The sequence below is a fragment of the Aliivibrio thorii genome, assembly GCF_057368585.1.
The window spans coordinates 1-115343 of record NZ_CM170655.1 but is presented as its reverse complement, the minus strand read 5'-3'; the positions used below and the strand labels follow the sequence as shown (position 1 = coordinate 115343).

Here is a 115343-nt window from a genome sequence, read left to right as displayed (position 1 = left end):
TGCAGATATCCCCGTGTGGTATTTCTGGATTTGCTTTTAGTACAGCAATTGCTGTTAAAATTTCAGCAATGCCTGCTTTGTTATCGGCACCAAGTAGGGTCGTTCCGTCAGTCGTAATTAAGTCATGCCCAATTAGATTTTTTAAATCAGGAAATTGAGTTGGGTTCAGCTCTTCACCACTAGTGCCAAGCGCAATAATATTACCTTGATAGTTTTCAATAAGCTGTGGTTTTACATCTTCACCTGATGCATCAGGGGCTGTGTCCATATGTGCAATAAAGCCAATTGCAGGAACAGTGTAGTCGACGTTTGAAGGCAAACGAGCCATGACGTAGCCATTGTCATCAAGAGAGACATCAGAAAGTTCAAGCTCAGTTAATTCAGCGATTAATTGCTTTGCTAAATTAAACTGCTTTTCTGTACTTGGGCATTGAGGTGCTGAAGGATTGGATTGCGTATCGATACTTACATAACGAAGAAAGCGTTCTACGAGATCTTTCATGATAGTCACTCTATATAGTTGAAAAGAAGGCAAAGAATGAGTATGGATCAAAAAAGAAGATGAATAATTGCGATGGGTCATAAAAAGTAAATTGGAGTAGCGCACATTTGCGCGCTACTCATACAGATTATTTGTTGTCTTTTGTTTTTAAAATAAAGCCGAATTGGCTAATTAAGTTACTGATTGATTTAAACAGCATTGTACGTTCTGATTTAGAGTATTTTGATAGTTCTTGATGGAACTCGATCACATCAGACATAGTGACACCTAGCCAATCAGGGATGTTGTCGCTACCTGAAATGATCCAACCGATCTCTTTTCGTAGAATAAAGCTTAACGGGATAAGTTTTGATATATGCGGACTAGAAAGTCCACTTGTCCAGTTGATCACTGTTCTTGTTGATACATCACACGCCGTAGCAATTTGAGTGTTGGAAAGCCCTAACTCGGCTTTTCTTAGCTCGATCCGTCGAGAAATGCTTTCCATAGAGGTGTTTTCATCTAACACAATAGACCTCGGAAATATTGATTTTATAATATAAAGAAATGAGGTTGTCATTTATAATGAAATAAGTTTTCTCTTTGCTTTTAAGGAGAATGAAATAAACTTCATAATTTGAAATTAATTTAAAAAATAGGTAAGGATTTTTATCCTTAACAATTACTCATGCCATTTAAATAATTTTGACGCTGTCAATTTTCTTATTTTAATATGAACAAGTTCATTATAATTAATCATAATAAATGGAACGCAGTTAACAATAAATGTAATTAGCCAGATTCTTATCGGTTTACTGCTTATCTTTTTGATTTAAAACAAATAAAGATAATTTTATAGATTAATTGGTTGCATAGTAATCACATTAATACTGTAATGCAAATGGTTTGTAGGGAAAAAGGTTCTTTATTTTTTTTAAATAATTTAAGAAGGATAGTATGTTTTAAAATGTGAATGGAAAAGGTCATTTAAGTTGGTTTCTTCTTTTTCTATTAATATACTTGTTAGTGATAAATAACTGTGTTTATATAGCTTTAGTTACTATTTATTAGTTGATATTTAAATTTATAACAGTCGATTAGGAAGATAAATGGCAATTGAACGCCATATACAAGCATCTGTAACTTTTGAAACACTGCCTTCAGATATTTATTTATTATTTGATGCATTTCGTTCAAACACTGAAACTCGTTCGCACTCTCATTCATGGGGACAGCTGCAAATTATAAGTGGGGGTATTTTAGAGTTAAAAGCGGAAGGTCATCGTTTTTTAGCGCCTTCGCATTTTGCTATTTGGGTTCCTGCTGGTGTTCAGCACCAAAGTTATAACCGAAAACCTATTGCTTATTGTTCTGTAAATATTATTCCTGATTTAGCAAAGGAATTGCCCTCTCATACGTGTTTATTAGAAGTTGGTCCCTTAGTTGAAGCTCTTATTGCAGAGTTGCGCGAGCAGGGTATACAGCAGCCAGAAAATGAACAGGAAGAGAGATTGATCCGAGTTTTATTTGATCAGCTGCTAGTTGCTAAACAGAGTGAGCGCTTTTTACCTACATCTAAAGATAAATTATTAAAACCAATATTAGAAACCTTAGAAGCAAACCCAGCTGATGAAACCTCTTTAGCTGAATGGGCTGCTCGTAATCATACGACAGAAAGAACACTAGCACGTCATTGCCAAAATGAATTAGGGATGAGTTTTACTGAATGGCGATTAAGGATCCGCTATCTTTATTCATTAGAGTTACTACGTAAAAAAATGTCAATTAAAGAAATTGCATTCAGTTTAGGTTACAACCAAACGAGTCCTTTTATTACTATGTTTAAACGTTATGCTGATTGCACTCCAGAACAATATAAATTGAAGCATTCGATTTAAATTAAAGAGCAGTGTTATCGTTCATCATTTTTTGCTGCAAATTTAAAGGCGTAGTAGACAATCGCTATCATGCTTAATGGAATGATGGCAGCAACATATTCTAGCCAACTAGCCTCAGAGAATAAACTACTTAAGATAAAATGACCTATAATTGAAAGGAAAACACACAAAAGAGCAATAGGGATAAGTTTAAGTTCTGATGACATTGGTGTTTCTTCACGGTAAATTAAAGTATAAGAATTTTAACATAAAACACAAAGGTACTGTTGATGGAGAACAATGTCATAGAAAAAGAATGGATTAATTATTTACTCTCAAAACCCTGCAGCGATGATTCATTTCCTTTTGGCCCTGAAGCTCATGTGTTTAAAGTTTTTAATAAAATGTTTGCGTTGATAGGATACCGAGATGGGCAGCTGACTATTACGCTTAAAGCAAAACCGGAAGATGTTACTTTCCTGACTGAAGAATTTAAAGAAATAGAACGTGGTTATCACATGAGTAAGAAGCATTGGATTACAGTAAAGTGCTCAGAAGATATTACGATAAGCATGATAGAGTCATGGGTAGATAATTCTTATGATTTGGTTGTTTCAAAACTTACTAAAGTTCAAAAAATGAAAGTTAAAGAATAGTCATATAGAAATTAGAATCGACTAGCATTCTGTCAGTTTGTTTTTAGATGATACTATTGATAAGCATAATTATATATCTGTTTTGGTAATACAAATAGATGGAGGTTGGTAGAAGATAATTATGAGAATTAGATTATTTTTAACTAAAAAAGTGGTGTTATTAACTATTGCTATTTGTTGTATTGTCGTTATCTGGGTTGTAGAAGAGCTTCATTCGAAGCAACATAATTTTTTACTGAACCTAGATTTAAATAAATTTAAAAGTATAAATGATACATATGGTCATGCTGCTGGCGATGAAGTACTAAAAGAAGTCGCCAAGCGTGTTGTGGCTGTGCTAAGAAGCAATGATATTATTGCTCGGATCGGTGGTGATGAATATTTAGTCTTACTACCTAGGATTAATCAAAAGAAAGACATTTATGATCTGATAACGAAAATTAAATCAGCAGTTAGTGATACCCCAATAGAGTTTAATGGGGCTCTTATTTGTGTTGATACAACGATAGGTTATAGTCTGTTTAATACAGAAATGAAATCGGTTGATGAGTTACTGCATAAGGCGGAGCGAAGTATGTATTTTTATAAACATCGGTAAGTTTATTGAAAATTAAGCCACCTTAATATGATGGCTTATTTATAAATTATAAACTAAAACAACAGGCTAGTTGATAATCATCTCCATTCTTTGCTGTGTATTCTTTATCTTCTCGATGTGCTTTATGGTGTGATTTTTCATCACGTTTTAATAGGCTAATCCAATGACGCATTGCGGCTAAACTGAAATCTTGACTAAAAGTAGTGCACGTCTCCATTTCAATATCTTCTATCGTTACTAACGTATTTTTCCCCGGTTCATGGTGACCAAAGATGATCTCAACATGGCTGCCGCTATTGTCTTTTAAAAGAATGGTATCAGGAGATGAGCGGTGACCGGTAAATGCTACAAACTTTCCTGGGTTACGTAAACCACTGCAACTGCCATCTTTAAAAAATACAACTAAATGATGATAATCCAGTAAGTAGTTGGTTACGTCTTGATGAGACCCTTTTGTTAAAGGGAAAAGTTGATCAAGTAAGTTTTTGATCTGATGTTGCTTTTCTTCAGTATGACCTGCATCTATGTTTTCCACGGCATAGACAGCTTCAGCCATAAACGGGGTTTCTTGTTGTGTATTGTTCGTGTTGTTTATATTTGTGATAGCCATAGTCTTGCCCTCGAATAAATAGTCCTAAAGTCATGCCGTTCTAGTCGACATTGGTAAGTAAGTCACACTGGTCAGAGTTGTTTGCTTACTTGTATTGAAGCTTAGTGTAGTTTTGGTTACAATTTCACAACAAAAACTTAACAGTGTGAATTTTACAAGATGCGTCAGTCAAAAAGTATAATTAGACAAAGTCATTTTCTTGGAACAAAAATTCGTAATCTGAGAAAACGCAATCACTTAACGATGGAAGATCTTTCTACGCGATGCATTCGTGTGGATCCTGAGAATTCACCGTCAGTCTCTTATCTATCAATGATAGAGAGGGGAAAGCGGGTTCCCAGCGCTGATATGTTAGAAGTTATCGCTACGGTATTTCAAAAAGAGTCATCGTGGTTTTTAGACAGTGAGCCAGAGTCTCAAGCCATTACACCTGATAAGGGTAGAAAGGGCGGTATTAGTGGTATGGCATTGGAACCGAGTTTTCTGTTCTCTAATGATATCCTTCAAATCGCGATCCCTGAAATGCTCAATCAGACAGGAGTGACAGGCCGCCAATTTGCTCATCTTCTTATTCGAGCTCACCAAGAAAACAACCAAAACCATTTCCCAGATCTAGAACGCGCAGCTGAAGAGGTTGGATTAAAACAACTGCCACTCAGTGTTGAGCAGATGATGGATATTGCCGCTAAACATGGTTTGATCTTTAAATGGGTAAAAGAAACACCTAAATCAGTCGTAGATGAATTTGGTGTTAATGGTAAAGAGTTATTAACCTCTTTCTTTGAACCGCCATGTACAGTTTATTTGAATGAGATCTTAAAGAATCATCCAACGCGATTAAAATACGATTTAGCCGTTTATATTGGACACTGTGTTTTACATAACAAAGAAGGATTAAAGAGCTCATTATCTGTTGGTAGCCATCGTGTGTTTGATGATGAGATCCATCACACAGATAGCTCTCTTAATGCTCAAGATATTTTAAATGCGTGGCGTGATTTTGAATCCAGTTTCTTTGCTGGTGCGCTATTGTGTCCACGAGTGCCGTTTAGGCAATTGCTTGATAGACATGGCTATGAGATAGACGCTCATCGCTTGGCTGGTGTTTCTCCTTCTGTGGCGATGAGGCGTATGACTGTCGTTTCTCCTTACCCCCATTGGCACTATTTTGATGCGTATGCTCCAGGAAAGCTTAAAGCTGTGTATCGGGGAAATGGTATTCCTTTGCCTTGGGGAAATATGAAACAAGTGAATGATCCTTGTCACCATTGGGCGGTGTTTAGACGGTTATCAGAGCCTAAAGAGGGAAGTTCGGCGCAAATATCCATTCTAAACGTGGGTAATGAGCCGAGAATATATTGCTGTGAATCAGTTAACATGACAGATCCCGCGGGGAATAATAGAGTGTTGTGTGCGGGGATAGATTTAAATCCTGCGATTGAGGCACAAGGTAAAGATGCGGTGTCATTAGCTCGTGATCTACAAAAAGCGTGTGTGAAAAATGGCGGTGAAAGCCCAATAGCAAAAGGAATAAAAAGAGAACTAATTAGTGTCGCTAAGATATTGAACATTAATTGGATTGAGCGTGGGTTAGAAACGGATGCGAGAGTAATTTGTTCTCGTGGTGCTGTTTGCCCAAGAAAACCAAGTTGTTACTCTGAATGTAAAGATTAGAACGTTTTTTTTAAAATAAAATGCCCTAGTCAGTAATGAGTAGGGCATTTTTATGTATAGATATTTGAGCTATTGATTCATACCAATGTAACTAAATAGATCAGATAATTAATGGAATTGGTATCATTTGATTATTCATCAAGATCATCAGCGTAGCCTTTTGGTGGTGGTGTCCATGCACGCTCTGATTGGTTGTGTTTATCAGAACGATCTTTACTCATTGCATGTTTGATCGTACTTTCAAGCTCAATGAAAAGTTTGCGATAGTTATTATCAAATCGTTCACCCTCTGAATCGTCTAACCATGCTTGGTACAATTTATCAGAGCTTTCGTTTTCTACCTTTTTATACGCTAATTTTTGCTGTTCAACATGGAATGGGTGCTGGCCTAATCCACGCATAGCTTCTGCCCCCATCTCAAGAGCTGAACGAGTGGTCTCTGATTCAATAAAATCAGCACCAGCACAACGAAGCATATAAGAATGGCCTCTATCGTAAGCACGAGCGAGTATTTTTACTTTTGGATAAGTGTGTTTAATGTATTTAACTAGTTCAACACTGCTTTCTTGGTTATCGATAGCTACAACTAACATTGCTGCATGTTCGATTCCTGCGGTATGTAGTAGGTCTGGGCGCGTAGCATCACCAAAATAACTTTTGGTATTAATTTGGCGAAGTATATCTACTTGATCTGCTTGATGATCTAGAACTACTGTTTTTACATGGTTTGATACTAAGAAACGATTGACTACTTGGCCAAATCGGCCACCGCCGGCAATGATTACCGTGCCTTTTTCATCAATGTTGTCAGTTTCACGGTCATTCGATTTTTGTTGGAAACGAGGCAAAATCACTTTATCAAAAAGAATGAATAATCCCGGCGTAAAGAACATAGAAAGGGCAACAACTAATGATAATGGCTGTGCGACTTCTGGTGGTAATACATGGTTTTGAACCGTAAAACTTAACAGTACAAATCCGAACTCACCTGCTTGTGCCAAACTTAATGTGAATAACCAACGATTGCTGTTTTTGATCTTAAAAATTAAGGCCAAAACATATAGAACTGCGGCTTTTAGTGCCATTACCCCAATCGTTAAACCGATAATGGTAAAGAAATCATCAAACAGAATACCGAAGTCAATTCCTGCACCAACAGTAATGAAAAACAGACCGAGCAGCAGTCCTTTGAATGGGTCAATATTCGATTCGAGTTCATGTCTAAATTCGGAGTTCGCTAATACCACACCAGCTAAGAAAGTCCCAAGAGCAGGAGATAGCCCCACTAAACTCATAAGAGCCGCAATACCAATCACAAGCATCAATGCCGTTGCGGTGAATATTTCACGCAGGCCTGAGCTTGCCACAAAGCGAAACAGTGGACGGCTAAGATAATGACCACCAACCACAACAAGCGCAATCGATGCGGTAATCACTAAACCATAAGCCCAGCCTGGTAATCCTGCCACTATGCTTATTTCATCATGGTGCTCTGCAGCGGTTGCTGCGGCTAACTGTGCTTTTTCTATTAATTCAGGCAATGCCAATAATGGAATAAAAGCCAACATTGGGATCACGGCAATATCTTGAAATAATAATACAGAGAAGGCATTTTGACCGCCTTCAGTTTTTGCTAGCCCTTTTTCATTAAAGGTCTGTAATACAATCGCGGTTGATGAGAGGGCGAAGATTAAACCGATGGTGAGGGCAATGGTCCAAGGCTGACCAAAGAACAGAGCTATACCCATGACAATGGCAGTTGTTCCACTCACTTGTAAGCCACCTAATCCCATTAAGTGGTTACGCATTCCCCATAGCATTTTTGGTTCAAGTTCAAGGCCGACAAGAAATAACATCATTACTACACCAAACTCAGCAAAGTGTTGAATGGTTGTTGTTTCTTCACCCACTAAACCAATGATAGGGCCAATAACCACCCCAGCAATTAAGTAGCCAAGTACAGACCCAAGACCAAGACGTTTAGCAATAGGAACAGCAATAACAGCGGCAAAGAGATAGATAAAAGCCTGTAAAAAATATCCCGTCATAATGCGTTAATCCTTAATAAATTTATCGAATGAATGGTTTAGCTTGGGTAAGGTTTTCGCCACTGAAATATCCACGCGATCATTAATTAACGCAGAGAGTAAGTTTTTAAATCGTTCTGTGTGTCTTTCTACACGCTGATCTTCTAGCGCAGTTCGAGCACCAAATAACACTAATGGGGCGATGTATACCATATTGGTTAAAGACGCCATTTGTTCAAGAGGGTGCAGCAATTCACGAATGGTAAATTGGTTATAACCATTGGTTTGATAAGCTTCTTCTTTACCGCCTGCTGTAATGGCTGATAGAAAAATTTTACCCTCCAACGATTTACCTTCTGTCCCATAAGCAAAGCCATATTCAAGTACCATATCCTGCCATTCTTTTAAAATCGCAGGGGTCGAATACCAGTAAAGTGGAAATTGAAAAATAACGACATCATGCTCAAGCAAGCGTTGCTGTTCTTTATCAATATCGATATTAAATTTCGGGTAGTCATGATACAAATCAACCACGGTGACATGATCGATTTTCTTTGCTGCCTTTATTAGAGAGACATTCACTTCTGAACGATGTTGAGAAGGATGAGCAAATAATATCAATACTTTTTTGGGTTGCTTTGTCATAAAACCTCTTTGTTTTTACTAAGTTTATAAAGTAAATCTTGAATACTCTACAATCATAGCAATAAAAGGGGCTTAATGGGTATGTGGAACTGATGAAAGATTTATGATCGCAATTCCGATACTAATAAATCCAATACCTAGCCAAATTTTGCTGTCTAAATGTTGGTGATAAAACGCACTTGAAATAAGAGTAACAGCAATAATAGCCAAACCTGCCCAAGAAGCGTGCGCGATACCAACCGGTAATGTTTTCATCGCTTGGCTAAGAAAGTAAAAAGCCCCTAAGTGTCCGGTAATAACAATCACATTAGGTACAAGGTGTGAAAGACCATCCGTTGCTTTTAGGGCGACATGTGAAAGCGCTTCAGAAGTAACCGCAAGAAAGAGAAAAAGCCATCCCATTTTATTATTCCTATTTAGAGTCAAGGTGTTATTAAGTTGAGAAGAGTATAGCTATTTCATATTTAATGATAATAGATGAAATAAATAATTACTTTTGCATATTTGTAATAATCAGAAAGAAGGATAAAATATTTGTAGTGGACATAATAAATAAGCCCCTGAAGATAGGGGCTTGAAATTGAAACAGAATTAGAAGAAATTAATGGAACGGCGACCGCTGTTAGGATCAACTGTCGTTGGCGTTTCTGGTTTCTGTTTTTTCTTTTTTTCTTTTTTCGCTTTTTTAGGCTTTGGCTCTGTATATTCAGGTTCTACTGAAATAAATTGAGGCTTTTCTTCAACTTCTGGTAATTCACCCACTGGAGTATCACAGATAACAACGTAATATTCTTCATTGAATTCAATAACATCCCCATCATACATTTTACGACGTTTACGTTGTTCTAATTCGCCATTTACACCTACATAGCCTTCACTAATCATGTGCTTAGCTTCACCACCGCCATTCACAACATTAGCAATTTTTAATACTTTATAGAGTTCGATAGGTTGAACATTTACTTCAACGCCAATCGCTTCTACTTCAAATTCTTCTTGATCTGACATGAGGATCTCTTTAATTACGAATTGTGACTATTGTAACTGAGAGAAAGGCATCGTCCTAGCGCCTTTCTCTGCCTATGAAGGAAAGTATTAATCAACCACTTCAATATCCGTTTTAGGTACAGAGCAACATGCTAGGATCATTCCTGCATCTTTAAGGCGCTGATTTAGTGCAGGAGAGTCTTCTTGCTCAACCTCACCTGATTCTAAAGTGACACGACAAGCACCGCATAAACCTGAACGACAACTGTAATTGATGCTAAGTCCTGTCGCCTCAACTTGTTGAAGTAAAGGTTCTTCAGTGTTTCCAGTGAATAAATTGCCGTTTAAGCTGATGGTGATCTCTTCTGATTTAGTGCTTTCTTTTTCTTTTATTGGATCTACTGTGACTCGTTGAGTAGTAGCAATAGAACCTGAATCTGCATAATATTCTTTCTCTTTGGTTTCCAATACTTCGATCTTATCTCCGACCTTAATCACGCCTTCATTTTTAGCAATGAGGTTCTGACCAAAGTAGACATTACCAGAGTCATCGGCACGGAACGTTGAGAATGTTTTTAGCGGTTCTTTATTTGGATGATATTGAGCGGTATTTGGATTTACAGTGGTTAAAATACAACGTTGGCAAGGTTTAACTACTTCAAACTCTACTTCACCGATACGAATACGTTTCCAAGAATCTTCAATAAAGGCTTCATTACCTGAAACGACTAAGTTAGTACGAAATTGAGCCATAGTATGATGGCTGTTGCTGCGATTATTTAATTCAGCAAGTGAAGCTTCACTGATCACCAACAATGGATAACCATCGGCAAAGCTAACATTGGTTTGAATTTTTTCACGTATACGATTGGATTGCTCGCCAGAGAATAGTAATTGTGCTTCAGTACCTAAAATAGAGCTGAACCACTGATTAGCTTCTTCTGTGGTGGAGTAAGCCGTAAAAGTATCACTCCAAACGGTTGTATCGATCTCTTTCATTTCTAATTCATCAAAGGTGAAATGCAGGTCAATCAATCCTGGATAGCATAGAACTAATCCATCAGGCTCAATAATGGCTTTGATTTTAACCATTTGTGGGTGAGTACGTGCGGTAATCATTTTCCCATCTAAAGACGCAACCATGAATCTGCGGTCACATTGTAAGCCTTGCTTTTCAACCTGAGCACTAGATAGTGAAATACCTGCGATTGATTTTACAGGATATACATTGATGTTTGATAAACGTGACATTAAATTTTCTTGGCTCACTGTGGCATCCATTCTTTGTGTTGTAATTGTTATTAAGTGTATCAAAGTCTATTTTACAGTCCTATTTATTCTCTATAGTGACGTTAGCTAAATTCATAAGAGTTAAATATAACGGTAGTAATGAAATCTTTATCTGTTTTTTGTATTTCAAATGGCCAATTCATGCGCTCACAAATGCGTTCAACAATGACTAACCCACAACCATAACCAGCATTATAGGTATCATTACCATCATGGCAGTTAATGATACACAGACGGTTATGTTTTAATGAAATTTGAATGTCGCCAACACTGTAGCTAAATGCATTTTTAATCAGGTTATTTATCACAACAGTAATAAAACTGCTTGGAGCAAGGCAAGCGTCTCCTTTTTCAATTGAAAGCTCGGCGCCCATTTCTTGCTTGGCGAACAATGGTTCTAGGTGAGCTAGTTGAGCCTGTAATATTTGCTCAATCTGATATTGATGAAAATGGTGGCTTTCAATTTCTTGTTTGCCGAGTAATAAAAAGGTTTCTGTTAGCAGAGTCATCTCTTCACTGGCTTGATGTAAGCGATTAATCGCTTTTAAAGCCACATTAGGTTGGCTAGGGACTTTTGCCAGTAAATCAGCAGAGCCTTGAATAACCATAATAGGCGTTCTTAATTCATGTGAGGCGAAGCGGCTAAACTCTTTTTCTCGGGTAAAAAACTGAGCGATATGATGTTTGTTTTCTAGGAGAGTTCTTTCGATATCTCGTGTTTCTTGGTATTTAGTATCAATCGTGAAATCATCATATTCTGGAGACATGAGCTCCACTTTACGTTGTATATGACGAAGAGGTAATGAAATACTACGGACAAAATAGATGCCATATAAAATCATTAAAATAGTAGAAATACCACCAAGAGCTAAGGTTAATATGTGCAAGTTTGCTTCATATTCATCTAAGTAATCATCAGAGTCATCTTGAAAGAGGATATACAATAACCCCGAACCTGATGGGTGTGGTTTTACAATAAAATGTTTATCTTCAATTCCAAGTTGTTGCTCGTAGAGCCCTGGTTTTTTATAGACATTTAACCAAAGAGGGTGATCTTTTTCGCTCCAATAAGTCGAGAACTCTTCTTCATTAGGAAGGGGAGTATCTTCACCTAATTGGGGGTATTTCCCTATATATTGATTTGCTTCGGTATCAAGCCAGTGATGAAGACTAATTATTTCTAATTGGTCTTCCGCTATGTAGATAACAGACCAAAATAAAGCAAACATTAAAAACGTCAATATGCCAAACGTCCAACGTATCTTTTTGAAGAAACTTGGGTGTTTTATTGTGCTATTTAAGTCGGTAGCCTTTTCCATGAATCGTCTCTAGTCTTGGTGTATCAAAGCCTTTATCAATGGCGTTTCTTATTGTGTATAAATGGCTTCGCAATGCATCACTTGATGGTGATTCATCACCCCAAACATGTTCGATAAGTTCATTTTTACTGACTATATCAGGCGCTTTTTTCATTAATAATGCAATAATTTTTAATTGAATAGGGGCCAGTTTTATTAATTTTTGTTGACGAGATAAGGTGCCACCTTTGATATCCATGTCCATATCTTTGAACGTTAGTTTACCAATGTCGGTACGGCGGCCGCGTTTAGAGAGTGCCAATAACCGCATATGTAATTCTTCCATAGCGAAAGGTTTTACAAGGTAATCGTCTCCACCCACTTCAAAGGCGTGAATTTTATCTTCAAGGGTGTCTTTGGCTGTTAAAAACAGAATTGGAGTGCTACAAGCGTGATCGTTTCTTAATGATTCAACAGTGCTGATACCATCTAATTTTGGCATCATGATATCCATTACTATGACATCAAAGCTTTCTTTTTTTAGAATTTCAATCGCCGCAACGCCGTGATAAGCGCAGTCAATATCTATGCCTACCAACTCTAAATAATCGGCAATGGTCTCTGCTACGTGGTGATTATCTTCAACAATTAATACTTTCATTTATCTTCTTCACGAATCCTTCACACTTATCTCATTATAGTACTCCTATAAAGTACATAATTTATAATAATTAGGTTAAAAAATGAAAAAAGTCGCTGTTTTATTATTAGGAACTGTAATGTTATCTGGTTGTGGGTCGGATGATTCGGGTGATACTGTATCCTCTCATGCTCAAGCAAACGTGATTGAAGGCACTATTGAGTCTATTAATCCTTTAGCTAATGAAGTAACAATGAATGGTGTTGATTATCATGTTACAAGTGTCTCTTTTGGTAATAAAGATGATATTTCATTGAATGATCTTAAAGCTAATATGATGGTGAGATTATCTACAAATGACGAAGCTAACTTACTAACTGTGAGTAATGCTAAATTAACTCTAGAACCAACTATGGTTGGGTTGATTACTGAAATTAACCCACAAACAGGTGATTTCAAAATTAATGGAGTAGCTCTTTCTGCGGATAACGTACTATTAACTGAAATTGATAATGGTGATTGGGTCATGATATCTTCATTACCCACTGCTAACGCTGGTTATCACGTATTATCTATTGTGAAATTTGAACCTGATGATCATGGCAAAGTTGAGATGGAAGGATTGTTAAATCATCTTGAAGATCATCAGTTTATCCTAGGTTCAAATTTAATCGTAAATTATGAGAATGCCCAGATTGAAGACAATGCTCTATTAAGCAATGGCCAGTGGGTTGAGGTTACAGGAACGATCGATGGTTCAATATTCAAAGCCGAAAGCATTGAAGTTGAAGGGTATAATGACTTAGACCAAAATACCGATATTGAAGGTATTATTACCAATGTGGCAAAGGATAAATCTTCATTTATATTAAATTATAAAGGCCGTTTTTTTGTTACAAGTAATACGATATATGAAGACGGTAAGAAAGAAAATCTAGCTGTTGGAACTTATCTTGAAGTGACAGCAAAAGAAGTTAATGGAAAAAACCAAGTGTTAGAAATTGAATTTGAAACACAGGATTCTGACGAGAATGATTGGCCTGATTCGAATGATATTGAATTTATTGGGAAGATAGTATCTGATAATGTTGATATTAATAAAACAAAGTCTTTTATTATGAATACACTTCAAGGTGAGAAAACAATATATATGACAGCAAGTACAGAATTTGATGATAATTTAACGATCTTAAATCTAGACACTGGAATGGATATTGAAGTTGATGCTTATTTAATCAATGGCCAGTACATAGCAAGTGAAATTGAGCGTAAAGACAACGATTAAATTCGCTATAGATTAAAACCACTGCCTTTATAAGCCAGTGGTTTTTTGTTTTTAGGTACTATCTAAAAAATAAGCCATGACAATCGATAAATTAGGATTACTATCTACTATTAGATGTAGTGAAATCGAAAAATAAGGAAACAACATGGCAGGGTTAAGTTTATTAACACTATTAGATGATATTGCATCAGTACTTGATGACGTTGCTTTGATGTCAAAAGTGGCGGCAAAGAAAACTGCGGGGGTATTAGGTGATGATTTGGCGCTTAATGCTCAGCAAGTGTCTGGTGTACGAGCAGAACGTGAAATTCCTGTAGTGTGGGGTGTAGCAAAAGGTTCATTTCGAAACAAGTTAATTTTGGTTCCTGCAGCGTTGTTAATCAGCTCAATAGCACCTTGGTTAATTACGCCATTATTATTGATTGGTGGCTTGTTCTTGTGCTTTGAAGGTGCAGAGAAAGTACATGAAAAATTCTTTCATCACCATGATGTAAAAGAAGATCATGAAAAAGAAAAGCAAACAAATCTAGAAGATATTGAAGATTATGAACAGAAGAAGATAAAAGGGGCGATTCGTACCGATTTTATTTTATCTGCTGAGATCATTGTTATTGCGCTTGGAACGGTTCAAGGGCATCCGTTTATTACTCAAGTATTAGTCATGAGTTTAATCGCTGTACTGATGACCATTGGTGTGTATGGTTTAGTCGCAGGTATTGTCAAAATGGATGATCTTGGCTTTTACCTTCAACGTAAAAGTGAAGGAAAAGGTTTCATGGGTTCTGTTGGTAACGGCTTAGTAGCAATGGCTCCAAAGTTAATGAAGTTCTTAACGGTAGTTGGAACCATCGCAATGTTTTTAGTGGGGGGTGGCATTGTTGTTCACAGTATTCCATTTGTTCACCATGCGTTAGAAAGCGTAGTTAGTCTACTTCCTACTATTCCTTATATTGCTGCGACATACTCAACGGTTGGTAATGGGCTCATAGGGTTAGTGAGTGGTTTTCTTCTTCTTGCTGTAATTAGTACTTATCAGAAGATTAAATCTTAATAACGCTACTCTTTATCTGTAAATTTAATTGCAATGGCTTCGGCGTTACCACGTTCGAAGCCAGTATTTCCGCCACCTTTCATTCCCCACGTCCCTTCTTTTGATGCTCTAACAATTATGGCATCTGCGCCAAGTTTTTGAGCTTCATCTTGCAGTTTTTTTACCATGCCTTCATTACTTCTGTCATGAAAGATAGTTTGCCCTGTTTGAGTATTTATCATTCCTAATTCGGTATAGGTTCTTTCTGTTGGAGGGCTATAAAATACCTCAACAGAATGAGGCGTGATTTCGTTTTGGGCTGTGACTGTGGTTGTTTTTGCACAGCCTAAAAAGAATAAGCTTGAAGTGAGAATGACAATTTTGATAAGAAGTTGATTCATAAGGTGGCCTCTAAGGTAGATGTAATATCACTTATTCATATTTTTAGTATAGGTGATATTTAAAGTTGTTTTGAAGGTAGAAAATAAACAGCCGATGTTACTTAGCATCTGCTGTGAGTTACTTTATTTGGAAAGGTTGATTGAATTAATGTTTATGAGCGGTCTCGTATAACTCAGCATCGACTTCTTCACCTTTTTCTGGGCGAGGTACAATTTCAAATTTAGCGTCAGCATTGGTTAGCGAGCCTGTTAGTTTTTGCAGTACCGTCTTATCCCCTTTAATGCCTGCGCTACCATTTTCTAGTAAGGTCTTTAGTGTCGTTTTCTCTAGTAAAATTTGTGATACATCAGCTCGATTGATTAACAGTGTCGCATCCGCTTTCATTTCTTTATCAACTAAGATGTTATTTAAGTTGCCATTAGACATTTCCACAAAATACGTTTCTTTCTCATCAGGAATAACAATATTTAATGTGAAAGGTGTATGTTGGGCTTTCATTGAATCAACACGTACCGCCAAATAATCAAGTAAGTTTTCAATTGTCATGTTTGCAAGTACATCTGGAGACGCCGTTTTTGGTGCGCCAGGTAACGTACCTACACGTAATTCTTGAGCACCAGTAAGATAAATGTTTCTCCAACCCGCCCCTTCTGCTTGATAGCCTAATTGTTCATATGTGTCTGCTAGTAATTTACGAGCATCTTTGTTTTTTGGCTCTACTTGAATGACTTTATTTAATACAGTAGCAACAAAACGATATTCACCTTTTTCAAAATCAGCTTCTGCTTTTTCTAGAACTAATTCACTGCCACCCATGTATTCAACAAATTTTGCAGATTCTGGTTTCACTGGTAATGGATTTAAGTTTGCAGGGTTCATGTCAAAATAACCTAAATACATGTTGTAAACCGCACGAGCATTATGAGAATAAGTACCGTGGTAACCATTGGTGTGCCACGTTTTTTGAATGCTTTCTGGCATTACCGTGTATATTTCATCGCCCATGTCTTGCAGAACTACGCCGTTATTTGCCAAACGAAGCGTTTGGTTATGAGTAAAACCGTAAGCATCTCGTTGCATTTTTAGGTAATCAGAAATTTCTTCTGTTCCCCAGACTGGTGCTGAATGAGAGGCAAATAATACATTGGTGTCTTCACCCCAAGTCACTAGCATTTCATTGATTTTTTTAGACCACTTTAGTCCATCACGTACTTTTGCTCCGCGAAGCGTGTAAAGATTATGCATACCTTGGTAAGTAAGTTCACCTGTCCACAATGCTTTTAAACTCGGGATGTAAGTCACCATTTCTGATGCCGCTTCTGTACCTGAAGCATCCATAAATTGCATTTCTAAACCATCAATAACCAGTGTTTCAATTTCTTCGTTATGGTTTAGTTCGTAATCAGGAAGCACATAGGTGATGGCGCCAGTAGATAAGCCTTTTGCTAATGCCGCATCAACAATACCATGCTCATGACGATTAAGCGTTGCTCCGTATTGATAAGCGGTACGGCGAGACATTGCATTACCTGCTAATACGTTTTCATCTACGATTTCTTTGGTAATAAATTTTGAACCATATACTTTTACATCAGGAAAGGCTTCTTTAATTGCTGCAGAGCCACCAAAGTGATCGGCATGAGAGTGAGAGTAGATCATGGCAACAACAGGTAGATTACCACCTTCAGGAACGTTTTCTTGGAAGAATTTTAATGATTGGCTCGCTGACTCTTTAGTTAATAATACATCATATGCGATCCATCCATTATCACTACGGATAAATGAGATAGAAGCCAAGTCAGTACCACGTACTTGGTAAATTTTTCCTGGAACGACCTCGTAAAGACCTTCTGCCGCCTGGTTTAATACCGCTTGGCGCCATAATGATGGGTTAACTGAATCTGGCGCGTTATCTGCGTTAGCTGTTGATGGGTCAATAAAATCAAAACTGTTACGGATAATGTCACCTGTTTTTTGATCAAATGAAGCGATAAGTCCACGGTTATTATTATCAAATGCTCGTGTATCAGAAAAGTTTAAGGTTTTAGCAAAGGCTTCATTGTTTTCTATTGTTGTTTTGGTTGCCGGTTTACCGCCTTGCTTACCAATTTCACTGAAATGTTCATGATCGTGTTCAGCTGCGATTGCACCTAAAGACATTGAAGAGATAACCATGGCTAAAAGAGTTTTTTTCATAAATCCACCTGTTTAAATTTATCAGTAAATTACGTTGAATATAAATATGTCTGTGAGGCTATGAATTAACCGTACTGCCTCAGTGCTGAAATCTATATTAGTGATCTCTATATATTTTAAAAATAGAGAAAACTGTATGCTTACTATTTATAATATAAATGTATAAATGTATTAATGTGCTCAGTGAATGAGTTCGGGGAGTAAGAAATGCCAAAGCAAAAAGACTTTGATATGAATTTATTACGCGTTTTTGTATCGGTATGCCAAACCGGCTCATTTACTAAAGCCGCTGAAGAGCTAGATCTAACTCAATCCTCCGTTAGTAATGCGATTCGTCGATTAAAAAGTGCTTTAGGGAATGAGTTATTTATTCGCTCGGGACGAGGGGTAGAAGTAACGGCGTATGGTGAGAATTTATTTAAGCAAGTTGAACCTTCAGTAATGACACTCGTTAATGCAACTGATGATGGTGATATGTTTGATCCATATTCAACCAAGCGTACTTTTGTTATTTATGCATTAGAATCAGTCTTGCCACAATTACAAATGAGACTGCGAGAATTATTGAAAGATACGACGATTAAAGTAACGCTAAAGGAGTTACCAAGCAGTGATATTGAAATCATTGATGCATTAATGTTGGAAAGGGTTGATTTGGTCTTAGACGTAGTTAAACCAAGACAGGCTTCCTTACAAAGTATGATCGTATCGGAAGACAAAATTTGTTGTATTGCAAGAGTAGGGCATCCAAGAGTTGATAAGTCACTTAATGCGGATATGTTTTTTAAAGAAGAGCATGCTTTTTTGAATATGCGTCGGTTTAAACAAACCATGACTGATTATTTGTCTGAAGAGGTATTACCGAATAGAAAAATGGGAAGTGAGCATACGTCGATGCTAGGGATGATGGCGTGTATTGCTCAATCGGATTTGATTGGTATTAATTCTGTTCGATTAGTTTCTCAATATCAACATAGTTTTGAATTACAGAAATTAATACCCCCATTTGCAACAAAACCTATTAAAACACATATGATCTGGCCAACTAAATTTGAAAATAATAAGGCAAATAAATGGTTGCGACAGTTAATTATCGCAGCCGAAAAGAATTAAGCGTTTAAGGTACAAGCCATGCCGTTTTTGGGGATTTAGACAGCAGCCAGCTCAAACCAAGTGCGCCTGCACCACTTAGAACAACCCAAACAGGAATGACCCACATTGGATTATGGCCTGCATACCATTCAAAGTTTTTCATAGGCCATAAGAACAATGGGTGAAGTAAGTAAATGCCTAGGCTATAGGTACTAATAAAACCAACAATGGTGCGGGATTTATCAGACAGTGATTCACCATAGTAACGGCATACAAAAAATAGCATACCAGCCGCTGCTACTGTATTTATAGTTTTATAGGACAGCCATTTTCCAACGGTATATTCATCCAGTAATACACTTTGGCTGATCACCATATAAGTGGTCGTTGCTAGGGCGGTAAGTCCAATAATAAGTGCGATTATGGTGTTCTTTTTGTTTAATTCTATTCGTTGGTATAGAGCATAACCTAATAATAAGTAGCCACTGTATAGCCAGATCTCAGTACTCCATGGACCTTCAAATTTAGCTAAGAAGAAACAGGTTGTTAGCAACCATATCCCAATAATGGAAAATAATGCTGTGTTATCCAGTTTTTGCACGATTACTCGCAAGAAAGGAATAACAATATAGAGGGGAATAAAATAATAAAAGAACCCTAAATGGTAATAGGTATATTCAAAAGGAAGGTCGATAAGAACGCTTTTTGCTGATTCAAAATCATACCCTTGTGCAGTTAATCCTGAAAATAAAGCGTAAAATACAGACCAGAATAAGAAAGGAACAAGCACTTTACCAAGTCGTTTTTTTACATAATAAGGTGCATTAAATTCTCGTTTATCGCTTAGCATCAGTGCACCAGTAATCATAATGAACACTGGTACGGCCCAGCGACTTAAACTATTTACTGATACTGCGGTTGCCCATTGCTCAAACGGAATTATGTTAAGTTCATTTCTATAGGGGGCAAGTACATGAATGGCAACTACCGCTACTGCGGCAATGCATCTTAGTAAATCAAAAAAGAAGATTCTTCCCATCGTATTTCCTACTCATTATTTATTTTGGTTAGCTTAGTTGTACTTTAAATATCGCTATAAAGTGTCTGATTTATGTAAGGACATTGAAATATGTTAACTGCAACGTAAAGTGTTACTGAAGATGATAAAACAACAAACATAAGCTAAAATTAAAACAACTTACTGGTATATTATTAACATATATTGTCTGCGTATCAAGGAATAAAGATGAAAGCAGTTCTTGGTTTGGTATTACCATTATCATTGTGCTCTTTTGCTCTACAAGCAGAAGACATTAATATCGCCCCATATATTGTCGGAGGGGATTCTGTCAATGTAGCTGAATACCCATTTATGGCGTCCCTGATGTTTGAGTATGAGAGTCAACCGGGGGTTATTTATCCATTTTGTGGTGGTTCCGTATTAGATAGTACTCATATTTTAACGGCAGCACATTGCGTTTATGATGTGGCTTCTTACCGTATTGGGAATATGAAAGTTGTCATAGAAGCGAATGATGGGCAAGGAATGCTGGCTGCACAAAGAGTGGCAGTAAAAAATATTTACTATCCGAGTGACTATAATAACTCAACGTTACTTAATGATGTGGCAGTGCTTGAATTATCTCAACCTTTACCTACATATACATCAATACATGCTGCAATATTAGGTGACTCTACAGTTCAAGGCCAAGAGTATAGATCCCCCCCCGCGGAAGACTTTAAAATTATCGGCTATGGCCGGTTAAATTCAAGTGCAGCAAATAGCCAAGTTGATTTGATGCAAGCGACGGTTACATACGTTACCCCTGATGTATGCGATATATGGACTAATTTTACCACATCAACTAAGCAGGTTTGCGCAAAAGGAAGCTCTTTTGATGACAGTAATTTAGTGACAGCAACATGTCAGGGGGATTCTGGAGGTCCGTTAATTTGGGATAACAACGGTGTAAAAACACAAATAGGTATTGTTAGTTTTGGACCTAGTGTTTGTGGTGATGGAGCACTGGTTGCACAATCAGTTTTTACCGATGTTAGTCAATATGCGGATTGGATACGTAAAGCGCAGAATGGTGAAATATCTGCAACAAGAACCGCGACAGATTTAAGTGACAGCTCGGGTGGTGCATTTGCTTTTGGTAGTTTGCTTGGGCTACTTATGCTTAGTATCTACCGTAAAAAATCACTTTGATGGTATTGGACATCGTAAAAAGGACAGCTAATTATTGGCTGCCCTTTTTATTTACGTTAAAACAAAATTAAACGTATTGTAAAACAAGGTTGTTCCATGCTCTTTTTTGTTGCTCAAACTGTAGCTTAATTTGTTTATGTTGAACACTAAGAACTGCCAATTCATATTTTTTCGATAAGACATTTTTCTTATTATCAAGAAGCTGTTTTTTCGAGTCGTAATACTCTGACATACGTTCAATCAGCGCATCGTACTCAGCTTCTAAATGTTCTTTAATTGCATGATAATTATGAAGCGATGCAATTTTATCTTCCGCTTTCTTACGTAACATAAGGGCTTTAGCTTTTTCTATTTTAGCTTGAGGGCTAACTCGTAACTTAGTGGTTAAGCCAAACCATGAACAGCTTTTAATAAACCATTTTGTAGGATCATATTGCCACCAGTAAATACCATTACGGTAATCATTTTCAAAAATGTGATGATAATTATGGTAACCCTCACCAAAAGTAAATACAGCTAAAATTCCATTATCACGCGCGGTGTTTTTTTCAGTATAGGGTTGAGAACCCCAAATATGAGCAAGTGAGTTGATAAAGAAAGTTGTGTGGTGGCTTAATACTAAACGTACGGCGCCGACCATTAACAGCATGCCGATAATATCCCCATAAATGACCCCTAATAATAACGGAATACCAAAGTTCATTAGTAGAGCAAGCAAGACGTAATGCTTATGTTGCCACATTACAACGGCATCTTTTTTCAGGTCGCGACAGTTTGCGTAATCGTTGTAAGTTGCTGGCTGATAATGACGTAGCATCCAACCAATATGAGAAAACCAAAACCCACGCTTGGCTGAGTAGGGGTCTTTGTCATTATTATCTACATGGCGATGATGAACTCTATGATCAGAAGACCAATGCAGCGCACTGTTTTGCAGGGCAAAAGCACCACCTAAAGCAAAAATAAATTGTAAGGCAGGATGAGCGTTATATGCTTTATGTGACCATAAGCGGTGATAGCCAGCTGTAATGGATAGATTGCAAAAGCTAAAAGCCAATAGAAGCCATAACCAATGCTCTCCACCTAAACCGTGATAGTAGGCATAAATAGGGGTTGCAACAAAAGCAAGTAACAAACTTGATGTAAAGACAAATACATTTAACCAAATAATTGGAGGTCTAGATCCTTGGGTCATAATAAAGATTCCATTTAAGCGTACAGTTGTGCGCTAGAATAATTTGTGTCGTTCTTTTAGTCAAGAAGAGTAAGGTAGGAATATGTAACAAATGTGATGAGTTAATCTCAATTTTATGAATCATTCATTGTTCAGACAAATAAATAAGACAGAGATAGTTACTTTGAAGTGAAGATAAAGAGGGTATAATTTGAAGCAATTAAATAACGTAAGAAGAAAATTAGAATGAAAATTACTTTTTCAGAAGGCGATATCATAGCAACTCAACATGAGATTGTTGTTCGCTTAAAAAATAATTCGAGGACCACAATGCAAGCAGAAGTTGATGCTCTGACTTTAATTGGTGGAGCAAACGTGATCAGTGCCGTTGGTAGTGGTATGAAATGGTCGCTTAAATTAGATGATCAGGCCCAATTAAAGCAACTCTCTCAAGAGATAGGTATTGCTATTGAGTTTTATTAATTATTATGGAATACGTGCGGCTAATCAGGTAAAACAATTTGGTTTCTACCTTGTTGCTTTGCTTGATACATATTGTTGTCGGCAGCTTGAATGAGATGTTCAATATTGCAATGTTCAGGAGAACATCTGCTGATACCAATACTGGCAGTTACGCTGTGCTTTGTTCCAGAAAATTCGTAATATTCTTGTTCGCAGCGATGGAGAATAGTCTGAGCAATAATATTAGCTTCTTCTATGCTTCGTTCTAAAAGGAATATAATAAACTCTTCACCGCCCCACCGAGCGATTAACCCGTAATCGCTAACGACTTCTTTACATTGTTGTGAAAAGCGTTTTATTACTTCATCTCCAGCACTATGGCCAAAGTGGTCATTAATATACTTAAAATTATCAATGTCGATTAATAAGCATACTTCAGAAGGGCATGATTCAGGCGCTCTTTCTTTATGTAATTTTTCAATAATGGCGCGCCGATTTAATAGACCGGTTAAATCATCATAAGAGGCTTGGTATTGAATTTTTTGCTCTAGGTGGTACTTATCGGTCGCATCTATAATTGAGCTTTGAACTGCAAGCTCACCATCCCAATTAATGACACTTTCAAAAAGTTGGAAGTAACGTTGTTGACCATCAAAAGTGATGTTTTCTACTATTGAATTCGTTGCATTCATTTCCCCTGAAATCAATTGTTGGTAGCGATTCTTCGCATTTTCTCTATTGTATTCCGGAACGACGCATAGAAAGGAATCCAGAGACATGACTTCATCGACTGATTTTGCTTTAATTATTTTTGTAAATGAAGGATTTACCATTAATGGTTTAAAATTACGATGGACAATAATACCTTGTAATGAATTCCAGATAAGATCTTTATAGCGTTGTTCTTGTTCGATAATTTGTTGATTTGCACGATCGATTTGTGACATATCAATAACGGTAATTTGAAGTGCGGGTTCTCCTTCCCAATCAATGACATGTTCAACAGTAAGAACAGAGAAAAGCTTACCATGTTTATTTTGATTAACATAAGATCGAACTTTTGGAGGCTCTTTCCCCTGAATTACAGCGTTGTAAACATGTAATGCTGAGTTGTGAAACTTAGGATCAATAATGTCAAATAATGAACTAAGATTCATGACTTCTTCTGTAGATTGAAAACCAAACATCTGCGCATATTTTTCATCGACATAAAGGGGAGAAAAATTACGATGTATGACCACACCATAAGTTGAGTCGACGTGAACTTTATCCATTACGTATCCTAGCTCATAAACCATAACTTCATGTTATCTTTTTGCTGGAAACAAATAAACCTATGACATAGAAATAGAGAGGCTGGATCAAAAATAAGAAGAAAGGCCTAATAAACATTATCACTCTAATTATTAAAGCCCAAACGCTATCGAATTTTCAAAAAGTAATTATTTCTATATTCAACAGATACAAAAAAGCCTCGTCATTTCTGACAAGGCTTCGTTGTGTTGGTGGAGCGGACGGGACTTTCTATCTCACCTTGAGAGCAGCGCGTCCCCCGGCGTGTCAGGCCGCTTAGCTCCCTAATAAAGAGTCTAACCAACTGAACTACCACTCCAATTTTTTAAAACTCAGATTCTATCTGAATTTTGAAAAGTGGTGGAGGGATAGGGATTTGAACCCTAGAACCGCTATTAACGGTTGCCGGTTTTCAAGACCGGTGCTTTCGACCACTCAGCCATCCCTCCAGTGCGGTGAATAATAGTCAGCTTTGATTTTTATGTAAAGCACTTTTTCAAAAAAACGGTTAAGCGTTTAAAAAATAAACGTTATTCTGCGTTTTTGTCTACATCTACTAAATAATCACCTTCTAACCAGTTACGACCAATCAATAATTTGTAATTTAATTTACTGCGGTCACGAAGGTTTACAGCTACTTTCTTTTCTTTACCATCAAATGTTAAATGCATTCGTACAGCATAGCGACGTTCAACTCCTTGAGCGTTACGAATTTGACTGACTTTAATGATACGAGCAGTATGCTTCGTTGCTATATTGTCTTCATTATAGGTAGTAAATTTAACCGTATCCCCCAAATGGTCTCGCATATCATCACTTTCATCTTCTTGCCCGACGATTTCAATATTGGTCGCATGGATTGAAGTTGTGGCTGCACCTGTATCAATACGAGCTTTGTAATTGGTATTCAGTTCTTTGATATGAATAGTTTCTATTTGCCCAACAATTGTTTTGTTTGAGCAGCTTTCATTAGCAAAGCTTGGTACGGATAGTAATAAAAAGCAGAGTGAAATTATGAGTTTTTTCATGAGAACCTTTAATAATTAAATACAATAATGAAACGCGAATAAAGAATAGACGCTTTAATGTCTTATAAGTTCATTTATATGTAAAAGGTAGGACAAATTAATGCAAAGATCTAATATCAATCTAAATAGATTATTGAATACATATAATTTATTTAAATTGATATAAGAAAACGGCGATGTTCAAGTGAACATCGCCGTTGTCGAGTTAAGCGTTTTGAGAGCGGTTTTTAACTACTGACCCAGTAATGGCTAATGAAATTATACCAATAATTGTCAGTAATGAGATCACAGTAGGAACTTCATAAGCAGTCCCGACTAAGAACATCTTAATACCGATGAAGCTTAAGATAAATGCTAATGCAGGTTGTAAGTAACAGAACTTATCTAACATGCCTTGAAGAACAAAATACAAAGAACGTAAACCCAGTAATGCAAATACATTTGCTGCAAATACCAAGAATGGATCTTGAGTGATTGCAAATATTGCAGGGATTGAATCTAAAGCGAACATAATGTCGGTAAACATAATAACAATAACAACTAACATTAATGGTGTTGCAATTCTCTTCCCGTTTATTTTGGTAAGTAATTTATGACCATCGTATTTGTCATCAAATGGAATGTATTTCTTTGCAAAAACAACCAATTTTGATGATGAGAAATCACTGCTTTCTTCAGTATTAGCAAACCACAATTTTACACCAGTAATGATTAAGAACACTGCAAAGATGTATAAAATCCAATGATACTGAGCGAGTAAACCAGCGCCAACAAAGATCATAACAGCACGTAATGCAAGTGCACCGATAATCCCCCATAGTAAGATACGAGGTCGACTTGATTCAGGTACGGCAAATTGGCTAAAGATTAATGCAAAGACGAATAGATTATCTACGCTAAGCATCTTTTCAAGTAAGTAACCCGTAATAAAGGCAATACTAGCGTCTTTTGGTGAATAAGTGCTGTTTGGAGCCATTAATGGCCAGTAAACATAAAGAGCTGTACAGAAAATAAAAGCAAGTACGAACCAGAAAAGTGACCACACTAAAGCTTTTTTTAAGCTAGGTGCTTCTTTTCTTGTTTGAAACATATCTAGAGCAAATAGAGCGAGAACAACGAAACTAAACAGTTCCCAAGTTAACGGTGACATAATTATTCCTTACAAATAGGTGAAAGGAATACTGACAATATTAGAGAGTATTAACCTTCCACCATAAACAAAATACATTAATGTTATGGTTTTTGGTCTTGTCAAAGTGATTGGCATTCATTTGCCTACTTACAGATACCGGAAGCCGAAGCTTCGGGATGACGATATCTGAACAAAGTTAAGTATTAAACCTTGTGACTACTCCCCAAGATCTGGATATTAATCCTGATTTTTAATTTTTACAAACAAAAATTATCGCAATGAAAGTAATTTATAAATCAAGGGCATTAGGTGTGAATATTTTTAACATAAATCACGAAAATTTCTCTCATGTTTTCTTCTTTTTCGTCGATAATAGAGGTGATATCAAAAAATAGAATAAATGGTGTAACATGAATTGGATTCAAATTGCTGTCGGTGGGCTAGTTACCTTGCTCGTATTAGTGTGTATTAATTTCTTTTTTGCAAACAGTAAACAAAAGAAGCATGAGAAACAAAAAGAAAGAGAGGCCAGCTCTTATCGCAGAGCTTTAGCTGAAGCTCGTGCAGCAGAGCGTCAAGAACGTGTTTATAAAGCACAAACTGGTCATATATCGACTCAATTGTTTTTAGCTAAAGAAGCAGAAATGAGTAACTTTGACGAAGCTCTGCATTGGTATGAAATGGCGGCGAAATTAGATAATAATATTGCAATGCGCTCAGTGATCCGTCTATGCGATAGCCGCCGTGAAAACTCTGAATTTAAAGAAAAGTCTATTTTCTGGAGTAAGGTTGTTGCTGCTCAAGAAGGTGGACCGGAAGATAAATTAGCGTTAGGCATTGCATTTTTGCAGGGAAATGGTGTTGATGTTAATATTGATAAAGGGATTAACCTAATTAATGAAGCCGCTGAGTTAGACTATATCCCTGCTCAACTGTTTGTTGCTGATTGGTATGTTGCTGAATCAAACCCTCAACCAAATGCTAAGTTGGCTGCTGAATGGAATTTACGTGCAGCAATGCTTGATAATATTGAAGCTCAAATTCGTATTGGAAAACAATATGCTGAAGGTCGTGGGGTTCAAGTTGATCCTAAAAAAGCAACTTATTGGTTAGAGCTTGCAGCAGAGGCTGGTGACGCTAAAGCTCAATATTTTGCTGGTGAGATGGGCGCAGATACGAACGAAAAAGGGAATTCTATTGCTTATATCTGGCTATGGTTAGCAGCAAAGAATGGTATTGAAGCTGCAATATCGCGACGAGATCATGTTGGTCATCTTGTTGGGGTCGATGCTGTTATTGGTTTACAGAGTATGGTAAAACCACTTCATGAGAAAATGGCCAAGGGCAAATTGAAAAAGCATGCAATTATAAAATCATTAGATAAGTTATATCAGCGTGAAAGTTATTTCCCAGATAGCAATGAGTTTGTGGTTGGTGGAGAGGTAACCAATCAGTCTAGTGATGAACAAAAAGAAAAGAGTTCACAGCAAGAAGATGTGAACGCAAAGGAAATAGATAAAGCAGAAAAGAAGGAAAGTATTAATTTTAGTCAAACTAAAATGGATGGCGCTGCAAAATTCTAATAGAAGTATGATGTTTTCTATCTAATAGAAAGGAGCACTTTATTGTGCTCCTTTTTTATGGTTCGATTAATCTGGCGTTAGTTATACTCAAAAAGGATAGGGCAATGATCAGTTAGTTGGTATTTTTTAACGTCAGCTTGCTCAAATTGTTGTTGGATGATATTAAAACGCTCCTCAGACATATTTGTCACACCATGGTCTATTAAACGAGTAAAAGTCGTGTATTTTGGCCAGCCTCGCTTCCATTGTTTAATAGTGCAGCTTCCTTTTGTCTTTTCTGTTAATAGATAAGGTGTTTCCGTTGTTTGATTATTGATATTTTTCCATAACCAGCTTCTTGGGTGAGCAAGGGTATGATTAAAGTCTCCTAATATTAGATATGCGTCGTGATTTTTTTCTCGTGTGTTTATCCAATCGGTTAATTCTTGGGTTTGTTGCTCTAACGTTGAACAAGCATAGTTCTTTTTCTTTTGCCCAAGACAACCCGATTTTAAATGCACAGAAAGAAGGTGGACAGGTTGTTTATCAATGGTCGCAATAACGTAAGTTGCATAGCGTAATTTACTGTTTTTTTTCTTTGGTAATAGAGAAAAATCTCTAGGATCAGAGGCTGAAATTGATGTATGAATAGCAAATCCTGTGTATTGGTTTATATCGTTAAACTGTTTTTTGGAATTAGAAGAACGGTCAGATATGAAAATTTGATAATCATTGCCCACGATTCTTTGGATTGCTTTGATAGAGTCTACTTCTTGAAAAGCTAAAATCTGACTATTAGATTGCACAAAGTAATTATTTAGTTGCTCAAAATCTTGTTCGTGTCTTTCGGAGGAAGAAAATTTCTCAACAGAATTGAGCGTTAACCACTCCATATTCCATGTCGATAATGTGATCGCGTTACTAGTAAATGAGCTAAAAATAAGTATGCAAAAGCTAAGTAAGTGAGTAATTCGTTGATTCATAAGTCCTCCTGAAATCGCAAGCAGTTTAATTAAAAAATACCGAGATAGCACACAAAAAAATGTTTCATTTTCATACATTGCAACGAAAGTGAGAACAATCTAAAAGCAGTGGTGAAACTAGAATCACCCTCAGATTTACCTTGATCTAGATCAAGGTATTTTATTCTCAGATCGAGCTTAATACACCACATTTTGTGTTAGCGAGTCTAATACCCCCACTATTTAGTATTTGGAGCCACTGTGAATATAACTGTAATCAAACGAGATGGAAGTCGTGCAGCCTATAAGAATTCTCGTATTATTGACGCTGTAAAAGGTGCATCAGAGCAGGTAACGCCTGAGATTGAGAGTTATGCACAGTTAGTGGCTCATGCTGTTGAAGTTGCTTTACAGGGACAACAAGAAGTGGGTATTCGTCAAATCCAAGAACTGGTTGAAAACGAATTAATGCAAGGACCACATAAAGTATTAGCTCGTGCTTATATTGAGTATCGTCATGATCGTGATATTGCTCGTGAAAAAATCAGTGTGCTCAATAAAGAGATCAGTGGCCTAATTGAACAAAGTAATGCTGAATTATTAAATGAAAACGCAAATAAAGACGGTAAAGTTATTCCAACACAACGTGATTTATTAGCGGGTATTGTTGCTAAGCACTACGCAACACGCCATATTTTACCTCGTGATATTGTACAAGCACATGAACGTGGTGAGATCCATTATCATGATTTAGATTACGCACCATTCTTCCCAATGTTCAACTGTATGCTGATTGATTTAAAAGGCATGTTAACAGGTGGCTTTAAAATGGGTAATGCGGAAATCGATACGCCAAAATCGATTGCAACGGCAACTGCTGTTACTGCGCAAATCATTGCGCAAGTAGCAAGTCATATCTACGGTGGAACTACGATTAACCGTATTGATGAAATTCTTGCACCATACGTAACAATTAGTTATCAAAAAGCATTAAAATTAGCTGAGAAATGGGGCATTCCTGATTCAGAAGCATTTGCTCAAGCACAAACAGAAAAAGAATGCTATGACGCATTTCAATCTCTTGAGTATGAAGTAAATACACTACATACCGCTAATGGACAAACGCCATTCGTAACTTTTGGTTTTGGTTTAGGAACAAGTTGGGAATCAAAATTAATCCAACGTTCTATATTAGCGAACCGTATTGCAGGTTTAGGTAAAAACCGTAAAACAGCGGTATTCCCTAAATTAGTTTTCGCTATTCGTGATGGCTTAAACCATAAAAAATCAGATCCACATTACGACATTAAAGAGCTTGCGCTTGAATGTGCGTCAAAGCGTATGTATCCAGATATTCTTAACTACGACAAAGTAGTTGAAATTACTGGGTCATTTAAAACTCCGATGGGTTGTCGTAGCTTCTTAGATTTATATGAAGAAAATGGCGAACAAATTCATGATGGTCGTAACAACCTTGGTGTAGTAAGTTTAAATTTGCCTCGCGTTGCAATTGAAGCAAAAGGGGATGTAACGGCATTCTACAAATTACTTGATGAGCGCCTTGTTCTTTGTCGTCGCGCTCTAGAGTCTCGCATTTCTCGTTTAGAAGGCGTTAAAGCGCGCGTTGCCCCAATCCTTTATATGGAAGGTGCATGTGGTGTTCGCTTAAATCCAGATGATGACATTATTAACATCTTTAAAAATGGTCGAGCGTCAGTATCATTAGGCTATATTGGTGTACATGAGACAATTGAAGCGCTATTCAAGAGTGATGACCACCTATATGACAATGCTGACCTTCAAGTTAAAGCATTAGAAATTATTCAGTATCTAAAAGATGCAGTTCAAGTATGGACAAAAGAAACAGGTTTTGGCTTTAGTCTTTATGGAACACCAAGTGAAAACTTATGTTCACGCTTCTGTAAGCTAGATAACACAGAATTCGGTGTTATCGATAAAGTGACAGATAAGGGTTACTACACCAACAGTTTCCATTTAGATGTGCAAAAAACGGTAAATCCGTACGATAAAATTGATTTTGAAATGCCGTATCCAGAGATCTCAAGCGGTGGTTTTATTTGTTATGGTGAGTTTCCTAACATGCAGCGTAACATTGAAGCGTTAGAAAATGTATGGGATTACAGCTACAGTCGTGTGCCTTATTACGGAACAAATACCCCAATTGATGAGTGTTACGAATGTGGTTACAACGGCGAGTTTGAATGTACAAGTAAAGGCTTTACTTGTCCTAAATGTGGTAACCATGACTCAACCAAAGTATCGGTAACGCGTCGTGTATGTGGCTATTTAGGTAGTCCAGATGCGCGTCCATTTAACTTTGGTAAGCAAGAAGAAGTGCAACGCCGAGTGAAGCATTTATAATGAATTATCACGTTTATCATTCGATTGATGTGATTAACGGGCCGGGTACACGCTGTATCTTGTTTGTTTCTGGTTGTGAGCACAATTGCAAAGGGTGCTACAACAAGTCCACATTGAATCCAAATTCTGGCCATGCATTTTGTCAGCAATTAGAAGATAAGATCATTGCTGATTTGAATGATACGCGTATTTATCGTCGAGGATTATCGTTATCAGGCGGTGATCCTTTGCACCCAATGAACTGCGAAGCAGTACTTAAGTTAGTAAAGCGAGTCAAATCTGAATGCGAAAATAAAGACATTTGGATGTGGACGGGTTACGAATTAAATGAGCTTAACGAAACACAAAAAGAAATAGTGGCTCTTATTGATACACTAATTGATGGTCGCTTTGAGCAAGATAAAGCCGATCCGTCATTGGAGTGGCGTGGTTCGAGCAATCAAATTATTCATACAATTAATCTATTGTAAGGAAATTGTGAAAAAATAAACAATAAACCGTGATATTTTTCTGTCTGAATGGTAATTTAAATGCATTACAGATCATAAGGATATGAAAATATGCTGCAAAATATAGCGATTCCTGCTAAAGATCCCATTCTTTCTCTTTCTATTGAATATCGTGCTGACGATCGTGCTAACAAAGTGGATCTCGGCATTGGTGTTTATCGTAATGACCAAGGTCAAACCCCAATCATGAAAGCGGTTAGTGATTCTGCGAAATCTATTGCAGTAGAGCAAACCACTAAAGCGTATGTTGGTCTTGCTGGCTGTGAAATATTTAACCAGAGCATGGTAGATCTTCTTTTACGTGATACTTCAGCATATGAGCGTGTTTCTGCGATTCAAACACCAGGGGCAAGTGGTGCGTTACGTATGATTGCCGATTTGATTAAATCAACAGAGCCGGGTGCAACGGTTTGGATAAGTAACCCTAGCTATATTAATCATCAGCCAGTAATGGAAGCGGCTGGCTTAAAGGTTAAGCACTACAATTATTTTAATCCTGCAACAAAACAAGTTGATAGTGCCGCTATGATGGCTGACCTTTCAAAAGCAGGCCCTAAAGATATTATTTTGCTTCACGGTTGCTGTCATAACCCTACGGGTGCAGATATTCGTCTTTCTGACTGGATTGCAATTACAGAATTAGCGCTAAAGAATGGTTTTATCCCGTTTGTAGATATTGCATATCAAGGGTTTGGTGATGGATTAGAAGCTGATGCTGCAGGTCTGCGTTTTATGGCTGACCGTGTTCCTCAAATGTTTATTGCTACTTCATGCTCGAAAAACTTTGGTTTATATCGTGAGCGTACTGGCGCAGCGATGGTTATTGCTGCCAATATCGAAATCGCAATGAATGCCAAAGCAAAACTTCTACAAATGGCACGAGCAACTTACACCATGCCACCAGATCATGGTGCGGCTATTGTAGGTAGGATCTTAAATGATGAAGCATTAACACTATCGTGGCGTACTGAGCTAGATACGATGCAAAAGCGCCTGCTTGGTTTGCGTACGAATCTTTGTGCTGCATTACGTAATGAAACTCAATCAACAGATTTTGATTTTATTGAACATCACAAGGGAATGTTTTCTGTCATTGGTTTTAATAGCGAGAAAATGGCGGCATTAAAATCTGAACATGGAATTTATGCGGTAGGAGATGGTCGTATTAATATTGCAGGAATGCAAGAGCAGCATATTGATTATATTGCTAAATCTGTTGCCTCTGTTGCAAATAAGTAACAGATATTTTGAGATTTATTACTATAATAGAATGAACGATTACAGATAAGACAGTAAAGGAAAACGCATGAAGATAACAAAAAAATGGTCAACGTTACTTTTACCTATTTTGCTGGCTGGTTGTATGTCAACAACAGCAACAACACCAGAAACGGGTACAACAGATAAACCTGCAGTTGAGCAGCCGTTGACACCAGAGACAAAACCTGCGGTTAAACCAGAAACAAAACCAGCAGTGAAGCCAGAGCAAAAACCACAAATTGACCCTAAACCTCCAGTGGCGACAAGCCTAAAAACAGCTGATGGTAAATTAATTTTAGGTGAAGAAGAGTGGATGTACATTAAAGCGATTAACCATAACGCGAAAGCTCGTATAGATACTGGCGCGACAACGTCTTCAATTTCAGCGGTTGATATTGAAATGTTTGAGCGTGATGGGAAAAATTGGGTTAAGTTTAAACTGGCTCATAATGATAAAGAAACTAAGGAATTTGAATCTCCAGTTTCACGTATTGTAACTATACGTCAATCAAGTACAGAAAAACGCACCGATCGTCCAGTGATTGAAGCATGGGTACAAATTGGTGACTTAAAAACGAAAACAGAATTTACGCTTAATGACCGCACACACATGACATTCCCTGTATTGCTTGGAAGAACTTTTTTTCGTGATGTAGCTGTTGTTGATGTAAGTAAGAAATTTATTCAACCAAAAGTAAAGTTAGAGAAATAACTTGAATAAATCGTAATGAAATAAAAACGCCCAAATATAATGTTTGGGCGTTTTTATTGATACTGCTGGACTTTATTAAAATAATTTATAATTAGATGCGTTTTGTTGTTCTCTGAGAGCTTGTAATAGAGCTATCTGCTTATAGATAACATAATAACGACTGATGTTGGTAACGTAATGGACTGGCTCTTTGCTGACGTACTTTCGAGCCATAATTTCGACGTTATTGAACCAAACATTAGGGTCATAACCATGTTTTACTGCCATTCTGCGCATTTTCCTTACATTTGCAGGCCCTGCATTATAAGCGGCTAACGAAAAGTACATTTGATTTTCTTTTGTTATTTCAGGTTTCTGGAAGTAACGCTTATGTACAAAATTCATGTACTTAACACCTGCATGAATATTATGTTCTAGCTGCCTGAAATTCTTGATATTGATATAAGGTTCTTTTGCTGTTTTAGGTAGTACTTGCATTATCCCAACAGCGCCCATGTGAGAAACCAAACGATTGTTAAACCTAGATTCTTGATACGCTTGTGCTGAAATCATTAGCCAATCAAACTGATATTGATCGGCGTATTGTTCGAATAATACGGCAAGGCTGTTAAATTGTTTAACTGTATTTGGGTTTAATGCTTTTTTAAGCCATTTAGAGTTATCGAGATATTTATTGTAAATAACATTACCTAAAAAAGAACCTTGTTTGATTTTATTCGCGTATAGATTTACTTCTGATTTCAATTGAGGACTGTTTTTCCTCATTGCCCAGCCGATACTCGCGTTAGTGCGGATAGGGAGTTCTTCATGAATAACGATATTGTTCATGATTTTTGTCCATAGCTGAGATTTATGGCTATCGATGACAGTAATAGGAAGGATATTTTGATTGATCATCTCCATTAATTCGTAATCTTGTAAGTTCTCTTCAATGAATTGAACGTGGATAGGAGGGATATCGTCAGAAGAGAGTTGCTGATTAATTTGCTGCAAACTCTCAAAGTAGCTCGAGCTTGCGCGTACCCAGACTTCTTTTCCTGACAGTTCTTTAAATGACGTGATTTTTGGTATTGATTTTGAGGTAACAAGCCACTCTTGGCTGTTACTAATGATAGGATCACTGAAATCAACATATTTTAACCGTTGAGGGGTAATGGTTAAATTGGCAACGGCAATGTCCCCAAAACCGGCTTCGAGAGCGTTGAGAAGATCGTCTCTTGGAACAGGGATCACCTGTACATTCACATTTATCTTTTTCTTGTGTAAATATAATTCAAAATGATGAATAAACTCTGCAATGATCCCTTTAGGTTGTCCTTTTTCTATATAGTAGAAACCGAGATCGGCAGAAACAAGAACACGCACAACTCCTTTTTTCTTTAAGTCATCAAGATCCCCTGTATAAGGGATCTGGGCAAGTGGAGAAAGCTCAATAGAAAAAGCCAGCTGAGGTAGTAGAAGTAATATCAATATATGGTGACGTAAACAATCCATGTTACCAGGTCCTCATTAACAATATAATAACAATTTAAGGTGGAATTAAATAGATTTCAAGATATTTCTTACTCCGTATTGTTAAGCTTCTTTCGTGTTTCTATTAGTTTGTTGTGAAATCAAATGTCCGTATATTAAAAGCATTTCTTTGTTTTTTATGTTCTTTTAACTGCACTATTTGCTTATAGATAACGTAGTAACGACTAATATTTGATACATAATGTACTGGTTCTTGACTGATATATTTTAACGCCATTAGTTCTACGTTGTTAAACCATACATTTGGGTTATAGCCTTGCTGTCGTGCTTTGGTTCTTATTCGACGTATCTGAGCTGGTCCTGTATTATAAGCTGCTAGTGAGAAGTAGAGTTGATCATCTGGCGATATTTCAGGTTTATCAAAGTAGCGTTTATGAACAAAACTAAGGTATTTAATGCCAGCATGAATATTATTTTCTAAAAGATAGATATTATCGATTTTTACGTTTCTATCTTGAGCTGTACTTGGTAGTACTTGCATGATGCCGACAGCCCCTTTGTGTGATACAGCTTTGTTATTTAGTCTTGATTCCTGATAAGCAAGGGCGGACGTTAATAGCCAATCTAGATTGTACATAGAAGAATAGCGTTTGAACAAACCTGATAATTCATAAAGTTTATCGATATTATTGGTTTGTAATACCTTAGCTAGCCATTTTTCCTGATTAAGATATTTTTTGTAAATAAGGTTTCCTAAGAATGATCCTTTTTTTATTTTATGGATGTATTGATTAACAACGTTAGAGAGTTGAGGGCTATTTTTTCTCATAGCCCAAGCAATGTTTATGTTTTCTTTTAATGGAAATTCGGCATGGTACTGAATATTAGGTATCAGTTTTTTCCACAATATTGCTCTATAGTTTTCAATAACGGTAGCAGGACTTTCTTTTGCTGTAATTAACCATTCAGCGCTGTCTTTTATTGTTGGGGTACTAAAATCGACATGGCGTTGACGACTTTTAGTTATAGCTAAATGACCTACGGCGATATCGCCAATACCTGCTTTTAAAGATCGAATTAGATCATCTTGCGAGACTGGGATTATTCTTATGTGTGTGTGGTCATTCTTCTTAGCAAGGTGTCGTTCAAAATGGGCTAAAAATTCAGAGATAATACCAATTGGTTTGCCATCAATGATTTGATAAAAACCAAGTTCAGTAGATACAAGTACTCGGATTACTCCTTTCTTTTTTAATGAATCAAAATCACCAAGATAAGAGGTGTTTGTTAATGGAGCTAATTCAATAGATAAAACTATGTTGGGGAGAAAAAGTAAGATAAAAATTAACTTGTGAAATTGAGTCATAACTTGAAGCCTTATATATCAAATATTAAGACAAGCTATGTTTTTACAATGTTAAAAACAAGGTGTTGCAATGTTAACTTCTTAGGTTCTTGTGTTTGAGATTTACAGTTGTTGAGATAATAAGAAAGTTAATTAAGTTTTTATTTTAACAGGGTTTTATTCTTCTGTTAATCTTATGCAAACTTTTATTTGTATTCATTGCATGAATGGTAAGTGAGTGGTGTGTTTTATTTGTTATGAATTATATGAGTGGATTACACATCTGTATTGTTTGAATAATGAACAATACAGATGTGAAGCCAAGCTAAATTATGTGCAGTAGGCTACTTACCGTTTTGATTAGAAAGTAAATCGTGCAGTCATCATCATTTGACCACCATAAACACCATTGAACTTAGCTTCAGCGCCCACTGATAATTGTTCGGTGGAGTGGAAGCGGAAATGAACGCTGCCAATGTCTTTACTTACGTCACTATTAAATAGTTGACCGTATTGAGCTCCTACTTCAATTTGCTGCATTAGCCATAATCTAAAGCCAATATTAATTTCAGTAAGCATCTCATCACCGAATTTATCACTGCTGTTGTCTTTTACATTATGAAGAAGTAGTTGACCGTAAATATCGGAAAATTCATTAATTGGGCCATTAAAACCGATACCACCAGCCACATCCCAATCACCTGAAAATTCAGTATCCACCTTAGCTACAAGGTGAGAGTTTTCTGTGAATTGTTGGTTAACTTGCACACCATAGGTACCTGGACTTGTACCGATACGAGCTTCAAAAAAGCTATAAGGGAAATTGTTCGCCATTGACGTTGAAGATGTCAGCGCTGTCGCTAAAAGAAGGGCCTTTTTGATGTACTTAGTTGATTCCATAACTTAGTTAACCTGATATTTATGAATTTTATCTATGAAAAAGCCTGCAATAAGCAGGCCAGATTATCTATTGATGATTTATTTTATAATGTTTGTAAGCGATCTACTTCTATTTCAGGAGTATTACCGCCCTCGTACTCACCAAAAATACGAACTTTAGTGGTTTCATTAATTGCGGTTGGCATTGAAATATCATCATCTAATTCAATTTGAATTTCATTGGTTCCATCTGAGAATAGATATTTATCTTTACGGATGTGACGAATAATACGTCCATCAATTGTCGCATCTTGCTCGGCAAACATGCTCGTGTCTTTTAATAATTCAGCGATGGTCGTTGTTGTTACTGGACCTGTGTAATTAAATTGAACGTGTTTTTGGTTGTGACCGCCATTATCAGCTAAAGCGATAGTTGGAGATAAAATTAGGGCTGCTGTAATTGCAATGATTGTCTTTTTCATAATTTAATCCTTCATTTGATAATCAGTTAGTGATTGCACTTTGTTTCGATAACGCTATTAAAGCAAAGGCTAGCTGAATCTATCGTGACTAATGCATTCATATTCTATTCATCTAGTTATTAGGAGTAAGACAAAGAAATTAAGAGTGGGGATAATTAGCCTCTCAAGTGAGAACAATGTTAATATTACTGGCATGATATACAACGAAATTAGATGGAATTATGAAGGCTTTATCTCCGTTAATGGTTCAAGGAACCACTTCTGATGCCGGTAAAACAGTACTGGTGGCAGGCTTATGCCGAGTGTTGGCAAATAAAGGGATCCAAGTTGCCCCTTTTAAACCTCAAAATATGGCACTGAATAGTGCTGTGACAGAAGACGGTGGTGAAATTGGTAGAGCTCAGGCTTTGCAAGCTGACGCCGCAAGAATAAAGCCTCATGTTCATATGAATCCTATCTTATTAAAACCAAATACAGATATCGGTGCACAGGTTATTGTGCAAGGAAAAGCAATTGAAACCATGGATGCATGGGGTTTTCAAGATTATAAAAAACTGGCAATGCCTTATGTTTTAGAATCTTTTTCATATTTGAATGAACATTATCAGTGCGTTGTAGTTGAAGGGGCGGGAAGCCCTGCTGAGATTAACTTACGTGAGAATGACATAGCAAATATGGGGTTTGCTGAAGCGGCTGATGTTCCGGTTATTATTGTTGCTGATATTGATCGCGGAGGTGTGTTTGCTCATCTATATGGCACATTAGCGCTATTATCTGAATCAGAGCAAGCGCGAGTGAAAGGGTTTGTCATAAATCGTTTTCGAGGTGATATATCTTTGCTTGTTCCAGGGCTAGAGTGGTTGGAAGAAAAAACAGGTAAACCCGTATTAGGAGTAATTCCTTATTTGCATGGTTTAAATTTAGAAGCAGAAGATGCAATTAAGAGTGAGCAGCAAGAGAAGGGTAAATTTGTAGTAAAAGTTCCTGTTGTTACTCGTATTAGTAATCATACTGATTTTGATCCACTACGTTTACATTCAGAAATAGATCTTCAGTTTGTTGGTAAAGGGCAATCATTATCAGGTGCTGATTTCATTATTCTTCCTGGCAGTAAGTCAGTACAAGCCGACTTAAATTATCTTAAATCGCAAGGTTGGGATAAAGACATTGAAAGGCATCTTCGTTTTGGTGGCAAAGTCATGGGTATTTGTGGTGGTTATCAAATGCTCGGAGAACGCCTTTCAGATCCTTTAGGTCTTGAAGGGGAAGCTTCATCCATTGATGGGTTAGGTTACTTATCAATTTCTACTGAGTTAAAAAAACAGAAACAACTTACTCTTGTAGAAGGAGAATTAATTCTACCGGGGCAAGTAGCTGTAAAAGTTACTGGTTATGAAATTCATGCAGGAGTAAGTACTGACTCTGTAAAAAATGAATCGCCTATTGTGATTAATAGTGAACAATCAATAAGACGTGATGGTACAGTAAATAAAGAAGGCTCGATCTTTGGTACTTACTTACATGGTATTTTTGATGAACCACAAGCCTTTGAAGCGATTTTATCTTGGGCTGGTTTAAAAGAAAGCAAGGCCATTGATATGAATGAAATTCAAGAAGAGGGGATCGAACGTATTGCGGATTCAATTGAAGAAAGTTTAGATTTATCTCAACTATGGCCAAGTTTGTTTGAAAAGAAAGCTGCCTATTAAGGACTGAATGAATATGTCTCGAATTACGTTATTTTTTGTATTGCTGTTTAGCTCTTTGTCTGTTTCAGCGAATGTCACCGTATATGCTGCATCATCATTAACCAATGTGATGAACGATATTGTCGATGCATACCAAGATGAAACAGGTGAAAGAGTTCGTGTGAGTTATGCTGGGTCTTCGTCACTCGCTCGACAAATTGCTAATGGAGCGCCTGCTGATATTTATCTCTCAGCAAACACTAAGTGGATGGATTACTTGATTGAACAAGATCAAGTTGAAGTTGGAAGCAAGGTGGATTTATTACGAAACACTCTGGTTTTAATTGCCTCGAGAAGCACACCAAAAGAAAATACATGGCAGTGGTTTATTGGGCAAAAAGGCTTCCGAATCGCAATGGCGGATCCGAGACATGTGCCAGCTGGGATCTACGGTAAACAAAGTTTAGAAAAACAGTTTCGTTGGCCAGAAATAAAAGATCATATTGCTTCAGGTAACAATGTTCGCTCAGCCTTACTGTTTGTTGAGCGTGATGAAGCACCGTTAGGTATTGTGTATAAAACGGATGCATTATTGTCAAAAAATGTCACGGTAGTTGAAGAGTTTCCAGAGGATTCCCATGATCCTATCGTTTACCCTATGGCTATAATTAAAGATAAAACATCAGGTGAAGTCACTCGTTTTTATCAGTATTTATTATCTGAAAAAGTAAAAAATATTTTTGTTTCTTATGGGTTTACAACAATTTAATGATATTGACGGATTATGAAGTAGAAGCATTACTACTGAGCTTAAAAATTGCAGGCATAGCAGTCGGCTTCTCTCTACCTATTGGCATTCTTTTGGCTTGGGTACTCGCGCGTTGTGAGTTTAAAGGTAAAGCCATACTCGATGGTTTAATTCATTTACCTTTAGTGCTGCCACCTGTTGTTATCGGTTACTTACTGCTCATTTCAATGGGCCGACAAGGTGTTATTGGTAAATGGTTGTATGAGTTATTTGGTTTAACATTTAGCTTTAATTGGAAAGGGGCAGCGTTAGCTTCCGCGATTGTTGCTCTGCCATTAATGGTTCGTGCTATTCGCTTAGCTTTAGAATCGGTTGATCAAAAACTAGAACAAGCGGCAAGAACATTAGGCGCTTCTCGTGCAAAAGTCTTTTCAACAATTACGCTTCCTTTAATGTTACCGGGAATCTTAACTGGTGCGGTATTGGCTTTTGCACGAAGTTTAGGAGAGTTTGGTGCAACGATCAGTTTTGTCTCGAATATAGAGGGTGAGACTCGAACGCTTCCTCTTGCTATGTTCAGTTATATTGAAATCCCAGGGGCAGAAATGGAGGCAGCACGCCTATGTGTTATTTCTATTATTGTTGCTTTAATTTCATTATTACTCTCAGAATGGTTAGCGCGTGCCAGCAAAAAAAGGTTAATGGGTTAATTCATGTTAGTCGTTGATATAAAAAAACAATTAGATGATTTTAGTCTTGATGTTCAGTTAACGTTACCCTCATCTGGGATCAGTGCAGTTTTCGGACGTTCAGGTGCAGGTAAGTCTTCACTTGCTAATATAATTAGTGGTCTTAGCTCCCCAAATTCTGGGCGAATCAGTCTTAATAACACCGTGTTATTTGATTCAGGTATGGGAGTCTCTGTACCGCCAGAGCAACGCCATATTGGTTATGTATTTCAAGATGCACGTCTATTTCCTCATTATAAAGTGGAAGGGAATCTACTTTATGGCTGTCATGGCAAAAGAACCTCTCGCTTTAATGATGTCGTCAAATTATTAGATATCGAATCTTTACTGCAACGTTATCCGCACTCTTTATCGGGTGGTGAGAAACAACGAGTGGCCATTGGTCGAGCGATTTTATCTGAACCAGCATTACTTATTATGGATGAACCATTGGCTTCTTTGGATTTACCAAGAAAGCATGAAGTTATGCCGTATCTAGAGAGACTAGCGAAAGAGATCCAAACGCCAATTATTTATGTGTCACACAGTTTAGATGAGATCTTACGTTTAGCCGATCATATGGTTCTGCTTAATGACGGCTCAGTAAGTTTATCTGGTGATATTACTTCAGTCTGGGGTTCTCCATTAATGCGTCCTTGGTTAAATGCGTCAGAGCATTCTGCCTTGTTAGAAGGGACGATAACAGAGTTGCATTCAGATCACCCTATGACATTGGTGACTCTAAAAAACGCACAGCAAGGCATTTGGGTTAAGTCACCGTGTGATTGCACGGAGAAAGGACAAAATATTCGTTTACGTATTCGAGCAAATGATGTGTCTTTGATTAAGCAACAACCAGAGTTTAGTTCTATTCGAAATATTCTCCCTGTTGTTATAGAAAGTCTAACTGAAGACAAAGAAAACGATGTAGTGGCGGTGAAATTGAATTTATCGGGACACGTGTTGTGGGCAAATATTACACGTTGGGCAAAAGAAGAGTTGGTACTAGCACCTGGGCAAAAATGGTTTGCACAAATTAAAGGTGTAAGTGTGACTCAATCCGATTTATGTTCGAAATAATGATATTTTAAAAATAAGCACCATAAAGGAAGTAGATATGAAGTACCAATGGATATTATTTGATGCAGATGAAACCTTATTTCATTTTGATGCGTTTGCTGGTTTGCAACGTATGTTTGAAGGTTACGGCATTCACTTTAGTAAAGAACAGTTTATTGAATATCAATTAGTGAACAAACCGCTGTGGGTACAATATCAAGATAATGAGATCACAGCACAACAGCTACAAGAAATACGTTTTGAGTATTGGGCAAACGAGGTCGGTGTTACCCCAAAGGCAATGAACACAGCTTTTATGATGGCAATGGCAGAGATTTGTGCGCCATTGGATGGCGCTAAAACCTTACTTGATTCATTGTTAGCAAACAATGTGAAAATGGGAATTATCACTAATGGCTTTACTGAATTGCAAAAGATCCGTTTAGAAAAAACAGGATTTAGTCATTACTTTGAATTAGTTACGATTTCAGAGCAAGTGGGTGTAGCTAAACCGGATAAACGTATTTTTGAACATACTTTTTCTATGATGGGTGAGGTTGAATTATCAAACATATTAATGGTTGGTGATAACCCTGATTCTGATGTTCTTGGCGGAATGAATGCCGGTGTTGATACATGCTGGCTAAATGCAAGCCAACAAACATGCCCTGAAGGTGTTGAGCCAACATATACCGTTAAGACACTTAATGATTTACAAGAGCTGCTACATAGCGCTTAGAAGTTTTCTTACGCAGTAAAATTACTGTGCTGCTATTATAAAAAAGCCTCATTGTTTATTATAACAATGAGGCTTTTTTGTATCACTTGACCAGAAATATTACTCTTCTGATGGTGTTACTTGTTCTGTGTTTTCAGACTCTACCGTTGCTTGTTCTGCTTCAAGTGCCATTTTTTCACGATCAGCTTTACTGATGTATTTTGGCTTGTTATGCGAACGACTGTTTTTAGTTTGGGTTCTGCGGTGTTTCTTTAAAAGAGTCTCTTTAACTTTGTTTTTACGGCTCATTGTATTACCACATTAGATCATCAGGAATAACGAATTCCGCATACGGGTCGTCTTCATCCTGTGCATCTTCCGCTATTACGTTGTTAAGCACAACAACTGATTCATCACGTAAGGTAATCTTATCTGCAACACCAGCAGGAACGACTTCATAATCTTCATTAAAATGTACAATTGCTAAACGACCAGCAACTAATTGTGTTTGCATTGTTTTATCAACATACATTTTTTTTACTAGTGTTCCATCAGTAAAGTTATAACCAATGTCACCATGAGTACGATCAAGTTTATTTGCAGTGATCAATTGTTTGATTTGAGCTGTTAATTCTTTTTGATCTTTCTCGGCTTTGTGTTTCAAGCTTAGTTCTTTGTCTTTTTCAGCTTGAGCTGCTTTGTTCAATTCTACTGCCGCTTTTGCTTCACGATTTTGAACACGAGATTTTTTTGAAGCTTTCTTTGCTTTTGCTACTTTCTTTTGGTTCACTAACCCAGCTTTTAGCATTTGCTCTTGTAAGCTTAGCGCCATAAATAATTCCTAATAATAACGATGTCGAGTTCCGGCGATTATCCCATGAGTTGTATGGGATTTAAAGGACAATAGAGAGAAGTAAAGATGAAAACACCTTGTATTGCGGCTTGTAAAAACGAAGGCGGTATCTGTATTGGTTGTAAACGTACAATCACTGAAATAATAGAATGGAAATCAATGACGGATATTGAGAGAGGAAATGTAATGGATCGGTTATCAGGTAAATCATCCACTCATACGTGTCCCGAATGCACAAAACCAGCTCAATGTGACATCAAAATGGGTAAGGAAACGTGTTGGTGTTTTGAGGTTGAAACTCGTGATGTAGGGATCATTTCTGAGAACTCAGAGTGCTTATGTCAGCATTGTTTATCAAGGAAGCCTATAGCGTGATTTTTACGTGCTACTTTATGTAATAAGGTGCTAAAATTGATGTAGATCAATTAGTAAAGTTACTAAGTTTACCTATCCTTTAGAGGTAATTAACATTATTAACAATTATCACATAAAATTAATTTATCACAAGTGTTAATAATTTTATACATTGTTTTTCAATTAAATACATCTCTGGATGAACGCAAAAAACTAGTAGATAAAAGGGTTTATCTTCAAAATTTAATTGAAGCACTATTTGTGAGGGATTAAAATCTATGTCAGATAGGTTCGACAACTTGTTAACATTTTCTATATTTATAAAGTAGAAAGATAACTAGGAATAAAATTATGAGCAATGCAATAAAGCAAAACGATGGAGCTGAACGTTCATCTGAATGGAAAGCCTTTTTCTTCATCACAGTTGTTCTTTTCCCAATTCTAAGTGTGGGTGTGGTTGGTGCGTACGGTTTTTCTGTGTGGTTAATGCAGGCACTGTTTTTTGGTATGCCAGGTCACGGTGGTTAATTCTTTTTAAGAACCCGCGGCTACAACAAATTAGAATTAGATAAAAGAGAAGCAATTATGATGTCATTACTTAAAAGAGCTTGGGCGGTTTTTGCTCGTCCGAGTGTACATATCAGCTTGGGTGTTTTAACCCTTGGTGGTTTTATTGCCGGTGTTATTTTCTGGGGTGGCTTTAACGTTGCGCTAGAAGCGACAAATACAGAAGAGTTCTGTGTTAGCTGTCACGCAGATAATATTCAACCTGAATACGCAGGAACAATTCACGATAAAAACCGTTCTGGTGTTCGTGCTACTTGTCCTGATTGTCACGTTCCACATGAATGGACTTCTAAAATTGCTCGTAAGATGCAAGCAAGTAAAGAAGTATTTGCTCACGTATTTGGTTTCATTGATACACCTGAGAAATTTGAAGAGCGTCGTATCGTTTTAGCCCAGCACGAATGGGACCGTTTTAGCGCAAACAAATCTCTTGAATGTCGTAACTGTCATGACTATGACGGTATGGATTTCTCTAAAATGCAACCAACTGCACGTATTCAAATGCAAGGTGCAAAAGAGCGTGACCAAAGTTGTGTAGATTGCCATAAAGGTATTGCTCATAGTCTTCCTGCAAATATGGACAGCTCTGGCGGCATGGTGAGTGAATTAACTCAGCTTGCGGGTAACACTAAATACGAAGACGGTCAAACTTACGTATCTGTTCGTCACCTTCCTATGTATGAAGATGCTAAATTGACAGTTGAAGCGGGCCTATTAAACCCTGCCTCTCAAGTAACTGTACTTGAAGAGAAAGGCGATGCAATGAAAGTTGCTATCGAAGGTTGGCGTAAAGTTAAAGGCTTTGGTCGTGTTATCCAAGAAGATTTTGGTATGAACATTGCTGTAGGCGCACTACTTAAAGATACAGCTCAGAACGATAAGTTTGTTGAGAAATTTGAAACAAAAGAAGATGACCTAACGGGTCTACCTTGGCAACGTGTTACTGTGAATCTATGGATGAAGAAAGAAGATTTCTTACCGGATTACACAACTGTTTGGCAGAAAGCTGAAGAGTCATACAAAACGAACTGTTCTGTATGTCACACTCAACCAGCTGAAGCGCATTTCGACTCTAACACATGGCCTGGTATGTTTGACGGTATGATGGCATTCGTTAACTTCGATACAGACAGCAAGTCACTTGTATTGAAATACCTACAAAAACACTCTTCAGATTTTTCTGACGAAAAACACTAAGAATTAATGGAGTAGATAGCATTATGTCTATTAGCAGAAGAAGTTTTCTAAAAGGTGTTGCAACAACAAGTGCAGTATCTTTAGTAGGTCCAAGCCTACTAATGTCTTCAAAAGCAAACGCCGCTGAAACAACTGGCACATGGCGTATGTCTGGCTCACACTGGGGTGCGTTCCGTGCGCACATCTATGGTGGCAAAGTACAAGAAATTAAAGCGTTAGAAATGGATAAGCATCCAACAGACATGTTGAATGGTATCAAAGGCATTATTTATAGCCCAAGCCGTGTTCGTTACCCAATGGTACGTCTAGATTGGCTGAAAAAACATAAGTATTCAGCTGAGACTCGTGGTAACAACCGTTTTGTACGTGTCACTTGGGATGAAGCGTTAGATTTATTCTACCGTGAGCTTGAGCGTGTTCAAAAAGACTACGGTCCATGGGCGCTTCATGCAGGTCAAACGGGTTGGAACCAAACCGGTTCGTTCCACAACTGTACTGCTCAAATGCAACGTGCTGTTGGTATGCATGGTAACTTCATCAAGAAAGTAGGCGACTACTCGACGGGTGCTGGTCAAACAATCATGCCTTATGTTCTTGGTTCTACAGAAGTATACGCACAAGGTACTTCTTGGTCTGAGATCATTGAGCATTCAGACAACATTATTTTATGGGCAACTGATCCAGTTAAAAACCTGCAAGTAGGTTGGAACTGTGAGACTCATGAATCTTACGCATACCTTGAGAAGCTAAAAGAAAAAGTGGCAGCAGGTAAAGTAAATGTACTTTCTGTTGACCCAGTGAAAAACAAAACACAGCGTTTCTTACAAAACGATCACATGTATTTGAATCCACAAACTGATGTGGCGTTCATGCTAGCTGTGGCTTACACGCTATACACTGAGAATTTGTACGATAAAGCATTCATCGATACTTACTGCCTAGGCTTTGATGAGTTTATGCAATACGTACTTGGTGAAACTAAAGATAAAGTAGTTAAAACTCCTGAATGGGCTGCTGAGATCTGTGGCGTATCACCTGAGCAAATTCGCGAGTTTGCGAAAATGATGGCAACGGGTCGTACACAAATCCTATTTGGATGGTGTATCCAGCGTCAACAACACGGTGAGCAACCGTACTGGATGGGTACGGTTCTATCTGCAATGACAGGTCAAATCGGTCTTGCTGGTGGTGGTGTATCTTACAGTCACCACTACTCAAGTGTTGGTGTTCCTTCTACTGGTTTTGCAGGCCCTGGTGGTTTCCCACGTAACGTGGACCAAGGTCATGAGCCTAAGTGGAATAACAACGATTTCAATGGTTACAGTAATACTATTCCTGTAGCGCGTTGGATTGACTGTCTATTAGAACCAGGTAAAGAAATCCGTTATAACGGTAATAAAGTTGTATTACCTGATTTCAAAATGATGGTTATCTCTGGTAATAATCCTTGGCATCACCACCAAGATCGTAACCGAATGAAGAAAGCGTTCCAAAAACTTCAAACGGTTGTAACGATTGATTTTGCTTGGACTGCAACGTGTCGTTTCTCTGATATCGTACTTCCAGCATGTACGCAATGGGAACGTAACGATATTGACCAATACGGTTCATACTCTGCGCGTGGCTTAATTGCAATGCACAAGCTTGTAGATCCTCTATATCAATCACGATCTGATTTTGAGATCATGACTGAACTGACACGTCGTTTTGGCCGTCATAAAGAATATACTCGCGGTATGGATGAGATGGAGTGGGTTCGTTCACTTTATGCTGAATGTCGTACAGCAAACGAAGGAAAATTTGATATGCCTGAATTTGATGTATTCTGGGAAAAAGGCGTTCTAGACTTCGGTGAAGGTAAGCCATGGGTTCGTCACGCTGATTTCCGTAAAGATCCTGAAGTTAATGCACTAGGTACACCTTCTGGTTTCATTGAAATCACAAGCCGTAAGATTGCGCGCTTTGGTTACGAAGAATGTCAAGGCCACCCAATGTGGTTCGAGAAATCGGAACGTTCACATGGCGGTCCAGGTTCTAAAGAACACCCATTCTGGATGCAATCTTGTCACCCTGATAAGCGTTTGCATTCACAAATGTGTGAGTCTGAAGAGTTCCGTGCAACTTACGCTGTTCAAGGTCGTGAGCCGGTATACATTAACCCTCTAGATGCAAAAGAAAAAGGCATCAAGAGTGGTGATCTAGTTCGTGTATTTAATGGTCGTGGTCAGCTTCTTGCTGGTGCTGTTCTTACTGATAGTTACCCTCGTGGTGTTATCCGTATCGAAGAAGGTGCATGGTACGGTCCACTAAATGAAAAAGTGGGCGCAATCTGTACTTATGGCGATCCAAACACACTGACGCAAGATATTCCATCATCTGAGCTTGCTCAGGCGACATCAGCGAATACATGCCTAGTTAACTTTGAGAAATTCAAAGGTAAAGTTCCACCTGTAACTTCATTCGGTGGTCCAATTATTGTTGAATAAGACAATAAAAGTTAACTAATTAAAAAGCACCTATATTTAGGTGCTTTTTTTATATATATCATTCATATTTTAGTGACTAAGTATTATAAAATTTATTATATCTGGTTTCTTATATTTGGCATTTTTATAGTGCATTATTTTTATCGAAACTCATGCTATTTTACTATGAGAATTTCAATATATGTATTATTCTCTCGCCGAAAATTTCACACAGGTGAAATGCTTAGAGTAGAGCCAGAATGCTGCAAAAATTATTAATGAATCTAAAAACAAAGTATCAAATATTAATGCCAGTTTTAGCGACAATTATTGTTATGATAATCGCTATATTTTTAGTTAACCAAAAACTAGAATCGACAAACCGTAATGTACAAATTTCAGAATACAGAAGCACTCAATTAAGTAACGTGTCTGTTGCTGAGTCACGCTTACTTTTCTTAAGATTAAGCGTGTCTGCAAGTTTTACTGATTTTGGACTATTAAAGGCGATTGATTTTGATGGTATATCATCGGAATTACGTTCAAATTTCACAAGTATGGTTGAGCAGCAAAGAACGCTGCAACAAATTGGTGCGGCGGCTAAATCGCCAGAAGTCTTACAGCAAGAAGTGAATGAGATTTTATCTCAAATTAATAAGTATAAAAAACTAGCGAGTAAAATTGCCGAACATAATGATGCCAAAGTTGAAGAATGGGGAAACTCTATTTATTTGACTACGCCAATTCAACAAGCGAGTGAATTAATATCAGTATCAGATCTAAATGAAGAAGCGAAAGCTTATTGGAATAAAATTCTTCCAGAGGTATATAACAGCGCTGGTAGTATTGAAATTCAAATGACGTCTTTATTTAATGACGATTTATATACATCAGTAAGCAAAGCATCAAGAATCGATATTGTTAATCGAGAATTTGAAACGTTAGCTAAACTTATTGCCCCTTTAGAACATGAAGGCGCAAAAAAAATAATGATGGATGCATTTAAATCTCAATCAGATATGAATGCGATTCTTTGGAACGCAACAACAAGTATTAATCAGCACAAGCAAGAGATGATTAATCTTGGCGGTATCATCTATGAAGAGTTAAACAAAGAAAAAGAACGCTTGTCGTCAATGAACCAGAAAATTTCGTCAATGAATATGAATTTGATTTCAGAAAGTCAAAATTTACTGTTTATTTCGATAGCGATTACGGTAATAGTTTCATTGATTATTGGTGTTATTATTGCTCAAGTTGTAACCAAGCCAATTTTGATTCTTCAAGAACAAATGTCTGATATTTCAAATGGTCGTTTAGATTCGCTAAACCATCAATCAAACGAAAATGAAATTGGTGAGTTATGTAAGAATACAGATAGCACGGTAATTCGACTTCAAGAAATGATCAGTAGCTTACGTAATGTGGGTGAAGAGGTATCATCTTCTTCAACAGAACTTGCAGCTATTATGGTACAGAGCGAAGCAAATGCATCAGATCAAAAGTCACAAGTGGATTTAATTGCCGCAGCAATTACTGAACTAGCGGCTTCTGCAAATCAAGTTGATGAGTCTGCAAACCAAGCAGATATCAAAGCAAGAGAAGTGCTTGGAATGAGTCGTGATGGTGCTAAATCTGCATCTGAAGGGGTTAAGTTAAGTAAAGATTTAGCCGTTCAAATGGATGGTACATCAAGCGAAGTGATGATTTTAAAAGATCAGACCGACCGTATTAGTGAAGTGATTACTGTTATCGATTCTATCTCAGAGCAAACGAACTTATTAGCATTAAATGCGGCGATTGAAGCAGCACGAGCTGGTGAAAGTGGTCGAGGTTTTGCTGTAGTTGCTGATGAGGTGCGTGTACTTGCGGCTAAAACGCAGCAATCAACACAAAATATTCAAAATATCATTAACGACTTACAGCAGAAATCATTGAATGTGGTTGACGCTGTAAACCAGTCAATAGATATGATTCACAAAACGGCTCAAATGAGTATTGATACAAATAATCAGTTATTAAATATTTCAGATTCTATCGAATCGATTTCTCAGACAAACTCAGAAATGGCAACGGCGGCGAATGAGCAAAACAGAGCCATTGAATCTATTAGTGAAAACGTGAATGTTATTACTGAAAGTATTAACCAAAATGTGGAGGGCATTCGAGAGTCAACTCAAGCTAGCCAACACTTGTCTGAGTTATCAGAGAACCAAAGAGAACAATTGTTGTTTTTTAAATTATAAATAATAAGTAACTAAAGAGGCTGGTATATAAATATCAGCCTCACGCTTCTTCCTTTTATTTTATCCGTTTAAAGTCTTGCCTTTTTCTTGTTAGTATTGATTGTCTCCTTAATCGTAGTATTCTATGTGAATTAAAGCGTTAATTGATTGAGTTAGCGTAGAAAGTAACAATAGGAAGTACATGATGAACCCATTATTTTTCTTATGTGGACAAGAAACAATTCCTGTTCAAAATGATTTAGTTTATGAGTTACAGAACGATCAAATAACCATGCGTTTTACTGGCATTCACAACTCCCCAATTAATGATCATTTCCTAGTCTTACAATTTCCAACGCAACTTGAGCATGATGCTAAAATTTTAGGTGATGGCTTTCAAATGCTTGCTCAAACGGCTGGCCAAGTTGATACGCCAAAAGATATTGGTCGTTGTCCTGATAATAATTCGAGCTATCGTTTGTATCCTGAAAGTGCGAAAAAACGATTTTATAACTACTTAGTCGTTGAGCAATCAAATGGTTTTACTTTGTTTGGCTTCACTTCTTGCTACCGTTTTGCTGGGTATTTTGAAATTCATGAATACCAAGGTGATATGAATGTGATGGCTTTTCTTGATGGTGAGCATACACGACCACAAGATTGGGCAAGTAATCAAATGGAAGCAATCACCGTTATCAATGCCGATTCCCTTGCTGAGCTTTATGAGCTTTATGCTGTAAAAATTCAAGAGAAGCACCCAATTAGGCCTGGTGTTAAAAAGAATGCACCAATAGGGTGGTGTTCTTGGTATGCCTATTACGCAGAAGTGACTGAAAAAAATGTACTTGATAATGTAGAAGTTATGTGTACAGAGCAACAAAATTTTGAATGGGTGCTATTGGATGATGGTTATCAAGCATTTATGGGAGATTGGTTAACACCATCAGAGAAATTCCCAAACGGCATTAAAGCACTACTTAAAGAGATTAAAGATAAGGGTAAAAAACCAGCGATTTGGATGGCTCCATTTATTGTACAACCAGAGTCAGAAGTCTTTAAAAATAATCCAGATTGGTTTGTACGTCATGAGAATGGTGAGTTATTAAAAGCGGAAGATATCACTTATGGAGGTTGGCGTTGTACACCTTGGTATATTCTTGATACCTCAAAGCCAGAAGTTCAAAGGCACTTAACAGAAGTTATTCATACCATGCAAGAAGAGTGGGGGGTTGAGTTATTTAAACTGGATGCAAACTTCTGGGGATGCTTAAAAGGGCATCGTATTCAATCAGGAATTACAGGGATAGAAGCTTATCGTTTAGGAATGCAGGCGATTATCAATGGTGCTGGCGATGCCTTAATTCTTGGCTGTAATGCGCCAATGTGGCCATCTCTTGGTCTTGTTGATGCTATGCGTATTTCAGATGATGTTGAACGTAACCCAGAGCGCTTTGAGCAAATTGCAAACGAAACATTTTATCGCAGTTGGCAACATCGTAAGTTATGGCAAATAGATCCTGATTGTTTAACGTTAACATCTTTGTCGAATCAAGGTACTGAAAGAAAGTATTATGAGTTTCATCGTAATGTCATTCTAGCGTCTGGGGGGCTGGCATTATCAGGAGACCCACTACCAGAGCTTAATAATTTTGCTAAAAAGACATGGAAGAATTTGCTTTCCCGTCTTCGATTAACTCAAGATTCAGCACAATTTAAATCGTTATCAAATCTCCATTGTAGCTTGCGATTAAACCATCAACATGAACTGCATTGCGTATTCAATTATGATGATGAATTAATAGAGCATACATTAGTCGCTGACCAGCCATCCATTTGGCGTGATTTTTGGACAGGTGAGCAATTAAACGAAGAACCAATACAAATGTTATCACTGACATTAGAAAATGGTTTAAGTAGTAGAGCTATTTTGGTTTCTAATTAAAAGCGTTTATATCACTTGAAATTAGAGGAGGGGTATTTCAACAGAAGGAATACTCCTTTTTTATAAAAAGATCTAAAATATCCAAGAATATCGTATTTAAGAAATTTTTTCTCAATAACGAAATTGTTTGAGTAACGACACTATTTGAAAAGGCTCCATCTTGCCAACACTCTAAGTAAATTTCATCTTTGGTGTAAATTTTATTTGGATTACTATTAAAGAAGAAATAATAAATTTGCTTCGTTGAGGCTTAGCTTTACTTCATCACTGTGATTATTTACGAGAACAACTAAGCTCTCATAATCAATAGTCATGTTTATCGTTTCTATTATTTCTTTTTTATTCATAGAGATTAATTAGCACTCAATCTTAGGTGTTGCTGCACTGATGCGCTGTTTTCTATCGTGTGTTGGAGCATCAAAGTGGCTTTCTAACAAACGTTGTGTGATTGAGTGTTGAGGGTTAGCAAATACGTCTTGAGTGGCACCTTTCTCTACGACTTCACCTTCATGCATTACCATTACCTTGTCTGTAATGTGTTTTACAACTCCAATGTGCTGCGATACATAAATAAATGAAATTGCCATCTCTTGCTGAAGCTCTAAGAACAAATTAATGATCTGAGAGCGCATAGCCATATCTAATCCGTTCAATGCCTCATCTGCCACAATGATAGAAGGTTGCAATATTAACGCACGAGCGAGACACACACGTTGTTTTTGGCCTGTTGCAAGCATTTGCGGGTAAAAGTAAGCATGTTCAGGTAATAAGCCAACACGTTGCAAGGTATCTTTTACTCGTCGTTCTCGAGCTTCTGGTGGCATGCTTGTATTACGTTTTAATGGGCCTTCTAAAATTCGACCAATTTGAATTCGAGGATTTAACGAAGAGTTTGGATCCTGAAAAATCATACGAATAAGCTTACAACGAGTTTTAAAGTCTTTGTAATCGAGCACTTCGCCATTAACTTTTATGATGCCAGAGGTTGGTTCAACAACACCTGCTAGCATACGAGCAACCGTGGATTTTCCTGAGCCGTTAGCGCCAATAAACCCTAAGGTTTGGCCTGCTTCTAAAGAAAAACTAACAGGCTTTACGGCCTCTTTAATTTGTTTACGAAACAAGCCTGTGCGAAATACATAGTCTTTTTTAAGATCAGTAACTTCAAGAAGCGCAGTCATTTTTCTTCTCCTCAAAATTTAATGGGAAATGGCAGCTAAATTTATGGTCTTTCACTTTTCTACCTTCAGGAACTTCAACACATTTACGTTGAGCATAAGGGCATCGAGGACCTAAGCGGCAACCAATAGGTAAATGCTGTAACGGAGGAATGGTTCCTGGCAAAGATTCCAACTTAGCTTTATGAGGGATCCCATCTTTACTAAAATCTGGCATTGCACGTAATAATGCATTGGTATAAGGATGCTTTGGTGCCTCAAGGATCTCTTTGCGGCTAGCTGATTCAACCGATTGACCGCAATACATTACGGTAATTCTATCAACCCACTGTGTTAAGGTGATTAAATCATGGCTAATTAGCAGAATCGTTGTGTTGTTAACCTGATTCATGCGGCTCAACAAACGGAATATTTGTGACTGTGTCACCGCATCCAATTCATCTGTTGGCTCGTCGGCGATTAAGATACGTGGTTTATTGGCGATTGCCATAGCGATCATTACTTTCTGGCATTCACCATCTGTAAGTTCATAAGGGTAGCATTTCATAATTCGCTTATGATCTTTAATTCCCACTTTATGAAGTAGTGCGATTGCGCCTTTGGTTCGCCAATTCCAACGTTGCCACCAATTACCAGTAAAGTACTTGGATGGGATAGCTTCTTTAAGTTGGTTGCCCACCTGTTCTGATGGATCAAGACAAGTTGATGGCTCTTGGAAGATCATCGCCATTTCACGACCAATAACACGGCGTCGTTCTTTTGGAGATAAAGCGAGTAGGTCGATATTCCCCAAACGCATCCTGTCTGCGCTGATCTTCCAGTTATCTTTAGTGATCCCTAAAATGGCTTTTGCGACTAGAGATTTACCTGAGCCAGATTCACCAACAAGACCACGGATTTCTCCTTCATTTAGAGTCAGGCTCATGCGGTCAACCGCTTTTACCATTCCTTGAGGGGTTTCTAACTCAATGGTTAAGTGGCGAATGTCTAATAATGGCATTATTCTGTCCCCGCATTTAATGCGCGTTGAATCCCATCACCAACTAAGTTAATGATAATCACTGTGAAAGTAATGACGATACCCGGTAAGGTTACAGTCCAAGGGGCAATATAAATAAGTTCAATTGAATCACCTAAAATAGCGCCCCATTCAGGGCTTGGGGCTTGTGCGCCTAACCCTAGAAAACCTAAGGCTGTGATATCTAAAATCGCCACAGAGAGAGCAAGAGTCATCTCTGCCACAATGATAGTAAGGATATTGGGTAACACAGAGTTCCATAATAGATAGAAATCATTAGCACCGTCTAAACGAGCAGCCAAAATGTAATCTTTTTCCATTTCATTATGTACTGCAGTATAAACAGCTCGAATAAAACGAGGAATAAGGGCAAGCCAAATTGCTAATAAAATATTGAACTCGCCAAAGCCTAAAAATGCAACAAAGATAATCGCAAGTAATAATGAAGGGGTCGATAAAATTGTATCAAGAAGATGATTCAAGATGCTTGATAACAAGCCTTTTGTCATACCTGCAAAAATACCAATAACGCAACCGACAAAGCCAGAGAGCAGGGCGACGATAACGGCATAACCAAACGTGAGTTGTGAGCCAATAAGCAGTCGAGATAAAATATCGCGACCTAAATCATCGGTTCCTAAGAAAAAAATCACATCCCCTTCAGAGCTCCAAGATGGCGGCATTAATAGGTTTTCAGATTGCCATTGTGGGTCATACGGACTTAACAATGGAGAAAAAGTGGTAATAATGATGATCAACAATAAACACCAAAACCCGAACATAGCTAATGAGTTAGCACGGAAACTCAACCAGAAACGCTCCATTTGCGTAGGGATGTGTTCCTCTTGATAAACGCTATTTGAGAGCATAGAACTCTTTCCTTACTAATGGGTTTACGGCGGCACCTAATAAATCCGATAAGATATTAGCCAATAGAATAAATGACGCGACAGTAATAACACCAGCTTGAATCGCAACAAAATCTTGATTAATAATCGCATCAAGCAGCCAACGCCCGACTCCTGGCCAATTAAAAATTGATTCTGTTAATATTGCCGCGGTAAATAAGCCTGATAACTGAATACCAAGTTTTGGAATGATTGGAGGAAGAGCATTACGGATAATATGCTTTACCATGATCTCAAATTTCGATAACCCTTTTGTATGAGCGACCTTAATATAGTTTTGAGTAATCACCGTTGCTACTGAAGAACGCATTAAACGAATGACTTCTGTCATAGGAGCAATAGACAATACTAGCGTGGGTAAGATTAAGTGCTGAATAATATTTTCTAGCATTTCCGCACGATAAGGAGATTTAGATGCCAATACATCGATAAATACGAATCCAGTGGTTGCATCGAATTCATACAATAAACTATAGCGGCCAGAAACAGGGGTAACCCCTAAATTTAAACTGAAAAACATTAATAATATCAATGCTATCCAGAATAATGGCATTGAGTATCCTAACAACGCAATAGAAGAAACAATGGTATCTGTGGGTTTGCCTTGACGTATACCAGCAATAGTACCAATCGGTGTGCCAATGATTAGTGCAATGAAAAAGGCAAAGAAACACAGTTCGATAGTGGCTGGAAAAACACGTAGAATTTCATCAAGCATGTTTACGCCATACTGATTAATGCCTAGGTTTCCATTTGCTAACTCACCTAAATAGGTTACCCAACCAGAGAAAAAAGAGGTTTGAGACCATGCTGAGGTTGCATCAAGGCGTAAGATATTGAAACCGATCAAAGTCAGGATCAATAGCGTAATAATGAATAAGTTAAAACGTCGAATTGTATAAATCCACATTATTCTTCCTCCTTAATTCTTACAACATCATGGAAAGAATAGGTATTAAATGGGCTCAAGGTAAACCCCTTTAATGAAGCTTGATTCGCTTGATATTTGACGCCATGAGCAAGAGGGATAATAGGTAACTCTTCGTTCAATAAATTTTGAAGTTGGCGGTAAATATTGATGCGATAACGAGGTTGGTTGGTTTCTTTTGCAAGATCCAATAATAAATCAAACTCTTCATTACACCAATTAGCCACACCAAACCCAGCTTGTTTTGCATTACAAGAGAGTAGAGGCCTAAGCATGGAGTCAGGATCTGAACTGTTGGCGTTCCAACCAGTAAGTACTAGATCAATATCATGAGCAATAAGTTCGTTACGGCTTAATAAATCGCTTGTGATGAGCGTTAAGTTAATGCCAATTTTAGAAAAATCACTTTGTATAATTTCAGCTGATTTTTTAGGACTAGGGTTATAAGAGTTATTGTCTAAAGGAACCCACATAATTAGATCGAGTGGTGTTTTAACTCCAGCTTCTCGCAATAAGCCTTTTGCGTAGTTTAAATCATAGCGGATAAATGAACTGTCGTTGCCATAAGCCCACGATGCCGGTGGAAGAATTGATTTCGCTTCGATACCTGAATTGTAATACACCGAGTTAATTAAACTGGAGCGGTCTATTGATAAATTGAGAGCTTTGCGAATTCGTGGGTCTTGTAATAACGGCTTTTGGGTATTCACGGCAATAAAGGCAACATTTGTTGCGGTCTGCGAATACAGCGTCAAATCATCATTTTTAATAATAACTGGTAGTTGACTTGAGATAGGGTTAACAACCACATCGCATTCTTGGCGTAATAATTTTGCTAGAGATCCAGTGCCGCGACTTGAAATATCAAACACGACTTGTGACATTTTGACCGGACCCTGCCAGTAACCATCATGTCTTTTTAAACGAACCAATTCACTTTTTTGAAATTGTTCAAGTTTGAATGGCCCTGTGCCAACAGGTTTAATGTCTATTAATTCTTTTTCATCGATAGAAGCGAGTTTTTGAGAATATTCTAATGAATGAATAACCGCGTATGAGGTTGCAAGTGCTGATAAAAATGTATTATCAGGCGAAGACAACACAAATTGAACAGTATGTTTATCAATGGCCTTGACTGATTCAACGATATTAGAAAAATTAATACTATCAAACCAAGGGTAGTGCCCTGTATTTACAGCATGATAGGGATTTTCTGGATTAAGAATGCGATCAAAGCTGAATACGACGTCATTAGCATCCATGGCCCTTGTCGGAGTAAGCAATTCGGTTGACTGAAAAGCCACATTTGGCTGTAGTGTAAAGGTATAAATCATCCCTGTCTTATCTACTTCCCAAGATTTGGCTAAATTAGATGAAGGCAGTTGTGAAATAGGGTCAATAATTAACAAGCGGTCATAAATTTGAGCACTAATGGCTTCAAGAATACTGTTTTCATTCGAAATCTGTGGATTAAAAAATTCCACGCTTCCTGATTCACAATAGATGAATCCTGTATCTTGAATAGTCTGTTTGATCCCCGCATCATAACAGCCAGTAAGATTAAATAATCCCGTGGCAGCGATGAGTATGCGCGTAATAATCTTCATAGTGACCGCAGCTTTTATCAATTTTAATTAATGAACCTGTCATTTTATACTCAAGTGACTGGTTCTGCACTTAAATATCTAAGATTATCTCTTGTTTGTGTCTAAGATTTGATGCTTTTTTAATAATCCTCGAAATTGATGATAAGTAATGCCTAATTCTTCAGCAGCTTTACGTTGATGATGCTGTGTTTTAAGTAATGCCTGTTCTAATAAATTTTTTTCTTGAGTACTTTGAAACTGTTTCAAGTTCAAAGGCAATAGGGCTGTTTGTGTTTTTTCATCTTGAATGTTGAGTATAGTTGAAGTGAGCGTCTTCACCTCTTCACTTTCCCAAGGCGAGACAAAAGGATTGAGTTGAATTGACTCGATCTCTGCTTCTTCATGGTTATGTTTAAATACCGCGCGTTCGATGCAGTTTCTTAATTCACGGACGTTACCCGGCCAATCATGGGTTAGTATTTGTTGCTTGGCATAATAAGAAAATCCAGCAAAATAACGTAAATTAATCTCTTGGCACATTTTAATTGCAAAGTGTTCAGCCAGTAATAATACATCTTGTTCACGATATCGTAATGGTGGCAGATGAATGACATCAAAAGACAATCTATCTAATAAATCGGCTCTGAATTTCTTTTCTACCACGAGGTCTTGAGGGTTTTGGTTAGTTGCACAAATTAATCGAACATCGGCGCTTAAGGTTTGAGAACCACCGACACGTTCGTATTCACCGTATTCAATCACACGAAGCAGTTTTTGTTGTACCGTTAGGGGGGCAGTTCCAAGTTCATCTAAAAATAATGAGCCACCATCTGCTCGTTCAAATCGACCTTGATGACGTTGTTTAGCACCAGTAAAAGAACCAGCATCATGACCAAATAACTCAGAATCCAACGTTCCTGAACTTAATGTGGCGCAGTTTAAGCTGACCAAGGGTTCATCCCACCGCTTTGAAAGGAAGTGTAAGCGTTGAGCGATTAACTCTTTTCCTGTTCCTCGTTCTCCAAGGATTAAAATTGGTCTGTTTATTGTTGCTAATTGAGAGGCATGATCTAAAGCAGATAAAAATGCATCTGATTCGCCGATTAAACTGTCTTTTCTCATATTTACCCTCTCTAATTAATGGTCAAAACAACCAAATAATGGTCATTTTAATCATATATTAAAACTTTAATGTAGTCGATTTTCTGTAAGTTATTGATTTTAAATATGTGCAAACTTGGCATACATTGTGTAATAGTCATAGTAGGTTAAAAACAGATGAATTTAGATTAAAGAGGAATAGATTATGGGTATTTTTTCACGTTTTGCAGACATCGTTAATGCTAACGTAACTTCATTATTAGATAAGGCAGAAAATCCAGAAAAAATGATCCGTTTGATTATTCAAGAAATGGAAGACACATTAGTTGAAGTGCGTACCGCCTCAGCAAAAGCAATTGCAGATAAAAAAGAGCTGACACGTAAAATTGGTTCAATTGAAGCGCAAGTGATCGATTGGCAAGAAAAGGCAAGTTTAGCCTTAGTTAAACAACGTGAAGATTTAGCGCGTTCAGCGTTGATCGAAAAACAAAAAGTACAAGACGTACTATCAAGCCTAAAAACAGAATTCATCCTTGTAGAAGAAAGCATTGAGAAGTTGACCGCAGAATTAACTGAGTTAGAGACTAAACTGACAGAAACTCGTGCGCGTCAACAAGCATTAGTGATCCGTCAACAAACAGCGCAGCATCGTAACGACATTAAAGCGCATACGCATTCAGGTAAAACAGAACGTGCAATGGCAAAGTTTGAACAATATGAGCGTCGTATTGACGAACTGGATGCAAAGGCAGACACTTACTCAATGGGTAAAGCAAACTCACTAGAACAAGAATTTGCAGAGCTGCAAGCGCAAGATGAAATTGAAAAAGAATTAGAGCGCCTAAAAGAACAAATGAAGAAAGACGCATAATAGATTACAAGAATTGATCGAATTTGAATTACTAAGGAGAAAACAATGAGCGGCTTTTTTGCTTTCCCATTGGTTATATTTTTTATTTTTGTTGCACCGTTATGGCTGTTTTTACATTACCGAAGTAAAAGAAAAACAGCGCAAGGTTTGTCACAAGAAGATACACAGTTATTAAAAGCGATGACAGAGCGTGCGGATAAAATGCAACGTCGTGTTGAAACATTAGAGAAAATTCTGGATGCAGAATCCCCGAGCTGGAGGGAGCGCTAATGTCAAAAGAACTGTATAGAGATACTCGAAACGGAAAAATTGGTGGTGTTTGTGCAGGTATTGCACAGTACTTTGGTATTGAGCCGTGGATAGTACGTATTTTAGTAGTATCTGCCGCGTTATTCAGTGCGGGTTTTCTTGTTATGCTGGCGTACTTTGCAGCCATGTTGTTTTTAGATAAAGCACCAGTTGAAATGTACTATCGAACAGAAGAAAAACGTGAGCACACAGTAAAAAGTAAACCATGGCAAGCAGGTCAATCAGCATCAGAAGTGATTAAGCGTGTTGATAAAGACATGGCCAGAATGGAAGAGAAGATCCGCCGAATGGAAGGGTATGTTACTTCTTCGGAATACAAGGTTCGCCGCGAATTTCGTAACCTTTAATTAAGCGATAACTAAGGCCTTATTCATGGAGTGTTCAGATTCAGTTCTGTACACTCCATTTGTTGTTTGTAGAAAGAGAGAAATATGAATGAGTAGATTAACCAAAGAAATGAATAAATTAGTTAGCCGAAGCATGGATCGCCACGTCAAATTGGCGGTTACAGGGTTATCGCGCGCAGGTAAGACTGCGTTTATTACTTCTTTGGTTAATCAGTGCTTACATGCTGCTTCAAGCGATAAATTACCTTTGTTATCCGTGACCCGTGAAGGGCGAATGATTGGTGCGAAACGCATACCGCAATCAAATCTTTCTATTCCTAGTTTTACATATGATGAAGGGATGGATTCATTACTTGCTGAGCCTCCAGCATGGCCAGAGCCAACTCGAGATGTGAGTGAATTACGTTTAGCCATAAAATTTAAACCAAAATCAGGGTTGCTAAAACATTTACAAGACAACGCAACCTTGCATGTTGATATTGTTGATTATCCGGGAGAATGGTTATTAGATTTACCGCTTTTGGATATGGATTATTTAACGTGGTCTAAACAGCAGCAATTAAACCTTACGGGTCATAGAAAAGTACTGTCAGAAGTGTGGCTACAAGAAGCGAAAAAGTTAGATCCTTTAGCGCCTGTCGATGAAAAACAAATCAGTCATATTGCAGAGTTATTTACTCAGTATCTTCATAGCTGTAAAGATTCTCAGGGTCTGCACTGGGTACAACCGGGGCGTTTTGTATTACCTGGAGAACTAGCGGGTGCACCGGTCTTGCAGTTTTTCCCATTTATGTTTTTGCATAAATACACAGAAGGAGAGCTAGCAAAAGCGAAGAAAGATTCGAATATTTCGATACTAAAAAAACGCTATAAACATTACCAACAACATGTGGTGAAAAAGTTTTATAACGAGCATTTTAGACATTTTGATCGTCAAATTGTCTTGGTCGACTGTTTACAGCCATTAAATGCAGGTGAACAGTCATTTAATGATATGCGCCAAGCGGTTGATCAACTGATGCACAGCTTTCAATATGGCAAAAGCTCTATGTTAAAACGTCTGTTTTCGCCAAAAATTGATAAGGTACTATTTGCGGCAACAAAAGCTGATCATGTGACACCAGAGCAACACCCAAACATGGTGGCTTTACTACAACAGATGATCCACCAAACATGGCAAGAAACGGCGTATGAAGGCATTAAAATGGAGTGCATGAGTATTGCTTCCATTCAGGCAACTACGGCTGGGATGATAGATGAAGATGGCGAATTATTTTCTGCAATTTCAGGCGTTAATTCAAAGCAGAAGCCGATGATGATGTTCCCCGGTGAAGTTCCACAACGCATTCCAACTAAAGCCTATTGGGAAACAAAGCCTTTTAACTTTATGAGTTTTCAACCGTTGCACAATGAGAATGACAAACCGCTGCAACACATCCGAATGGATAAGGCGATGCAGTTCTTATTAGGAGATAAGTTAGTATGAGTGAGTTAAAAAAACAGCGTATCTTTCAAGCATCTCCTCAAGATCTAGAGCAAGATACCGAAATCGTTGATAACCTTCAAACTCAAAAGCTATTTGAAGAGAGTGTTAAATTTGTTCCTCAAGCTATTGAAGAAGAGGAATTGGATGGTGTGGATATTGAAACCCCGTTAATCAAAAAGAAAACTCATTGGAGTGTTAAAACGTTAGTTGGTGGTTTTCTTGGTTTAACGGTGTGGCAAAGTGTTGATCATGTGATCACTGCCATTCAATCGGCTGATTTCTTATCACTGGGTTGGGCTGGGCTAATTAGCCTTGCAGCAATCATGGGGGTTAGCGCAATTGGTCGTGAATTATGGACATTACGTAAACTTAAAAACCGAGCAGAAATTCAACATCAAGTGACTGAGTTAATTGAAGGTAATGGTATTGGACAAGCCAAGCCGTTTTGTGAAGACTTAGCAAAAAAAGGATCTACCACTCATACCGTTGAATATACGCGTTGGAAAAACAGCATTGAATCACATCATAACAATGCTGAAGTGTTTGAAATGTATGACAGCATGGTGGTGGCAGAGCAAGATCAGCGTGCAAAAGCATTAATCAGTAAACACGCCGGTGAATCGGCATTAATGGTGGCAATAAGTCCATTAGCCGTCGTTGATATGTTACTGGTTGCATGGCGCAACATTCGATTAATCGAACAAGTCTCTCAGGTGTATAGTGTTGAGTTAGGTTACTGGGGGCGTTTGCGTTTGTTTAAAATGGTATTACAAAACATGGCGTTTGCAGGGGCAACAGAAATGGCAACGGATGTTGGTGTGGATATGTTATCTACAGGCCTTGCAGGAAAACTCTCAACCAGAGCAGCGCAAGGGCTAGGTATTGGTTTATTAACGGCACGTTTTGGCTTAAAAACGATGAATTTAATGCGTCCATTACCATGGCAAATAGGAGAATCACCTAAGCTGTCGGATATGCGTAAAACCATCGTTGCTCAATTAGCATCCAAATTGAGTTCTCAAAATAAGAATTAACTAACACAGTTAGCATTCTCATAAAAAATGCATACTATTTACAAATCGATTAATGATAGTATGTCGCCATTAGTCGGGGAGCCAATAGGCTGAGATCGCAATAGCGAACCCGTTGAACCTGATTCAGTTAGTACTGACGTAGGGAACTAATGGTCCTTTTGATACGATCTTTTCGATCCGTTTCTTTTGGTGAGGTCTCGCGTTTATACGTATTTTATTCTCACTCGACTGTTTTTCCCGACCGTTAGTTAGGGGAAATAAGTATGCCTTCATTAAACAACACCGAACTTTTATCTACATTATCTTCTACCACACCGATTGTATTAACCATTGCTGGATCTGACAGTGGTGGTGGTGCTGGGATCCAAGCTGATATCAAAGCGATTTCTGCAACTGGTGGTTATGCTTGTTCTGTTCTTACCGCATTAACGGCTCAGAATACCCAAGGTGTTACGGCTATTTATCCAATCAGTGGTGAATTTGTTGAGCAGCAGCTTGATGCTGTCTTCTCTGATTTAAATGTTATTGCCGTTAAGATAGGAATGCTCAGTGATTCTGATGTCATTCATTCTGTCGCAAAAAAAATCAAACAATACAAACCCCAATATCTGGTAGTTGATCCCGTGATGGTGGCAACCAGTGGTGATCTTCTTCTGCAATCTTCTGCTATTGAAAGCCTTAAATCTGAGCTCCTTCCTCTTGCTGATGTGATCACGCCAAACCTTCCAGAAGCCGCTGCATTAATTGGTACAAAAGTTCCTCAAAATGAAGATGAAATGGTCGCTATGATCAATGAACTTCGCCTATTAGGAGCTAAATCAGTACTGTTAAAAGGTGGACACTTAGAAGACGACTCTAACAGCACAGATTTACTTATTTGTGCTGATACAGTTGAGCGTTTATCAACGGCACGTATCGAAACCCGTAATACTCACGGAACAGGCTGTACTTTATCTTCTGCTATTGCTTCGTATTTATCTCAAGGTCATGAATTACAAGCCGCAGTGACACTAGGTAAGCATTACATTACTCAGGCGATTATCCATGCGGATGAACTGAATATTGGGCAGGGGCATGGGCCTGTGAATCACTTCTTTACTTTACATTCTCAAGAGTAACGGGGATGAATAATCTTATTGGTACCGTCATTTCTAATGGGGCGTTACAGTATAAAGACAGCGAACAGCCTATTATTTTCAATCTAAATATGACGATCCCTAAAGGGAAGTGGACCGCCATATTAGGTAGAAGTGGTTGTGGAAAAACCTCTATATTGCGTTACCTTGCAGGATTATTGACCGATAAAGTCGTGTGGTCAGGAGATGTTTCGATTGATGGCGTAGATACATTAGAGGGCAATATCGCGTACATGGCACAACAAGATTTATTGATGCCGTGGCTAAACGTAATAGATAACGTCTGTTTTGCCGACAAGTTTGCAACGAACTCTCGCTTTAATTCAACGAAACCAAATTCGGATAAACACAGAGCGCATGAACTTTTAGAGTTAGTTGGACTAAAAGGGCACGAGTTTACGATGCCGTCGCAATTATCGGGTGGGATGCGCCAGCGTGTGGCGTTAGCTCGGACATTAATGCAAGACAAGCCAATGGTATTAATGGATGAACCTTTCTCTGCGTTAGACGCGGTGACTCGTTATCGTCTGCAAGATCTTGCTGCTCAAGTGCTGGCAGATAAAACTGTTTTATTGATCACCCATGATCCACAAGAAGCATTAAGATTGAGTGACGCGGTTTATATTATGCAGGGCCAACCAGCTTCAGCGGTCTCTTTAGCGGTTCCAAGTTCATCGATACCTCGAAAAATTAATGCAGAACTGGCTGCTCTTCAACAACAGATAATTGATACGTTAGAGGTCGATTATGTCTAAATCTATTCTGATAAATCAAACGTCATTAACGACCAATACTATTACTGTAAAACCGTTGCAACAAAGTATTAGCTCTATGATAAGAGTCTTGATTAGTGCGGTTATTATCTTCGGTTTATGGCAATGTATTGTGGTGGTTTTTGCTTTACCTAATTTCATTTTACCTAGCCCATTGGCTGTCTTTAGTAAATTAATAGAGCGATATGATGTGCTACTTGTTCATTCATGGATAACGGCTCAAGAGATTTTACTTGGTCTTGGCTTGGGTCTTTCTATGGGGTTGTTATTTGCGCTTCAAATGCTGTTGTTTTATCCACTTCGACGTTGGTTATTACCCATTTTAATCGCGAGTCAAGCGATCCCTGTTTTTGCTATCGCGCCTATTTTGATGTTGTGGCTGGGTTATGGCATCGCCTCAAAAGTCGTGATGGCTGCACTGATTATCTTCTTTCCCGTTACTACCTGCTGTTATGACGGGCTGCGAAATACTCCAAGTGGTTACCTTGATTTAGCCCACACGATGGGCGCCTCAAAATGGCAATTACTTAAATATGTTCGCCTACCTGCGGCTTTACCTGCTTTAGCATCTGGCATCCGTGTCGCTGTCGTTGTAGCGCCTATTGGCGCAGTGGTTGGTGAATGGGTAGGGTCAAGCAAAGGCCTCGGTTATTTAATGCTGCAAGCGAATGCTCGAATGATGATAGATGAAATGTTTGCTGCGTTATTCATTCTCGCAGCACTATCGGTCAGCTTGTATTTTCTTGCAGACATATTAATAAAAAAACTCATACCGTGGCAACACGACAAGTAATTTATAAGTAAAAAGGACTCAACGAATAATGAAAAAAATAGTAATTAAAGGGGCGATGGCTCTGCTTATTTCAAGCTATTCCATGATGGCAAGCGCACAAGATAAAGCGATGACACTCATGTTGGATTGGTTTGTAAACCCAAATCATGGTCCAGTGGTTATTGCGCAGCAAAAAGGCTATTTCAAAGAAGAGGGCCTAAATGTGACGATTCAAGAACCTGCCGATCCAAGTATGCCGGCAAAATTAGTGGCGGCCAATAACATTGATTTAGCGATTTCTTACCAAACCAGTTTAACGATTGATGTTGCAGCGGGTTTACCATTAATCCGCTCGGCCACTCTTATCGCTACGCCATTAAACACGTTAATGGTACTGGATAACGGCAAGATAAATTCTTTAGCTGATTTGAAAGGCAAGAAGATTGGTATTGCGATTGCCGGTAATGAAGACGCTACGATTGGTACTATGCTGAATACAGAAGGGGTTGATTTCTCTGAGGTTAAAATCATCAATGTCGGTTGGGCATTATCGTCGTCATTAGCTTCAGGAAAAGTGGATGCTATTTGGGGAGGATTACGTAATTTTGAAACCAATCAATTGGCATTAGAAGGTTACAAAGCGAAATCATTTTTCCCAGAGGAGCACGGTGTGCCCTCGTATGATGAGCTTGTTTTTGTTGCGAATGCCAAAACATATGATGCCGATGCGCTAAAGAAATTTAACCACGCTATCGAAAAAGCGACGCAATTTATTGTGAATCACCCTGACGAGTCGTGGAAAACCTTTGTTTCTTACGCGCCAGACACTCTAAACAATGAGTTAAATAAGGGCGCATGGAATGACACATTAACGCGTTTTGCTTTACGCCCATCAGCGGTTGATTTAGAACGCTACAATCGCTTCTCTGAGTTTATGTTCGAGCATAAGATCATAAAAACACAACCTAAAGCACAAGATTTTGTGCCGGTGTTGTAATCCATTTTTCCTGTTTATTTTTAGAGAATCAGTATGAATCATCAAGATTTAATTCAAGCGTGTCAAAACGAGTGGACCGAATACACCGAGCACAGCTTTGTTCAACAACTAGCGCTTGGAGAGTTAGCGCATTCGTCATTTCTACATTATCTAAAACAAGATTTTCTGTTTTTAAAGCAGTACACCAGAGCGTATGCCTTGGCGATTTATAAAGCAAGAACGTTAGCTGAAATGCGAATGGCACTACCGAGTGTACAAGCATTATTGAGTTCTGAAATTGCACATCATGTGACTTATTGTGGTGAGTGGGGCGTGTCTGAATTAGAGATGGAAGCAGAGCCAGAAGCTTTTGGTACCGTCGCTTACACTCGATTTGTTTTAGATACCGGAATGTCAGGAGATGTGATTGATCTCTATGCGGCATTAGCACCGTGCTCTATTGGTTACGCCGTGATTGGGGCGCAATTATTGGCGAGCAAATCTACTGTATTTGAAGGAAACCCTTACGCCAATTGGATAAAGATGTATGGCGGAGAAGAGTTTCAACAAGGGGTAGAAAGAAGTATCAAGCAACTAGACGTATTACTGAATGACATTGACTTGGAAAGCCAACGTGGACGGCGTTTGTGTCATATTTTTAAAACGGCGACTCGAATGGAAGTGGCGTTTTGGCAGCAAGGATTAGATGAAGCCTAATTGCTGATAATTAGTACTCTATTAATGAATAAGCGAACGAATTAAGGAAGAATAATGACGATCATGAATACGCAAAAAATTATCGAAGCATTGGCAATGTTACGCGAGAAAAAACCATTAGTTGTGAACATTACCAACTATGTTGTGATGAACAACACTGCAAATGCATTATTGGCGTTAGGTGCGTCACCAATCATGGCGCACAGCCAACAAGAAATGGCAGAGATGATGAGTTTCTCTGGTGCCTTGGTGATTAACATCGGCACATTAGACAGCGTATGGACACCAAGAATGCATTTCGCGGTAGAGCAAGCAAACCTTAATAATAAAGTGGTGGTACTTGATCCTGTGGGATGTGGTGCAAGCCAACTTCGTACTCAAACCTCTCGACAAATTGCAAAAGCGGCGAATACATTGATTATTCGAGGGAACGCCTCTGAAATCATCGCCTTAGCGGGTGAGAATGCACAGAGCAAAGGTGTAGATGCACTAGATAGTAGTGACTCTGCATTAGGTGCGGCTTGTTATGTCGCGCAGCAGTATCAATGTAGCGTCGTTATTTCGGGTGAAACTGATTACGTAGTTACGAAAGACGCACAATATAAATTGAATAATGGTCATGCGATGATGCCTTTTGTTACGGGAATGGGATGCACACATACAGCGTTAACCGGTGCTTTTGCCGCAATAGGTGAGCATTCAGGGGTTGCTGCTACGGCTGTTTTAGGCGTTGCAGGTGAAATCGCCGCAGAGCAATCAGCAGGCCCTGGTAGCTTGCAAATGAATCTATTAGATACTCTATATCAGTTGGATGAAGATATGTTGATTAATCGATTAAAATTAACGGTTAATGCATAGGTTATAAATATGAATAACCCTTACAAGTTGTATTTAGTGACCGACGATCAACAAGACATTGAAACGTTGTGCCATGTTGTTTCAGAGGCAATAAAAGGCGGTGTAACCATGGTACAGATCCGTGAAAAACATGGTGATGTACGTGCTTTTATTGAACGCTCATTAGCGATAAAAGAAGTATTAAAAAACAGTGGGGTGCCATTAATTATAAATGATCGTGTTGATGTTGCATTAGCAGTTCAAGCGGATGGTGTTCATTTAGGGCAATCGGATATGCCTGCAAATCTTGCTCGTCAATTGATAGGCCCTGATATGATTTTAGGGTTGTCTGTTGAAAATGAAACTCAGTTGCGTGATGCTCAAGGTCTTCCTGTTGATTACCTTGGCATCAGTGCAATATTTTCTACGCCAACAAAGACCAATATAATTAAAGAGTGGGGCATTGATGGTTTAACTAAAGCTGTTAAAAAAAGTAGGCTCCCACTTGTTGCGATTGGTGGAATTAATGAAATGAACATTAAGGAGATAGCAGATACTCAAGTGAGTGGAATTGCTTTAGTGTCTGCAATTTGTCATGCAGAGTCGCCAAAGCAGGTAAGTGAAGAGTTACTTGGATTAATGGGCCGTTAGTTACTCTCTTTTCTTAACGATATAAAATTTGAGCACTTTCGGTGCTCTTTTTTTGTTTGCCCAGCAAAGCTGGCAAACCCGTCTGCTTGCAAGATAGCAGAGTCACCCCGACTAAGGGGAAGACAATCTGAATGGCAAGGGCGTCACTGGCTAACGGTGAGGTCTGAAGGAAGCCATAGGAAGTTAGATGTACACAACTAACCGTAACCTGTTTCGGCGGGATTGGTGGGTAAGCGTCCAAAATAGCGCGAAGCCCAATACTTAGTCAGACCAATTCTGTGCTTGAGGGTGGCATATCTAACAGGGAGTCAGTGCAATAACTGGGGAAGCCTGGCATCTAAACTTAATTGTCAGTAAGTGGCTTAGATTCAAGAAGAAACTCAAGATCTAATGCCGATGTGAGGTGGCAGATGAACCCGTAGTAGTGAGTAAGGCTAGGCCTGTGAAAGCCAGTGATGGTGTGGAGGACAAAACCAAGCCGACTATCAGTAATATATCTGATAGAGTCAATTTGAGCCAAAAGCACTTATTGATTGCGAAGGGGGGAAGTGATTTATAAATTACCTTAAAGTGACGTAATTTATGATGGGTTCACGAATTACCAAATAAGGTAAAGTCTCTATTTTAATGGCTAAGGGTGATACTAAAGCTGTGAATAGAACTGGGCACGGGGAGTAAGTGTTTCTCTTTACTAGAGGCATAGAGGCGGTTAAGCATATTGCGAATAAAAGGGCGTAGCCTTGCTAGAAAACTTAACGCGACAACGAAATAAACCTAACCAACATAAATAAAGTCAGCAGCAGGTGATGTGAGATAATAATTTGAGAGTACACTATAGCCTTTACGGGCGCATGCTATCACTGCAAGCGCTTTACGTGGCATACAAACAAGTGAGAAAGAATGGAGGCGCAGCTGGTATTGACGGGCAGCGTATCGATGATTTCACACAAAATTTGGAAGTAGAGCTCAGAAAACTATTACTTGAACTACAAGAAAAGCGCTATCAAGCGCGGCCCGTAAAACGAGTTGAGATCGCCAAAGACGATGGCGGTATCAGGTTATTGGGGATCCCCACAGTTCGAGACCGAATTGTTCAACAATGTTTAACGAATATAATGACTCCCATATTTGACCCAAACTTTCATCCATCCAGTTATGGATATCGGGTTGGGCGAAGCTGTCATCAAGCCATCAGCAAAGCTACACTCTTTATACGTAAATATAATAAGCGGCATGTTGTTGATATGGATCTGTCTAAATGCTTTGACATGCTTGACCACGATCTGATAATCAAGTTCGTGCGAAAGCGCATCGTGGATGGCAGTATCTTAGGCTTGATCCGTCAATTTCTAAAAAGTGGAGTCATGGTTGGTGAAAACTGGCAGAATAGTGTAATAGGCAGTCCACAAGGTGGGGTGATTAGTCCACTACTTGCTAATATCTACTTAGATGAATTCGATCAAGAAATGATGAGGCGTAAGCATCGAATAGTGCGATACGCGGATGACATTTTGATATTCTGCACCTCGAAAAAGGGTGCAGAGAATGCATTAAAAGTAGCTAGCCATATTTTAGAAGTAACGCTAAAACTTAAAGTGAATGAGCGGAAAACCCATATAGCACATAGCGATACAGGTATTAAATTCTTGGGAGTGGAAATTTTTACAAATTACACTGCAGTTCAAGAAAAGAAGCTCAAAACATTAAAAGCGAAAGTAAGACAACTCACCAAGCGTAATGGAGGATTGAATTTAGCGAGAGTGCTAAAGCAACTGAATCCAGTGCTCAGAGGGTTTGTAAACTACTTCAAAATAGCCAATATTACGAGCACACTGAAAAGTCTTGCGGCTTGGATAAGGCGGAGATTGCGAGCGGTACAAATGAGTTTGTGGAAGAAGCCGTGCAGATTGCATCGTCGTCTTAAGCAACTAAAGTACAAACCGCCATTTAAGTCCATAAAAATGGACTCATGGCGAAACAGTGCGAGTCCGTTAGCAAGCTATGCGATGCCTAATCAGTGGTTCAAAAATCTAGGCTTGTATTCAATAGACGAAGTTAAAACAGGTGTACTCGCTTCTTTTTATTAAGAAATAGTAAATTGCAGGAGCCGTATACGAGGTCCGTACGTACGGTTCTGTGAGAGGGATGAGGCAAAAGCCTCACCCTACTCGATGGGACTTTTTCATTGTGTACATGGCTTTATCTGAGCGAATAAGGGCTTCTGTAAAATTATCTTTCGTCGTTTTTTCAATGCCATATGAAAATGAAATAGACTCATTCAATAGGGACATATTAACTGAATTGATGTAGGTTAATGCTCTTTCTGGTTCAACGGTCGCAATAAATTCATCTCCTCCCACTCTAAAGGCCATTTCATTTTTTACACAGTGCTCTTTTAAGGCTTGGGCGAAACGAATAATCATTAAATCGCCTACTGCATGCCCTTTAATATCATTAACTTGCTTTAATCCGTTTAAATCAAAATAGATAAGGTCAAAGGACGATAATTTAATTTCAGGAAATTTCTTTCGATTATAGAGTCGTGTTAAATCATCCTTCATACTTTCTTTTATTATGTTTTTTACTATGCTCGTTAGTCCGACAGCAATAAGAAAAAAAGCGACCAATAGCGTACCATCATCAAGTAGAGTATCTATTACTTCATAATTATCAGAATAGTTTTCAATGGCAGGTACTTCAGTTAAAAGATCGTAAAGTTTATTGAACAAAAGAAGGTAAGCACCAATCATTATTTTCGAATAAGGGACAAGGTGACCTTTAAGAGTTAGGAACATATAGATAAGTAACGTGAGCGTAGTTCCTTCGAAAAAAACATCAGAAAGAGAATCAAAGCCGACGTAATGGCTAGCTGCAATAATAGTAGCTAAAAGAGATGCTGAGATACCTGTGACGATAACAGGAACATGATATTCGGTCATATTAATTTAATCGACTGTTGTTCTGTGAATGTTAAGATTACTTATTTTTTCATAAAAAACAAGTGAGAAGAGTAAATAAAAAAGTAATGAGAATAGAGGATTAATTAAATGATAGATGAAACCTTTGTTTTTATAAATATGCCTTGTTAGACAAGAGTGAGTGGGTATTATGAGTTCTTGTATGAAGCACATATAGCAGTTAAAAAATTTTATGTCTAACAAAGATCTATTGATTGCTAGTGATGGATAAATGTTCTATTTTAGCGAGTAACTGTATAAAATTTAATTAAAAATCGTATAAATTAGTCCTCGACTTAATTTTAAGGATAAGAATATTCGTGCAGCTTTATCACTCACTAAAGACCAAAGTTTGGCTTATTATTCTGTTCTCATTTATTCCTGCTAGTGTCATCATCTTTTCTAATATGTTTTATGAATATAGAGCCGCGAAAGAAGAAGTTGAAATTGACGCAATGCAAATTGCGAGTAGTTTAGCGAGTGAGCAGTTTTCTATTATTAACGAAGCTGAAGAATTTCTCGTTCAACTGAGCCAAGTTGATGATGTGAAAAAACCAAACTCTCCACAGTGTAAACACATTGTTCAACAGGCGCTTAAATTAAATACACACTATGTAAACATCGCAATTGCAGGGCTAGATGGTTCTTTTGACTGTTCAGCATTAAGCTCGGCATCGGTAATTAATGTCGCAGACCGATCTTATTTTAGAAAAGTCATTACTGATGAGATCTTCTCTATTAGTGGATTTCAAATTGGTCGTATTATAAAGAAAGATACGATTAATTTCGCATACCCTGTTTATGATTCAGAAGATGTCCTTACAGGAGCTGCTGTGGCTGTTATTTCTTTAGATTGGTGGAGCGAGAGGCTTGCAGAGTTTAGTTTACCTAAAAATACCATCGCCGTTTTAGTTGATAATAATGGCAATATATTAACGTCTAATAATAATGTTATTTCCCATTACAATGAGGAAGTGCCGCTTGTTGTTAAGCAAAAAATGTATAAAAAAAATCCGTTTGTATTCGAAGTGAAAAATAAAAAGGGGGTATCATTTCTTGCTGCTAGCGTTCCTTTGTTCCCTAATAATAGTAAAAATTATAGCCAGATGATTATTGCGTTACCTCTTGATGATGCCTATCAAGGTGTAATGGATACGTTAATTAGAAGTGTGAGCTTGTTTGCTATTAGTATTATATTATTTTTGTTAATTCTATTATTAGGTTTTAATCGTAATGTGATTCAACCCATACAAACTTTGCTATCTTCTACGCAAAAATATGTCGAGAAAAAAAGAGGAGCTAAGTTTTCAGGGGGAAATGAACTATCAAATCTTTCTGAAAATTTTGATTGGGTTGTTCAAGAGCAAGGGTTTATCGAGAAGGAGTTAATAGATAAAGAGTTACGGCTTAATCGAGCTTATACCCGTATTAATAACCTCTTAGATAATTCAACGTATGGTGTTGTTGAATGGGGGCCAAACTTAACAATTCGTCGCTGGTCTCAATCATGCCAAAATTGGTTTGGTTTGCGCTCTGATGAATTATTAGACCAAGATATAACCTCGCGTACCGGTATTATTGGTGACTACTTTTCTCAAATGACACATGAATTAGAGAAAATGCGAGAAGGGCATTCTGAACATGCTGAATGTGAAATTCCATTTGTTACAGAAGATGGCACTGTCATTATTCTTATTTGGAAATTGTCTGCGCTTTATGATGGTAATGATCTGATTGGTATTTTAGCTTTGGTTGATGATGTAACTAAGCAAGTAGAATATCAACAAGAGATAGAACACCAAGCGCATTTTGATGGTCTTACAAGTTTACCAAATCGTTATGCTTTATTGAATAGCATGAACTTTTACCTTTCTAATCAGCAACCTTTTACTATTTTACATATTGATATTAAAGGGTTTAAATTTATAAATGATCATTATGGACATTTATATGGTGATGAGATGCTAGTTGAGCTGTCTTTGCGTATTAATCAAGAAGTGTGTAATGGGGAATTTTTCGCGCGTTTAGGAGGAAATGAATTCATATACCTTGTTTCATCCCACGATAAAGAAACCTTATCTCTGCGTATAAAAGAGCTGAAAACCATTATTAATACCCCAATACAGATCAAAGAATCAAATCATATTACTCATGTCAACCTTGGCATTGCAACATGTGATTCATGTGGTAAAGATGCAGAAGAATTACTTCGTCAGGCTGGCGTGGCTTTACATTATGCAAAAAGACATTCGTTACTTGATGTATTTTATTATTCTTCTGAAATGGAAAATAAAGAGCGTATGCGTTTTAATCTTGAACGTGATTTACGTAATGCCTTAGATCGTCAAGAATTTGAACTGTATTATCAACCGATTTTAAATCAAAGAACCAGTATGTTCGATTCTGCAGAAGCTCTGATCCGTTGGAATCACCCCAGCAAAGGACTTGTTTCGCCTAATGAATTTATTCCGTTAGCGGAGGATACTGGGTTAATACATCAATTGGGTTATTGGGTATTATTTGAATCGATAAGACAGCTTAAAGAGTGGCAAGATAATGCAACAGGGGTTAATAAAGTTTCTGTGAATATGTCAGCAATACAACTGAGTGATGTTGATGTCGTTGATAAAGTGAAGCATGTAATTTCTTATTATAATGTAGAGCCTAGTTCTATCGTTATTGAAGTAACAGAAAGCGCTCTATTAGATAGTGCTAGTGAAGTTCTTGAACGAATTAAATTGATTAAAGATCTTGGGGTGTTGATCGCTTTAGATGACTTTGGCACTGGTTATTCAAGTTTAAGTTATTTATCAAATTTACCATTGAATCGATTAAAAATAGATCGTTCATTTGTAAACCGGATTGGTAGTATTCGTGATGAAGTATTAATAAATGCGATTATTTCTATTGCTCATGGCATGAATTTATCGGTTGTTGCTGAAGGGATTGAAACCAATGAGCATCTTGAATTCTTGCTTGGGAAAGGGTGTGAATACGGACAAGGATATCTATTTAGTAAGCCTTTGCCTGTTACTGAGTTTGAAGTGTTTATTAAACACCATTCTTTTCAACAAGAAGCAATTGGCATCGAACCCAAATTTATGTGATAAAAAGCAGTTATTATTTAACCAATAACTACTTTTGTATCATAAGAAAGTAATTACAGCTGTTTAGCTATCATTTTTTCTAAGTCTTCTTGAGGAATGAACCCTGGAATTATTTCATTACCAATGATTAAACTTGGTGTACCTCTTAATCCTAATTGACTAAAGATCTGTTCATTTTTTTCAACTAATGCCATTTTTTTCTGGTTTGGGGTTAAGTCTTTTTGAGTTTTAGTTAACTCTGCAATTTTCATTATAGAACTGCTGTCATGGCGAGATGGTTTTGCCATCATCAAACGGTGTACTTCTGCGAATTTAGAGCGGTCATTTTCCCATACATTTAACGCGTACCATGCAGTATTAGTTTTTAGCCCAGGGATCATTCGTTGCTGAAATGGAAGCAGAACATTTACAACACGGATCTCAGGGTATTTTTTAATTACTCCAACTAGCCCTGATTCTAAGCGCTTACAATAAGGGCAATTATAGTCAGTAAAATTGATGATGGTTAATTTAGGGTTTTCTGCACCAAAATACGGCTGCTGTGGATTGTTATATAAATAGTCGTGGTTAGTTTTTAAGATAGTCTCTAATGATTTTTGACCATCAAGGTATTGCTTTAAATTGCTATGTAATGGGTTAATTAATTCAGGATTATCACGTAATAATCCTGATATTTCAGTAAGCTGCTTTTCTTGAATTGGAGTAATGTCTTTGGCTGCAACCAATGGCGATAAAAGAAGGCTTGCAGTAATTGATACTGATAGTAGTAATGATTTCATGAGAATAACCTTAAGCAAAAAATAAACGTAACCACAAACCAATAGGGGTAGTTGCCCCGGTTGTGATAGAAGAAACTTTGCCATTATTAATAATGACGATTGAAGGGGTAGCCGTAACTCCCCACTCTTTACTTATATTTCCTGTTGAATCATTGACTACAGGGAAGTCATATTCTTTGTAATTCATAAATTGTGACAAACGTTTATTATCACCTGACGTGATGGCAACCGACACCACTTGGTGATCGCTGGCAAGCCAAGAAATACTAGGACTTACGATATTACAAATAGGGCACCATGTGCCCCAAAAATACAGTAAAACGGGTTTTTCATGGCTCATTTTTTCTATATCAACCCAATCGTCATCAATTGTATTTATAGATAGCGGTGGTATTAATTCTGATGGCATATCTTTACTGCGCCAAAAATCAATAGCAGAAACCAATAGGATAATAAAGAAAGCGAATTTCGTTATTTCTTTAACGAATTTAACTATATCTGCCTTCGAGTTTTTATTCTTTTTTGTTTGGTTGTTTGGTTGTTTGGTTGTTTGGTGATTTTAGCAACATTATGGTGTTCTTCCTGCGTAATCTAAAGCTTGGATAACATCATCGCTGTTTAATAGAACAGGAAGCGCGATTCCCTGAGGGGCGTTAGGTCCATAAACAACGTTTAAAGGAACTCCAAATCGTTGATGGCTTTTCAAGTAATTAGTGATTTTTGTGCTTGGATGAGTCCAATCACCTTTCATGGTAATTATGTTTTTTTGTTGTAATGCAGGATAAACAGGGTATTGTAAAATAACGCCGATTTTATTTGCTTTACAAGTGATACACCAATCAGCAGTGACATCGACAACCACAGTTTTCCCCTGTTCGACATACTCATTGATGGCATTTTCATTAAGTGGCTGCCACGCTAAATTATCTTCAATAGGTGTTGCCCAATGTTTGGTTGTCATACTTCCAATGATAAGGGCGGCGCTGCTTGTTAATACAATGACAGCGATAATCGCAATGACGGTATTTTTACCTTGAGTTTTCCCAACTCGATACAGTAAATAAATACTTAATAAGAAGCCGATGATAAACGTAGAAAAACCACCGATGAATGGCGTTAATAAACTTAATAACCATAACGTTGTAATAAGCATCATTAAGCCAAAAAGTACTTTGACTTTATTCATCCATGACCCCGGTCTTGGCATTAGTGTGACAAAATTAGGAAATAGAGCAAACAAAAGCCAAGGTAAGGCCATACCTAGTCCTAAGAAGGTAAATACCAGTAACATTTCTATTGTGCTTGCACCTAAGGCAAAGGCGACAGCTGTCCCTAAGAAAGGTGCACTACATGGCGTTGCAAGTAAGGTCGCAAACATACCTTGTATGAAATGGCCTAATGTTGAGTTATTTCCTTTATTTGCGATAGACGTTGAGAATAGACTTGGCAGTTGAATTTCAAATAACCCCAGTAGATTCGCAGTAAATAGTGCGGTAATTGTTACCATGAAACCGATAAAAATAGGGCTTTGAAATTGAATCCCCCATCCAATAGCGTTGCCTGTTAATTTTAAAGCAAGTAATCCTACCGCAATGAGCCAAAACGAAGAGATAATACCAGTAGCAGAAGCAAAGAACTGTAAGCGAATAGAGCGTTTAGTTGATTGAGATGAAGCTAGCATACTATTCAATTTCATGCCTAACACAGGCAGTACGCAAGGCATTATGTTTAAAATCAATCCACCCAATAACGCAAAAGCCATGATAGTTAATAAACTCGTTGATGAACGTTCAACAAACGGTTTATTATCTATAACAGTACTCAATTCATGAGAAAAAATGGCGTCAGAAACCGTAATTGAAATTGATTTTCCAACTAAATCGGTTTTTCCTAACCAGTTTGTTACTTTATAAGTTGCTGTTGCGATATCTCCATCGATAGTGATAGATGGTTGAGCGAAATAATCATCAGTAATCTCTTGGCCATCAACTAAAATTTGTGGTTTTTCCCAACCATCAGTATGTTCTAGTTGCAACTGTAATTGTTGTGATTCGTGGTTAAATGAGGCCGCGATTATACGAGTTAAGTTACTTTGTGTTGGAACATTTGAAATCCCTTGTTGATATAGATGCTGAGCCTCAGGGTTAGCTTCAATATCAGTAAGAGCAATAGGATCTAATTCCAAATCGTATTCAGTTAAGACACAAATGTTGGTACAGGTTGGCAGCGTCAATTTACCTGAAAAATTGACTGGTTTATTAATGTCATTAAATGTGAGTTCCATAGGGAAAATAACGTCATGTTTATACCCTAATGTCATGATACCTGATTGCTCATAGTAAGCAGGTGTAGGCCAATGCCATTTAAGATTAGAAACATTATTGGAGTTACTCCAATCAAGTACAGGAGAAACTCCCCCTTCACCTGGTGAGCGCCAATACGTTTTCCACTCACCATCAAGCTTTACTTCAAGCAAACCTCTGGCTTGATTATTTACTTTATCTACTTCGCCTGTAAGCATAAAGCGAACTTGCGCGGGCGGATGATCTGGATGGGTTAACCAACCGGTAGATAATGATTGTGCCATTGCAGGTACGGCAAAGAGTGACAGCAGTAAAGTTGCAGTCAATATCATCACTGAACGTAATCGAGCGATGGATTTATTTTTTTGAATTGTAAACACAGTGATACTCCGAAAATAATTATATAAAAAGATATAAGTACTTACGTTGTGTTTATTCTTGAAAGGTACAGAACGCCAAATGCCGCCGCACACCGTAAGAGGTGATTGGTTCTGTGAAGAAATAGGCGGTCCCTGATTGTTTGAGTATCGACGCAATAATAAGCAGCGCGATGATAAACATGGGAATAGCTAAATCTAAATGAACCGAATGGGCATTAACAAGATGTTCGCTACTATGACACTGAGATTGGTTATCATCTTCAGGTTGAGATGACGACTGTGTTTGTGGTTGTAATTTTTCTTTGACATCAGAGCTAGGAACAATAGGGCAAGCAGACGAGAACCCTAAATTTTGAGAAAAACACACAACAAGCACAATACTCACTAATAGTAGTGACCATGAAGCGATGGTTTGACGCTTGTATTGGAGTAATGAGAATTTCAAAAAATCAGCTCAATTCTAGGTTAGTAACAGCAGTGCTATTTTATGGAGATAAATATCAATATCAATGCTGTTTTTGTTAACGGATAAAAATAAGAATAGGTACGAACCGTTATCCTCAAAAGAGAAGACATCATGAACTTCGGAATGGTTCAATTTTTTTTCATGGTCACCAAATTTTAAATGAGTGCCAATTATTTAATGTAGTAATGGTTGGGCCTATTGGAGGTGCGAGAAACGCCAAGATAACAACAGTAATAAGAAAAAAAATCGATAAAGGAAGATTAGAAAAATCAGTTAACTTCAATGCTGAGCCAAAGGACCGTTTTATACGAACATTTGCAAGGTCTACACTGTATATTTCATCTAATAGTAAATGAATTAACCCGCCACCAAAAACAAACATACCAGAAAGCCAGCCAATTAAATCTGCGCCTTGTAATTCGGTATTTAAAATGAACATGGTGATGTTTGTTGTCAGTAATCCACAAAATAAAAGGAACAACAGTGAATGACATATTCCACGGTGTATTGTTTGCCACTCAAAGACATTACGGATACCGTATTTGATAAAAATATGAATAACAACAGGTAGACCGATTAGAAGTAAAAATTGTCTTTCATCAATAGCATCACTGGTAAAGTAGCGAATGCTGAGTAAGACAATACAAATAGTAAAAAGGTTAAAGATAATATCTAAAGAGGTAGAGTTATCTGAATCGATATCGGGTAATAGTCCACCAATTGTACCTAAAAACCAAAGCCATAATGCTGTGTTTAGTTCAATGTGGTTTGCCGAAAGCAAAGCTGCAGAAGCTACGCCTGAGACTAAAGCGGCGCTGTTAAAATGAGTACTAAAATTTGCCATAGGTTTTTAAAGATTTCTTTTGTAAGATACACGCTGAATTAATAGAGAAAATAATCATGTTTAAAGTATTTGCATTACTGTGCATCGCCCTTGGGATTTACATTGGAATGAATTATGGCGATGAAGTTCAAAATGTTATGGATTCAGATGCCTTTGAAAAAGTACAAGACACCCTCGTTGATGGTAAAGATCTTGTGCTTGAAAAAATTGAGGATGCGACTCAATAGTTTATTGATTAGTGGCACTGCTTTGAGTTATACGCTTAATTGGAAACAAAAATCCCCCGTGATGACAGCATCGCGAGGGATTTTCATTCTATAACAGCAAATAATAAAAACCAACAATAAACTGTATATATATACAGTTTATTTGGGTTTCATATTATGTGATGTTTATTTAAGCGGTAGAATAGTGATTTCTACACGGCGGTTACACGCACGGCCTTGTGATGTAGAGTTATCACAAACAGGGTAACGCTCACCGTAGCCACGAGCATGAACACGTCCCGCGGCAACTTTTTGTTTAATTAGGTAAGTGCGAACAGAATTAGCACGTTGCTCCGACAGAGTTTGGTTTTTAGTATCGTTACCAGAACTATCTGTATGACCATCAATTTGAAGAGCGGTGTCTGGGTATTCAACAAGAATACGAGCAACGCCATTTAATGTGTTGTAAATGCTAGCATCTAATTGATAAGAGCTTGATTGAAAACCAATGCCGTTATCCATTACTAGCTTCAGCTCGTTTTCACCCACACGTTCAACTTGAACACCAGAGCTTTTTAGCTCGTTACGTAATGCTTTTTCTTGGCTATCAAAGTAATAGCCAACACCGCCTCCAACCGCGCCACCTGCTGCAGCCCCAATAAGTGCATTTTTACGACGCTCTTTTGCGTTATCGCCGCTAGCAAGGCCAATAGCAACACCCGCAAGAACACCAGCAAGAGCGCCTTTGGTCGCAGAGTTTGTTTCTGTTTCACCGGTGGTTGCATTTTGACGTTGAGTAGCCTGGCAACCAGTTAAAGTGATAAGTAGTGCAAGCGCAATAGTGATTTTTTTCATTTTTTTCTCTAGTTATATACATCTGTGTCGCGCAGTGTACTCCTAGATGATCAAAAATCAATGCCTTGAAAAGCTCTTTATTGATAGAAGAGCTTATAATTGTGTGAAATAAGTCACTTAAAATTATTTTCTAGATTGGTTAGTAAGGCTTCACAAGTTGCTTTTAATTGTTGTAGCTCTTCAATCTCTAATTGGCTTTTGCAAAAAATAGCATTAGGAACAGCGAGTGCTTGCTCCTTTAACTTGACGCCTTTAGTTGTGAGAAACACTTGTCGAATACGTTCATCTTGAGTGCTGCGTTGGCGAGTAATGATTTCTTTCACTTCTAGGCGTTTTAATAAAGGCGTTAAGGTTCCTGAGTCTAGGTGCAGCTCTTGACCTAATTCTTTTACATTGATGCCATTTCTTTCCCAAATAACCATCATTGCTAAGTATTGTGGATAAGTAAGATCCAGTTTGCTTAGGAGTGGGCGGTAAGCTCTGATCATTGCGTTTGAGGCACTATAAAGAGAAAAACAAACTTGATTTTTAAGCAATAGTTGGGGGGAATCACTCTCTTCTTGAGTAGATAGTTCAAGGTTATTATTCATATTCATACCAAAAATAAAACTAGATTGTGCACAATATACTTGTTTTTTATCTTTAAATCGACTTATACTTACCGAAAGAAAGTTGTGCACAACTTAATTGTGGGCAATTAAACATCTCAGTGCTATTCGATAAAAGGACATCATTATGACAACGTTATATACAACAACAGCAACGGCTTCTGCAGGGCGTAATGGTCAGGTCACAACTGACGATAACATGCTTGATCTTGCGCTAAGTTACCCAAAAGAAATGGGTGGAACCGGTGAAGCAACAAACCCTGAGCAACTGTTTGCGGCTGGTTATTCTGCGTGTTTTTCAAATGCAATTATTCACGTGGCTCGTGAGATGAAAATCAAATTAACTCAGGCTCCTGTAACGGCTGAAGTGGGTATTGGTCCGAACGCAACGGGTGGTTTTGCATTAACGGTTGCTTTAGCGGTAACGTTAGAATTAGATGAAGAGCAAGCTCAACAATTAGTGAAAACAGCACACCAAGTCTGCCCGTACTCAAATGCCGTGAAAGGCAATATTGATGTGAAATTATCAGTGAATGGTGTTGCACTTTAATTCATAGGGATTGATTAAATGAATACTCTATTACTAACCGTAGGTCGTGTACTTCTGGCACTGTATTTCTTGGTTCCAGGTATCATGAAATTTGTGTCATGGGATATGCACATCCAATTAATGGAAAAGCATGACATGCCATTTGTTCCTGTCCTGTTAGGGCTTGCAGGTATTTTTCAAATTGGTGCTGCTATTTTATTAATAGCAAACCGTTTTACATGGATAGTTGCCTTACTACTGGCAGGATTAGTATTAGTCATTAATGTGTCGCTGCATGATTTCTGGAATTATTCAGGATTGGAAGGCGCGCATGAGATGCAAAATTTCATTAAAAATCTAGGTATTTTTGCTGGTTTGTTAGTACTTTCAGGGCATTCAATGCCGGAGTGCTGTAAAGCAAAATCAGTATCACAATGATGAAATAATATAGAGCATAAAAGCAAAAGGGATATGAGGTGATTCATATCCCTTTTTTCTATTTGTTATTTAATATATTACTCTTCAGCAGTAAAGAAATCATTATAAAGCATGTAAAGGTGAGCTGAACTCCAAGAGAAGTTTGGTGCACCTTGTTGATCACCAGTGAGTGGGTTGTAGTTTTCACGGATAGGACCGTCACCAACTAGACCATCAGCGTGATCAAAGAATGCACCTGCCATTTCAACCGCATCGTCACGATAGCCGTAGCTTTCCATGCCTTTTAGGCCAAAGTAGAACTGGTCAACCCAAACGCGCCCGCGCCAATAGATATCAGGACCAAATGCAGGGCTAGATAGTGCAGCCGTACCTAATGGAATGTAAGTATTGAATTCAGAGGTATCCTTCATCACTTTAACAACAGCGTCAGCATTTGCTTGGGTTGCCGCTTTATTGAAGAGTGGTGACCAACCTTCAGGGCCTTTGCCACGTTCAACAATTGGCTTACCCGCACAGCCGTTTGCTAATGGTTTGTCTTCAATACGGATATCGTAGAAGAAGCCAGTACCTTCATCAAACATACAAGTGTTGATGTAACTTGCTAATTTATCGGCTTTTTCACGGAACTCTTTTGCATCAGTATCTTTACCTAGAATATCAGCCATTTGAGCTAGATATTGGTTGTCACTGAACATGTAGCTTGCTTGGTCAACAGACTCTTGCAGTAGAGAATAGCCTAAAAGCGTGCCATCTTTATCTCGATTTTGTGCGAACTTCACTTCCCAATCCGAGCGTTTACCACCATTTGCAACATAAGCGTCTAATTGATCTTTATCGATAAAACCAAAAGCTGCGGCATCATCACGACCAGACTCCCAAGACGCTGCCGTTTGTGCTGGGATCTCAATGTGGTCATAGTTTCCAGATTTTATGATCTCTTGGTATTTATCTAGGCCAGCAAGTTCTTCTTTCTTATCACCACGCTCAACCGTAAACAGCATATCGCCATTATCTGTATTATGGGCCTTATCGCGTGAAGCACCATACTCAGGAACACCGTTACCATTGTTATCACGATTACGTAACCACCAATCATGATAAGCAACCAATTTAGGGTACATTTCTTCTAACCACGCTTTATCTTCAGTGGTTTTGTATACTTCCATTACTGCCCATGCAGCAAGACTTGGTTTTGTGTTTCGCTCATTCCAGTTACCACCGTCACCACCACGCTCAGGGCTTGTGTTGTAGGCTAATAAATCAGGAATAAAACCGGCATCCCAAGGACGAACGGTATCATCTGCTTGAATTTGATACGCAAACATAGCGCGAATATTGTCTTTTGCTACTTCTGGGTTGAAGTGCGCCATTGCATACGCTTGCTTCCATGTATCCCAAGGCCATGTTTGGTTACCTGAGAACCAACGAGCTGTTACTGATGGTGTTACTGAATCAAACTCCATTGCACCAGCCGCACCGCGCCAGTTACCATTAAGCGTTTCCATTGCTTTTACAGCAACACGCTCTTGTTCAGGAGTTGCATTTGGGTTGGTTAAGCCTTTATCAAGGTATTCTTCCCAACGTTTTTCAGTCGCAACTAAATATTGATTCGGGTTTGCTAGAATGTCAGTGATTTTAGCTTGCTCTGCTTGGTTCTCTTCAGCGGTTAATACATGAGAATACGTAGTATAAATCGTGGTGGATTGCTCAATATTAGCGGTAGAAGTAAAGGTTAAGCCATCAACAGTAGTCGCTGTTGGAATTGATTTATGAACTTGATATTCAGAGGCTCCAGACGTTAATAACGACCACGTTGCACGCACTTCACCAAAAGTAACCGTTAGTCCATCGTTAGTTGGTACGATAGTGCGGTTGTAATCAGGGTAGGCCTCTGCAATGGTTTTGTTTGATTGAGATTCTTCTTCTTTCGCGTGATTGCCTTCAATCAGCTCACCATCCCATACTAATTCGACTGGAGAATTGGTTGTTATTTTAGTTTCAACTAATGACGTACGATTGGTTGCAAAGCGTAATGTGAGTTCTACTTTTACGTCATCAGAGGTTAGGGTTTGAATCAACGCGCCCGGTAAGCTGTAGGCTTCCATGGCGAACTGTACTTTTCGCCCGTCTTTATACACACTCAAACGGTCAAAATTATTGGTTCATCGCAGATTAGCGGGAATTGAAAACAAAAACGGCAGTTAGTGGTAAAGTTACATCGCCAAACACAACTTTTCATAAACTGCCGTTTTCATGCCAAATAATACTTTTTTATCATCATTCTGGAAAGGTTTTCAGATCGTAAAATCTCATAAAACTGATTCATTAATCTCTATAACCTTAAAGCCTGATTCCCCAGCATTCTGCTCTTGCGGGCGACTCTCTGAATTTACTCACGATACTCAGTGGCGAACTATTAAAGACGCTATGATATTAGGAACTCCAGTTGAACTTTTGATTCAGACTAGGCGCATTACATGTTCGCTATGTGGTACAAAAACGGAAGCAATATCTTGGCTTAAACCATACTCACGCCTGACTAATCGATTGATAGAATATATTGAACAACTGCTGCCTTTGCTGCCGATTAAACATATTTCAGAACTGACTGGAGTACATTGGCACACGATAAAGAACATTGATAAACAACGACTTAAACGAGTTATCCCTGACATACCATGGGATAAATTACGTCAACTAGTGATGGATGAGTTTGCCATATTTAAAGGACATCGATATGCAACAGTGATTGCCGATGCGCAGACACATCAAGTGCTTTGGATTGGTTTAGGTAGAAGCCGAACTGATATCAGGCCTTTCTTTGAAGAGCTTGGTGAGCATGCCGAAAATATCGAAGCAGTAGCTATGGATATGAATACAGCTTTCGATCTCGAAGTGAAAGCTCATTGCCCTAATGCGCGTATTGTATACGATCTTTTTCATGTGGTAGCCAAATATGGACGAGAGGTAATGGATAGAGTTAGGGTAGATCAAGCGAATCAACTCAAAGAAGACAAAAAAGCTCGTCGTTGGATTAAGCGTTCACGCTGGATCCTTTTGAAAAATAGAGACAACCTAGACGCAAATCAACAGAGTTATCTAGATGAAATACTTTCGGTAAACCACGATTTAATGGTGACTCATTTGCTAGGAGAGCAATTAAAAGAGCTCTGGTATTGTGATTCAGAAACGCAGGCAATAGAACTATGGGATGTATGGTGGCAACAGGTAAATGAGAGTGGGATCCAACCATTAATCAGTTTTGCACGAAAGTTAAAACCATACCTTCACGGAATTGTTAGTTCGGCTTTATATCGATTAAATACATGTACACTGGAAGGAATAAATAACAAAATTAAGCTGATCAAAAGAATGGGGTATGGCTACAGAGATACAGACTATTTCTTTATGAAGATAAAAGCGGCTTTCCCCGGAAAGCCGCGATGAACCAAATTATTGGCCATGAAGTTAATGTATTCTTCTGTTAATAATGCGGTGCCAGGGAATCCCCCCAGCCATGACCTGTTGCCCACGCATTACCGTCATCATCCGCTTGTACTGTCCAGCCCTCACCGTAAATTAAGCCAAACCAATTGCCTTCTTCAATAGCGAGCCCGCCTTCAATATAGGTGCCATCACTGTAGCGACCTTTATCGTCACCATCAAAGAAAGTACGACCATCAATGCCCATTTCACCGTAAAAATCAGTTTCAATGGCATGGACATTCGCTGTTAAAAGTAGAGTAGAAAGTAAAGACAGCTTTGCAAAAGTAGGTTTCATGTTTAGAGGTGCTCACTGTTGTGGGTAAATTTTTCTTATTAGAAATTGATTGGGTTACTCGGTAATAAATGAATACGGAGTTAATTATCAATAAAGAAAGAATAGCGAGGAGAGATAAGAAAAAGAAGAATAAAACGGCATAAATGTGAGAGAAGTGAGATTGTTTTTATCTATATTTACTTAAAATTTTACTTCTAAAAAGATCTAATTTACTTAGACCTAATTAGGGAGTATTTACTTAATCTTCATGTATTGTTTTGGTGAGCGGCCTAATGTTTTTTTGAAGAAAGAGATGAAAGCGCTGACCGATTCATAGCCTAGATCTTCAGCAATGCGTTGAACCGCGTCTCCAGAAGAGAGTTTTTGCAACGCCAATACAATATGTAATTGACTGCGCCAATGGCCAAAGGTCATTCCTAACTCTTGTTTTACTAATACCGATTCCGTTAATTTTATGATCTAATATGGACTCTTAAAAGGAGTCCTTATGAAGCATGATTTTCCGAGTTTGATTAATTCCACATCCAATGCTCGACTTAGAATGCGTTATTTATCCGTTTCTCATTTTGTTGACGGTAAAAGTCGCACCAAAATAGCTAAGTACCTTAAAGTTAGCAGAGTAAGCGTCAATAAATGGGTCAAAGCATATCTTGATAATGGTCTTGAAGGGCTTCAAGAGAAACCACATTCAGGTAGACCTCATCGCCTAACAGATGAGCAAAAATTACACCTCAAAGGATATGTTATCGAACATGCCGTAAATGAGAGTGGCGGTCGTCTTCAAGCGAGAGATATTGGGCTTTATATAGAAAGCAATTTCAATACATTATATAAAAAGTTGGCGCTCTATCAGTTATTACATGACATAGGTTTGAGTTGGATTACTACTCGCTCTAAACATCCTAAGCAGTCAGTCGAAGCTCAAGAAGCTTTTAAAAAAATTCCCAATCGAAACGATCCTTAAGATCCCTGGCCATGTAGCCTTAAAAGATGTTCAAATATGGTTTCAAGACGAGGCTCGATTTGGTCAGCGAAATACAACAACGCGGATATGGGCAGAAAAAGGTACGCGGCCTAGAGTAGTACAACAACAGCAATTTGAGTATGCATACCTTTTCGGAGCAGTATGTGTCACGACAGGAGAAGCTGAAGCGATAGTGGTTCCCCTGAGTAATATGGAAGCGGTGAAAGAGCAACTCAGATTAATTTCTCAAGCCACACCAACTGGCAAGTATGCTGTTGTGATCATGGATCAAGCGAGTTGGCACCAGAGCTATCTTGCAGATGAATTTGAGAACCTCACCATCATTCATATCCCACCTTATTCTCCCGAACTTAACCCTATAGAACAGGTATAGAGCTGGCTCCGTCAAAATGAAGTAGCCAATAGGTGTTTCGAAAACTATGACGATATTGTAGAGACATTATGTGGAGCGTGGAATCGGTTTTGTAAAGATAAAAGCAGAGTCATCTCACTCTGCTTTAGAGATTGGTTAAAGTTGACAAGTTAATTAACGGAATTGGTATAATCTTGATAGCGTTCTTTCACTCATGGCAAAGTGTTTTGCCCATTCACCAACAGTGAGACGGTTGCTTGGATCACCGTACATTTCTTTGGCTATTTTATGTAAGTTTGGTGTCCGGTTTTTGTTGACCATTACACCATCAAGCGGATTAATATATTGAGATTTTTTTCTACAGGAAAATCCTCCCTCTTGCCGCTTTGGTACTAACCGGTTCCACTCGGATAATTTATCTAATGACGTATATCCATAAATTTCATACTTTTTAATTATGTACGCTTGGCATATTCTTTTATACCCACACGAACCGTATTTTTTCCAGTCCTGTTAATTACGCCAATACAGTGAAACTATTTTTAAGTAGTCACGCAAAAGTTATTGTGAATTTTTCGCCGTAATAATTTAATATGTTTTTGATGTTAATACTGAGGCCTTCAAACGTTTTGAACGCTTCACATGGTAACCATTCATATTTTACTTTCTTCCACAATATCTCAATGATATTGAGCTCTGGAGAGTACGGTGGTAAATAGCAAACGAGCACATCATTCATCAACCACTCCTATCAAGGGTTTTCACTGCTTTGGGGCAAATGAACTACGCATGGGCTTGGTTTAGTGCATCATTCATCCTCTTTGAGTTACCGCTACCCAGTGCGTCGCGCACTTCCTGCAAATCAATTAATGACAAGGGGAAATATACGCTTCGCGCCCTTGTCATTAAGAACCCTGTGGAGAGATTGAGCAGTCTGGCGATGCACTGAATAGAGGGTTGTTGCAAAAAATCTGAGTTGATAAATAAGTCCTACAATTGACTCCTTATTATTGGAAGACAACCCAGATAAAAAAGGAGCTATATTATATAGCTCCTTTTTATTAATTAAAGACCGTTACTTTCTTGAATTTTTTTTAAAAGAAGAGACCGAGGTATTCTATTGCCCATGTTTATTACGTTATCAGTTGATATTGTATGTCCTGTATAATTAAAGTCATTCCACACTTTAATTTCAGTTTGACTTATTTTCTGAGCACCATTTACTCTAGGATTAACATATGCATAGGTATCGTTTGTTAATACAAATAATCCACCAATACTTGCATAGTTTTCGTTTGTGTTCATGTCAACCCCTGAATTTTTCAATATATATTCATCATCAAAAATACCAGGCAGAGAGCGACTTAATGATGAGAAGTTTGAACTCTTCATTGTTTGAGTAAATAATTTTTCATATTGGCCATGATCGTTATGTATATTTTTTTCTTTTATTTTAGCTAGGCACCTCCTTGCAAGAGTGTCATCTGAATAACGTCCTGGTGTGTTATACATAATATCGGGGCAAAGATGATAACCCATTATTTCATGAAATTTATTTGTTTTTTCTTTTAGATAAAACTTACCATTTTTAACTAAACCGCCATATTCGCCATTGAATAAATCCATCGGCAACGGTCGAGATAATATCTTCTTGTCAGATGAATTGTATATTTCTAAGAACGTACCGTTTAATGGTCTATCGATACACAATTGCTCTTCATTTTCTACATCTGATACAGAGAATACGTTGCCAAGCGTACCATTTATATCCCAATCTACTAGCTCCATACGTACAGGGCTACCATTAACATTATCCATATTAACTACGCAGAATTTGAATTTTTTAAAATCAGGAGCAGATTCACATACGTTCTGAGAGTCATCATAGCTATATATTGTAGACATACATCTTGACATATTAGCCTCATTAACGGCTATTGAAGTTAGCTTATTTGCAATACTACCCACGACACCTAAAATAGCGGTATACGACGACCCTACGTTTAATGTAGATGGTACTGAATGAACGCTATGTGCAAATATATTACCTGCAGTTACTAGTCCATTTTTAGTAATAGAAATTGCTGTATTAACCTTAGTATCTGCATTAGCAGTTATTGGCATAGAAACTAACGTTGAAATAACAATAGAAGTCGCTATTTTATTTATTTTTGTATTCATAATTATTCTCTTATTTTATTATGCAATTATATTTATAAACTTAAAGTTTACACAAGTTAGGTGTTTTTTATTTAATAGTTTCCCATGAATATTATGTATTATTTAATTGGTATTTAAACAACGTTCTATACGCAGACACAGGACTCAAATAAAGTGTTCTTAAGTTAGGCTGTATTCTTCAGGTATTATGATATTAGAGTTATATATTGATTTTTTAATTCGATTAAACTTATGGGAAATAAAAAGCTTTTTAATTAATTTAAACTTTCAATAGAAACCACTAGTACGAAGTTATTACAAAACAGTTAGTTTTACCCTGTTAGTAACAGGGATTAAAATGGATGTAAAATAATTTAACTTAACACTTCACCACAATTAATCACTATTCAGTTAGAGATAATATTTCACCATCAATTGCCATCGGTATTAGAAGTTTATTTTCTTTTTTTGAATAATAAATATCACCTGGTCCACGAGGCAAATCTATGATTTTTTGCGCTTCTCCTTCCATTGAAACACTATAGATTACCCCTTGCTTCCAATCAGAAACAATTAATTGTCCTTTATTATCTAACTGTAAACCATCAAGATTACCTAAAGGTTCTTCTGTAATAGCGGTAATTACTTTTGTTTTAGGGTTTACTTTTAGAACTCGGCCAAATGGGGCTTCCATAGGATTGTTTTTATTAAAATATCCCCATGCAGCAATGTATAGGTCATCACCGATAAACAACAGTCCATTAGGATTTTCTAGTTCTGGTGAATCCATCCATTTACTTACTTTATTGTCAGAAAATTTATATATTTCTGATGTAAACATATCTGATATGTATACATTTCCTGATTTATCAATAGCAACATCATTTAGAAATTCTGCACTTTCAACATGATGCTTAATAACAGTGCCAGAGCGTAAATTAACTTCTATTAAATCCGTCATATCAGCAATATAGAGGAGCTCTCCTTTAATAGAAATGCCTTTAGGGTTATCTAAGCCATTAACGATAGTAGCAATAAATTCATATTTAGAATTTAGAGCAATAATAGAACCATCATCTTTTTCGTTTCCTGCTTGTAAGGAGGTAAAGTATACGTTTTTGTTTTCATCAAAAACGATAGACTCTACACCTGGTAGGTTAGATATTTTTTGAGTAAGCTCAGGTTCGGCCACGACTTGTTGACTTAACATCATTGCTGTAGTTATCGATAAGAGTCGTTTTTTCATTGTTATTCCTTATATTTATTTTTTAGTTTCGAATATACATAATATATATAAGCAATTATTGTTGATATATAGCCTTGTAGTTAAAAGACTGTTTCACATATGCAATAATTAAATTCCGAATGAACTAGTGGTCATTTATTTATTTTGTGAATGAGTTGATGTAGTAAATGATCGTAAGGGGGTTGTTGCAAATAATTCAGTTTAACGCCAAGATCCCACAATCCTTCATACTATTTCGTCGCCAATGACCAATTCTGAATTTAAATGGAAACACTTCGCACCAGCAATTATACTTTGGTGTTTACATTGATATGGTTCGACACCAATGAGTTACGCAAATCTCAGTGATATGCTCGCAGAGCGAGGCATTTCGGTTAATCGTTCCACTATCTATCGTTGGTTTATTGAATACTCCCCTAAATTACGTAAAAAGTTACGTCGTAATTATCAATTTATCCAAACTGATAGCTCCTGGCAACTCGATGAAACTTACGTAAAAGTAAAGGGAAAATGGAACTACCTGTATCGAACCATCAATAAATAAAAGGAAACCTTGGATTTTTATTTCTCTAAGAAGAGAAATAAAGAAGCTGCCTATTAATGCCCTAGAGTTGCTTACGATGCTACGAGCGGATGTAGAGCAGCGGCAGGTTAAGTGTCTAAATAATGGTATCGAGTCCGATCATGCCCCTATCAAAAAGCTAGTGGTTGCCACTGGTGGTTTCAAAATACGAAAGCGAGCTTGGTCAACGATTCAAGGATTTGAATCTTTACATTACAGTTTTACTATTCATGATGATATTGTGACGCAGCAAGATTTAAGGGATAAGAAACACTGGGCGGAATTGGCGAGTAATCAGCACAAAACTCTTGAATCAATAATAAAAAGCTATGCTTCTGATGTCGCATTAAAATACCAACTGCATTATCAAGAAACGGTCAAGGCGCAAGCATTACTTGCCAATGAATTGCTAAGTGCTGTAGATCAGGAATTGGAAAAGACACTTCATTTTCAATTAGGAATAAATAAAGAGGGGTCACGATTATTTAACTGCAACAGAAGCATGTGCTTTTTAATTTTCAACCTACAGGCATATCGGTTCTGTTGGTAAGGGCTTTGTTGAATCGCTCAGGTAACGCTCAATTACCCCATTAGTATCGAATTCAGTTATCATAGCCAGCCTTTCATTCAGATTGGCTGATTAACAAATGCCTCCTCATAACTTGGAAGCTGAGCTTAATGTGATTAGTGGATTATTACACAACAACGTAGCTTGGAATGAAGTCTCTCATTATCTGCATCGAGACATGTTTTATGGGGCAGTATATCGACATTTATTTGATTCTTTAGCAGCGCTACTAGTCTTTAACAAAGTGGTTACTTTGGATATGTTAATCAGTGAATTTGATAAGAGGGGGCGATTAAACTCCGAGGTGTTTAACTCTGATTTGCAGTCGTTTATGTATCTTGAAAGTAATGCGGTCAATACGGGGTTGTTACAAATAACCTGAGTTGGTCAATAAGTCCTACCATTGACTCATTATTATTGGAAAATAACCTCTCCCTATTATATCTAAAACCGTGGCCAGTTTTTCTTGGCCACTTCAAACGTAAACACCAAAGAATTATACCAATTCCGTTAATTTCATGATCTAATATGGACTCTTAAAAGGAGTCCTTATGAAGCATGATTTTCCGAGTTTGATTAATTCCACATCCAATGCTCGACTTAGAATGCGTTATTTATCCGTTTCTCATTTTGTTGACGGTAAAAGTCGCACCAAAATAGCTAAGTACCTAATTGAATAATGTCTTAAGTTATATAGTGATTAATATCAATATCGTCACATTGTTCAGGCTTTAAATACGCTTTTGCATATTTACTATAAAGACCTGAGGTTAAAAATAAATTAAATAAGTCTTTATCTATATGTTGATCTTTAACCATAAAATTCATGATTTTTAGAGATTCAGATAAAGTTTTTGCTTTTTTGTATGGTCTATCATGACTTGTTAGGGCTTCAAAAATATCGGCGATAGCCATTGCTCGTGCTGTTAATGGCATTTCTTCGGCTTTAAGGCCCATTGGATAACCGGTTCCGTCAACTTTTTCGTGATGACCCCCCGCAATTTTGGGAATATGTTTCATCGTTTTAGGGAATGGAAGTGCTTCTAGCATTTTAATGGTTTGAATTATATGGTCATTTATTGTAAATCGTTCTTCATTATTTAATGTACCACGCTGAATAGATAGGTTATACGCTTCACCTATGTTATTTTTATATTCAGGTGTTTGTAGAGTAAATCGCTCATCTTGAGTTAAATTTTCTGAATTCGGGATTAGGTGAGATTGGTTATCTTGTAACAGAGTAACTGTTGTCGGTAATTGAGTTTTATCAGTATTATTTAAACGAGCTTGCTCTTCCCAAGCAAGGCCAAGGTTACTGTCGAGAGTTTGTTCCCATGTTTGTTGACCAATAGTCTGTATTTGCTTTGCGTCTTGCTCTGATAAAAATTCATCGCCAAGATTTACTCTAGCAATAAGAGCGAATTCTTTATCTAATCGCTGCCATTCTTGTTCTAATTTTTCTTTGTGTGTAGTAGGCAATACACTGTTAGAGGCTTGTCGCCATTGCTTGATTTCTGCATCACGCTTTAAAACTTCAAACCGAGTTCTTATTTCATGTATTCGATTATAAATTGTCTCTAGTTTTGTTGCTTTATCTACTACATATTCTGGTGTCGTAATTTTCCCACAATCATGTAACCATGAAGCAATTCTGAGCTCTTCTTTTTCTGTTGCATTCAGTGTGAAATCTTTGAATTCAGGGGCTGATGAGTCGCTCGCAACTTTGGAAAGCCATTGAGTAAGCTCAGGGACTTTTTGACAATGATTTCCAGTGTATGGTGATTTTGTATCAATAGCGCTTGCCATGACTTGAATAAATGATTCGAGTAACCCTTTTTGATTTTTCAGCATTTTCCGCCCATGAAGGGCAATGGCAGTAAAATTCATTAAGGACTCAAAGTAATTGAGTTTATCGTTACGTATAGATTCTCTATTTTTAATATTAAAAACCAAGACCATGGCACCAATAGTTTGCTTTCCTTTTGTAAATAATGGGAAAGTGAGTGACCATGTGTCTTCATCTTTTAATCCCAATTTTTTTTGTTCACTTATATCGAGTTTTTGAATGCTTAAACCTTCAAAGGGTTTCTTTTTAACCATTATATATTCAAGAACTTTAGCTATTTTTTTATCATCAAGAGAGTAACGTTTTAATTCACTAATATCTTCGTCTTGACCGTTGGCACGCCACGCAAATTGAGGTTCTATGTATGTTCCATCATCATTAATTAGATAAAGATAAGCCCCCGCCGCTTGCGTTGCATTAGCTGTCCCGCGTCCTATAATTTGTATTAGTTCATCAATCTCGTATTCCTCTAATATTGAATTTGTTAGGTTGAAGTAATTTTCTATTGCTGATTTCATGTCTGAAATAGATTTTTTGAGATCCGATATTTCAAGTATTTGTGTGGGAGTTTGATTTATAAATGAAAAATCGAATTTGGATATTAAACTTGCTTGCTTTGTCGCTTGGCGTATTGGTCTTGATATTCTTTGTGATATTAAATAAACACAAGGAATAGCCAAAAATAATATACCTAAAGACCAGAGTATTGTTTGTTGGCGAATGAGCTGAGCACTAGAGAGCAGTTCAGAGGCTTTTACCGCAATGAGTAAATTTAATGAACGTTCTGAATTAATTGGAACGGAAAATATCTTCCCATACCAATTCTCTCCTTTATGTTGATACCGTTGAATATCCTGATCTAAATGAAGTTTTTTAATGGCTCTTACTATTTCTGAGTTAAATAAATCGTCTAACTTAATAACGGAGTTTTCTTTATCTTTCATTAAGGAAAGGTGGGATGAATTACTGGCATAAATAATATTTTCTTCATCATAAAGCACTCTAAGTGATGATGGATGGATAGAGGTACTTTTTAATACGTGGCTAATATTTTGCATTAAGATATCTGCACTAACCACGACATTATTAGCTGCTTTCTGATGGATAGATAAGCCAAATTGTTGTAATCCAGAAAGATAGCGAGGCTTAGATAAGAGGATTTTTTCTTTAACGGATTGTTTAAACCAAGTCTCTTTTTTTGGGGGGTACTGAAGGTCGGTGAGCACTTGTGATGTTATGAGACGGGCTTCAATATCATAAAAAAAGATAGTGGTGTTATTTATTTTGTCAGCGGTGTGATGAATAAAAAAATAATAGGTATTGTCAGGTGTATTTAACTTTTGTCTAAATAATGAGTCACCTAATATACCTATACCAAACCAATCTCCATTTGGAAAGGTGATGTGATAAGTTGAAACATGTTTATGTAGATCTAACAGCATGGCAAACTCGTTAAAGTAAGCTCTGCGTTGTGCTAATGTTTCGGTGTTTATAATGTCTCTTTTGGTAAGCATAGCAACAGACCTAAACGCAGGCCTGTATTCTCGGCGTATAGAGGACTTGGTTTCCTCCGATATCCGTTCAAAAATGGTCGAGTTAGCATTAAATAAAAGGTTATTTATACTTTTATGTGTTAATAGTATCTGAACCGAACAAATGATGACTATCATAACGATAAACAACGTCGAAATATGAACATGCAATGGAAAGATGAGTTTATTTTTTATTTTTTTTATTCGAGATATCATAACGCACCATTTATTTTTATTATCTAGAATAAACGTAGTGCACAAACGGTAAAAAATCGATATCTATGTATGCTTAAGGTGTTAATTAAAATAAAAAACCGAGAGTAGCTATACTCTCGGTTTAGTTTTACTTAATTAAAAACTGGTGAATTACTGAACCGCAGGTTTCGATTCTTCAATAAGCTCTTCTTTGCTTAGTGATTTCTCGTATTGGCTATATTTCCACCATGCATAACCAAGGAAGATAACAATGCCGCCCACGTTGTAGAAGATAATCGTCATGATATCTGCACCAGTTGGGAAGGTTGAAGCAAAGAAACCTACTGTGAAAATACCAATTAGAATAGAAACAATCGTGATACCAGTAAGGCGAGATCCCATTCTAAAGTCGCGCTCTAGGTGATCCAGTTTTAAACGTAGATTCAAGTATGCAATCATGATGAACAGTGGTGGAAGCATAGAGGCTGCCGCTGTCATATTGATGATGGTGCTCATTAAGTCTTGCACCGTATCTGATGCTAATGTTGGGATAAACATCAGTGGAATTACGATTAAAAATTGAATCCATGCAGCACGCTCAGGTACACCTTGTTTGTTTAGTGCTACTGTTTTTTCACCAAAAATACCTTTTGGAATTTCAGAGAAGAAGATTTTAACCGGTGTTGCAGTCCACATTAGTAGCGAGCCAAGCATTGCCGTAAATGAAACCACACCAACAAAACGGTTCATTAAGATTTCAGATAAACCGAAGTGTCTTGCTAAACCTTCAAAGACTTGAACTGAACCGCCAGTAAATTTCAGTACTTCACGAGGTACAAATACGTTCGCTAAGATAGAACCCACTGAGTAAAGCGCACCAATGAAGATACCCGCAATGATGATAACCTTCACGAAAGACTTGTGACCGCCTTTAATGTCGTTTACATAAACCGCTACCGATTCTGCACCCCCAGCCGCCATGAAGATCCACGTGATTACACCAAGGAACGCCCAGTTAAATGATGGAGTCATTGCTTCAATAGTGATTGGGTCTGCTGGTTCAATACCACCAATTAACGCGCCGCCTGATAACAGAATGTAAGACAGAGTAAGCAGAAGCATTAATGATGAGGTTAGCGAGGTAATTGGACCTAGTAATTTCGCACCATTGTTTGATACATGAGTCGCTACCGCAAACAGTAGGGTACTTAATACCGCGGTCGTTAATGGTGTAAAAATGTATTCAAACCCTAAGAATGCATAAGAGGCATAAGCTATGATTCTTGGTAGCAAAGAGGTAAAGAAGAATAGATTAACGAACCAGTAAGTATACGCGGTGATGAATGCCCAACGACCGCCTAATGAGCTTTTTACCCAAGCATAAACGCCAGCCTCAGAGCTTTTATTAAGCGATACAAATTCAGCAACAATTAAACAGAATGGAACAAAGTAGAACAGGGTAGCCAAGAAGAACATAGGTGCAGAAGATAGCCCGATTTCAATATTATTATTGATGATATTATTGAAGCTATAAACTGCAGCAAAAGTCATAGACAGTAAGGCGAACTTGCCTATCGTGCCACGAGTTGATGTAGACATAAGGTACTCCGATGAATCACATATTGTAGGTATGGTGGGAGAGGTTTAGTCGCGATTTACGATCCAATCTCTCCCTATTATTTGGCTCTGAATATATTTCCAGATGCCATTTATTTTTATTATTGTTTTCTGGTACTTATCTTGATTTGTTATTTATTCAGGAAGTAACCGTCTTCGATAGTGACTTTTAGAACCACTTTACGAACACGACTATCGCCATGGAATTTGTAGGCTTTACTGTTATCAAACACTGCGACTTGGCCTTCACAAAGTTGATGTATTTGACCGATACCATTTAGGTGTTCACGGTCAGTTTCATCTGAATACGCTTGCACGCTTTCTAGCTCAGATTTATTCGCAACCTCTACGGTTTCACGGCCTTCTAGGTAGTAATGAATATCAAAGTATCGGCGGTTACCAACAAAGGTTTCTGTGTTTTTAGCCACGCCATCTTCAATCATGTACACCAGAGAATCACCAATTGAATACATGATCCCATCTCTTAGGTTGCCAATGTTTTCAATCGCTTCAACACAACGGTTCCATTTACGGCCGTCACGATATACCACTTTAAATTGTTCTAGGTTGTCTAAAATGATCATTACTTTTCTCCGCCTTCAATTGTTGTTTTTGAAGTGAATGCTGTGTTTGAGATGAATGTGTGATTCGCCAATGTTTTTGGTGAACAGCCACCTTGTTGAAATGGAACCAAAGTCAGTGCGTATTGGAATTTATCCATGTAAACACGGTATGAATCCAACACCTCAGAGCCCCAAGAGTTTGAGCCTAAGCCCATCAGTTTGTGGTCAAGGTTTAGAGTAATGTAACCACTCTTCTCAAGTTCAATCGTATGCTGTGCTTCATGAATGTTTTGGCTCGTGTAGAACCAAGCGCTAAAGTTAATCTCTTGCTCAGGCTTAACAAATAGACCAGAACCGTGACGATTAGCTAACGATGCCCAACGAACATGCTGACGGTTACCGTTGTTTTGTGGGAACGGGTAGTTCTCAAACATATTCGCTACCGTTGTTTGGTATACATCAATCATGTTTGCTTGTTGGCTGTCTTGATAGTTCTCTTCTGGGCCACGACCGTAGTATTGAACTTGGTCAAAGTCATTGTTGATACCAAGATCCAAACCAATCACAGGGATCACATGAGGGTAATCACCGTAACGCTCACCAGATAGTTGAATGTTTAGCTGCCCTTCTTTGTTGATTTCATACACGTAAGTACAGCACATACCAAAATCAAACACAGGTGGGGCAATAATGCTGGTTACCGTGAAAGTGGCTTTACCGTTTGAGGCACCAAGGTCGATAGAGCGGAAGTGCTCTTGCATGATTTGAAGATGCGCAGGCTCCCACAGACCTTCATGTTCCTGCTTATGGTTATCCACCATTGGTTTGAAGAAGTTCAGTTTAGGTGCACTTGCAATTAACTCATCACCGTTTACAACCCATGAGGTTAATTTACCGTTCACTTTTGAGAAAGTAAGCGCAAAGTTCAACCCTTTCACTACATAATCTAAACGAGATGCCGTGATATCAAGTGCGATTGCATTATTGTTAGAGAACACAGGAAGATGCTCTGTGTTTTCTTTTAACTGAACTTGATAAATTGCAATATCGTGATTCGCTTCGCTATACAGAGTGCGAGAATCTTTACGTACTGTGAAATTAACGAATGTTTCGCGTCCATCCAATTCTGGTAGTGTGATTTCAATATCACGGCTTGAGTTTTCAGCTAAGCCTTCCACTTTGAATGTGGTGCTTTGCAGTGTTTCGCCTTCTGCACGGATCTCAGCGGTAATGGTGTAGTCATCAAGATTTGAGAACCACAGCTTGTTATCTACTGTGAAAATGCCGTTTGCTGCGTCTTTTTCTTGGATCTTAACTGGCGCGATAACTTGCTTGTACTCTTTCAAGCCTGGGCCTGGAGTTTGATCCGAGTAAACCAAACCATCCATACAGAAGTTGTAGTTGTTTGGATAATCGCCGTAATCGCCACCGTACTTTAAGAATTCAGTGCCGTTTTCGTCTTTCGCTAGGATGCCGTGATCACACCATTCCCAAACATAATGCCCTTGAATTGAGTCATGTTTGTAGAACACGTTTTGGTATTCAGTTAACCCGCCAGGACCGTTACCCATAGCGTGTGCGTATTCACAGATGATGCGTGGTTTATTATGCGGATGCTCACCAAAGGCATTCATTAGTTGAGCACGAGAGTACATAGTACTGATGATATCAACCACTTCAGCATCACGATCTTCTTCATAATGAACCAGACGCGTGTCATCAATTGCTTTTGCTGCATCGTACATTGATTTGATGTTACAGCCGTAGCCTGATTCATTACCTAGCGACCACATGATGATAGAAGCGTGGTTTTTCTGAGCATGAATATGACGCTCAATACGCTCGACAAATACGTGTTCCCATACAGGATCATTGGTGATGCGGCTTAAATCACCGACGTTAGCAAAGCCGTGCGTTTCTACATCAGTTTCACCCATAACAAACAGACCGTAAACGTCACACAGTTCATAAAAGCGTGGGTCATTAGGGTAGTGAGCAGTACGTACCGAGTTGATGTTGTGTTGCTTCATCAAAACGATGTCTTTCTCAACACGATCCATGCCGACAGCGCGACCCTTTAGGTGATCGTTATCGTGACGGTTCACACCATGAAGCATGACGTATTTATTGTTGATGTAGAACAAGCCATCGCGCACTTTTATGTCACGGAAACCAACACGGTTCGGGATGATTTCTAATGTTTTTCCGTTTTCATCTTTAAGAGTCAGGATTAATTGGTATAGGTAAGGGTTTTCAGCTGTCCAATGCGTAGGGTTTTCCAGATCAATCTTGATATCTACACGATGGTTTGCATTAAAAGTGAGTGAATTTACGGTACCCTCAGAAACAACAGACTTACCATCAAACAGTGCATAATCAAGTGAATAATTAGATACTGAGTTGTTTGTTAGGTTTTCTAACTCTGCCTTGCAAGACAGTGTCGCGCTTTGGTAATTTTCATCAAAATCAGTGCGAATGGTAATGTCTTGAACATGAACTTGCTCTTTACCAACGAGGTAAACATCACGGAAGATACCGCCAGTCCACCACATGTCTTGGTCTTCAATGTAAGTTGAATCAGCCCATTGCATCACACGAACAGAAAGCAGGTTTTCACCTTGTTGTGCAAATTCAGATATATCAAATTCAGCAGTTAAACGGCTACCTTTACTAAAACCAACGTAGCTACCGTTTACATAAACTTCAAAGTAAGTTTCTACGCCATCAAATTTAATAATGGTTTGTTTGTTGTTCCAAGTTTCGCCTAACGTGAAGGTTCGTTGATAAGCGCCAGTAGGGTTGTCACTTGGTACAAAAGGAACATCGATAGGAAAAGGAAAGCCTTCATCTGTGTATTGAAGATCGCCATGACCTTCCATTTGCCACATGTTTGGAACGGTAATCTTGCCCCAATCGCTCATGTGCTCAGAGTAGAACTCATCAGGTACAAGCAGTGGGTTAGTGAAGAAGTTGAAATTCCATTGGCCACTTAATAACTGGTAGTGGCTGCTTAATTCACGTTGGAATGTCTTTGCAGACTGAACTGAATCGTATGAGAAAAAGTAAGCACGCGGTGCCATTCTGTTTTCATTAAGGCGGAAGAAGTTTTCCCAATTGTTCACGTGTAGCCTCCCGGACGATGCCGATAGTTCTTATAAATAGGTAATTAATAACTCTCTGGTAAAAGATATTAACTAAAGTTTTAGTAAAACAAATCGGTAAATTGTTTTACTTTTAACTTGGTCACATATTGAACTGAGCTTTGTGAGCTTGGTAACGTTAATAAGAGTTGTAGAAACAATTCATTAACCTTAATTGATTAATAAATAGATAAAATAATCGTGAAATGATGGTGTATTGTGCAGAAATAGAAAAGAGTAGAGTAAATCGTTAAAATTTAGGTGCAAAAAAAGCAGCGTGATAAACGCTGCTTTTATTAAAATAAAAAAGAGTTTTTAGTTATTTTTTAGTGGTATCACGCAAGCGTAATTTACTTGGGATGTAAACTCGAACAGGAATGACTCGCTCATCACGACGGCGTTCAAGCAATAAGTTAACACCTTGGCTTCCCATTAGCTCTGAATGAATGCGAACGGTAGAGAGTGACGGGAAGGTAAACTTGGCAGTGGGTATGTCATTGACACTGATTAAAGCAATGTCTTCAGGAATGCGTAATCCTTTTTCATGAATCGCACGCAATACACCAATAGCTATAGAGTCTGAAGCAATAAACAGCGCATTTGCATGGTCGGTTTCTAGCATTGCTTTAGCCAGTTTATAACCTGATGAACTTGAGAAGTCACCACGGTAAAGGTCAGATTCTGAAACCACGCCTTTTAACTGGCCGTATTCCGCGAACACTTCTTCACGAATGTCTGAACAGTTTTCATCATCTTGACCACCAATAAAGCCAATGCGTTGATAACCTTGGTTCATGAAGTAGTTGATGACTTCTTTACTGATACGAGCAAGATCAATATCGACAGAATCAAAGTTTTGATCGTGATCGGTATAATCAATATAAACAATGTTTTTGCTGATCTTTTGAATTGCTTTTAGTTGTTCTTTTGTTTGACGACCAACAAGTAAAATACCATCTACCTTTGGGTTCTTTATCTCTAGGCTGCTTTCATAACTGTTGGTTAATGTGATATCAAATTTATCACATTGAGTTTCAATACCATGACGAATCGCAAGGTAGTAAGGGTCATTCACTTCAGTTTCTTGGTTGTAATTATATAAAGCAAGGAAGTGCAGTTGTTCTTTCGCTACTTGAGGTAAAGCACTGGCCAGTTTACGGGTCGAGCTGGTTTTGTACTCAAGCTTTTCTGCTATCTCGAAAATACGTCGCTTGGTTTCTTCTTTTACACTTAGTGTTGGATCTTCATTTAATACACGAGATACGGTTGCCAATGAAACTTCAGCTTCGCTGGCTATTTCCTTTAACGTTGCCATTCATCCTCCAGCCTTTATTTATTAATATGCCAGTATATTACTGAATAAATGATGACTTTGATACTTAAATGTTATTTTTACTAAAGTTTTACTTACTTTCGCTATCGTGACTTTTGATATAAGAATCCAATAGGGGCAACAGATTGATTAAATAGACGTTTTCTTTGTGCTAAAAACAGTTCGGCGGTTGAAATAGCATCGACTAAAGCGTGATGAGCAGGGTAGTTAGGCAGTTTATATTGGCGTCTGAGAGAGAATAAACGGAAATCTCTTTGATGGCGATTATATTCAATTGTATTTTGTTCAATTCTCAATGTGTCTAACCAAACCATTGGCAGACTTGGAAAGTGGTGTGACAGAAAGAATTGTTCTAAAAAACGCTGCTCTATTGTCGCACCATGAACAATTAAGATACTGTTTGGAAGGCTTGTAAAGAACCGTTCCATTGCCTTTTCAATTGAGATACCCGACTTTTGCTGTTCAGGAAGAATATGATGCAATGAACGTGCTGTATGATCTATCTCTGAGCCTCCAGAAATAGAGCTTTCTACTGTAGGTTCATTGATTATGTAATGTTGAGCGGTGTTAAGCTTAATTGTATTTTTAATAATATGAACCCAACCGATACTCACAATATGGTCGCTTTCTGGATTTAGCCCTGAGGTTTCAAAATCTACGACAGTAAAGGTCATGTTATTACTGTCTTCTTTTGGGCTTGGATAAGGAGATTCAAGCAAACTTGTTAAGTAATTCGGTAGCGCTACATCTTGTGTTATTAACGTTTGTCTTTGTTCTTCTAAATGAATCAATGGATGGCGATTAGAAAATAAGTCCATCATGTGGCTGATTATATTTTTGTTCGTTAATGATTTATTTGGCATTTGTTAGACACCAAACTTCATTTTCATTAACTCTTGAAAGCTTGACACAATACGGAACGCATCTTTTATATGCTGACGTTCAAAACTACCAAATAAATCTGGTTGAAGTTGATTATCAATGGGTTTTTCATTTTGTATTGCTTGTAATTGGTGCTGAAATCTCAGGCGATTAACATAATGATAGGTTTCACTGAGATCTTGATAAGTGACATCATTTAACACGTTATTCTCATGCAAAAATTCCATCCGCTCACTCGTGTTTAGTGCTGTTCCTCCTTCCATTAATGAATGAATACGAATGAAATCGACCATGCAAGAAATAGCGGCTTTTTTGATATTTAATACTTTATTATTATTGCCGTCCTTTTCTAATACTAGGTGTTTAAATATTCCCAGTGGTGGACGTGTTCTCAAGGTATTACGAAGCATTGCGATAGTGAGTGACATATTTTTACTAACCAATTCATGACGGCAAGCATCAACATTCTCAAATAGGTCTTCATCGCCATAAACAGGACGAATTTCTAGAAAAACATTTAGGTTAAGCAATAAATCATATTCAGGGTTAGTACTCCATTTACGATAATATTCCTGCCAGATGTGCGCTTTTTGACACCACTTAGGTGTCGCTGCCATAAAGCGCCCTGTACATAAGCTGTAATCCAATTCAGAAAGTGCTTTACACACGTACATTGCAAAGTGATTGAAATAAATCCTATCAGATCCCGTAGCATCGTCAGAAAGAATGATGGCATTGTCTTGATCTGAGGCTAAGTGCACTTCGTTTCGAGCATGAGACCCTGCGACTATCCAAGTAAACTTACAAGGCGGTTGACCAAATTGTTCAATGGCGAGTTCGATTAATCGATAAGTGAAAGCATCATAAATCATACTCAGAACTTGTCCGATAATGGTTGGTGATGCGTTACTCTCCATCATGCCCTTAAATACAACACCGCGTTCTTTCGATAACTCAATTAAAGTTGCAATTGAATCGGCGTGACGGATCTTATCGAGTAAGAAGATAGATTGAACACTGTCGTTCTGAATTAAATGTTGTGGAGTAATAAATCCCGTGACTTGTTTTTGATGATTAAGTACCGGAATATTTTGAATACTGTGCTTCATCATTAAATGAACCGCGCTCATCACTAGTTCATCTTCGTAAACGGTATGAATATCTTCAGTCATGATAGAACTGATGGGGTCATGTACATTTCTAGCTTGAGCAACAACACGCTTCGTCATGTCTTTGTCGGTAATCATTCCGATCAATGCGTTGCTTTCATCGACAACAAACGCGCAAGAAACCCCAATAACATTGCGCATTTGATAGGCGACTTCTTGAATGCTATTAGTTGGAGAGACAATGGCTATTTTTGTATCGGCAATATCGCTATTAGGACGAAGATAGTTCAGATGTGTATGTTGGTCACTGTCTTGCATAGCATCTTGTGCTCGTAAACGAGTCTTTAAACTTAAAGCAAGTGATGAAGCTACTTGGGGGTAAGCTTCAACAGAGACGATGAGTGACGCGTAATCAAAACGATAAAGAAGTGTATTCTCTATAGCGAAAATAGAGTAGCCAAACTCGGTATTATTTTGTTGTAGATTAAAACCAAAAATGTCTTCTTCTCCTAGCTTGGCTCGGAGGGTTCCATCAAGGTTATTCTGCTGCACAACACCAGTTCGAATAATATAAAGATGGGTAGCTTCGTCATCATTCTTGATAGTTTCTTCAGGGCCAAGTAATAAAATATCTACGGTCTGAGCAATATCATTAAGTGTCGTTTGAGGTAATAGATTAAAAGGGTAAATCGTCTGCAAGAAGGAAACAATGTTAGGGAGGAGTTCATTATTCATATCGGTTGTGCCTTCTTAGTGTTTAATTTTATCAATGCCTTTTACCTTAAGCTAGTATTGAAGGCTATTCATAGTAATTACAATAAAGCGATAATTACTATGAATAGCCTCATCACAAGATGAGGCTAGAGAAGATTACCAGAATACTGAGTACAGCACTGCAAGAATAATCACAACTATGTAAGCGGCCATGTTGAAACTACGCTCAGTAGTAAACATGGAAGAATCTAAGGCGATCGCTTTAGGGTCATCATCATGTTCTGAATTACTCAGGCTAGTAAATGCAATCACTGCCATTGTAAATAGAAGTGTGTATAGCATTTGATCCATGAAAGGCATATTTAACGGCATAAATTTTAAGAATAGTGCGAATGGAATAGATACTATCACGCCAGTAACTGCGCCTTTACTGTTGGTTTTTTTCCAAAATAAACCCAATAAGAAAACAGCTAAGATACCTGGACTAACTAAACCTGTATATTCTTGAATATATTGGAATGCTTGACCAAGATTACTTAGCATTGGTGCAATTAGACAAGCAATGATTAACGCGACGATAGCTGACATTCGGCCTACATTTACAAGCTTATGATCACCTGTATTTTTCCCTATGTATTCTTTGTAAATATCCATAGTGAAAATAGTAGCGGTTGAGTTCAGCATTGAAGCCAATGATGAAACAATTGCTGCAGCTAAAGCCGCAAAAACGATACCTTTAAAGCCAACAGGTAAGAATTGAGTTAGCCAAGGATAGGCTTTATCGGCATGAGCAAGAGAGGGCATATTTGTTGTTGCTACATTACCAAGCTGTGACATCAATTCTGGTGATGTTGTTATTACATAAGCTGCAATACCCGGAACAACGACAAGGAATGGTACGATTAATTTTAAGAATGCTGCAAAAATAATCCCTTTTTGTGCTTCAGCTATCGATTTTGCCGCTAATGTTCGTTGAATTATGTATTGGTTAAAGCCCCAGTAATATAGATTTGCAACCCATAAACCACCAATGAGAACCGAAATACCAGGTAAGTTCATATATTGAGGATTACTTTGATCTAAGATCATCTCAAAATGTTCTGGTGCTGCTTCAGCCATTTTAGATAAACCGCTGAACCAACCATCAGATCCGCCAATAAAGTCCACTGCCATATAAGTGGTTAATAGACCACCAAGAATTAGGAAGAAAACTTGTATAACGTCTGTCCACACAACCGCAGATAGGCCACCATAAATAGAGTAAGCTAATGCAAATAGAGCTAAACCAAGAATAGAGTACATGAGTGGAATACCAAGGATAGTTTGTAATGCAAGCCCACCTAAGTACAATACAGAGGTTAAGTTTACGAATACATACAATGCAATCCAGAATATGGCTAAGATAGTTTTTAAGTTTTTGTTAAAGCGTTTTTCTACAAACTCTGGAATAGTGTAAATGCCTTTATCAATAAATATTGGCAGGAAGTACTTACCAACAATAATCAATGTAATTGCAGCCATCCATTCATATGAAGCAATAGCTAAACCAATCGAAAAGCCAGAACCTGACATTCCAATAAACTGTTCAGCTGAAATGTTAGCAGCAATTAATGATGAACCTACTGCCCACCAAGGAAGCGATTTTCCTGCGAGAAAGTATTCTTCTGTACTTTTTTGAGAGCCTTTTTTATCTCTCGATACCCAGAGACCAACGCCGATAATAATTGCTACATAGAGAGCAAAAACAATGATGTCGACAACTCCTAATCCATTTTCTATATCAGACATAGCATTAAACCTACCACTTGTTGTTTTGATTGAAGTTGGATTGTAAACGTTTACACTTTTAAGTGTGGTGATAGGTGTCACAAAGTGTTACAAATAGAATTAATTTTAAATAAACTTTGTAAGTCATTGTTTTTTTATTGTATAGAAAGGGAGGAGGCGTGTTTTAAGCGTGGCTGTGTTATTTTTTTAATAAGTGTAAACGTTTACATTTATTTGAAAGTGATCACGATATTATTTTAAATGCACTGGTAAACTTTACTAAAATCTAGCAGGAAGAGTTAATCATGAAAGTATTAGTAACTGGCGGAATGGGCTATATAGGTAGCCACACATGTATTCAAATGATTGAAGCAGGTATTGAACCTATCATTTTGGATAACTTGGGAAACAGCAAAGTCGCAGTGCTTGATCGCATTGAAGCGTTAACTCAAGTTCGTCCTGTTTTTTATCAGGGAGACATTCGTGATGAAGCCTTTCTAGATAGTATTTTTGCTGAGCATTCTATTTCATCGGTTATTCACTTTGCGGGATTAAAAGCCGTCGGTGAGTCTGTTGCAAAACCTCTGGAGTATTACGATAACAATGTGAATGGCTCATTGGTTTTAGCTCGCTCAATGCGAAAAGCAAATGTAAAGAGCATCGTATTTAGCTCATCTGCAACCGTATATGGTGATCCTGCTATTGTTCCTATTACTGAAAACTCACCAACAGGGGCGACAACCAATCCTTATGGTCGCAGTAAATACATGGTTGAAGAGTGTTTCTCTGATCTGTTTGATACAGAGAACGATTGGAGTATCACTTTACTTCGCTATTTCAACCCAGTCGGCGCGCATCCCTCTGGTAGCATGGGTGAAGATCCGCAAGGTATTCCAAATAATCTAATGCCATTTATTGCTCAAGTGGCGGTAGGCCGTCGTGAATCATTATCTGTATTTGGTAATGATTATCCGACACCAGATGGCACTGGCGTTCGTGATTATATTCATGTGATGGATTTAGCGGATGGGCACATCGCTGCATTAAAAGCCGTGGGTGAAAAATCAGGCCTGCATATTTACAACTTAGGTACAGGTAAAGGCTCAAGTGTATTAGAAATGATTGAGGCATTTGCACAAGCTTCGGGCAAACCCGTTCCTTATACCTTATGTCCTCGTCGTGCTGGTGACATTGCTGAATGCTGGGCAAGCACTGAAAAAGCAGAAAAAGAATTGGGCTGGAAAGCGACTCGTAATGTGATGGAAATGAGCGCGGATACATGGCGTTGGCAGTCGAATAATCCTGAAGGTTATTAAAAGATCTAAGGTTTCAGGGAGAGATTTATAAGATAGCCCTTCCTTGAATTAGCTAATCACTTTTAAAGAATTGAGTATAAAAATTATGTCAAATGTTGAGTTTAACCCTGTCGATCATCCGCATCGTCGTTATAACCCATTAACGGGTCAGTGGATTTTAGTATCACCACATCGTGCGAAACGTCCATGGAGTGGTCAAGATGAAAAGCCATCAACGGCTGAGTTACCGCAATACGACAAAGGCTGTTTCTTGTGCCCAACGAATGATCGTATCTCAGGTGATACTAACCCAGATTATAAAGGCACTTACGTATTTGGTAATGACTTTGCTGCACTGATGACGGATTCACCTGAAGCGCCGCAATCGTCTAATCCGCTATTTAAAACACAAGGGGTTCGTGGATTAAGTCGTGTTATCTGTTTTTCACCTGATCACAGCAAAACCTTACCAGAGCTGCCAGTTGGTCAAATTCGTAATGTGATTGATACATGGAGCGATCAAATTGAAGAGTTAGGAAAAGAGTACGTTTGGGTTCAAGCATTTGAGAATAAAGGCGAGACAATGGGGTGTTCTCAACCGCATCCACACGGTCAAATCTGGGCAAACAGTTTCCTACCCAATGAGATTGAGCGCAAAGAAAAACATCTTAAAGAGTATTACCAAGAACACGGTTCAAACTTGTTAGTTGATTATGTTGAATCAGAACTAAAAGATGGCGAACGTACGGTAGTAGAAACAGAACATTGGATTGCTGTTGTCCCTTATTGGGCAGCATGGCCGTTTGAAACCATGCTACTACCAAAAACACACATTCGTCGCATGAGTGAATTAACGGACGAGCAACGTGATGATTTGGCGTTAGCAATCAAAAAACTAACCAGCCGTTACGACAACTTGTTCCAGTGTTCATTCCCATACTCAATGGGTTGGCATTACGCGCCTTTCTTTGAAGAGGGCACAGACGTTGATCATTGGCAACTGCATGCACTGTTTTATCCGCCACTGCTTCGCTCTGCATCGGTACGTAAATTCATGGTGGGTTACGAAATGCTAGCCGAAAGCCAACGAGATTTAACAGCCGAGCAAGCCGCGCAAAAACTGCGTGATGTGAGTGATGTGCATTATAAAGATCTTTAAAAGAGCAGATCGCTCCGCTTGAAGAGTTCAGAAGTGCTTGTGATGAATATAACACTCACAGAAAATGACTCTGAGCTCTGCAAGGGAGCTTGCGACCGATCTGAATTCTACTCAATAAAAATATTTGAAGACATCTTTGAAATAACAAAGATAACAAATCTAAAATTTGGAAATAGCCATGACAAATCTAATTAAAAACGTAAAAGACGCATTCAACTCAGTACTTTCTTACGCTCCAACGCACATTGTTCAAGCGCCGGGTCGTGTGAACTTAATTGGTGAACATACCGACTATAACGACGGTTTTGTATTGCCTTGTGCGATTAATTACCAAACCGTAGTGGCAGTAGCTAAGCGTGACGACAACATTGTTCGTGTCGTATCGGTAGATTATGGCAATGAAACCGACGAGTTTGATATTACTCAAGAGATCACATTCCAAGAAAACAAAATGTGGGCGAACTACATTCGTGGCGTAGTGAAATGTTTAATTGGTCGTGGTTTTGAATTTAAAGGCGCAGATATTTCAGTGACTGGAAACGTACCACAAGGTGCCGGTCTTAGCTCATCAGCCGCATTGGAAGTGGTTATTGGTCAAACGTTTAAAGAGCTGTATAACCTAAATATCAGCCAAGCAGAAATCGCGCTCAATGGTCAGCAAGCTGAGAACGAATTTGTGGGTTGTAACTGCGGCATTATGGACCAAATGATCTCTGCGGAAGGTAACGAAAACCACGCGATGTTACTCGATTGTCGTTCATTAGAAACAACAGCAGTATCAATGCCAGAAGATATGTCAGTGATTATTATTAACTCAAACAAAAAACGTGGCTTGGTTGATTCAGAATACAACACTCGCCGTGAACAATGTGAAGAAGCCGCACGTATCTTTGGTGTAAAAGCACTGCGTGATGTAAGCATTGAAGAGTTCAACGCAAAAGCACATGAATTAGATGAAATGGTCGCAAAACGTGCGCGTCACGTGATTACAGAAAATGATCGTACCGAAGAAGCGGCAAAAGTGTTAGCGTCAGGGGATATGAAACGAATGGCTGTTTTAATGGCTGAATCACATGCCTCGATGCGCGATGATTTTGAAATCACCGTAAACGAAGTCGATACCTTAGTTGATATCGTTAAAAACGTGATTGGTACCGAAGGCGGCGTTCGTATGACTGGTGGTGGTTTTGGTGGCTGCATCGTTGCTTTAGTTCCGCCTGTATTGGTTGATGAAGTTAAAGCGGCAGTTGAAGAACTGTATGAAACGGCAACAGGCCTAAAAGAATCAATTTATGTGTGCCAAGCAAAAAATGGTGCAGGTTTAGTAGAAGTGCTGTAAGGAATACACATGACAGAACAATCAACATTGTTCGAAACCATGACAAAGGAGGCGGCCAGCGATGGTCGCCTTGCTCAGTTATTCGAACTTAAAAATGAAAACGGAATGCGCGCTGTGTTTATGGACATTGGCGCAACCTGGTTAAGTTGCAGAGTGCCAGTAAAGGGCAAACTGCGTGAAGTGCTACTTGGCCAATCAACAATGGCAGGCTTTAAAAAACAAGCAAGTTATATGGGTGTTACTGTAGGTCGCTATGCCAATCGAATTGCGAATGGTCAGTTTAAAATTGATGGCACTAAATACCAAGTAGATACCAACCAAGCAGGCAATACTTTACACGGTGGTACTGAAGGGTTTGATAAGCGTCGTTGGTCAGTAGTAAAAGAGACAACAAACAGCGTTGAATTTAGTTTAATTTCACCTGATGGCGACCAAGGCTTTCCGGGGGAGTTAACGGTTTCTGTTACCTACCAACTGACTGATGATAATCAAATCGTGATCAGTTATAACGGACAAACGACTAAATCAACCCCGGTTAATTTGACCAACCATGCTTATTTTAATTTACTTGGTGCAGATACTGAACATATGAGTTTAGATCATATCTTAAGCGTTAACGCTAATGAGTACGTACCAACGACTGACGTAGGCATTCCAAAAGGCGCATGGAAAAAAGTAAAAGACACCAACTTCGATTTCACCGATCCAAAAGTGATCTCACAAGATTTTATGCTAGACAAAGACCAAGATAACGCCAAAGGTTATGACCACTCATTTGTGCTAGATAAAGCGTGTGAAAAAGGGGAGTGTGCAGCAAGCCTAACCTCTCCTGATAGCTTAGTTACAATGCATGTGGTGACCACAAAACCAGCAATGCAGTTATATACTGGAAATTGGTTAGCAGGTACACCAAATCGTATCGGTGGTGAATATCAAGATTATTCAGGTGTGGCATTAGAAACACAGTTCTTACCTGATGCGGTTAACCATCCAGAATGGTCTCAACCAAGCGCGATTTTGTCGCCTAATGATAGTTATCATAACAAAACGTGTTATCAGTTTATTGTATAAATTGAGGTGCGTTCTATAAGAAATCCCTAATCATTAAGTGGTTAGGGATTTTTTTATTCATAAATTAATGAGGCTTTGATCATACTTAACCATGCTTTTTTATGAAAAAGTGCCTATGCTGATTATAGTTAATAATTATAATTGATAAATTAAGCGCTAGGTATTTTATGAGTAAAGATATGTCCTTAAAGAAAAAAAGCATATTGGCGTTAGGCTGCTATGTGTGTTTTTTAATCGCTATTATCGGAAGTATCACCTATTACGTTGTTCAATCACCTATTCGTTCTAATTTAGAAAATAATCTTGATGTAAGAACTCAACTTTTATCACGAGAAATAGATGATCCACTTAGCCATTCTCTTTCAACATTGCACGCCCTAGTTGGCGTTGTTGTCAGTGGTTATTCTCCTGATGTAATTCAAAATATGCTCTCTTCTGTGCTTAAAGAAAGCGATGACATCATTATTAGTGGTGGGATATGGCCCGAGCCTAATACATACATACCTTCTAAACGTTTAGCCAGTGTGTTTTTTGCGCGAGATGAACAGGGAGGGGTTAAGCTGATTGACGATTATAATAAACCGAGTGCATTACCCTATCAAAATGAATCTTGGTATGTATCTGTTGCTCATGAGAACAGCGATCAACGAATTTCATGGTCTGAGGTTTATATTGATCCTTTCACTAAACAGAAAATGATCACGGCTTCTCAGCCTTATTTTAATGAAGGGAAGTTTGTTGGAGTAGCAACCATAGATATCTCTCTTAAAGGGTTAATCAGTGTTATTGAATCCCAAGCTGAGAAACACAAATTAGGTATTATCATTAAGAATGCTGATATCACTATTGCAGAATATAAATTTAACGTGCAGGAAGACATGTATGTAGTGAAGCATACGATGGAAGATTTTAATTGGGAAATTAATGTTATTAATTCTTATCGAACGGTTTCTGATGAAATTTATGCACAGATAATTAATATTGAATTAGGTATTGTTCCTATTTTATTACTGTGTGTGATCATTGGGTATTACATCATTAATCGCAGTTTAATTAATCCGATTATCTTAATATCCGAGCAAATTAATGAAACCGACTCGAATGAAAAAATAGACATTAATTATTCTTACAAAGATGAAATTGGTAATTTGATCTCCTCGTTTAATAAGAAAACAGAATTTCTTGAAATCGAAAAAATAAAAGCAGAATCATCAACTAAAGCGAAGAGTTCTTTCTTAGCTAACATGTCCCATGAGATCCGTACTCCATTAAATGGCATTATTGGTATGTCTGATATTTTGGCTGAAACGGCGTTAAATCCAGTACAAACTGAATACCTACATACTATAGAAACTTCATCTCAAGCCTTGCTTCTATTGATTAATGACATTCTTGATTTATCTAAAATAGAATCTGGCAATTTAGTATTAGTACCGCAACAATCTCATGTAGCAGAAGTGGCTTACGACACACTAACCGTAGTTTTAGGGAAAGCATCAGATAAAGGGTTAGCATTACAAATTGAGCTTGCACCAAATTTACCTGATATCGTGATGTTAGATGAACATCGATTACGACAAGTATTGATGAACCTAATGTCTAATGCGGTTAAGTTTACTCAAAATGGAGCCGTAATCTTATCTATTCATTATGAGGAAAAATCTAACTCACGAGGCTCGTTACTTTTTGCGGTAAAAGATACAGGTATTGGTATTAGTAAAGATAAGTTAAAACAAGTATTTGAACCATTTACTCAAGAAGATAGCTCTATTACGCGCCAATTCGGTGGAACTGGGCTAGGGTTAGCGATTTGTCGTCAGTTAGTTGAATTGTTAGGCGGTGAAATTAAATTAGATTCAGAAAAGGTATTTGGCAGTAAGTTTTACTTCACGCTTGATGTTGACGTTGTTGAATCAAAAATGCCTAAACTAAAAGAATGCAGTAGTACTAAGTGTTTGATTATTAGTAATAATAAAGCCTATGCTTCGCAGTTAAATATGGAGTGTAATCAATTAGGCTTATCTCCTGTAGTTGTGCGAAATAGTGATGATATTCAAACTCAAGCTGCAAACTATGATGTGATTATATATTGCCAAGATACATTGACCTCTACGCTTAAAAACGTAGATAAAATAAATGAATTAACTCATCGACCAGGTTTGATTATTTGTCGAAAACAAGCAGACGAGAAAGCTGATTTTAAACATGCCATTGATGGTTTGATAATTTATCCTTTGCTTGGAAAACGATTCAGTAAAGTGATGAAACAGACCATCATATCTGCAAAAAATAGACATAATGAGGAAGATGCCACTCCATTGAATGGAGTCTCTTCAGATGACGTTCCAGCTGAAGCAGAAAATAATAAAGTAGAAGAGAAAGCGATACTGGTTGTGGAAGATAACCTAATCAACCAAAAAGTTGCTTCATTACTACTGAAAAAAGAAGGTTTCCGTGTTGATTTAGCGAATGATGGCCAAGAAGCTGTCGAAATGATCAAAGCCCAAACAACGACGTATTCATTAATATTAATGGATTGTATGATGCCAGTGATGGACGGATTTGCTGCAACTGAAGCGATTCGAGCATGGGAACAAACACAAATTCAAAAGCGTTTACCAATCATAGCACTGACAGCAAGTGTTTTTGTTGAAGATATTGATAAATGTTATCAATCAGGAATGGATGATTATGTTGCTAAGCCGTTTAAAAAAGAGCTTATCTTAGAGAAGCTTGAAGCTTATACCTAACTGAATTTTAAATTTAAATAAAAGGCTAAAGTATATTAATGACTTGGCCTTTTTTAGGATAAACAGAGATAACGGATTAATTAATCTTCGCTATCGAGGCGCGTTTGATTAAAGAAGCCTCAAAAATGGTCCCTCTAATAGTCGTGTTATTTTCTTTTGCTAAGGCCAGAGATAACTCTGCTGCTTGCTCTGCCATCGCTTGAATTGGATAATCCATGGTGCTGAGTTTTGGGTGAAGATATTTAGCAATCAAGCCATTATCAAATCCCATTAAAGAGATCTTATTAGGCACTGAGATGCTATATTCTTCTAGTGTCGATAATGCTCCAGCAGCCATGTAATCGTTGTAGCAAACAGCCGCTGTAAAGGGGGCTTCTTTATTAAGTAGTGTTTGCATTGCGATTGTACCGCCTTCATCTGTAGGCTCTGCGGCAATGATTAGAGTATTGTTGATTGATAAGTTATGTTTCTTTAATGCTGTAACGTAGCCTGATTGACGCTGGTGGCTATCATCAATGTCTTGGTTAGAATTGATGTAAGCGATATGTTGGTGGCCATTCTCGATTAAGTATTCTGTAGCAAGTAGGGAGCCTAACTCATTATCAAGAGAAATACAGCGTTCAGCTATTTCTGGAATATGACGATTGATAATCACAAGTCCTTTTACTTCATTTGCAAACTGGATTAGATCTTCATCACAGAGCCCTTTTGAATGAATAACAAGAGACTCGCATCGGTTGTTAATTAATAATTCAATGGCTTCTTTTTCGGTTTGAGCGTCGTGATACCCATTACCAATTAATAAGTGTTTATTATTAGCTCTTGCAACACCATCCACTGCTTTGATTAAGGCTCCAAAAAAAGGATCAGATACATCAGCAACAACGACACCAATTGTATTGGTACTTTTACTGACTAAAGCCCTTGCATTGGCATTGGGTCTATATCCTAATTTGGTCATTGCAGCATTAACCGATTCTATGGCTGTTTTGCTTGCTTTAGGTGATTTATTTACTACACGAGAAACAGTGGCAACAGATACGCCAGCCTCTTTTGCTACATCTTTAATGGTTGCCAT

At 37.9% G+C, this 115343-nt stretch carries 100 protein-coding genes, 1 tRNA gene, 6 pseudogenes and 1 riboswitch (1 of these 108 running past the window's edge); of the genes and pseudogenes, 52 read left to right on the top strand and 55 right to left on the bottom strand.

Annotated elements, in window-relative coordinates:
• Positions 1-502: the 5' portion of a peptidase T gene (pepT, locus tag AC2IP4_RS14770; RefSeq protein WP_486311000.1), read on the bottom strand. The gene continues 728 nt to the left of window position 1, outside the view; the window shows 502 of its 1230 coding nt (coding positions 1-502); its start codon is at positions 500-502; its stop codon lies beyond the left edge, outside the window.
• Positions 503-629: 127 nt separating this feature from the next.
• The gene (locus AC2IP4_RS14765) at positions 630-1010 is read right to left on the bottom strand and encodes a helix-turn-helix domain-containing protein (protein WP_486307629.1); all 381 of its coding nucleotides are present in this window, start codon (positions 1008-1010) and stop codon (positions 630-632) included.
• Positions 1011-1590: 580 nt separating this feature from the next.
• Here AC2IP4_RS14765 and AC2IP4_RS14760 point away from each other — a divergent pair.
• Complete coding sequence (locus AC2IP4_RS14760) at positions 1591-2379, top strand: AraC family transcriptional regulator (protein ID WP_375320321.1); 789 nt, start codon at positions 1591-1593, stop codon at positions 2377-2379.
• Positions 2380-2393: 14 nt separating this feature from the next.
• On the opposite strand, the gene AC2IP4_RS14755 is transcribed toward AC2IP4_RS14760, so the two are convergent.
• On the bottom strand, positions 2394-2585 hold the full coding sequence (locus AC2IP4_RS14755; protein ID WP_486310999.1) for a hypothetical protein: 192 nt from the start codon (positions 2583-2585) through the stop codon (positions 2394-2396).
• 63 nt (positions 2586-2648) lie between these two features.
• Between AC2IP4_RS14755 and AC2IP4_RS14750 the strand changes: the two genes are divergently transcribed.
• Complete coding sequence (locus AC2IP4_RS14750; RefSeq protein ID WP_375320323.1) at positions 2649-3014, top strand: MmcQ/YjbR family DNA-binding protein; 366 nt, start codon at positions 2649-2651, stop codon at positions 3012-3014.
• A gap of 121 nt (positions 3015-3135) precedes the next feature.
• On the top strand, positions 3136-3612 hold the full coding sequence (locus AC2IP4_RS14745) for a GGDEF domain-containing protein (protein ID WP_486310998.1): 477 nt from the start codon (positions 3136-3138) through the stop codon (positions 3610-3612).
• A gap of 46 nt (positions 3613-3658) precedes the next feature.
• Here the strand turns inward: AC2IP4_RS14745 and AC2IP4_RS14740 are convergent, their stop codons facing one another.
• Positions 3659-4222, bottom strand: coding sequence for an aldolase/citrate lyase/malate synthase family protein (locus AC2IP4_RS14740; protein WP_486310997.1), 564 nt, complete (start codon positions 4220-4222; stop codon positions 3659-3661).
• Positions 4223-4381: 159 nt separating this feature from the next.
• Here AC2IP4_RS14740 and AC2IP4_RS14735 point away from each other — a divergent pair, with 159 nt between their 5' ends.
• Positions 4382-5896 (top strand): DUF3612 domain-containing protein, encoded by a 1515-nt coding sequence (locus tag AC2IP4_RS14735; protein ID WP_375320326.1) that lies wholly within the window; start codon positions 4382-4384, stop codon positions 5894-5896.
• 131 nt (positions 5897-6027) lie between these two features.
• Here the strand turns inward: AC2IP4_RS14735 and AC2IP4_RS14730 are convergent, their stop codons facing one another.
• The 7 genes from AC2IP4_RS14730 to AC2IP4_RS14700 form a co-directional block, all read right to left on the bottom strand.
• Positions 6028-7944 carry a monovalent cation:proton antiporter-2 (CPA2) family protein gene (locus AC2IP4_RS14730; RefSeq protein WP_486310996.1) on the bottom strand — a complete coding sequence of 639 codons (1917 nt, stop codon included), beginning with the start codon at positions 7942-7944 and terminating at the stop codon, positions 6028-6030.
• Positions 7945-7950: 6 nt separating this feature from the next.
• A complete protein-coding gene (locus AC2IP4_RS14725) occupies positions 7951-8568 on the bottom strand; it encodes an NAD(P)H-dependent oxidoreductase (protein ID WP_375320328.1) in 618 nt (205 codons plus the stop codon).
• Positions 8569-8640: 72 nt separating this feature from the next.
• On the bottom strand, positions 8641-8970 hold the full coding sequence (locus AC2IP4_RS14720) for a DMT family transporter (protein ID WP_130086500.1): 330 nt from the start codon (positions 8968-8970) through the stop codon (positions 8641-8643).
• Positions 8971-9159: 189 nt separating this feature from the next.
• A complete protein-coding gene (locus AC2IP4_RS14715; RefSeq protein ID WP_486310995.1) occupies positions 9160-9576 on the bottom strand; it encodes an RNA-binding S4 domain-containing protein in 417 nt (138 codons plus the stop codon).
• Between the two features lie 87 nt (positions 9577-9663).
• Complete coding sequence (locus AC2IP4_RS14710; protein ID WP_486310994.1) at positions 9664-10836, bottom strand: YcbX family protein; 1173 nt, start codon at positions 10834-10836, stop codon at positions 9664-9666.
• 71 nt (positions 10837-10907) lie between these two features.
• Entirely contained in the window at positions 10908-12164 is a 1257-nt protein-coding gene (locus tag AC2IP4_RS14705; protein WP_486310993.1) for a sensor histidine kinase, read from the bottom strand.
• Positions 12139-12804, bottom strand: coding sequence for a response regulator transcription factor (locus AC2IP4_RS14700; RefSeq protein WP_486310992.1), 666 nt, complete (start codon positions 12802-12804; stop codon positions 12139-12141). Before AC2IP4_RS14700 ends, AC2IP4_RS14705 begins: the two co-directional genes overlap by 26 nt.
• A gap of 82 nt (positions 12805-12886) precedes the next feature.
• Here AC2IP4_RS14700 and AC2IP4_RS14695 point away from each other — a divergent pair, with 82 nt between their 5' ends.
• Positions 12887-14068 (top strand): DUF5666 domain-containing protein, encoded by a 1182-nt coding sequence (locus tag AC2IP4_RS14695; RefSeq protein WP_486310991.1) that lies wholly within the window; start codon positions 12887-12889, stop codon positions 14066-14068.
• Positions 14069-14213: 145 nt separating this feature from the next.
• Complete coding sequence (locus AC2IP4_RS14690; protein WP_375320334.1) at positions 14214-15119, top strand: DUF808 domain-containing protein; 906 nt, start codon at positions 14214-14216, stop codon at positions 15117-15119.
• A 5-nt stretch (positions 15120-15124) separates the two neighbouring features.
• On the opposite strand, the gene AC2IP4_RS14685 is transcribed toward AC2IP4_RS14690, so the two are convergent.
• Both AC2IP4_RS14685 and AC2IP4_RS14680 read right to left on the bottom strand, forming a co-directional pair.
• The gene (locus AC2IP4_RS14685; protein WP_375320335.1) at positions 15125-15499 is read right to left on the bottom strand and encodes a hypothetical protein; all 375 of its coding nucleotides are present in this window, start codon (positions 15497-15499) and stop codon (positions 15125-15127) included.
• 145 nt (positions 15500-15644) lie between these two features.
• Entirely contained in the window at positions 15645-17696 is a 2052-nt protein-coding gene (locus AC2IP4_RS14680; protein WP_375320336.1) for an alkyl/aryl-sulfatase, read from the bottom strand.
• Between the two features lie 207 nt (positions 17697-17903).
• On the opposite strand from AC2IP4_RS14680, the gene AC2IP4_RS14675 reads away from it, so the two are divergent.
• Positions 17904-18809, top strand: a complete 906-nt coding sequence (locus AC2IP4_RS14675) for a LysR family transcriptional regulator (RefSeq protein WP_486310990.1) — start codon at positions 17904-17906, stop codon at positions 18807-18809.
• A 4-nt stretch (positions 18810-18813) separates the two neighbouring features.
• On the opposite strand, the gene AC2IP4_RS14670 is transcribed toward AC2IP4_RS14675, so the two are convergent.
• Positions 18814-19827, bottom strand: a complete 1014-nt coding sequence (locus tag AC2IP4_RS14670; protein ID WP_375320338.1) for an acyltransferase — start codon at positions 19825-19827, stop codon at positions 18814-18816.
• 207 nt (positions 19828-20034) lie between these two features.
• Between AC2IP4_RS14670 and AC2IP4_RS14665 the strand changes: the two genes are divergently transcribed.
• Positions 20035-21000 (top strand): S1 family peptidase, encoded by a 966-nt coding sequence (locus tag AC2IP4_RS14665; RefSeq protein ID WP_375320339.1) that lies wholly within the window; start codon positions 20035-20037, stop codon positions 20998-21000.
• 67 nt (positions 21001-21067) lie between these two features.
• Here the strand turns inward: AC2IP4_RS14665 and AC2IP4_RS14660 are convergent, their stop codons facing one another.
• Positions 21068-22195: an acyl-CoA desaturase gene (locus AC2IP4_RS14660; RefSeq protein ID WP_486310989.1), complete on the bottom strand. Its 1128-nt coding sequence runs from the start codon at positions 22193-22195 to the stop codon at positions 21068-21070.
• Positions 22196-22420: 225 nt separating this feature from the next.
• Here AC2IP4_RS14660 and AC2IP4_RS14655 point away from each other — a divergent pair, with 225 nt between their 5' ends.
• On the top strand, positions 22421-22657 hold the full coding sequence (locus AC2IP4_RS14655) for a DUF3389 domain-containing protein (RefSeq protein ID WP_486310988.1): 237 nt from the start codon (positions 22421-22423) through the stop codon (positions 22655-22657).
• A gap of 20 nt (positions 22658-22677) precedes the next feature.
• Here the strand turns inward: AC2IP4_RS14655 and AC2IP4_RS14650 are convergent, their stop codons facing one another.
• The 4 genes from AC2IP4_RS14650 to AC2IP4_RS14635 all read right to left on the bottom strand — a co-directional run bounded on the left by AC2IP4_RS14650 (position 22678) and on the right by AC2IP4_RS14635 (position 26107).
• On the bottom strand, positions 22678-23910 hold the full coding sequence (locus tag AC2IP4_RS14650; protein WP_375320342.1) for a sensor domain-containing diguanylate cyclase: 1233 nt from the start codon (positions 23908-23910) through the stop codon (positions 22678-22680).
• Positions 23911-24287: 377 nt separating this feature from the next.
• Positions 24288-24378 (bottom strand) — tRNA-Ser (locus tag AC2IP4_RS14645).
• Positions 24379-24459: 81 nt separating this feature from the next.
• Positions 24460-24957, bottom strand: coding sequence for an ATP-dependent zinc protease family protein (locus AC2IP4_RS14640; protein ID WP_375320343.1), 498 nt, complete (start codon positions 24955-24957; stop codon positions 24460-24462).
• Positions 24958-25162: 205 nt separating this feature from the next.
• Positions 25163-26107 (bottom strand): TerC/Alx family metal homeostasis membrane protein, encoded by a 945-nt coding sequence (locus tag AC2IP4_RS14635; protein ID WP_375320344.1) that lies wholly within the window; start codon positions 26105-26107, stop codon positions 25163-25165.
• Between the two features lie 392 nt (positions 26108-26499).
• Here AC2IP4_RS14635 and AC2IP4_RS14630 point away from each other — a divergent pair, with 392 nt between their 5' ends.
• Entirely contained in the window at positions 26500-27672 is a 1173-nt protein-coding gene (locus AC2IP4_RS14630; protein ID WP_375320345.1) for a tetratricopeptide repeat protein, read from the top strand.
• Between the two features lie 77 nt (positions 27673-27749).
• Here the strand turns inward: AC2IP4_RS14630 and AC2IP4_RS14625 are convergent, their stop codons facing one another.
• Complete coding sequence (locus AC2IP4_RS14625) at positions 27750-28634, bottom strand: metal-dependent hydrolase (RefSeq protein WP_375320346.1); 885 nt, start codon at positions 28632-28634, stop codon at positions 27750-27752.
• A gap of 240 nt (positions 28635-28874) precedes the next feature.
• Between AC2IP4_RS14625 and nrdD the strand changes: the two genes are divergently transcribed.
• The 4 genes from nrdD (at position 28875) to AC2IP4_RS14605 (ending at position 33476) form a co-directional block, all read left to right on the top strand.
• Positions 28875-30995 (top strand): anaerobic ribonucleoside-triphosphate reductase, encoded by a 2121-nt coding sequence (gene nrdD, locus AC2IP4_RS14620; protein WP_105056223.1) that lies wholly within the window; start codon positions 28875-28877, stop codon positions 30993-30995.
• Positions 30995-31465 carry an anaerobic ribonucleoside-triphosphate reductase-activating protein gene (gene nrdG / locus AC2IP4_RS14615; RefSeq protein ID WP_486310987.1) on the top strand — a complete coding sequence of 157 codons (471 nt, stop codon included), beginning with the start codon at positions 30995-30997 and terminating at the stop codon, positions 31463-31465. Before nrdD ends, nrdG begins: the two co-directional genes overlap by 1 nt.
• 90 nt (positions 31466-31555) lie before the next feature.
• On the top strand, positions 31556-32743 hold the full coding sequence (locus AC2IP4_RS14610; protein WP_486307620.1) for an amino acid aminotransferase: 1188 nt from the start codon (positions 31556-31558) through the stop codon (positions 32741-32743).
• 67 nt (positions 32744-32810) lie between these two features.
• Positions 32811-33476, top strand: a complete 666-nt coding sequence (locus AC2IP4_RS14605; RefSeq protein WP_375320349.1) for an ATP-dependent zinc protease family protein — start codon at positions 32811-32813, stop codon at positions 33474-33476.
• A gap of 75 nt (positions 33477-33551) precedes the next feature.
• Here the strand turns inward: AC2IP4_RS14605 and AC2IP4_RS14600 are convergent, their stop codons facing one another.
• From AC2IP4_RS14600 to AC2IP4_RS14585, 4 genes are all read right to left on the bottom strand, one after another.
• Positions 33552-34970: an MltF family protein gene (locus tag AC2IP4_RS14600; protein WP_486307619.1), complete on the bottom strand. Its 1419-nt coding sequence runs from the start codon at positions 34968-34970 to the stop codon at positions 33552-33554.
• Positions 34971-35073: 103 nt separating this feature from the next.
• A complete protein-coding gene (locus tag AC2IP4_RS14595) occupies positions 35074-36315 on the bottom strand; it encodes an MltF family protein (RefSeq protein ID WP_486310986.1) in 1242 nt (413 codons plus the stop codon).
• 339 nt (positions 36316-36654) lie between these two features.
• Positions 36655-37194: a hypothetical protein gene (locus AC2IP4_RS14590; RefSeq protein WP_375320352.1), complete on the bottom strand. Its 540-nt coding sequence runs from the start codon at positions 37192-37194 to the stop codon at positions 36655-36657.
• Between the two features lie 83 nt (positions 37195-37277).
• Positions 37278-37655 (bottom strand): YgiW/YdeI family stress tolerance OB fold protein, encoded by a 378-nt coding sequence (locus AC2IP4_RS14585; RefSeq protein WP_375320353.1) that lies wholly within the window; start codon positions 37653-37655, stop codon positions 37278-37280.
• Positions 37656-37876: 221 nt separating this feature from the next.
• Between AC2IP4_RS14585 and AC2IP4_RS14580 the strand changes: the two genes are divergently transcribed.
• Genes AC2IP4_RS14580 through yjjG form a run of 5 tightly spaced genes read left to right on the top strand, consistent with a single transcriptional unit; the run spans position 37877 to position 42617 of the window.
• Positions 37877-39364, top strand: coding sequence for a cobyric acid synthase (locus tag AC2IP4_RS14580; protein ID WP_486310985.1), 1488 nt, complete (start codon positions 37877-37879; stop codon positions 39362-39364).
• Positions 39365-39377: 13 nt separating this feature from the next.
• Positions 39378-40112 carry a molybdate ABC transporter substrate-binding protein gene (gene modA / locus AC2IP4_RS14575; RefSeq protein ID WP_375320355.1) on the top strand — a complete coding sequence of 245 codons (735 nt, stop codon included), beginning with the start codon at positions 39378-39380 and terminating at the stop codon, positions 40110-40112.
• Positions 40112-40801 carry a molybdate ABC transporter permease subunit gene (gene modB, locus AC2IP4_RS14570; RefSeq protein ID WP_375320356.1) on the top strand — a complete coding sequence of 230 codons (690 nt, stop codon included), beginning with the start codon at positions 40112-40114 and terminating at the stop codon, positions 40799-40801. Before modA ends, modB begins: the two co-directional genes overlap by 1 nt.
• 3 nt (positions 40802-40804) lie before the next feature.
• A complete protein-coding gene (gene modC, locus AC2IP4_RS14565) occupies positions 40805-41899 on the top strand; it encodes a molybdenum ABC transporter ATP-binding protein ModC (protein WP_375320357.1) in 1095 nt (364 codons plus the stop codon).
• A gap of 37 nt (positions 41900-41936) precedes the next feature.
• A complete protein-coding gene (gene yjjG, locus AC2IP4_RS14560; RefSeq protein WP_105056212.1) occupies positions 41937-42617 on the top strand; it encodes a pyrimidine 5'-nucleotidase in 681 nt (226 codons plus the stop codon).
• A gap of 99 nt (positions 42618-42716) precedes the next feature.
• Here yjjG and AC2IP4_RS14555 read toward each other — a convergent pair whose 3' ends face one another.
• Together AC2IP4_RS14555 and AC2IP4_RS14550 are read right to left on the bottom strand one after the other, a co-directional pair.
• On the bottom strand, positions 42717-42905 hold the full coding sequence (locus AC2IP4_RS14555; RefSeq protein WP_105056211.1) for a DUF2986 domain-containing protein: 189 nt from the start codon (positions 42903-42905) through the stop codon (positions 42717-42719).
• 4 nt (positions 42906-42909) lie between these two features.
• A complete protein-coding gene (locus AC2IP4_RS14550; protein WP_105056210.1) occupies positions 42910-43428 on the bottom strand; it encodes a DUF2058 domain-containing protein in 519 nt (172 codons plus the stop codon).
• A gap of 87 nt (positions 43429-43515) precedes the next feature.
• On the opposite strand from AC2IP4_RS14550, the gene AC2IP4_RS14545 reads away from it, so the two are divergent.
• From AC2IP4_RS14545 to AC2IP4_RS14520, 6 genes are all read left to right on the top strand, one after another.
• On the top strand, positions 43516-43824 hold the full coding sequence (locus AC2IP4_RS14545) for a DUF1289 domain-containing protein (RefSeq protein ID WP_375320358.1): 309 nt from the start codon (positions 43516-43518) through the stop codon (positions 43822-43824).
• A gap of 330 nt (positions 43825-44154) precedes the next feature.
• Positions 44155-44331: a trimethylamine N-oxide reductase system protein TorE gene (gene torE, locus AC2IP4_RS14540; RefSeq protein WP_060992256.1), complete on the top strand. Its 177-nt coding sequence runs from the start codon at positions 44155-44157 to the stop codon at positions 44329-44331.
• 57 nt (positions 44332-44388) lie between these two features.
• Complete coding sequence (gene torC, locus AC2IP4_RS14535) at positions 44389-45567, top strand: pentaheme c-type cytochrome TorC (RefSeq protein WP_486307613.1); 1179 nt, start codon at positions 44389-44391, stop codon at positions 45565-45567.
• A 23-nt stretch (positions 45568-45590) separates the two neighbouring features.
• Positions 45591-48053, top strand: a complete 2463-nt coding sequence (gene torA / locus AC2IP4_RS14530; RefSeq protein ID WP_105056207.1) for a trimethylamine-N-oxide reductase TorA — start codon at positions 45591-45593, stop codon at positions 48051-48053.
• Positions 48054-48292: 239 nt separating this feature from the next.
• Positions 48293-50278: a methyl-accepting chemotaxis protein gene (locus tag AC2IP4_RS14525; RefSeq protein WP_375320360.1), complete on the top strand. Its 1986-nt coding sequence runs from the start codon at positions 48293-48295 to the stop codon at positions 50276-50278.
• A gap of 181 nt (positions 50279-50459) precedes the next feature.
• Positions 50460-52199, top strand: coding sequence for a glycoside hydrolase family 36 protein (locus AC2IP4_RS14520; protein ID WP_486310984.1), 1740 nt, complete (start codon positions 50460-50462; stop codon positions 52197-52199).
• Between the two features lie 356 nt (positions 52200-52555).
• On the opposite strand, the gene AC2IP4_RS14515 is transcribed toward AC2IP4_RS14520, so the two are convergent.
• The 6 genes from AC2IP4_RS14515 to pspF all read right to left on the bottom strand — a co-directional run bounded on the left by AC2IP4_RS14515 (position 52556) and on the right by pspF (position 58939).
• Complete coding sequence (locus AC2IP4_RS14515) at positions 52556-53380, bottom strand: peptide ABC transporter ATP-binding protein (protein WP_375320362.1); 825 nt, start codon at positions 53378-53380, stop codon at positions 52556-52558.
• Positions 53364-54377: a peptide ABC transporter ATP-binding protein gene (locus tag AC2IP4_RS14510; protein ID WP_105056202.1), complete on the bottom strand. Its 1014-nt coding sequence runs from the start codon at positions 54375-54377 to the stop codon at positions 53364-53366. Before AC2IP4_RS14510 ends, AC2IP4_RS14515 begins: the two co-directional genes overlap by 17 nt.
• A complete protein-coding gene (gene sapC, locus AC2IP4_RS14505; protein ID WP_375320363.1) occupies positions 54377-55264 on the bottom strand; it encodes a putrescine export ABC transporter permease SapC in 888 nt (295 codons plus the stop codon). Before sapC ends, AC2IP4_RS14510 begins: the two co-directional genes overlap by 1 nt.
• The gene (locus AC2IP4_RS14500; RefSeq protein ID WP_375320364.1) at positions 55251-56213 is read right to left on the bottom strand and encodes an ABC transporter permease; all 963 of its coding nucleotides are present in this window, start codon (positions 56211-56213) and stop codon (positions 55251-55253) included. Before AC2IP4_RS14500 ends, sapC begins: the two co-directional genes overlap by 14 nt.
• Positions 56213-57838 (bottom strand): ABC transporter substrate-binding protein SapA, encoded by a 1626-nt coding sequence (gene sapA, locus AC2IP4_RS14495; protein WP_375320365.1) that lies wholly within the window; start codon positions 57836-57838, stop codon positions 56213-56215. Before sapA ends, AC2IP4_RS14500 begins: the two co-directional genes overlap by 1 nt.
• Positions 57839-57922: 84 nt before the next feature.
• Positions 57923-58939, bottom strand: coding sequence for a phage shock protein operon transcriptional activator (gene pspF / locus AC2IP4_RS14490; RefSeq protein ID WP_486310983.1), 1017 nt, complete (start codon positions 58937-58939; stop codon positions 57923-57925).
• Between the two features lie 184 nt (positions 58940-59123).
• Here pspF and pspA point away from each other — a divergent pair, with 184 nt between their 5' ends.
• The 13 genes from pspA (at position 59124) to ltrA (ending at position 70914) form a co-directional block, all read left to right on the top strand.
• A complete protein-coding gene (pspA, locus tag AC2IP4_RS14485; RefSeq protein WP_375320367.1) occupies positions 59124-59789 on the top strand; it encodes a phage shock protein PspA in 666 nt (221 codons plus the stop codon).
• 45 nt (positions 59790-59834) lie between these two features.
• Positions 59835-60059: an envelope stress response membrane protein PspB gene (gene pspB, locus AC2IP4_RS14480; protein WP_375320368.1), complete on the top strand. Its 225-nt coding sequence runs from the start codon at positions 59835-59837 to the stop codon at positions 60057-60059.
• On the top strand, positions 60059-60445 hold the full coding sequence (pspC, locus tag AC2IP4_RS14475; RefSeq protein WP_130047641.1) for an envelope stress response membrane protein PspC: 387 nt from the start codon (positions 60059-60061) through the stop codon (positions 60443-60445). Before pspB ends, pspC begins: the two co-directional genes overlap by 1 nt.
• A gap of 88 nt (positions 60446-60533) precedes the next feature.
• Complete coding sequence (locus tag AC2IP4_RS14470) at positions 60534-61931, top strand: YcjX family GTP-binding protein (protein ID WP_486310982.1); 1398 nt, start codon at positions 60534-60536, stop codon at positions 61929-61931.
• Positions 61928-62965, top strand: a complete 1038-nt coding sequence (locus AC2IP4_RS14465) for a YcjF family protein (RefSeq protein ID WP_375320370.1) — start codon at positions 61928-61930, stop codon at positions 62963-62965. Before AC2IP4_RS14470 ends, AC2IP4_RS14465 begins: the two co-directional genes overlap by 4 nt.
• 64 nt (positions 62966-63029) lie before the next feature.
• Positions 63030-63127: riboswitch (TPP riboswitch) on the top strand.
• 101 nt (positions 63128-63228) lie between these two features.
• A complete protein-coding gene (gene thiD, locus AC2IP4_RS14460) occupies positions 63229-64083 on the top strand; it encodes a bifunctional hydroxymethylpyrimidine kinase/phosphomethylpyrimidine kinase (RefSeq protein WP_375320371.1) in 855 nt (284 codons plus the stop codon).
• 5 nt (positions 64084-64088) lie between these two features.
• Positions 64089-64856 carry an ABC transporter ATP-binding protein gene (locus tag AC2IP4_RS14455; protein WP_375320372.1) on the top strand — a complete coding sequence of 256 codons (768 nt, stop codon included), beginning with the start codon at positions 64089-64091 and terminating at the stop codon, positions 64854-64856.
• On the top strand, positions 64849-65667 hold the full coding sequence (locus tag AC2IP4_RS14450) for an ABC transporter permease (RefSeq protein WP_375320373.1): 819 nt from the start codon (positions 64849-64851) through the stop codon (positions 65665-65667). The genes AC2IP4_RS14455 and AC2IP4_RS14450 overlap by 8 nt, the downstream gene beginning before the upstream one ends.
• Before the next feature lie 28 nt (positions 65668-65695).
• Positions 65696-66643, top strand: coding sequence for an ABC transporter substrate-binding protein (locus tag AC2IP4_RS14445; RefSeq protein ID WP_486307608.1), 948 nt, complete (start codon positions 65696-65698; stop codon positions 66641-66643).
• A 33-nt stretch (positions 66644-66676) separates the two neighbouring features.
• On the top strand, positions 66677-67339 hold the full coding sequence (gene tenA / locus AC2IP4_RS14440) for a thiaminase II (RefSeq protein ID WP_375320375.1): 663 nt from the start codon (positions 66677-66679) through the stop codon (positions 67337-67339).
• A gap of 54 nt (positions 67340-67393) precedes the next feature.
• Positions 67394-68197: a hydroxyethylthiazole kinase gene (thiM, locus tag AC2IP4_RS14435; RefSeq protein ID WP_375320376.1), complete on the top strand. Its 804-nt coding sequence runs from the start codon at positions 67394-67396 to the stop codon at positions 68195-68197.
• Between the two features lie 9 nt (positions 68198-68206).
• The gene (gene thiE / locus AC2IP4_RS14430) at positions 68207-68827 is read left to right on the top strand and encodes a thiamine phosphate synthase (RefSeq protein ID WP_486310981.1); all 621 of its coding nucleotides are present in this window, start codon (positions 68207-68209) and stop codon (positions 68825-68827) included.
• 851 nt (positions 68828-69678) lie between these two features.
• Positions 69679-70914 carry a group II intron reverse transcriptase/maturase gene (gene ltrA, locus AC2IP4_RS14425; RefSeq protein WP_486310149.1) on the top strand — a complete coding sequence of 412 codons (1236 nt, stop codon included), beginning with the start codon at positions 69679-69681 and terminating at the stop codon, positions 70912-70914.
• A gap of 72 nt (positions 70915-70986) precedes the next feature.
• Here ltrA and AC2IP4_RS14420 read toward each other — a convergent pair whose 3' ends face one another.
• Positions 70987-71766: a GGDEF domain-containing protein gene (locus tag AC2IP4_RS14420; RefSeq protein WP_375320379.1), complete on the bottom strand. Its 780-nt coding sequence runs from the start codon at positions 71764-71766 to the stop codon at positions 70987-70989.
• Positions 71767-72104: 338 nt separating this feature from the next.
• On the opposite strand from AC2IP4_RS14420, the gene AC2IP4_RS14415 reads away from it, so the two are divergent.
• The gene (locus AC2IP4_RS14415; protein WP_375320380.1) at positions 72105-74891 is read left to right on the top strand and encodes a bifunctional diguanylate cyclase/phosphodiesterase; all 2787 of its coding nucleotides are present in this window, start codon (positions 72105-72107) and stop codon (positions 74889-74891) included.
• 53 nt (positions 74892-74944) lie between these two features.
• Here AC2IP4_RS14415 and AC2IP4_RS14410 read toward each other — a convergent pair whose 3' ends face one another.
• The 5 genes from AC2IP4_RS14410 to AC2IP4_RS14390 all read right to left on the bottom strand — a co-directional run bounded on the left by AC2IP4_RS14410 (position 74945) and on the right by AC2IP4_RS14390 (position 79663).
• Positions 74945-75670 carry a DsbA family protein gene (locus AC2IP4_RS14410; RefSeq protein WP_375320381.1) on the bottom strand — a complete coding sequence of 242 codons (726 nt, stop codon included), beginning with the start codon at positions 75668-75670 and terminating at the stop codon, positions 74945-74947.
• A gap of 10 nt (positions 75671-75680) precedes the next feature.
• The gene (locus AC2IP4_RS14405) at positions 75681-76166 is read right to left on the bottom strand and encodes a protein disulfide oxidoreductase (RefSeq protein ID WP_486311212.1); all 486 of its coding nucleotides are present in this window, start codon (positions 76164-76166) and stop codon (positions 75681-75683) included.
• 72 nt (positions 76167-76238) lie between these two features.
• The gene (locus tag AC2IP4_RS14400) at positions 76239-78305 is read right to left on the bottom strand and encodes a protein-disulfide reductase DsbD family protein (protein ID WP_486307832.1); all 2067 of its coding nucleotides are present in this window, start codon (positions 78303-78305) and stop codon (positions 76239-76241) included.
• Positions 78306-78405: 100 nt separating this feature from the next.
• Positions 78406-78798, bottom strand: a complete 393-nt coding sequence (locus tag AC2IP4_RS14395) for a hypothetical protein (protein WP_486310980.1) — start codon at positions 78796-78798, stop codon at positions 78406-78408.
• A 166-nt stretch (positions 78799-78964) separates the two neighbouring features.
• Positions 78965-79663, bottom strand: coding sequence for a metal-dependent hydrolase (locus tag AC2IP4_RS14390; RefSeq protein ID WP_105056183.1), 699 nt, complete (start codon positions 79661-79663; stop codon positions 78965-78967).
• Between the two features lie 56 nt (positions 79664-79719).
• Between AC2IP4_RS14390 and AC2IP4_RS14385 the strand changes: the two genes are divergently transcribed.
• Positions 79720-79890, top strand: a complete 171-nt coding sequence (locus tag AC2IP4_RS14385; protein WP_105056182.1) for a hypothetical protein — start codon at positions 79720-79722, stop codon at positions 79888-79890.
• A 165-nt stretch (positions 79891-80055) separates the two neighbouring features.
• Here AC2IP4_RS14385 and AC2IP4_RS14380 read toward each other — a convergent pair whose 3' ends face one another.
• Both AC2IP4_RS14380 and ohrR read right to left on the bottom strand, forming a co-directional pair.
• The gene (locus AC2IP4_RS14380) at positions 80056-80724 is read right to left on the bottom strand and encodes a YiaD family glycine zipper/OmpA-like lipoprotein (protein ID WP_486310979.1); all 669 of its coding nucleotides are present in this window, start codon (positions 80722-80724) and stop codon (positions 80056-80058) included.
• A gap of 113 nt (positions 80725-80837) precedes the next feature.
• Complete coding sequence (gene ohrR / locus AC2IP4_RS14375) at positions 80838-81314, bottom strand: transcriptional regulator OhrR (RefSeq protein WP_130086465.1); 477 nt, start codon at positions 81312-81314, stop codon at positions 80838-80840.
• Positions 81315-81459: 145 nt separating this feature from the next.
• Here ohrR and ohr point away from each other — a divergent pair, with 145 nt between their 5' ends.
• Together ohr and AC2IP4_RS14365 are read left to right on the top strand one after the other, a co-directional pair.
• A complete protein-coding gene (gene ohr, locus AC2IP4_RS14370) occupies positions 81460-81882 on the top strand; it encodes an organic hydroperoxide reductase Ohr (RefSeq protein ID WP_375320384.1) in 423 nt (140 codons plus the stop codon).
• Positions 81883-81900: 18 nt separating this feature from the next.
• The gene (locus AC2IP4_RS14365) at positions 81901-82299 is read left to right on the top strand and encodes a DoxX family protein (RefSeq protein WP_130048290.1); all 399 of its coding nucleotides are present in this window, start codon (positions 81901-81903) and stop codon (positions 82297-82299) included.
• 77 nt (positions 82300-82376) lie between these two features.
• On the opposite strand, the pseudogene ygjK reads toward AC2IP4_RS14365, so the two are convergent.
• A pseudogene (ygjK, locus tag AC2IP4_RS14360) lies at positions 82377-84458 on the bottom strand (alpha-glucosidase); the annotation flags it as partial.
• Positions 84459-84552: 94 nt separating this feature from the next.
• Between ygjK and AC2IP4_RS14355 the strand changes: the two are divergent.
• The gene (locus AC2IP4_RS14355; RefSeq protein WP_375320385.1) at positions 84553-85746 is read left to right on the top strand and encodes an ISL3 family transposase; all 1194 of its coding nucleotides are present in this window, start codon (positions 84553-84555) and stop codon (positions 85744-85746) included.
• 61 nt (positions 85747-85807) lie between these two features.
• On the opposite strand, the pseudogene AC2IP4_RS14350 reads toward AC2IP4_RS14355, so the two are convergent.
• Both AC2IP4_RS14350 and AC2IP4_RS14345 read right to left on the bottom strand, forming a co-directional pair.
• Positions 85808-86080, bottom strand: a pseudogene (locus AC2IP4_RS14350) (protein YgjJ); the annotation flags it as partial.
• A gap of 234 nt (positions 86081-86314) precedes the next feature.
• Positions 86315-86515 (bottom strand): annotated as a pseudogene (locus AC2IP4_RS14345) (helix-turn-helix domain-containing protein); the annotation flags it as partial.
• A gap of 52 nt (positions 86516-86567) precedes the next feature.
• On the opposite strand from AC2IP4_RS14345, the pseudogene AC2IP4_RS14340 reads away from it, so the two are divergent.
• A pseudogene (locus AC2IP4_RS14340) lies at positions 86568-87591 on the top strand (IS630 family transposase).
• A 376-nt stretch (positions 87592-87967) separates the two neighbouring features.
• Here the strand turns inward: AC2IP4_RS14340 and AC2IP4_RS14335 are convergent.
• The 3 genes and pseudogenes from AC2IP4_RS14335 to AC2IP4_RS14325 all read right to left on the bottom strand — a co-directional run.
• A pseudogene (locus AC2IP4_RS14335) lies at positions 87968-88165 on the bottom strand (transposase); the annotation flags it as partial.
• A 317-nt stretch (positions 88166-88482) separates the two neighbouring features.
• Positions 88483-89598, bottom strand: a complete 1116-nt coding sequence (locus tag AC2IP4_RS14330; RefSeq protein WP_375320386.1) for a hypothetical protein — start codon at positions 89596-89598, stop codon at positions 88483-88485.
• Between the two features lie 382 nt (positions 89599-89980).
• A complete protein-coding gene (locus AC2IP4_RS14325) occupies positions 89981-90823 on the bottom strand; it encodes an SMP-30/gluconolactonase/LRE family protein (RefSeq protein ID WP_375320387.1) in 843 nt (280 codons plus the stop codon).
• Between the two features lie 244 nt (positions 90824-91067).
• Here AC2IP4_RS14325 and AC2IP4_RS14320 point away from each other — a divergent pair.
• From AC2IP4_RS14320 to AC2IP4_RS14310, 3 genes and pseudogenes are all read left to right on the top strand, one after another.
• A pseudogene (locus AC2IP4_RS14320) lies at positions 91068-91596 on the top strand (IS6 family transposase); the annotation flags it as partial.
• 436 nt (positions 91597-92032) lie between these two features.
• Positions 92033-92335: a DnaB-like helicase N-terminal domain-containing protein gene (locus AC2IP4_RS14315; RefSeq protein WP_375320388.1), complete on the top strand. Its 303-nt coding sequence runs from the start codon at positions 92033-92035 to the stop codon at positions 92333-92335.
• A 169-nt stretch (positions 92336-92504) separates the two neighbouring features.
• On the top strand, positions 92505-92633 hold the full coding sequence (locus AC2IP4_RS14310; RefSeq protein WP_375320389.1) for a hypothetical protein: 129 nt from the start codon (positions 92505-92507) through the stop codon (positions 92631-92633).
• A 4-nt stretch (positions 92634-92637) separates the two neighbouring features.
• On the opposite strand, the gene AC2IP4_RS14305 is transcribed toward AC2IP4_RS14310, so the two are convergent.
• From AC2IP4_RS14305 to AC2IP4_RS14270, 8 genes are all read right to left on the bottom strand, one after another.
• On the bottom strand, positions 92638-95313 hold the full coding sequence (locus AC2IP4_RS14305) for an HD domain-containing phosphohydrolase (RefSeq protein WP_375320390.1): 2676 nt from the start codon (positions 95311-95313) through the stop codon (positions 92638-92640).
• Positions 95314-95697: 384 nt separating this feature from the next.
• Positions 95698-97125: an amino acid permease gene (locus AC2IP4_RS14300; protein ID WP_375320391.1), complete on the bottom strand. Its 1428-nt coding sequence runs from the start codon at positions 97123-97125 to the stop codon at positions 95698-95700.
• Positions 97126-97274: 149 nt separating this feature from the next.
• Positions 97275-97727: a beta-galactosidase subunit beta gene (locus tag AC2IP4_RS14295; RefSeq protein ID WP_486310978.1), complete on the bottom strand. Its 453-nt coding sequence runs from the start codon at positions 97725-97727 to the stop codon at positions 97275-97277.
• Entirely contained in the window at positions 97727-100828 is a 3102-nt protein-coding gene (ebgA, locus tag AC2IP4_RS14290) for a beta-galactosidase subunit alpha (protein ID WP_486310977.1), read from the bottom strand. The genes AC2IP4_RS14295 and ebgA overlap by 1 nt, the downstream gene beginning before the upstream one ends.
• A 337-nt stretch (positions 100829-101165) precedes the next feature.
• On the bottom strand, positions 101166-102161 hold the full coding sequence (ebgR, locus tag AC2IP4_RS14285) for a transcriptional regulator EbgR (RefSeq protein WP_486310976.1): 996 nt from the start codon (positions 102159-102161) through the stop codon (positions 101166-101168).
• 101 nt (positions 102162-102262) lie between these two features.
• Positions 102263-103042: a 3'-5' exonuclease gene (locus AC2IP4_RS14280; RefSeq protein WP_375320394.1), complete on the bottom strand. Its 780-nt coding sequence runs from the start codon at positions 103040-103042 to the stop codon at positions 102263-102265.
• 3 nt (positions 103043-103045) lie between these two features.
• A complete protein-coding gene (locus AC2IP4_RS14275) occupies positions 103046-104905 on the bottom strand; it encodes a DUF294 nucleotidyltransferase-like domain-containing protein (protein WP_375320395.1) in 1860 nt (619 codons plus the stop codon).
• 135 nt (positions 104906-105040) lie between these two features.
• On the bottom strand, positions 105041-106672 hold the full coding sequence (locus tag AC2IP4_RS14270; RefSeq protein WP_486310975.1) for a sodium/sugar symporter: 1632 nt from the start codon (positions 106670-106672) through the stop codon (positions 105041-105043).
• Between the two features lie 284 nt (positions 106673-106956).
• Between AC2IP4_RS14270 and galE the strand changes: the two genes are divergently transcribed.
• The 5 genes from galE to AC2IP4_RS14245 all read left to right on the top strand — a co-directional run bounded on the left by galE (position 106957) and on the right by AC2IP4_RS14245 (position 114265).
• Positions 106957-107967, top strand: a complete 1011-nt coding sequence (gene galE / locus AC2IP4_RS14265) for a UDP-glucose 4-epimerase GalE (protein WP_486310974.1) — start codon at positions 106957-106959, stop codon at positions 107965-107967.
• A gap of 85 nt (positions 107968-108052) precedes the next feature.
• On the top strand, positions 108053-109105 hold the full coding sequence (locus AC2IP4_RS14260) for a UDP-glucose--hexose-1-phosphate uridylyltransferase (protein WP_486307598.1): 1053 nt from the start codon (positions 108053-108055) through the stop codon (positions 109103-109105).
• 178 nt (positions 109106-109283) lie between these two features.
• The gene (gene galK, locus AC2IP4_RS14255; protein WP_486310973.1) at positions 109284-110444 is read left to right on the top strand and encodes a galactokinase; all 1161 of its coding nucleotides are present in this window, start codon (positions 109284-109286) and stop codon (positions 110442-110444) included.
• A gap of 9 nt (positions 110445-110453) precedes the next feature.
• Positions 110454-111515 carry a galactose-1-epimerase gene (gene galM / locus AC2IP4_RS14250; protein WP_486310972.1) on the top strand — a complete coding sequence of 354 codons (1062 nt, stop codon included), beginning with the start codon at positions 110454-110456 and terminating at the stop codon, positions 111513-111515.
• Between the two features lie 167 nt (positions 111516-111682).
• On the top strand, positions 111683-114265 hold the full coding sequence (locus AC2IP4_RS14245; RefSeq protein ID WP_486310971.1) for an ATP-binding protein: 2583 nt from the start codon (positions 111683-111685) through the stop codon (positions 114263-114265).
• A gap of 76 nt (positions 114266-114341) precedes the next feature.
• On the opposite strand, the gene AC2IP4_RS14240 is transcribed toward AC2IP4_RS14245, so the two are convergent.
• Positions 114342-115343 carry a substrate-binding domain-containing protein gene (locus AC2IP4_RS14240; protein ID WP_486307594.1) on the bottom strand — a complete coding sequence of 334 codons (1002 nt, stop codon included), beginning with the start codon at positions 115341-115343 and terminating at the stop codon, positions 114342-114344.

Coding starts and splice junctions, on each gene's coding strand:
- AC2IP4_RS14455 (WP_375320372.1), top strand. CDS start 64,089: ATGAATAATCTTATTGGTACCGTCATTTCTAATGGGGCGTTACAGTAT.
- AC2IP4_RS14500 (WP_375320364.1), bottom strand. CDS start 56,213: ATGTGGATTTATACAATTCGACGTTTTAACTTATTCATTATTACGCTA.
- AC2IP4_RS14325 (WP_375320387.1), bottom strand. CDS start 90,823: ATGAAAAAACGACTCTTATCGATAACTACAGCAATGATGTTAAGTCAA.
- AC2IP4_RS14580 (WP_486310985.1), top strand. CDS start 37,877: ATGAAGGCTTTATCTCCGTTAATGGTTCAAGGAACCACTTCTGATGCC.
- AC2IP4_RS14700 (WP_486310992.1), bottom strand. CDS start 12,804: ATGAAAGTATTAATTGTTGAAGATAATCACCACGTAGCAGAGACCATT.
- modA (WP_375320355.1), top strand. CDS start 39,378: ATGTCTCGAATTACGTTATTTTTTGTATTGCTGTTTAGCTCTTTGTCT.
- thiE (WP_486310981.1), top strand. CDS start 68,207: ATGAATAACCCTTACAAGTTGTATTTAGTGACCGACGATCAACAAGAC.
- AC2IP4_RS14625 (WP_375320346.1), bottom strand. CDS start 28,634: ATGAATCAACGAATTACTCACTTACTTAGCTTTTGCATACTTATTTTT.
- ohr (WP_375320384.1), top strand. CDS start 81,460: ATGACAACGTTATATACAACAACAGCAACGGCTTCTGCAGGGCGTAAT.
- AC2IP4_RS14715 (WP_486310995.1), bottom strand. CDS start 9,576: ATGTCAGATCAAGAAGAATTTGAAGTAGAAGCGATTGGCGTTGAAGTA.
- AC2IP4_RS14755 (WP_486310999.1), bottom strand. CDS start 2,585: ATGTCATCAGAACTTAAACTTATCCCTATTGCTCTTTTGTGTGTTTTC.
- torE (WP_060992256.1), top strand. CDS start 44,155: ATGAGCAATGCAATAAAGCAAAACGATGGAGCTGAACGTTCATCTGAA.
- AC2IP4_RS14240 (WP_486307594.1), bottom strand. CDS start 115,343: ATGGCAACCATTAAAGATGTAGCAAAAGAGGCTGGCGTATCTGTTGCC.
- AC2IP4_RS14390 (WP_105056183.1), bottom strand. CDS start 79,663: ATGGCAAATTTTAGTACTCATTTTAACAGCGCCGCTTTAGTCTCAGGC.
- torA (WP_105056207.1), top strand. CDS start 45,591: ATGTCTATTAGCAGAAGAAGTTTTCTAAAAGGTGTTGCAACAACAAGT.
- AC2IP4_RS14400 (WP_486307832.1), bottom strand. CDS start 78,305: ATGATATTGACTGCAACTTTACTGCTGTCACTCTTTGCCGTACCTGCA.
- modC (WP_375320357.1), top strand. CDS start 40,805: ATGTTAGTCGTTGATATAAAAAAACAATTAGATGATTTTAGTCTTGAT.
- AC2IP4_RS14590 (WP_375320352.1), bottom strand. CDS start 37,194: ATGGAATCAACTAAGTACATCAAAAAGGCCCTTCTTTTAGCGACAGCG.
- AC2IP4_RS14410 (WP_375320381.1), bottom strand. CDS start 75,670: ATGAAATCATTACTACTATCAGTATCAATTACTGCAAGCCTTCTTTTA.
- AC2IP4_RS14710 (WP_486310994.1), bottom strand. CDS start 10,836: ATGGATGCCACAGTGAGCCAAGAAAATTTAATGTCACGTTTATCAAAC.
- torC (WP_486307613.1), top strand. CDS start 44,389: ATGATGTCATTACTTAAAAGAGCTTGGGCGGTTTTTGCTCGTCCGAGT.
- galM (WP_486310972.1), top strand. CDS start 110,454: ATGACAGAACAATCAACATTGTTCGAAACCATGACAAAGGAGGCGGCC.
- pspA (WP_375320367.1), top strand. CDS start 59,124: ATGGGTATTTTTTCACGTTTTGCAGACATCGTTAATGCTAACGTAACT.
- AC2IP4_RS14270 (WP_486310975.1), bottom strand. CDS start 106,672: ATGTCTGATATAGAAAATGGATTAGGAGTTGTCGACATCATTGTTTTT.
- AC2IP4_RS14380 (WP_486310979.1), bottom strand. CDS start 80,724: ATGAAAAAAATCACTATTGCGCTTGCACTACTTATCACTTTAACTGGT.
- AC2IP4_RS14735 (WP_375320326.1), top strand. CDS start 4,382: ATGCGTCAGTCAAAAAGTATAATTAGACAAAGTCATTTTCTTGGAACA.
- AC2IP4_RS14635 (WP_375320344.1), bottom strand. CDS start 26,107: ATGTCACCGTTAACTTGGGAACTGTTTAGTTTCGTTGTTCTCGCTCTA.
- sapA (WP_375320365.1), bottom strand. CDS start 57,838: ATGAAGATTATTACGCGCATACTCATCGCTGCCACGGGATTATTTAAT.
- AC2IP4_RS14510 (WP_105056202.1), bottom strand. CDS start 54,377: ATGCCATTATTAGACATTCGCCACTTAACCATTGAGTTAGAAACCCCT.
- AC2IP4_RS14655 (WP_486310988.1), top strand. CDS start 22,421: ATGAAAATTACTTTTTCAGAAGGCGATATCATAGCAACTCAACATGAG.
- pspB (WP_375320368.1), top strand. CDS start 59,835: ATGAGCGGCTTTTTTGCTTTCCCATTGGTTATATTTTTTATTTTTGTT.
- AC2IP4_RS14310 (WP_375320389.1), top strand. CDS start 92,505: ATGAAGCATGATTTTCCGAGTTTGATTAATTCCACATCCAATGCTCGA.
- AC2IP4_RS14420 (WP_375320379.1), bottom strand. CDS start 71,766: ATGACCGAATATCATGTTCCTGTTATCGTCACAGGTATCTCAGCATCT.
- AC2IP4_RS14295 (WP_486310978.1), bottom strand. CDS start 97,727: ATGATCATTTTAGACAACCTAGAACAATTTAAAGTGGTATATCGTGAC.
- AC2IP4_RS14680 (WP_375320336.1), bottom strand. CDS start 17,696: ATGAAAAAAACTCTTTTAGCCATGGTTATCTCTTCAATGTCTTTAGGT.
- galK (WP_486310973.1), top strand. CDS start 109,284: ATGACAAATCTAATTAAAAACGTAAAAGACGCATTCAACTCAGTACTT.
- AC2IP4_RS14305 (WP_375320390.1), bottom strand. CDS start 95,313: ATGCTTACCAAAAGAGACATTATAAACACCGAAACATTAGCACAACGC.
- AC2IP4_RS14545 (WP_375320358.1), top strand. CDS start 43,516: ATGAAAACACCTTGTATTGCGGCTTGTAAAAACGAAGGCGGTATCTGT.
- AC2IP4_RS14300 (WP_375320391.1), bottom strand. CDS start 97,125: ATGTCTACATCAACTCGTGGCACGATAGGCAAGTTCGCCTTACTGTCT.
- AC2IP4_RS14610 (WP_486307620.1), top strand. CDS start 31,556: ATGCTGCAAAATATAGCGATTCCTGCTAAAGATCCCATTCTTTCTCTT.
- ohrR (WP_130086465.1), bottom strand. CDS start 81,314: ATGAATAATAACCTTGAACTATCTACTCAAGAAGAGAGTGATTCCCCC.
- pspF (WP_486310983.1), bottom strand. CDS start 58,939: ATGAGAAAAGACAGTTTAATCGGCGAATCAGATGCATTTTTATCTGCT.
- ltrA (WP_486310149.1), top strand. CDS start 69,679: ATGCTATCACTGCAAGCGCTTTACGTGGCATACAAACAAGTGAGAAAG.
- AC2IP4_RS14445 (WP_486307608.1), top strand. CDS start 65,696: ATGAAAAAAATAGTAATTAAAGGGGCGATGGCTCTGCTTATTTCAAGC.
- AC2IP4_RS14260 (WP_486307598.1), top strand. CDS start 108,053: ATGTCAAATGTTGAGTTTAACCCTGTCGATCATCCGCATCGTCGTTAT.
- AC2IP4_RS14740 (WP_486310997.1), bottom strand. CDS start 4,222: ATGGCTATCACAAATATAAACAACACGAACAATACACAACAAGAAACC.
- AC2IP4_RS14660 (WP_486310989.1), bottom strand. CDS start 22,195: ATGACCCAAGGATCTAGACCTCCAATTATTTGGTTAAATGTATTTGTC.
- AC2IP4_RS14315 (WP_375320388.1), top strand. CDS start 92,033: ATGCCTCCTCATAACTTGGAAGCTGAGCTTAATGTGATTAGTGGATTA.
- AC2IP4_RS14355 (WP_375320385.1), top strand. CDS start 84,553: ATGCCAAATAATACTTTTTTATCATCATTCTGGAAAGGTTTTCAGATC.
- AC2IP4_RS14725 (WP_375320328.1), bottom strand. CDS start 8,568: ATGACAAAGCAACCCAAAAAAGTATTGATATTATTTGCTCATCCTTCT.
- AC2IP4_RS14365 (WP_130048290.1), top strand. CDS start 81,901: ATGAATACTCTATTACTAACCGTAGGTCGTGTACTTCTGGCACTGTAT.
- AC2IP4_RS14730 (WP_486310996.1), bottom strand. CDS start 7,944: ATGACGGGATATTTTTTACAGGCTTTTATCTATCTCTTTGCCGCTGTT.
- AC2IP4_RS14600 (WP_486307619.1), bottom strand. CDS start 34,970: ATGGATTGTTTACGTCACCATATATTGATATTACTTCTACTACCTCAG.
- modB (WP_375320356.1), top strand. CDS start 40,112: ATGATATTGACGGATTATGAAGTAGAAGCATTACTACTGAGCTTAAAA.
- AC2IP4_RS14595 (WP_486310986.1), bottom strand. CDS start 36,315: ATGACTCAATTTCACAAGTTAATTTTTATCTTACTTTTTCTCCCCAAC.
- AC2IP4_RS14515 (WP_375320362.1), bottom strand. CDS start 53,380: ATGACTGCGCTTCTTGAAGTTACTGATCTTAAAAAAGACTATGTATTT.
- AC2IP4_RS14555 (WP_105056211.1), bottom strand. CDS start 42,905: ATGAGCCGTAAAAACAAAGTTAAAGAGACTCTTTTAAAGAAACACCGC.
- AC2IP4_RS14750 (WP_375320323.1), top strand. CDS start 2,649: ATGGAGAACAATGTCATAGAAAAAGAATGGATTAATTATTTACTCTCA.
- AC2IP4_RS14685 (WP_375320335.1), bottom strand. CDS start 15,499: ATGAATCAACTTCTTATCAAAATTGTCATTCTCACTTCAAGCTTATTC.
- AC2IP4_RS14520 (WP_486310984.1), top strand. CDS start 50,460: ATGATGAACCCATTATTTTTCTTATGTGGACAAGAAACAATTCCTGTT.
- AC2IP4_RS14330 (WP_375320386.1), bottom strand. CDS start 89,598: ATGAATACAAAAATAAATAAAATAGCGACTTCTATTGTTATTTCAACG.
- sapC (WP_375320363.1), bottom strand. CDS start 55,264: ATGCTCTCAAATAGCGTTTATCAAGAGGAACACATCCCTACGCAAATG.
- yjjG (WP_105056212.1), top strand. CDS start 41,937: ATGAAGTACCAATGGATATTATTTGATGCAGATGAAACCTTATTTCAT.
- AC2IP4_RS14670 (WP_375320338.1), bottom strand. CDS start 19,827: ATGGGAAGAATCTTCTTTTTTGATTTACTAAGATGCATTGCCGCAGTA.
- AC2IP4_RS14705 (WP_486310993.1), bottom strand. CDS start 12,164: ATGGAAAAGGCTACCGACTTAAATAGCACAATAAAACACCCAAGTTTC.
- AC2IP4_RS14665 (WP_375320339.1), top strand. CDS start 20,035: ATGAAAGCAGTTCTTGGTTTGGTATTACCATTATCATTGTGCTCTTTT.
- AC2IP4_RS14605 (WP_375320349.1), top strand. CDS start 32,811: ATGAAGATAACAAAAAAATGGTCAACGTTACTTTTACCTATTTTGCTG.
- AC2IP4_RS14650 (WP_375320342.1), bottom strand. CDS start 23,910: ATGGATAAAGTTCACGTCGACTCAACTTATGGTGTGGTCATACATCGT.
- AC2IP4_RS14675 (WP_486310990.1), top strand. CDS start 17,904: ATGCCAAAGCAAAAAGACTTTGATATGAATTTATTACGCGTTTTTGTA.
- galE (WP_486310974.1), top strand. CDS start 106,957: ATGAAAGTATTAGTAACTGGCGGAATGGGCTATATAGGTAGCCACACA.
- nrdG (WP_486310987.1), top strand. CDS start 30,995: ATGAATTATCACGTTTATCATTCGATTGATGTGATTAACGGGCCGGGT.
- AC2IP4_RS14470 (WP_486310982.1), top strand. CDS start 60,534: ATGAGTAGATTAACCAAAGAAATGAATAAATTAGTTAGCCGAAGCATG.
- thiM (WP_375320376.1), top strand. CDS start 67,394: ATGACGATCATGAATACGCAAAAAATTATCGAAGCATTGGCAATGTTA.
- AC2IP4_RS14275 (WP_375320395.1), bottom strand. CDS start 104,905: ATGAATAATGAACTCCTCCCTAACATTGTTTCCTTCTTGCAGACGATT.
- AC2IP4_RS14630 (WP_375320345.1), top strand. CDS start 26,500: ATGAATTGGATTCAAATTGCTGTCGGTGGGCTAGTTACCTTGCTCGTA.
- ebgR (WP_486310976.1), bottom strand. CDS start 102,161: ATGGCAACGTTAAAGGAAATAGCCAGCGAAGCTGAAGTTTCATTGGCA.
- pspC (WP_130047641.1), top strand. CDS start 60,059: ATGTCAAAAGAACTGTATAGAGATACTCGAAACGGAAAAATTGGTGGT.
- tenA (WP_375320375.1), top strand. CDS start 66,677: ATGAATCATCAAGATTTAATTCAAGCGTGTCAAAACGAGTGGACCGAA.
- AC2IP4_RS14385 (WP_105056182.1), top strand. CDS start 79,720: ATGTTTAAAGTATTTGCATTACTGTGCATCGCCCTTGGGATTTACATT.
- AC2IP4_RS14550 (WP_105056210.1), bottom strand. CDS start 43,428: ATGGCGCTAAGCTTACAAGAGCAAATGCTAAAAGCTGGGTTAGTGAAC.
- AC2IP4_RS14245 (WP_486310971.1), top strand. CDS start 111,683: ATGAGTAAAGATATGTCCTTAAAGAAAAAAAGCATATTGGCGTTAGGC.
- AC2IP4_RS14720 (WP_130086500.1), bottom strand. CDS start 8,970: ATGGGATGGCTTTTTCTCTTTCTTGCGGTTACTTCTGAAGCGCTTTCA.
- AC2IP4_RS14280 (WP_375320394.1), bottom strand. CDS start 103,042: ATGCCAAATAAATCATTAACGAACAAAAATATAATCAGCCACATGATG.
- thiD (WP_375320371.1), top strand. CDS start 63,229: ATGCCTTCATTAAACAACACCGAACTTTTATCTACATTATCTTCTACC.
- AC2IP4_RS14450 (WP_375320373.1), top strand. CDS start 64,849: ATGTCTAAATCTATTCTGATAAATCAAACGTCATTAACGACCAATACT.
- AC2IP4_RS14525 (WP_375320360.1), top strand. CDS start 48,293: ATGCTGCAAAAATTATTAATGAATCTAAAAACAAAGTATCAAATATTA.
- AC2IP4_RS14695 (WP_486310991.1), top strand. CDS start 12,887: ATGAAAAAAGTCGCTGTTTTATTATTAGGAACTGTAATGTTATCTGGT.
- AC2IP4_RS14585 (WP_375320353.1), bottom strand. CDS start 37,655: ATGAAAAAGACAATCATTGCAATTACAGCAGCCCTAATTTTATCTCCA.
- AC2IP4_RS14640 (WP_375320343.1), bottom strand. CDS start 24,957: ATGAAAAAACTCATAATTTCACTCTGCTTTTTATTACTATCCGTACCA.
- AC2IP4_RS14745 (WP_486310998.1), top strand. CDS start 3,136: ATGAGAATTAGATTATTTTTAACTAAAAAAGTGGTGTTATTAACTATT.
- AC2IP4_RS14690 (WP_375320334.1), top strand. CDS start 14,214: ATGGCAGGGTTAAGTTTATTAACACTATTAGATGATATTGCATCAGTA.
- AC2IP4_RS14465 (WP_375320370.1), top strand. CDS start 61,928: ATGAGTGAGTTAAAAAAACAGCGTATCTTTCAAGCATCTCCTCAAGAT.
- AC2IP4_RS14760 (WP_375320321.1), top strand. CDS start 1,591: ATGGCAATTGAACGCCATATACAAGCATCTGTAACTTTTGAAACACTG.